Annotated in this window: 74 protein-coding genes (2 of these 74 cut by a window edge); 38 read left to right on the top strand and 36 right to left on the bottom strand. The window is 38.2% G+C overall.

Features of this window, described 5'->3' with window-relative positions:
• The 4 genes from LPC20_RS02675 to LPC20_RS02660 all read left to right on the top strand — a co-directional run.
• A protein-coding gene (locus LPC20_RS02675) for an MBG domain-containing protein (protein WP_229326242.1) crosses the window boundary here: on the top strand, window positions 1-22,486 show its 3' portion. It extends 1,649 nt beyond the left edge of the window; only the last 22,486 of its 24,135 coding nucleotides appear in the window; the start codon falls outside the window, past its left edge; it ends in the stop codon at window positions 22,484-22,486.
• Window positions 22,487-22,495: 9 nt separating this feature from the next.
• Window positions 22,496-23,404: a PorP/SprF family type IX secretion system membrane protein gene (locus LPC20_RS02670; RefSeq protein WP_229326240.1), complete on the top strand. Its 909-nt coding sequence runs from the start codon at window positions 22,496-22,498 to the stop codon at window positions 23,402-23,404.
• Window positions 23,405-23,439: 35 nt separating this feature from the next.
• Window positions 23,440-25,368: an OmpA family protein gene (locus LPC20_RS02665; protein WP_229326238.1), complete on the top strand. Its 1,929-nt coding sequence runs from the start codon at window positions 23,440-23,442 to the stop codon at window positions 25,366-25,368.
• A gap of 111 nt (window positions 25,369-25,479) precedes the next feature.
• Window positions 25,480-25,617, top strand: a complete 138-nt coding sequence (locus LPC20_RS02660) for a hypothetical protein (protein WP_229326236.1) — start codon at window positions 25,480-25,482, stop codon at window positions 25,615-25,617.
• 274 nt (window positions 25,618-25,891) lie between these two features.
• On the opposite strand, the gene LPC20_RS02655 is transcribed toward LPC20_RS02660, so the two are convergent.
• Both LPC20_RS02655 and LPC20_RS02650 read right to left on the bottom strand, forming a co-directional pair.
• Entirely contained in the window at window positions 25,892-27,067 is a 1,176-nt protein-coding gene (locus LPC20_RS02655; RefSeq protein WP_229326234.1) for a helix-turn-helix domain-containing protein, read from the bottom strand.
• A 10-nt stretch (window positions 27,068-27,077) separates the two neighbouring features.
• Window positions 27,078-28,262 (bottom strand): helix-turn-helix domain-containing protein, encoded by a 1,185-nt coding sequence (locus tag LPC20_RS02650; RefSeq protein WP_229326232.1) that lies wholly within the window; start codon window positions 28,260-28,262, stop codon window positions 27,078-27,080.
• A 596-nt stretch (window positions 28,263-28,858) separates the two neighbouring features.
• Here LPC20_RS02650 and LPC20_RS02645 point away from each other — a divergent pair.
• The 3 genes from LPC20_RS02645 to LPC20_RS02635 all read left to right on the top strand — a co-directional run bounded on the left by LPC20_RS02645 (window position 28,859) and on the right by LPC20_RS02635 (window position 35,450).
• Entirely contained in the window at window positions 28,859-29,098 is a 240-nt protein-coding gene (locus LPC20_RS02645) for a hypothetical protein (RefSeq protein ID WP_229326230.1), read from the top strand.
• Window positions 29,099-29,298: 200 nt separating this feature from the next.
• Window positions 29,299-34,548, top strand: a complete 5,250-nt coding sequence (locus tag LPC20_RS02640; RefSeq protein ID WP_229326228.1) for a lectin-like domain-containing protein — start codon at window positions 29,299-29,301, stop codon at window positions 34,546-34,548.
• 11 nt (window positions 34,549-34,559) lie between these two features.
• The gene (locus tag LPC20_RS02635) at window positions 34,560-35,450 is read left to right on the top strand and encodes a PorP/SprF family type IX secretion system membrane protein (RefSeq protein ID WP_229326226.1); all 891 of its coding nucleotides are present in this window, start codon (window positions 34,560-34,562) and stop codon (window positions 35,448-35,450) included.
• A gap of 54 nt (window positions 35,451-35,504) precedes the next feature.
• Here LPC20_RS02635 and LPC20_RS02630 read toward each other — a convergent pair whose 3' ends face one another.
• Genes LPC20_RS02630 through LPC20_RS02620 form a run of 3 tightly spaced genes read right to left on the bottom strand, consistent with a single transcriptional unit; the run spans window position 35,505 to window position 37,565 of the window.
• The gene (locus LPC20_RS02630; protein WP_229326224.1) at window positions 35,505-36,017 is read right to left on the bottom strand and encodes an acyl-CoA thioesterase; all 513 of its coding nucleotides are present in this window, start codon (window positions 36,015-36,017) and stop codon (window positions 35,505-35,507) included.
• 10 nt (window positions 36,018-36,027) lie between these two features.
• Window positions 36,028-36,411 carry a DoxX family protein gene (locus LPC20_RS02625; RefSeq protein WP_229326222.1) on the bottom strand — a complete coding sequence of 128 codons (384 nt, stop codon included), beginning with the start codon at window positions 36,409-36,411 and terminating at the stop codon, window positions 36,028-36,030.
• 5 nt (window positions 36,412-36,416) lie between these two features.
• Window positions 36,417-37,565: a DNA polymerase III subunit gene (locus LPC20_RS02620; protein ID WP_229326219.1), complete on the bottom strand. Its 1,149-nt coding sequence runs from the start codon at window positions 37,563-37,565 to the stop codon at window positions 36,417-36,419.
• A gap of 294 nt (window positions 37,566-37,859) precedes the next feature.
• On the opposite strand from LPC20_RS02620, the gene LPC20_RS02615 reads away from it, so the two are divergent.
• The 10 genes from LPC20_RS02615 to LPC20_RS02570 all read left to right on the top strand — a co-directional run bounded on the left by LPC20_RS02615 (window position 37,860) and on the right by LPC20_RS02570 (window position 58,159).
• Window positions 37,860-38,303, top strand: coding sequence for a hypothetical protein (locus tag LPC20_RS02615; RefSeq protein ID WP_229326217.1), 444 nt, complete (start codon window positions 37,860-37,862; stop codon window positions 38,301-38,303).
• 71 nt (window positions 38,304-38,374) lie between these two features.
• On the top strand, window positions 38,375-39,664 hold the full coding sequence (locus LPC20_RS02610; protein WP_229326215.1) for a hypothetical protein: 1,290 nt from the start codon (window positions 38,375-38,377) through the stop codon (window positions 39,662-39,664).
• A gap of 91 nt (window positions 39,665-39,755) precedes the next feature.
• Window positions 39,756-41,198, top strand: a complete 1,443-nt coding sequence (locus LPC20_RS02605) for a T9SS type B sorting domain-containing protein (RefSeq protein ID WP_229326213.1) — start codon at window positions 39,756-39,758, stop codon at window positions 41,196-41,198.
• 1 nt (window position 41,199) lies between these two features.
• Window positions 41,200-43,266, top strand: coding sequence for a PorP/SprF family type IX secretion system membrane protein (locus tag LPC20_RS02600; RefSeq protein WP_229326211.1), 2,067 nt, complete (start codon window positions 41,200-41,202; stop codon window positions 43,264-43,266).
• Between the two features lie 72 nt (window positions 43,267-43,338).
• Window positions 43,339-52,071: a T9SS type B sorting domain-containing protein gene (locus tag LPC20_RS02595; RefSeq protein ID WP_229326209.1), complete on the top strand. Its 8,733-nt coding sequence runs from the start codon at window positions 43,339-43,341 to the stop codon at window positions 52,069-52,071.
• Between the two features lie 17 nt (window positions 52,072-52,088).
• Entirely contained in the window at window positions 52,089-53,063 is a 975-nt protein-coding gene (locus tag LPC20_RS02590; protein WP_229326207.1) for a PorP/SprF family type IX secretion system membrane protein, read from the top strand.
• A gap of 160 nt (window positions 53,064-53,223) precedes the next feature.
• Window positions 53,224-54,411: a phosphoglycerate kinase gene (locus LPC20_RS02585; protein ID WP_229326205.1), complete on the top strand. Its 1,188-nt coding sequence runs from the start codon at window positions 53,224-53,226 to the stop codon at window positions 54,409-54,411.
• Between the two features lie 275 nt (window positions 54,412-54,686).
• A complete protein-coding gene (locus tag LPC20_RS02580) occupies window positions 54,687-56,651 on the top strand; it encodes a LysM peptidoglycan-binding domain-containing protein (RefSeq protein ID WP_229326203.1) in 1,965 nt (654 codons plus the stop codon).
• Between the two features lie 13 nt (window positions 56,652-56,664).
• Window positions 56,665-57,705 carry a DUF4837 family protein gene (locus tag LPC20_RS02575; RefSeq protein WP_229326201.1) on the top strand — a complete coding sequence of 347 codons (1,041 nt, stop codon included), beginning with the start codon at window positions 56,665-56,667 and terminating at the stop codon, window positions 57,703-57,705.
• A gap of 4 nt (window positions 57,706-57,709) precedes the next feature.
• Window positions 57,710-58,159 (top strand): GNAT family N-acetyltransferase, encoded by a 450-nt coding sequence (locus tag LPC20_RS02570; protein WP_229326199.1) that lies wholly within the window; start codon window positions 57,710-57,712, stop codon window positions 58,157-58,159.
• On the opposite strand, the gene LPC20_RS02565 is transcribed toward LPC20_RS02570, so the two are convergent.
• From LPC20_RS02565 to rnpA, 3 genes are all read right to left on the bottom strand, one after another.
• Window positions 58,156-58,977 carry an OmpA family protein gene (locus LPC20_RS02565; protein ID WP_229326197.1) on the bottom strand — a complete coding sequence of 274 codons (822 nt, stop codon included), beginning with the start codon at window positions 58,975-58,977 and terminating at the stop codon, window positions 58,156-58,158. The two genes, LPC20_RS02570 and LPC20_RS02565, sit on opposite strands and share 4 nt — an antisense overlap.
• Window positions 58,977-60,614: a S41 family peptidase gene (locus LPC20_RS02560; RefSeq protein ID WP_229326195.1), complete on the bottom strand. Its 1,638-nt coding sequence runs from the start codon at window positions 60,612-60,614 to the stop codon at window positions 58,977-58,979. Before LPC20_RS02560 ends, LPC20_RS02565 begins: the two co-directional genes overlap by 1 nt.
• Before the next feature lie 70 nt (window positions 60,615-60,684).
• Window positions 60,685-61,080 (bottom strand): ribonuclease P protein component, encoded by a 396-nt coding sequence (gene rnpA, locus LPC20_RS02555; protein ID WP_229326193.1) that lies wholly within the window; start codon window positions 61,078-61,080, stop codon window positions 60,685-60,687.
• Window positions 61,081-61,205: 125 nt separating this feature from the next.
• Here rnpA and LPC20_RS02550 point away from each other — a divergent pair, with 125 nt between their 5' ends.
• The 3 genes from LPC20_RS02550 (at window position 61,206) to LPC20_RS02540 (ending at window position 63,754) form a co-directional block, all read left to right on the top strand.
• Entirely contained in the window at window positions 61,206-61,940 is a 735-nt protein-coding gene (locus LPC20_RS02550; RefSeq protein ID WP_229326191.1) for a lysophospholipid acyltransferase family protein, read from the top strand.
• 11 nt (window positions 61,941-61,951) lie between these two features.
• Window positions 61,952-62,938, top strand: coding sequence for an acyl-ACP desaturase (locus tag LPC20_RS02545; protein WP_229326189.1), 987 nt, complete (start codon window positions 61,952-61,954; stop codon window positions 62,936-62,938).
• Between the two features lie 162 nt (window positions 62,939-63,100).
• Window positions 63,101-63,754 carry an HD domain-containing protein gene (locus tag LPC20_RS02540; RefSeq protein ID WP_229326187.1) on the top strand — a complete coding sequence of 218 codons (654 nt, stop codon included), beginning with the start codon at window positions 63,101-63,103 and terminating at the stop codon, window positions 63,752-63,754.
• A 3-nt stretch (window positions 63,755-63,757) separates the two neighbouring features.
• Here the strand turns inward: LPC20_RS02540 and LPC20_RS02535 are convergent, their stop codons facing one another.
• The 6 genes from LPC20_RS02535 to LPC20_RS02510 all read right to left on the bottom strand — a co-directional run bounded on the left by LPC20_RS02535 (window position 63,758) and on the right by LPC20_RS02510 (window position 69,022).
• The gene (locus tag LPC20_RS02535) at window positions 63,758-64,162 is read right to left on the bottom strand and encodes a hypothetical protein (protein WP_229326185.1); all 405 of its coding nucleotides are present in this window, start codon (window positions 64,160-64,162) and stop codon (window positions 63,758-63,760) included.
• A gap of 21 nt (window positions 64,163-64,183) precedes the next feature.
• Window positions 64,184-64,966, bottom strand: coding sequence for an enoyl-CoA hydratase/isomerase family protein (locus tag LPC20_RS02530; RefSeq protein WP_229326183.1), 783 nt, complete (start codon window positions 64,964-64,966; stop codon window positions 64,184-64,186).
• A gap of 11 nt (window positions 64,967-64,977) precedes the next feature.
• Window positions 64,978-66,450: an ATP-binding protein gene (locus LPC20_RS02525; RefSeq protein WP_229326181.1), complete on the bottom strand. Its 1,473-nt coding sequence runs from the start codon at window positions 66,448-66,450 to the stop codon at window positions 64,978-64,980.
• 62 nt (window positions 66,451-66,512) lie between these two features.
• Window positions 66,513-67,052: a CopD family protein gene (locus LPC20_RS02520; RefSeq protein WP_229326179.1), complete on the bottom strand. Its 540-nt coding sequence runs from the start codon at window positions 67,050-67,052 to the stop codon at window positions 66,513-66,515.
• 77 nt (window positions 67,053-67,129) lie between these two features.
• Window positions 67,130-68,146, bottom strand: a complete 1,017-nt coding sequence (gene hemH / locus LPC20_RS02515) for a ferrochelatase (protein WP_229326177.1) — start codon at window positions 68,144-68,146, stop codon at window positions 67,130-67,132.
• A 3-nt stretch (window positions 68,147-68,149) separates the two neighbouring features.
• Window positions 68,150-69,022 carry an AraC family transcriptional regulator gene (locus tag LPC20_RS02510; RefSeq protein WP_229326174.1) on the bottom strand — a complete coding sequence of 291 codons (873 nt, stop codon included), beginning with the start codon at window positions 69,020-69,022 and terminating at the stop codon, window positions 68,150-68,152.
• Window positions 69,023-69,252: 230 nt separating this feature from the next.
• Between LPC20_RS02510 and hemA the strand changes: the two genes are divergently transcribed.
• The 12 genes from hemA to LPC20_RS02450 all read left to right on the top strand — a co-directional run bounded on the left by hemA (window position 69,253) and on the right by LPC20_RS02450 (window position 82,226).
• Window positions 69,253-70,509 (top strand): glutamyl-tRNA reductase, encoded by a 1,257-nt coding sequence (gene hemA / locus LPC20_RS02505; protein ID WP_229326172.1) that lies wholly within the window; start codon window positions 69,253-69,255, stop codon window positions 70,507-70,509.
• Entirely contained in the window at window positions 70,509-71,432 is a 924-nt protein-coding gene (hemC, locus tag LPC20_RS02500; RefSeq protein WP_229326170.1) for a hydroxymethylbilane synthase, read from the top strand. The genes hemA and hemC overlap by 1 nt, the downstream gene beginning before the upstream one ends.
• Complete coding sequence (locus LPC20_RS02495; RefSeq protein WP_229326167.1) at window positions 71,432-72,115, top strand: uroporphyrinogen-III synthase; 684 nt, start codon at window positions 71,432-71,434, stop codon at window positions 72,113-72,115. The genes hemC and LPC20_RS02495 overlap by 1 nt, the downstream gene beginning before the upstream one ends.
• Window positions 72,116-72,154: 39 nt before the next feature.
• Window positions 72,155-73,180, top strand: coding sequence for a uroporphyrinogen decarboxylase (hemE, locus tag LPC20_RS02490; RefSeq protein WP_229326165.1), 1,026 nt, complete (start codon window positions 72,155-72,157; stop codon window positions 73,178-73,180).
• A gap of 31 nt (window positions 73,181-73,211) precedes the next feature.
• Window positions 73,212-74,120, top strand: a complete 909-nt coding sequence (gene hemF, locus LPC20_RS02485; protein WP_229326163.1) for an oxygen-dependent coproporphyrinogen oxidase — start codon at window positions 73,212-73,214, stop codon at window positions 74,118-74,120.
• Window positions 74,121-74,198: 78 nt separating this feature from the next.
• On the top strand, window positions 74,199-75,194 hold the full coding sequence (hemB, locus tag LPC20_RS02480; protein ID WP_229326161.1) for a porphobilinogen synthase: 996 nt from the start codon (window positions 74,199-74,201) through the stop codon (window positions 75,192-75,194).
• 120 nt (window positions 75,195-75,314) lie between these two features.
• The gene (locus tag LPC20_RS02475; RefSeq protein WP_229326159.1) at window positions 75,315-77,189 is read left to right on the top strand and encodes a beta-N-acetylhexosaminidase; all 1,875 of its coding nucleotides are present in this window, start codon (window positions 75,315-75,317) and stop codon (window positions 77,187-77,189) included.
• Window positions 77,190-77,672 (top strand): methylated-DNA--[protein]-cysteine S-methyltransferase, encoded by a 483-nt coding sequence (locus tag LPC20_RS02470; protein WP_229326157.1) that lies wholly within the window; start codon window positions 77,190-77,192, stop codon window positions 77,670-77,672.
• 154 nt (window positions 77,673-77,826) lie between these two features.
• Window positions 77,827-78,540 (top strand): 3'-5' exonuclease, encoded by a 714-nt coding sequence (locus LPC20_RS02465; RefSeq protein WP_229326155.1) that lies wholly within the window; start codon window positions 77,827-77,829, stop codon window positions 78,538-78,540.
• Window positions 78,541-78,551: 11 nt separating this feature from the next.
• Window positions 78,552-79,025 (top strand): DUF1572 domain-containing protein, encoded by a 474-nt coding sequence (locus LPC20_RS02460; RefSeq protein ID WP_229326153.1) that lies wholly within the window; start codon window positions 78,552-78,554, stop codon window positions 79,023-79,025.
• A gap of 85 nt (window positions 79,026-79,110) precedes the next feature.
• Window positions 79,111-80,550 carry a nucleoside recognition domain-containing protein gene (locus LPC20_RS02455; RefSeq protein WP_229326151.1) on the top strand — a complete coding sequence of 480 codons (1,440 nt, stop codon included), beginning with the start codon at window positions 79,111-79,113 and terminating at the stop codon, window positions 80,548-80,550.
• A gap of 74 nt (window positions 80,551-80,624) precedes the next feature.
• Window positions 80,625-82,226, top strand: coding sequence for a fumarate hydratase (locus LPC20_RS02450; RefSeq protein ID WP_229326149.1), 1,602 nt, complete (start codon window positions 80,625-80,627; stop codon window positions 82,224-82,226).
• A 171-nt stretch (window positions 82,227-82,397) separates the two neighbouring features.
• Here the strand turns inward: LPC20_RS02450 and LPC20_RS02445 are convergent, their stop codons facing one another.
• The 9 genes from LPC20_RS02445 to LPC20_RS02405 form a co-directional block, all read right to left on the bottom strand.
• Window positions 82,398-83,057 (bottom strand): CoA transferase subunit B, encoded by a 660-nt coding sequence (locus LPC20_RS02445; RefSeq protein ID WP_229326148.1) that lies wholly within the window; start codon window positions 83,055-83,057, stop codon window positions 82,398-82,400.
• A gap of 36 nt (window positions 83,058-83,093) precedes the next feature.
• A complete protein-coding gene (locus LPC20_RS02440; RefSeq protein WP_229326146.1) occupies window positions 83,094-83,792 on the bottom strand; it encodes a CoA transferase subunit A in 699 nt (232 codons plus the stop codon).
• Window positions 83,793-83,834: 42 nt separating this feature from the next.
• On the bottom strand, window positions 83,835-86,144 hold the full coding sequence (locus tag LPC20_RS02435) for a penicillin-binding protein 1A (RefSeq protein ID WP_229327118.1): 2,310 nt from the start codon (window positions 86,142-86,144) through the stop codon (window positions 83,835-83,837).
• A 20-nt stretch (window positions 86,145-86,164) separates the two neighbouring features.
• Window positions 86,165-86,644, bottom strand: coding sequence for a gliding motility lipoprotein GldH (locus LPC20_RS02430; RefSeq protein ID WP_229326144.1), 480 nt, complete (start codon window positions 86,642-86,644; stop codon window positions 86,165-86,167).
• Window positions 86,628-87,920 carry a PSP1 domain-containing protein gene (locus LPC20_RS02425; protein WP_229326142.1) on the bottom strand — a complete coding sequence of 431 codons (1,293 nt, stop codon included), beginning with the start codon at window positions 87,918-87,920 and terminating at the stop codon, window positions 86,628-86,630. Before LPC20_RS02425 ends, LPC20_RS02430 begins: the two co-directional genes overlap by 17 nt.
• 160 nt (window positions 87,921-88,080) lie before the next feature.
• On the bottom strand, window positions 88,081-89,472 hold the full coding sequence (gene trhO / locus LPC20_RS02420) for an oxygen-dependent tRNA uridine(34) hydroxylase TrhO (protein WP_229326140.1): 1,392 nt from the start codon (window positions 89,470-89,472) through the stop codon (window positions 88,081-88,083).
• 211 nt (window positions 89,473-89,683) lie between these two features.
• On the bottom strand, window positions 89,684-90,094 hold the full coding sequence (locus tag LPC20_RS02415) for a BrxA/BrxB family bacilliredoxin (RefSeq protein WP_229326138.1): 411 nt from the start codon (window positions 90,092-90,094) through the stop codon (window positions 89,684-89,686).
• Between the two features lie 124 nt (window positions 90,095-90,218).
• The gene (locus LPC20_RS02410) at window positions 90,219-91,364 is read right to left on the bottom strand and encodes a lycopene cyclase family protein (protein ID WP_229326136.1); all 1,146 of its coding nucleotides are present in this window, start codon (window positions 91,362-91,364) and stop codon (window positions 90,219-90,221) included.
• 41 nt (window positions 91,365-91,405) lie between these two features.
• A complete protein-coding gene (locus LPC20_RS02405) occupies window positions 91,406-93,370 on the bottom strand; it encodes a TonB-dependent receptor plug domain-containing protein (RefSeq protein ID WP_338083185.1) in 1,965 nt (654 codons plus the stop codon).
• Between the two features lie 170 nt (window positions 93,371-93,540).
• Here LPC20_RS02405 and LPC20_RS02400 point away from each other — a divergent pair, with 170 nt between their 5' ends.
• Both LPC20_RS02400 and LPC20_RS02395 read left to right on the top strand, forming a co-directional pair.
• The gene (locus LPC20_RS02400) at window positions 93,541-94,188 is read left to right on the top strand and encodes a metal-dependent transcriptional regulator (protein WP_229326134.1); all 648 of its coding nucleotides are present in this window, start codon (window positions 93,541-93,543) and stop codon (window positions 94,186-94,188) included.
• Window positions 94,189-94,190: 2 nt separating this feature from the next.
• Complete coding sequence (locus tag LPC20_RS02395; RefSeq protein ID WP_229326132.1) at window positions 94,191-95,009, top strand: ZIP family metal transporter; 819 nt, start codon at window positions 94,191-94,193, stop codon at window positions 95,007-95,009.
• Here LPC20_RS02395 and LPC20_RS02390 read toward each other — a convergent pair.
• The 5 genes from LPC20_RS02390 to LPC20_RS02370 all read right to left on the bottom strand — a co-directional run bounded on the left by LPC20_RS02390 (window position 95,006) and on the right by LPC20_RS02370 (window position 100,578).
• Window positions 95,006-95,143 carry a FeoB-associated Cys-rich membrane protein gene (locus LPC20_RS02390; protein WP_229326130.1) on the bottom strand — a complete coding sequence of 46 codons (138 nt, stop codon included), beginning with the start codon at window positions 95,141-95,143 and terminating at the stop codon, window positions 95,006-95,008. The two genes, LPC20_RS02395 and LPC20_RS02390, sit on opposite strands and share 4 nt — an antisense overlap.
• A 26-nt stretch (window positions 95,144-95,169) precedes the next feature.
• Window positions 95,170-97,401, bottom strand: coding sequence for a TonB-dependent receptor family protein (locus LPC20_RS02385; RefSeq protein ID WP_229326128.1), 2,232 nt, complete (start codon window positions 97,399-97,401; stop codon window positions 95,170-95,172).
• A gap of 73 nt (window positions 97,402-97,474) precedes the next feature.
• Window positions 97,475-99,577, bottom strand: coding sequence for a ferrous iron transport protein B (gene feoB, locus LPC20_RS02380; RefSeq protein WP_229326126.1), 2,103 nt, complete (start codon window positions 99,575-99,577; stop codon window positions 97,475-97,477).
• On the bottom strand, window positions 99,577-99,813 hold the full coding sequence (locus LPC20_RS02375; RefSeq protein WP_229326124.1) for a FeoA family protein: 237 nt from the start codon (window positions 99,811-99,813) through the stop codon (window positions 99,577-99,579). The genes feoB and LPC20_RS02375 overlap by 1 nt, the downstream gene beginning before the upstream one ends.
• A 99-nt stretch (window positions 99,814-99,912) precedes the next feature.
• Entirely contained in the window at window positions 99,913-100,578 is a 666-nt protein-coding gene (locus LPC20_RS02370; protein ID WP_229326122.1) for an SCO family protein, read from the bottom strand.
• 131 nt (window positions 100,579-100,709) lie between these two features.
• Here LPC20_RS02370 and LPC20_RS02365 point away from each other — a divergent pair, with 131 nt between their 5' ends.
• The gene (locus LPC20_RS02365; protein ID WP_229326120.1) at window positions 100,710-102,773 is read left to right on the top strand and encodes a M13 family metallopeptidase; all 2,064 of its coding nucleotides are present in this window, start codon (window positions 100,710-100,712) and stop codon (window positions 102,771-102,773) included.
• 53 nt (window positions 102,774-102,826) lie between these two features.
• On the opposite strand, the gene LPC20_RS02360 is transcribed toward LPC20_RS02365, so the two are convergent.
• Genes LPC20_RS02360 through LPC20_RS02340 form a run of 5 tightly spaced genes read right to left on the bottom strand, consistent with a single transcriptional unit; the run spans window position 102,827 to window position 107,814 of the window.
• Window positions 102,827-103,288, bottom strand: coding sequence for an AraC family transcriptional regulator (locus tag LPC20_RS02360; protein ID WP_229326118.1), 462 nt, complete (start codon window positions 103,286-103,288; stop codon window positions 102,827-102,829).
• A gap of 10 nt (window positions 103,289-103,298) precedes the next feature.
• Window positions 103,299-104,216: a DMT family transporter gene (locus LPC20_RS02355; RefSeq protein WP_229326116.1), complete on the bottom strand. Its 918-nt coding sequence runs from the start codon at window positions 104,214-104,216 to the stop codon at window positions 103,299-103,301.
• 1 nt (window position 104,217) lies between these two features.
• Complete coding sequence (locus LPC20_RS02350) at window positions 104,218-105,021, bottom strand: SDR family oxidoreductase (protein ID WP_229326114.1); 804 nt, start codon at window positions 105,019-105,021, stop codon at window positions 104,218-104,220.
• Window positions 105,022-105,028: 7 nt separating this feature from the next.
• Window positions 105,029-107,437 carry a M20/M25/M40 family metallo-hydrolase gene (locus LPC20_RS02345; protein ID WP_338083184.1) on the bottom strand — a complete coding sequence of 803 codons (2,409 nt, stop codon included), beginning with the start codon at window positions 107,435-107,437 and terminating at the stop codon, window positions 105,029-105,031.
• A 26-nt stretch (window positions 107,438-107,463) separates the two neighbouring features.
• Window positions 107,464-107,814: a hypothetical protein gene (locus LPC20_RS02340; protein WP_229326112.1), complete on the bottom strand. Its 351-nt coding sequence runs from the start codon at window positions 107,812-107,814 to the stop codon at window positions 107,464-107,466.
• Window positions 107,815-108,037: 223 nt separating this feature from the next.
• Between LPC20_RS02340 and LPC20_RS02335 the strand changes: the two genes are divergently transcribed.
• Window positions 108,038-108,361: a single-stranded DNA-binding protein gene (locus LPC20_RS02335; protein WP_229326110.1), complete on the top strand. Its 324-nt coding sequence runs from the start codon at window positions 108,038-108,040 to the stop codon at window positions 108,359-108,361.
• A gap of 52 nt (window positions 108,362-108,413) precedes the next feature.
• On the opposite strand, the gene LPC20_RS02330 is transcribed toward LPC20_RS02335, so the two are convergent.
• From LPC20_RS02330 to metG, 3 genes are all read right to left on the bottom strand, one after another.
• Window positions 108,414-109,037, bottom strand: a complete 624-nt coding sequence (locus tag LPC20_RS02330) for a CatA-like O-acetyltransferase (protein WP_229326108.1) — start codon at window positions 109,035-109,037, stop codon at window positions 108,414-108,416.
• 47 nt (window positions 109,038-109,084) lie between these two features.
• On the bottom strand, window positions 109,085-109,768 hold the full coding sequence (locus tag LPC20_RS02325; protein ID WP_229326106.1) for an HAD family hydrolase: 684 nt from the start codon (window positions 109,766-109,768) through the stop codon (window positions 109,085-109,087).
• A gap of 73 nt (window positions 109,769-109,841) precedes the next feature.
• Complete coding sequence (metG, locus tag LPC20_RS02320; protein ID WP_229326104.1) at window positions 109,842-111,902, bottom strand: methionine--tRNA ligase; 2,061 nt, start codon at window positions 111,900-111,902, stop codon at window positions 109,842-109,844.
• A 215-nt stretch (window positions 111,903-112,117) separates the two neighbouring features.
• On the opposite strand from metG, the gene serS reads away from it, so the two are divergent.
• On the top strand, window positions 112,118-113,389 hold the full coding sequence (gene serS, locus LPC20_RS02315; RefSeq protein ID WP_229326102.1) for a serine--tRNA ligase: 1,272 nt from the start codon (window positions 112,118-112,120) through the stop codon (window positions 113,387-113,389).
• Window positions 113,390-113,682: 293 nt separating this feature from the next.
• A protein-coding gene (locus LPC20_RS02310) for a tetratricopeptide repeat protein (protein ID WP_229326100.1) crosses the window boundary here: on the top strand, window positions 113,683-115,343 show its 5' portion. It continues 118 nt past the right edge of the window; 1,661 of the gene's 1,779 nt are visible here — the first part of the coding sequence; the start codon lies at window positions 113,683-113,685; its stop codon lies beyond the right edge, outside the window.

Raw genomic sequence — 115,343 nt, 5'->3', positions numbered from 1 at the left:
GACCACTTCAAGACAAAACAATTTCTTTATTTTTTGGTCAAATGCCAATGTCAATAATGGTTCATTTCTATTTGACCATGGAGCCAACGATGGTACTCTTTATTCAATAGGCCATAATACTAATCATGGCCGTAACAACTTCAATGACATATTTGTTGATATTACTTTTAGAGCTACTCAAAATGGATTTCTAAGAACATGGAATAATCTCAATGAAGATACTTGGAATGAATCTCTTGAGATTCAAAATCTGAGGGAAACGGGTCTCTCATCTAATTCAGGATTTACAACAGGCGGCAGAAGTTTAACTTTAACTTCAACCTCTGGATTAATTACAGGTTCTGGAAATATTACCAACTTAACAAACTTGATCGTTAATACTGACAACACATCAAGCTCATTGACTGGTGTTATTTCTGGCACAGGCACAACGCTTACCAAGCAAGGCGCAGGTACATTATCACTGACTGGTATTAACACTTACACAGGACTCACAACAGTGAGTACCGGAACGCTGAGATTAGCACCATCATCAACTGCAGATAGACAGTTGACAGGTGGCATAGTAAACAATGCGAATGTTATCTTCGACGGCACTAATGGAGGGGTTGGTGGTGCTTTCTTTGTTACAGGGGCATCTGGTGCTGGCACATGGAATGTGACTGGCACGACTAGTGCAAGGGGACAGTATCAGAATCGTTTAATCTTGAATGGAAATACTACGATCTCAGGCCTTGTGACAGTGACTAACCATGGCAATTTCTGGCTTGAAAATGCAGATATCAATGCGACTTCACCGATTTTTCTGGACGGCGCAAATACTTTTCTAAACCTTTACGCTAGAAGTACTACTACCGTGATGAGAATTGGTGCGCTAAGTGGTAACGGTAGAGTAGATGCACCAGGAGAAGTAAGCTCATTCTCTTTATCTTTGGGCCATGACAATGGGTCGGCCACTTTTAGTGGAGTCATAGCAAATTCTCTCTCTCCAGTACTGAGACTGACCAAAGAAGGCACAGGCACTCAAACACTTACTGGCGCTAATACTTATACAGGCACCACTACAATTTCTGGAGGAATTTTATCAGTTGCTTCTGGCGGATCGAGTGGTACTAATCTCTCTACAGGTTCAATAAGTATTGGGGCTGGCGGTATGTTGTTGGCGAATGCTACATCCACGATTTCCAACACCATTGCTATCAGTGCCTTTGGCGGAACAATTGCTGCTGCTACTGGAAGTACGCTAACCATTGGCGGAAATATTACAACTAATGCTCCAAGAGTTGGAGCATCTGGATATACCGGCACTGTAACTTTTGGTAATGGTTTGACGTCAGCTGCGTTTGTTCCAACGCCCAGCCAGCCGGTGGTCGTGAGTTTTGGCACATTAAGATTTGTAGGATCAAACAATAATTGGCAGCAGGGAGGTGGAGCAGCAGCAACAACTGTCCCAAGAATTACAGTCGATAATGGCGGCACAGTTGATATGGGTGGCATTATTAATAACTACGACTTGGCAAACATTACGCTGAATAACGGTATTTTTACTAATAGTGCTGCAAATTCAACAGGCCCAGCTAAAACGGTTAATCTTGAAATTGGTAGTCTTGGGGGAACTGTATCTACAGCCACTGGTACAACCCTGACTATTAACGGAGTCGTAAGTGGCTCAGGTAACTTAACCATAGGCGAGGCAGGTAAATTAGGTACAGTGATTTTCACTGGCATTAGTAATACCTATACAGCCTCTACTTTCATTATTGCTGGCACCTTATCAATCGCAGCTGAGCGAAGTTTGGGTGCACTGCCTAGCTCAGCCACAGCTGGTTCGATCATTTTGAATGGCGGTACCTTGTTACCAACAGCTAACATTACATTGAGTAGTAACCGTGGCATCAGCATTGGTACAAATGGAGGAACCTTCAACGTTGATAGCGCTAGAACCTTAACTTATGGTGGCATTATTGCTGATGTAAGTGGTGCAACAGGAGCGTTGACTAAGTCTGGTGCAGGTACGCTGACTTTATTTGGCGAAAATACTTATACGGGTGTTACCACTATTAGCACCGGTACTCTCCAGATTGGAAATGGTAGCACTTCGGGGTCATTGGGCACTGGTAATGTTAACAATAACGCAACGCTGATATTTAATCGCAGTGATGACATATCTGTGACCAACCTGATTTCAGGTACAGGTGCTTTGGTTAAAAATGCTGCTGGCGTATTAACGCTTGTAGGTGCAAACACCTACTCGGGTGGCACGACAGTGTCTGGGGGGACATTACGGGCAGGGATTTCTTCAACAGGAACAGTTACAAATGGCCCTTTTGGTACCGGTTTAGTTACTGTTGGCTCAGGGTTTACACTTGACATGAACGGTTTTACAGTTGCCAATGCGCTCAGTTTAAGTGGAGTTGGGTTAAGCAGTGCTGGTGCATTGATCAACTCGGGTGCCGCTGCATCGACAACTGGATCCGTGACTATTACTGCGGCAACTTCAATTGGTGGTTCTGGAGCGATTACCATGTCTGGTGCAGTTTCCGCAAGCACGCATGTGGTTACTATTTTAAATGCCGTAGGGGTAACTGCTGAAAACACAAGCAATAGTATTGCTAAAGTAGCAATTACTAACAGTGCGTTAATTCTCAAAACCACTGCATCGCTTGAGGTTAATGCAAGTAGCCTGAGCGGTGCAACTCGTTTACAATCCGTTTCTGCTTCTAGAGATATCACAGTTTTAGGGGCGATTACAAACAATACTAATGCCAACACACTTACCTTAATGGCTTCACGTGATATTTTGATATCAGCTCCGATATCTGGGGCAACAGGTAAGTCGCTTACCACCAACTTCTATTCCGATGTGGATAATAGCGGAGGGGGTGGCTTTAAATCTACTGTATCCACAGCAACCATAAGTACATTTGGTGGTGATATTACTATTGGAGGTGGTACAACGGATATTACAGCTGGATGTAACGGATCATTTTATTGTATCGCTGGCTTTGCTAGTTCAGTTGCTTCTGATGCTAAAGGAATTCATTTGCTGAGTTCAATCAATGCAGCTGGCGGCAATATAAACCTGTTTGGCCGAGGTAATGCTACTGATTCGACAGCTGGTGCCGGTATTTACATTAATGTAACTGGTAATGTTCTAAGTACTTTAGGAACAGGCACCATCACCCTAAATGGTGTTTCAACCGGAGCAGAGCGGGGTGTCTATTTTGTGAGCGGTAATATTTCTGCAGGAACAGGTTTGATTTCAATAACTGGGACAGCGAGAGCGACGAATGCTTTTACTGGTGTGAGAATGGATGCAAGCGCAATCACTTCAAACGGCGCACTATCGATTGCAGGGACTGGGGGCAGCAATGAGTATGGTGTTTATATTTATGGCGCAGGTAGTTTTGTAGTAGCAGGTGATATTACGATTAATGGTCAAAACGCACAGGCCAACCAAGGCACGGTGCTTGAAAGCGCAAAGATGATTCAATCCACCGGCGGAAACATTTCTGTGACCGGTGTGGGGAGATCTAAAGGTCTTTATATCAATTCAAGCCTGGTTGCAGGGAATAGTCAGACGACACCAACAGCGGGTGGAACCATCACGATTAATGCAATTGGAAGTTCTGATTACGGTTTAGATATTAACACTGGTTCCCTGATAGCTTACGGCGCTATTTCAATCACTGTGGTTGGAACTAGTACGCACTCATTCACACTGCGCGGTGCGGGAGCAAAAGTTAGATCCGCTTCAGACATCACGATTAGCGCTACACAAGGTACTTGGGGTCTTACCATGTACGACAACTCGTTTATTCAGTCGACCGGTGGCAATATTGCGATTACCTCTAATGGAACAGGCGGCGGTTTATATATGGGCACTACCGGCGGTATTTACGCGAGCAGTAACACCGCCAGTCCAACGACAACGCCAACTGTCGGCGGAACGCTCACCATCAATGCAACCGGTTCCACTGCATACGGCATTCAAATGGCATCGGGCTCATTGGTTTCATTTGGTGCAATGAATCTAACTGCCCGTGGGGCCGGTGGTTACCAAGGCTCTTATATTTACGGCGCTGGCACCTTCTTGGCGGTGGGTAACATCACCGTTGATAGCGCCACCAGCGGCGGCCATTGGGGTTTAGATTTCAGTGCTAGCCGTATCATGCAATCAACTGCAGGTAATATTTTAATTACTGCAGTTGGAAATTTTGGTATGTACGTTAACGGTACTATTGCTGCAAGTACAAGTACGACAGACACCTCTGCTACAACAGTTCCAGCAACTGGCGGTTCTATTACGATTAACGCAACTGGACGAACTCAGCAAGGACTAGAAATCGGAGCTGGTTCGCTGTTTGCTAATAACGCAATCTCAATTAATGGTAGCGCAACAGGCGGCTATTATGGAGTCAATTTTTCTGGTGCGGGCACCACAAAAGCCATTGGTAATATCACCATTAACGCCTCCAATACTGGGGCTCAATGGGCGTTTTACCAATATGACAGCCGTATTACACAATCAACGACCGGTAATATTAATATCAAAGCAACAGCTCTATCAGGTCACGGCGTATATATCAATGGTGGTGGCTTGGTAGCAGGAAATAATACCACTACGCCAACGGCAGGCGGCAACATCACCATTAATTCCACCTCAGGTGCAAATAATATAAATGGCGCAGCTTTAAGACTTGATGGAACCAGCACCAAGATCATTGCTTATGGTGATATTGATATTTTCGCCAATGGTGCAGCTGCTGGATTAAATGTGGCCAATCAACAAGGCCATGGCATCATTCTATGGGGTGGCGCACAAGTCATTAGAAGCTATGCAGGTAATTTAAGCATGACAGGTTACGCAACGCGCAGTGTTGGAGGAGACTGTACTAACTGGGCTTGCATTTCAGGCGGCATTACCTTGTATAGCGGTGGTGTGACTCTTCAAGCTTACAATGATTTAACCATGAATGGAGTTTCAGGACAGGGTATCGGTCTTTATTTAACTTTTACAAATAGCACAGGTGGTGGAATTACTGCTGAGAGAGGCAATATTGTCATGAATGGCTTAAGTAATAATGCTTCTTATGGCGGCTCTGTCATTCGTCTGCCCATTATCGCGACTTTAGGTTCGGTAACTATTTCGGCTGCTGGTCAAGCTTATGGTTATTTCCAAGATGCTTGGCAGGGAACAGTGTCTGCTAAAAATGATGTAAATATTATTGGCTATGCAACAACTGGTGATGGTATTTATCATGGCATTGGATCAATATCATCAAGTGATGGCGATGTCATTTTGTCAGGGACTACAACAAGTACCAATACGGGCCATTATGGTATTGATTCTGTTTCAAGACCTGTATCAGCTATCAATGGCTCGGTTACATTTCAAGGCTCAAAATTGGATACAGTGTTTACGTTAGCAAATGCAGTTGCCAATTTAAACGGTGCAACACCAAGGCCTTTATTCGCGATTGCTGATTCAGCAAGTATGGCAAGTGCTGCAACTAATGGTGTTAATTGGACAGGGGCTGTCACTGCAAATACCTCAACAGGTTACGTTTTAATTAATGCAAAAGCGCCATCTATCACAGGTGCAGTTACGGCTTATGGCGTTGCCTTGCTTGCTAATAATCAAAGCTACACCTTAAATAACGCAAGTAATTCAATCAAAGCATTCGCTGCTGACATTGGTAGCGGAAGCTTGAATATTGCAACAACGTCAAATCTTGAAATTGGTAGTTATGGAAGTGTGAATGGATTTACAGGTAATGGACTAACAATTACTAGCACTGCAACAGTCACACAAACCAAACCAATCAGTATTTCCGCCTTGACCTTGGCCGGTACTGGTGGTGTATTCGATCTTGACCAAGCCAATACGGTTAGCGCTAGCATTGCGCTAAACAGCGGTACTTTAAAAGTAAGCGATGCAGCTGCATTAGGTTCTAGTTCAGCTCCAATTACCATGGGCACCAACTCCATACTACTGTCAAATGTAAATTCGCTGGCATTAAGTAACCCAATTGTGATGAGTGGCGCTGCAACAATTAATGCTCCACCCGCTCACACATTGACTTTGTCTGGTATCATAAGTAGTTCAGCTAATTTAACCATTAATAGACCTACCTCAAATACAGGCACCGTGATTTTCACAGGGGCTAATACCTACACAGGTACCACGACGATTTCAGCGGGTACGCTACAAATTGGTGCCGGTTCAACCACAGGTTCTCTTGGCACTGGAGCTGTGACCAATAACGGTTCCTTGGTCTTTAATCGCAGTAATAACTTGACCTATGCAAACGCGATCTCTGGCTCAGGAAGCATGAGAAAAGAGGGTGCTGGCGTACTGACCTTAAACACGGGGCAAAGTACCTACAGTGGCGGTACCACAGTCAATGCGGGCACCTTGATCCTAAATGACCTATATAACAATAGTAATGGCGTCATTTTAGGGGTGCTAAACGTCAATGCAAACGGAACTGTTCAATTAACTGGTTCCTCAAGTGCTTTTGGATGGAGTGCTAATCGTGTGTCGACCATTAACATCAATGGCGGTTTGGTTGAGGTGGTAGGTACTGTTCAGCATATCTGGAACGCGACACTAAACTTTACTGGTGGTGGCACTTTAAGATCTAATAGCGGTACTAGTTCTAGTAGTACAACCTCTTATTGGGAGTGGGGTGGTGTAACTGTGAATGTGATTGACCCAACTGCTGAAGCTGTAATTGCCGGCAGGATTAACTTACGTTCAGATCTAGGTACAAGCACTTTTACCGTTGCTGATGGGGCTGCGACCAATGATTTGCTAATAAGTGCTGCTATTACTGAAGCCTCTGCGATGGGCTTTACTAAGGCCAGCGCAGGTACGATGACGGTGTCAGGTGCAAATACCAATACTGGCGCAATTACAGTCAATGCCGGCACCTTGGCTGTGGCAAATGCTAATGGTCTTGGTACAACTGCTGGTGGTGTAACCGTGGCTAGTAGCGCAACCCTAGACTTGCAAAACATTGCCGTTGGTGCTGAGGCCATCACGCTAAATGGAGGAACAATCGCTGCCTCTACTGGAACATCAAGCCATAGCGGTACCGTGGCTTTGGGGGCTAATAGCACGGTGAACGTAGCTGGTACCCAATTAACCCTTTCAGGCATTATTTCGGGTACTAATTTTGGCGTCACAAAAATCGGCGCAGGAACCTTGATCCTCTCTAATACCAACACCTACACCGGCGATACCATCATATCAGCAGGCACCCTAAGAACCACCGGTACATTGAGCACTTCCACAGACGTAGTGATGAATAATGCCGCAATCTGGGATCTGCAAGCAACTCAAACCATCGCAAGCCTCTCGATGGCCAGTGGCAACACTATTATTAGAAGCGCTGGAACTTCTAGCTTGACAGTGAACGGGACTTCCACCATTGCGAATAGCATTGCTACGAGCGGTAATCAAACCTATACCGGAGCAGTAAGCTTAGCAGCAAATACTGCTTTAACAACGACCAGTAACGGCACAGTTACTTTTAGCTCCACCGTCAATGGCGCCAATACCTTGACCATCAATACCCACGGCACGGGCGACCTGACTTTTACCGGCTCATTGGGCAACACCACCCCGTTGACTAGCCTCACTGCCACTACTGACGTATTCACTGCAGCAGCGCTAACATTGGCGGGTCCAGTTTCTGTTAATGCTGGAACGATTGCGATTAACGGAAATCTGAATACCACCGCAGGAACTACTAGTGGCGATGTCCTTCTTAAATCAGCTGGGGATATCTTAGTTGGAGCAAACAGATCAATTACTACTAGTGGGGGCGATGTGGTGCTGTGGTCTAACAGTGACAACCAACTTACCAACGGCAGCATTGCCCTTAGAAATGGATCCTCGATTGTTACTGGCTCTGGTTCTGTAACTGGAGGCTCCATCTGGTTGGGTGGCGGCAGCGATGGTGCTACGTGGAATGGCTTGAGTGTAGGCGGTGGCTATGCTGTGCCCGGAACATCCTTTGTCGCTTCAACAGGTGGCAGTGCTGTAACTGCGGCCGTTTACTTAGAGGGCAGCTCTATTTTATCTTTTGGCGGGGCCATCAAAATTGCCGGGGACGCAGGAAACGCTGATTGGGGTATCGTCACCTTTGGACAGGTTAATGTCAATGCTGGAAGTGGCGCCATAGAGTTGGATGGACAAGCCTCTAATACTTCAGGAAATCGAACAGGGATTTTATTTGGAGTGCATGACTTATCCCTTGCTTCAACAGTTAATATCTCATCATCCGCTTCCGGTAATGCCATCACAATAAGAGGTGTTAGTAGAGGTACTGATGATGCAGTTCATATAAGTGGTACAGTAAACATAACTTCTTCCAGTACTGGAAATATTGAAATCAATGGTAATGCGCTAGGAGCCGGCAGAAGTATTGTTGCCGGGGGCTATTATAACGGCATATTAAATGTATATGCCAGTTCAGGTGACATAACGCTTAACGGTAATTCAAAAGCCGTGCAAGTGGCAACACGTTTTATGAATGGATTAACCGCAGGGCCATCGAAAATTAATATTGGACAAGGCGGCAGTATCACAAGTTCCACTAGCAATGTTTTTATCATTGGTGATACGATTGCACTTGCAGACGGCGGTATGGCGATTACGACATCGGGTAAAGTCTCTGTTCAGCCCTCTGGAACCAGTTTTGGCAGCGCGTTTACCTTCCCAATATCCAATCTTGCTTTATCATCTTCTATTACGGGTTTGACACTGGGTAAAGTTGGTAATACAGCTAATATCACTATTGGAGGAACCACTACCATTGCTGGACCAATTACTTTAATAGGAGGAACATTAGCAATTAATAGTGCTTTAACTGCAACCAATTCCACTTTAAACTTAACAGCTAGTACTGCGATTACGCAAACGGCTGCAATTGTGGCTAATGATTTAGTTCTTCAAGGCGCAGGAAACATTACCTTAACCAATGCCTCAAATAATGTTGCCTCCATTAGTGGGGGAGATGTTACCAGATTAGGAAATCTTTCCTTTACTGACGCCTCAGTGGGACTAACTGTAAATAACATTAGTTCTGGTTCGTCTGGCACAAACGGTACTATTCAAATTGAAACACTTCAAGGAAATATTACCCTTGCTCAAAACTTGAATACCACTTCAACTTCAGTTAATGCCATCATTTTAAACGCAGGAAAAAATACCGCTGCAGGAACAATTACTGGTGGAGATATTTTAGTTTCGGGCACTCCAACCATTACCATGGGTACTGGAGGGATTGCTAAACTCTATAGTGGAAGTGTAAGCGGCAGCACGGGTCTCACAGACTTTGTGGGTATTGGCTCGGGGAGATTCCGATACAACAGTGATGAAGCAACAACAAACTTCACAACAGCCCTCACAGCTGGTCTCAATGCAATTTACCGTCAAGCGATTGCAGTCACGATAACGACTGACAGTCAATCTGTTACGCACGGTGATTCAATCAGTTTGACTGGAACAACTTCAGGATTAGTCAATGGTGATGCGGCTAGTTACACCATTAGTAGTGCGGCTTATTCAACACTGAATAATCTAAAAGCTGGTAGCTACACAGTTGTTGGCGGTGGCGTGCTTGGTTTTGGTTATAGTGTTACTGCAACCAACGGCACCTTGACAGTCGCCCAAAAAGCTATCACCATCACTGGCACAACAGCATCTGATAAGGTTTATAACGCTGATAGAGTCGCCACTTTGGTAACAACAAGTTCAGCCATCGCTAATGGTGCTACATCTGCCAACGATAACAAGTTCTACACAGGAGATGCGGTATCATTGGTTAAAACTGGTGCGGCAGCAACATTTGCAGACAAGAATGTGGCCGATGGTAAAGCTGTGACTGTGACTGGCTTTAGTTTGAGTGGTGCAGATGCAACTAACTATACCTTGGTGCAGCCTATAGGTTTAACCGCCAACATCACCAAAGCTGACTTGGTGGTAACCGGTATCACTGCTAGCAACCGTGTCTATAACGCAACCGATGTAGCAGTCTTAGGTGGTACAGCCACGGTGAGCCCATTAAGCAATGATGTGGTGACTGTGGGTGGCACAGCATCAGGTGTCTTTGCTGATAAGAACGTTGGTAATAGTAAGGCGATCACGATCACGGGTGTGACGATCTCTGGCACAGACGCTGGTAACTATAACCTCGTACAACAAACAGATTTAACCGCCAACATCACCAAAGCTGATTTGTTAGTAACGGGCATTACCGCAAGCAACCGCGTATATGACACCACATTGACCGCAGTCTTAGGCGGTACAGCAGCAGTTTCTCCACTTGGTAGTGATCTAGTGACTGTTGGTGGCACAGCAGCAGGTATTTTCGCTGATAAGAACGTTGGTAATGGTAAAGCGATCACGATCACTGGCGTAACGATCTCTGGTACAGACGCTGGTAACTATAACCTTGTACAACAAACAGATTTAACCGCCAACATCACCAAAGCTGACTTGGTGGTAACCGGTATCACTGCTAGTAACCGCGTCTATAACGCAACCGATGTAGCAGTCTTAGATGGTACAGCCACGGTGAGCCCATTGAGCAATGATGTGGTGACTGTGGGTGGCACAGCATCAGGTGTCTTTGCTGATAAGAACGTTGGCAATGGTAAAGCGATCACGATCACGGGTGTGACGATCTCTGGCACAGACGCTGGTAACTATAACCTTGTACAACAAACAGGTTTAAGCGCCAACATCACCAAAGCTGACTTGGCGGTAACCGGTATCACTGCTAGCAACCGTGTCTATAACGCAACCGATGTAGCAGTCTTAGGTGGTACGGCCACGGTGAGCCCATTGAGCAATGATGTGGTGACTGTGGGTGGCACAGCATCAGGTGTCTTTGCTGATAAGAACGTTGGTAATGGTAAGGCGATCACGATCACGGGCGTGACGATCTCTGGCACAGACGCTGGTAACTATAACCTTGTACAACAAACAGGTTTAACGGCTGATGTTACAGCCAAGAGCATCACGATCACTGGCACCACGGCTTCAGATAAAGTCTATAATGCCAATACAACTGCAGTTTTAGTCACGACAAATTCTGTGCTTAACAATGGCGCTGCAGCAGCCAACGACAATAAGTTCTACACGACAGATACTGTTTCATTGGTTAAAACTGGCGCAGCTGCAACATTCGCTGATAAGAATGTGGCTGATGGCAAAGCTGTGACTGTGACTGGCTTTAGTTTGAGTGGTGCAGATGCAACTAACTATACCTTGGTGCAGCCTATAGGTTTAAGCGCCAACATCACCAAAGCTGACTTGGTGGTAACCGGTATCACTGCTAGCAACCGCGTCTATAACGCAACCGATGTAGCAGTCTTAGGTGGTACAGCCACGGTGAGCCCATTGAGCAATGATGTGGTGACTGTGGGTGGCACAGCATCAGGTGTCTTTGCTGATAAGAACGTTGGTAATAGTAAGGCGATCACGATCACGGGTGTGACGATCTCTGGCACAGACGCTGGTAACTATAACCTTGTACAACAAACAGGTTTAACGGCTGATGTGACAGCGAAGAGCATCACGATTACTGGCACAACGGCTTCAGATAAAGTCTATAACGCCAATACAACTGCAGTTTTAGTCACGACGAATTCTGTGCTTAACAATGGCGCTGCAGCAGCTAACGACAATAAGTTCTACACGACAGATACGGTATCATTGGTTAAAACTGGCGCAGCTGCAACATTCGCTGATAAGAATGTGGCTGATGGCAAAGCCGTGACTGTGACAGGCTTTAGTTTAAGCGGAGCAGATGCAACTAACTATACCTTGGTGCAGCCAACAGGCCTCACAGCAAATATCACCAAAGCTGATTTGTTAGTAACGGGCATTACCGCAAGTAACCGCGTATATGACACCACATTGACCGCAGTATTAGGCGGTACAGCAGCAGTTTCTCCACTTGGTAGTGATCTAGTGACTGTTGGTGGCACAGCAGCAGGTATTTTCGCTGATAAGAACGTTGGTAATGGTAAAGCGATCACGATCACGGGCGTGACGATCTCTGGCACAGACGCTGGCAACTATAACCTTGTACAACAAACAGGTTTAACGGCTGATGTTACAGCCAAGAGCATCACGATTACTGGCACAACGGCTTCAGATAAAGTCTATAATGCCAATACAACTGCAGTTTTAGTCACGACGAATTCTGTGCTTAACAATGGCGCTGCAGCAGCCAACGACAATAAGTTCTACACGACAGATACTGTTTCATTGGTTAAAACTGGCGCAGCTGCAACATTCGCTGATAAGAATGTGGCTGATGGCAAAGCCGTGACTGTGACAGGCTTTAGTTTAAGCGGAGCAGATGCAACTAACTATACCTTGGTGCAGCCAACAGGCCTCACAGCAAATATCACCAAAGCTGATTTGTTAGTAACGGGCATTACCGCAAGCAACCGCGTATATGACACCACATTGACCGCAGTCTTAGGCGGTACAGCAGCAGTTTCTCCACTTGGTAGTGATCTAGTGACTGTTGGTGGCACAGCAGCAGGTATTTTCGCTGATAAGAACGTTGGTAATGGTAAAGCGATCACGATCACTGGCGTGACGATCTCTGGTACAGACGCTGGTAACTATAACCTTGTACAACAAACAGATTTAACCGCCAACATCACCAAAGCTGACTTGGTGGTAACCGGTATCACTGCTAGTAACCGCGTCTATAACGCAACCGATGTAGCAGTCTTAGATGGTACAGCCACGGTGAGCCCATTGAGCAATGATGTGGTGACTGTGGGTGGCACAGCATCAGGTGTCTTTGCTGATAAGAACGTTGGCAATGGTAAAGCGATCACGATCACGGGTGTGACGATCTCTGGCACAGACGCTGGTAACTATAACCTTGTACAACAAACAGGTTTAAGCGCCAACATCACCAAAGCTGACTTGGCGGTAACCGGTATCACTGCTAGCAACCGTGTCTATAACGCAACCGATGTAGCAGTCTTAGGTGGTACGGCCACGGTGAGCCCATTGAGCAATGATGTGGTGACTGTGGGTGGCACAGCAGCAGGTATTTTCGCTGATAAGAACGTTGGTAATAGTAAGGCGATCACGATCACTGGCGTGACGATCTCTGGCACAGACGCTGGTAACTATAACCTTGTACAACAAACAGGTTTAACAGCAGATGTGACGACGGCAACCTTGACTTATAACGCGACGACGGCAACCAGTGTTTATGGATCAATCCCTAGCGTCGATGCTGGCACTGTCACTGGCTTTATGGGTAACGAAACATCTTCTGTGTTGACGGGTACATTGTTATTCAGCACAACAGCCACTGGTACAAGTAATGTGGGTAGCTATGCCATCACTGGTAGTGGTTTAAGCTCAGTTAACTATCAGTTTGTCCAAGCTGCAGCTAATAATACTGCGTTGACGATTACACCAAAAGCCTTAAGTGTGACTGCGTCAGCGCAATCCACCACTTATGGCACAGCACTAAACTTAGGTACAAGTGCATTTAGTACAACGGGCTTAGTGAATTCTGATACGGTTTCAGCGGTAACCTTGTTGCAAGACGGTAACAGCACAGTGCCTGGAACACAAGGTGCTGGTACTTATAGCGGTGCAACAGACGGTATTTTGGCAAGTGCTGCCCAAGGTACTGGTTTGAGCAATTATGACATCACTTATGTACCAGGCACATTGACCATCAACAAAGCCACCTTGACCGTGACTGCTGATGACAAGACCCGTGTGTATGGTGATACCAATCCAAGCTTGACGTACAGCATTACAGGCTATTTAAATAGTCAAGATGCTACTTCAGCAGGTATCACGGGTGCACCAACAATCAGCACCACAGCAACAGCATCATCAAACGTAACTACCTATGCCATTACTTCAGCCGCCAATGACTTGGCTGCTGCTAACTACCAGTTCAGCTATGTTGATGGCACATTGACGATCAACCGTCGTCCTGTGACAGTGACCGCTGATAACAAGACCCGTGTGTATGGCGATGCCAACCCAGTATTAACATTTGCAGTGGCGACTGATGGCGCAGGCACTAGTCGTGGCATGTACAACAGCCAGACTTTGAGTGGAGCTGTAACAACAACGGCCGGATCATCTACCAATGTTGGTAATGTATCAATCACGCAAGGTACAGTGACCAACACTGATAACGCTAACTATGACATCACTTATAACAATGGCACATTAGCGATCACCGCACGTCCGATCACCTTGACTGCAACTGATCGTACGAAGGTCTACGGTGACGCTCTCACATTAGGCACATCAGCCTTCACGAAGACTGCTGGTACTTATGCTAATAGTGAATTAGCCACAGCTGTGACCTTGACCAGTGTCAATGGCTACGCTGCGAGCACCACTCGTGTAGTAGGTACAAACGCCAATGAAGTAGTAGCGACAAACGCCACTGGTACAGGTGGCTTCTTAGAAAGCAACTATGACATTACTTATGCTGCCGGCGCTTTAGAAATTACAGCTCGTCCAATTACCATCACGGCTGATGCCAATCAAAGCAAGATTTATGGCAATATTGAACCAACCTTTACCTATGTAATCGAAGCGGCAGGCACCAATCGTGGTTTAGTTGGCAGCGATACTTTCACTGGCGTATTAGCCAGAGCAGCAGGAGAGAATGTGGGTAGCTATGCAATTAACCAAGGTACGCTTGCCAACAGTAACTACGCCATTACTTATGTGGCGGATAACTTTGCTATTACCACTCGTCCAATTACCATCACGGCTGATGCCAATCAAAGCAAGATTTATGGCAATATTGAACCAACCTTTACCTATGCAATTGAAGCAGCTGGCACCAATCGTGGTTTGTTCGGAAGCGATACTTTCACTGGGGCACTAGCCAGAGCAGCAGGAGAGAATGTGGGTAGCTATGCAATTAACCAAGGTACGCTTGCCAACAGTAACTACGCCATTACTTATGTGGCGAATAACTTTGCTATTACCACTCGTCCAATTACCATCACGGCTGATGCCAATCAAAGCAAGATTTATGGCAACACTGATCCAATCTATACCTATGCAATTGAAGCAGCTGGCACCAATCGTGGTTTGTTCGGAAGCGATACTTTCACTGGGGCACTAGCCAGAGCAGCAGGAGAGAATGTGGGTAGCTATGCAATTAACCAAGGTACGCTTGCCAACAGTAACTACGCCATTACTTATGTTGCGAATAACTTTGCTATTACCACTCGTCCAATTACCATCACGGCTGATGCCAATCAAAGCAAGATTTATGGCAATATTGAACCAACCTTTACCTATGTAATCGAAGCGGCAGGCACCAATCGTGGTTTAGTTGGCAGCGATACTTTCACTGGCGTATTAGCCAGAGCAGCAGGAGAGAATGTGGGTAGCTATGCAATTAACCAAGGTACGCTTGCCAACAGTAACTACGCCATTACTTATGTGGCGGATAACTTTGCTATTACCACTCGTCCAATTACCATCACGGCTGATGCCAATCAAAGCAAGATTTATGGCAACACTGATCCAATCTTTGCCTACGCAATCGAAGCGGGAGGCACCAATCGCGGCCGTGTAGGCAGCGATACTTTCACTGGGGCACTAGCCAGAGCAGCAGGAGAGAATGTGGGTAGCTATGCAATTAACCAAGGTACGCTTGCCAACAGCAACTACGCTATTACTTATGTGGCGGATAACTTTGCTATTACCACTCGTCCAATTATCATCACGGTTGATGCCAATCAAAGCAAGATTTATGGCAACACCGATCCAATCTTTGCCTACGCAATCGAAGCGGGAGGCACCAATCGCGGCCGTGTAGGTAGCGATACTTTCACTGGGGCACTAGCCAGAGCAGCAGGAGAGAATGTGGGTAGCTATGCAATTAACCAAGGTACGCTTGCCAACAGCAACTACGCCATTACTTTTGTGGCGGATAACTTTGCTATTACCACTCGTCCAATTACCATCACGGCTGATGCCAATCAAAGCAAGATTTATGGCAACACTGATCCAACCTTTGCCTACGCAATCGAAGCGGGAGGCACCAATCGCGGCCGTGTAGGTAGCGATACTTTCACTGGGGCACTAGCCAGAGCAGCAGGAGAGAATGTGGGTAGCTATGCAATTAACCAAGGTACGCTTGCCAACAGCAACTACGCCATTACTTTTGTGGCGGATAACTTTGCTATTACCACTCGTCCGATTACACTTACTGCAGGCAACCGAACTAAGGTCTATGGCGATGTCTTAACCTTGGGCACATCTGACTTTAGTCTTACTTCGGGAAGCTTTGCCAATAGTGAGTCAGCAACTGCGGTGACTTTAGCAAGTACTGGCGGCATGGCAGCCAGCACCACCCAAGCGGTGGCAACGTACAGCGGTAACATCACTGCTAGCAATGCTACAGGTACAGGTGGCTTCTTAGCAAGCAACTATGACATTACTTATGCTGTTGGTGCTTTAGAAATCACAGCTCGTCCGATTACACTTACTGCAGGCAACCGAACTAAGGTTTATGGCGATGTCTTAACCTTGGGCACATCTGACTTTAGTCTTACTGCGGGAAGCTTTGCCAATAGTGAGTTAGCAACTGCGGTGACTTTAGCAAGTACTAGCGGCATGGCAGCCAGCACCACCCAAGCGGTGGCAACGTACAGCGGTAACATCACTGCTAGCAATGCTACAGGTACAGGTGGCTTCTTAGCGAGCAACTATAACATTACTTATGGGTCAGGGTCGCTAGAAATCACGGCTCGTACCGTCACGCTAACGGCCACCAAAGTGTACGATGGTACGCGGAATTTGAATGCACAACAACTCACGATTGGTAATACCGTTGGATTAGAACAACTTACGTTTACTGGGGCAATTATCAGCAGTAGCAATGTGACTGACACGGGTAAGTACATCACAGCATTAACGTTGCTTAATGGAAATAACAACGGTCTAGCAAGTAATTACCAATTACCTATACTTAACTTGGTCAATGCCCCTGTGACAATACTACCCTTGGCTATAACCTTGGTTGTACCCAATTTGACTAAGGTCTACGATGGTGGAACCAACTATATCCCTAGTAATGCCGATTTGGCTAATATCACCACTAGTGGATTGCTTGCCAACAACGAAACAGTCACCGCAGCTACGATTACATTTGACAATCGTCATGTGGGTGCAGGCAATAAAACGGTTACCCTTGATTTGGTTTCGGTCAGTAGTGCCAATAGTAATTACAGTTTTACTCTGGTGGGAAATAACACAAGTTCTATTACCCAACTTGCCTCAGCTACTTGGGTGGGTAGTGATGGTGAAGATTGGTCTGTTGCTACTAAGTGGGCTGTTACCGGTAATCTCAGCCAAACTGGCGTACTTCCCGATGGGGCTAACGTGGCATTGGCAATAATCCCCAATAGTTTTACGGGTACAATGACATCCACTACCAGCCACGGTCACAAAGGCAAAATCGACATTCGAGACGGAACCTTATCAGTTGCTTCGGATAGCTATCTAGGGGCTGTTCCGACAACATTAGTGACCGATGCGATCATGTTGAGTGGCGGTAGCTTGCTAGTTACTGAGACTTTCGTTTTGAATAGCTTGCGTGGTATAGTATTGTCTGGTAATGGCACCATTAATGTTGCCAGTGGAAAAAATTTAAATTACAATGGCACATTTAGCGGTAGCGGCAATTTCACCAAGGGAGGAGCCGGAAGGCTAAACCTGCTATCTGCCAATACTTTCAGTGGGAACACCACTGTATCGATGGGTCGATTGGGTTTAAGTCATAACAATGCATTAGGTTCGGGGACGGTGAATTTGTTAAACGGATCGGGCTTATTGTTCAATACAGGGGTTAATGCATGGGCCAATGACATGACCATTACGGGGACAGTCAATTTAGGCTTAGATAGTGCGAGCCCAAACACAGTTGCCACAACACTTAGTGGCTTAATCAGCGGGAATGGTTCTTTGGAGGTGGATGCTACGGATGGGGAAATCTTATTTGTGGGTGAAAACACCTTCACTGGTGGTACAAGCATTATTGGAGGAACAGTGCAGTTGGGCAACGGTGGTTCCACCGGCTCCCTAGGCACAGGCAATATTGATAATGCTGGCACCATAGTAGTCAACCGGTCAACAGACTTGATAGTACCCAATGTCATCAATGGTAGTGGCAATCTAATAAAAATGGGCAGCAACACCTTGACGATGAGTGCCAATAGCAGTTACAGTGGTAGTACCACTATTACTGATGGTGTGCTGATTTTGTCTAATGACACGCCAACGATTAGTACATCCAGCTTCATTGGTCCAGGCCGTTTGCGCATTGAACCAAGCAGTTCGAGTTTCAGTAATGCTTTCAGCACTGGGGGCTTGGTGTTTGGTTCTAGCTTGAGTGGATTGACGATTGGTAAGCCGGCCAACGTCAGTCAAATCACCCATGGCTCACCAATTAGCATTGCTGGAGATGTTTCCTTCTTTGGAGGTACCATTGCCATTAATGAGCCGTTGACGGCAAGCAATGCAGCTGTAAAATTAACAGCTGCCACAGCTGTTACACAGACTGCTCCAATTGTTGCTAGAGATTTAGTTCTTCAAGGCGCTGGTGCATTTACCTTAACTAATCTATCAAATAATATTGGATCCATTAATGGTGGTGATTTAACCAGACTAGGTGATTTGTCATTTACCGATGGTACAGGAGGCTTAGCCTTAAATGCGATTGTTTCTGCAGGTACAATTCGAGTAGAGACATTAGAAGGGGATATTGCGCTTACCCAAAACTTGGCGACAACTTCCACTTCAACAGATGCAATTATTGTTAATGCGGGTCTAACTGCCCCAGTAGGTACAATTACTGGAGGGAATATTTTAGTGTCAGGTTCACCTTCAATTACGATGGGGATTGGAGGTATCGCTAAACTCTATAGCGGAAGTGAATCAGCAAGTACTGGATTGACAACATTAGCGGGAGGTTTGGCCAATACTCGTTTTAGTGCGGATGAGAGTACAACAACGTTTAGCCCTGTGCTAGCAGCAGACAATTCTTATGCAATTTATAGGTCAACTGTTCCAGCTAGTCCGACAAATGTAGTGGCAACAGCAGGGAATGCTCAAATTTCTGTTGCTTTTACGACAGGGGCTGATGGCGGGGGCTCTATTGCCAATTATGAATACACCACAAATGGAGGTACCACATGGATTGCTGCAACTCCATTGATTACTTCTTCTCCTTTAGTCATTACAGGTTTAACTAACTACACTACTTATGCTGTTCAAATTCGTGCAGTAAATAATGCGGGAGTAGGAATTGCAAGTACCTCGGTTTCGGCTATGCCTTTTGCGTCAAGTACTGCTCCAACCGATATTGTTTTAAGTGCAACAACTGTTGCCGAAAATGTATCTGCCAACACGGTGATTGGTGATTTAACAAGTACGGATGTAAATTTACAAGATACCTTTACTTATACCTTGGTTGCTGGCACAGGCGACACGGATAATGCTGCCTTTACCATTGCGGGTGCTGATTTAAGTATCAATGCCAGTCCTAACTTTGAGGTTAAAAACAGCTACAGCGTTAGAGTTAAAACCACCGACCAAGACGGTTTATTCTTTGAGAAAACTTTTACCATTACGGTAAACGATGTCAACGAAACACCAAGTGATATTGACTTAAGCGCAACTAGCGTAGTTGAGAATGTTGCGGTCAACACGGTCATAGGTTCTTTAACAAGTACAGATGTAGATACGGGAGAGACCTTTACTTACACTTTGGTAGCAGGCACAGGATCTACGGATAATGCATCGTTTAACATTAGTGGCAATAGCTTACGCACTACAGCGAGTTTAGACTTTGAGGCTAAATCAAGTTATAATGTGCGTATCAGAACCACCGACCAAGATGGTTTGTTCTTTGAGAAAGCTTTTACCATTACGGTAACCAACGTCAACGAAACACCAAGCGACATTGCCTTAAGCGCAACTAGCGTAGCCGAGAACGTAGCAGCCAATACCACAATCGGTACGTTAAGCACGACAGATGTAGATACGGGCAATACCTTTACTTACACTTTGGTTGCTGGCACAGGCGATACGGATAATGCATCCTTTACCATTACAGGTGCTAATTTAAGTATCAATGCCAGTCCGAATTTTGAGGCTAAATCAAGTTACAGCGTACTGGTTAGAACCACCGACCAAAATGGTTTGTTCTTTGAGAAAGCTTTTACCATCACGGTAAACGATGTCAATGAAACACCAAGCGATATTACATTAAGCGCAACTAGCGTAGCTGAGAATGTTGCGACCAACACGGCCATAGGTTCTTTAACAAGTATAGATGTAGATACGGGAGATACCTTTACCTACACTTTGGTAGCTGGTACAGGCGACACGGATAATGCAGCTTTTAACATTAGTGGCAACAGTTTACGCACCACAGCGAATTTAGACTTTGAGACTAAATCAAGTTACAGTGTACTAGTTAGAACCACCGACCAAGGCGGATTATTCTTTGAGAAAGCTTTTACCATTACGGTAAACGATGTCAACGAAACACCAAGCGATATTGCCTTAAACGCAACTAGCGTAGCCGAGAACGTAGCAGCCAATACAACAATCGGTACGTTAAGCACGACAGATGTAGATGCGGGCAATACCTTTACTTACAGTTTGGTTGCTGGCACAGGCGATACGGATAATGCATCCTTTACCATTACAGGTGCTAATTTAAGTATCAATGCCAGTCCGAATTTTGAGGCTAAATCAAGTTACAGCGTACTGGTTAGAACCACCGACCAAAATGGTTTGTTCTTTGAGAAAGCTTTTACCATCACGGTAAACGATGTCAATGAAACACCAAGCGATATTACCTCAAGCGCAACTAGCGTAGCTGAGAATGTTGCGACCAACACGGCCATAGGTTCTTTAACAAGTATAGATGTAGATACGGGCAATACCTTTACTTATACCTTGGTTGCTGGTACAGGCGACACGGATAATGCATCGTTTAACATTAGTGGCAACAGTTTACGCACCACAGCGAGTTTAGACTTTGAAACAAAATCAAGTTACAGTGTTAGGGTTAGAACCACCGACCAAGACGGTTTATTCTTTGAGAAAGCTTTTACCATTACGGTTTTAGATTTAGTAGAAAACGTAGCGCCAACCAACATTAGTATAAGTACAAGTTCAATTAACGAGAACAACAATTTAAATGAAGTAGTTGGTGTTTTTAGTAGTACCGATGCTGACATAGGAGATACACATACCTTTACTTTAGTATCAGGGATAGGCGCAACTGACAACGGAAGCTTTAGCATTGTGGATAACACTTTAAGAGCGAGAGTTGTATTTGATTTCGAGACAAAATCGAACTATAACATAAGAGTAAGAACTACTGATCGGGGAGGTTTGAGTTTTGAGAAAGTCTTTACTATCACGGTAACTAATGTGAATGAAGCACCTGTTTTTAGCATATCTCAAAGTAATATAGCAGGAGTTATCGATATTCCTTTGCCAACTATTAATGTGTCTACAATAAGCGGAGCTGTTACTTCATTTTCTATTTCTCCAGCTTTACCATTAGGACTAGTATTGAATACTTTAAGTGGATCAATTAGTGGTACACCAACACAAGCTAGTACTAGTAAAGTGTATACAATTTCTGGATTTAATTCAGAAGGTATAGGCACAGCTACACTAACACTTTTTATTGACAGCGATTTAGATGGAGACGGGGTTGGCGACACAACTGATTTAGACATTGATGGTGATGGTGTAAGCAACAGATTAGAGGAGCTGGATGGTACGAATTCAAAGGATCTTTGTGATTTCGAACTGTCAAGTCAAATTTTAAGCGAAGCGACACAAACTTGGTTAAACCTTGATTGCGACGGAGACGGAGTAATAAACAGCCAAGAACTCATCGACGGCACAGATCCAACTAACGCATGCGATTCAGTCCCATCTAGTATTACCGTACCATTGAGTCAATTGTTTTTAGATGGCGATTGTGATGGTGATGGATTAACCAATGGTGAGGAATTGGGATTAAATCCAATGTTACCAACGGATGTGGATAATAATGGCACGCCAGATTATTTGGAGTTCAACAACCACAGCCAGAGCGAGGATGATTTGGAGATATTCAACTCGATGACAACAAATGGTGATGCTTTGAACGATGTATTTGTAATTAGAGGTATTGAGAACTATCCAGATAATAACTTATACATCTATAACCGTTGGGGAGTAGAGGTGTACAATATAGAGGGTTATGGTCAGGACAATAAGTACTTTACAGGTATTTCTCAAGGGCGTAATACCTTCTCACAAACAGCAGAATTACCTAAGGGTACTTACTATTTTATATTACGATATAAAAACAAGCAAGGGGTAGATAAGCAACGTTCGGGTTATTTATATATAACAAAATAAGAGTAAAAGATGAAGAAACTATTTAGTTTAGTAGTACTAATGAGTCTGAGTGTTTGGGGCCAACAAGAGCCCCAGTACACCCAGTACATGTTCAACCCTACGGTAATTAATCCGGCTTATGCAGGATCGATGGATTATGGAACTATTTTCAGTATGTACCGCGCACAGTGGCTAGGTCTCGAAGGAGCGCCACGCACTTTAAATTTAGCCTATCACCAACCCATTGAGAATAGTAGAATAGGAATAGGAGTGAACCTACTGCATGATCAGATAGGACCTACTAATACTACTTTTGCCTCAGTGGATGTTTCCTACACGATTGTTTTCGCTAATGAAAGCCGCTTGGCTTTTGGGGTTAAAGCCGCAGGAGAGCTTTTTGCCATAGACAACCAAAAGTTAAACAATTACAATCCAGAAGACCCGTTTTTACAGCTCAATATGATCAATCAATTCTCTCCTAATGTTGGAGTAGGGTTGTATTATTATAAACAGAATAGTTATTTAGGATTATCCGTTCCAAGATTACTAGAAACCCGATTTGTAGACGCTATCGCTTTTTCAAACACAAAGCGCAAGCAACATTTCTATTTTGTTGGAGGGAAAGTCTACAACTTGATGTACAATCTAAAATTCAAACCGGCTTTTGTTACTAAAGTAGTGGCAGGTGCTCCTTTACAAGTAGATTTAACCACCAATTTTCTCTACAATGAGCGCTTGACATTTGGTCTAGCCTATAGATGGAGCGCAGCCGTATCGGCCTTGGTTGGATTTAGAGTAAATGACAGATTATCGATTGGCTATGGTTACGATCGAGAAACCACAAGATTGTCCAATTTTAATTCAGGCTCACACGAACTATTTTTACAGTTTGATTTGTTGAGAAATGGTCAAACAGTAGAAACCACACGATTCTTTTAATTCGTAGCGCCATGAAACTGAAAACACAAAACATTATGAAAAAGCAGCTAATCCTAGTATTGTTATTCCCCATAATCGCCTTGGCGCAACAACCCTTGCGAAGAGCCGATGCTAAATTTGAGCAAGAATCCTATATCTCAGCTATTAAGATTTACGAGCATTTAGCCAAGAAAGGCAAAGGAACTGCTGAGATCTATGAAAAATTAGGCGATGCCAATTACTTCAATGCCAATTATGTTGAGGCTCAAAAATGGTATGAGAAACGCTATGCATTCAATGCGCCTTTTCCAGAAGGTTTTTTATACCGCTATAGCCAATCTCTTAAGTCGGCAGCAATGCAAGAAGAAGCCCAAAAGGTAATGGCAGAGTATGCCAGGGAAAAACCCACAGAACTACGAGTTAGAAACCAAACCCCAACACTCAGAGCACAGAATAGTATCAAGAAAGGATCTGATATTTTTAGCATTACTAATTTGAACATCAACTCGAAGTACTCGGACTTTAGTAGTACTTTCAAAGCAGACACCCTACTCTTTGCAAGTGCGAGACCCAGAATCATCGCCAATCAAATCTACCAAAGAACAGGACAGGTCTTTACTAACTTGTATTACAGTGTAAAGAGTAACGACACTACTAACACCTATAGCGAACCTCAACTATTCTCAAAGAAAGTCTTCTCGGTCTATCACGAGGCAACGCCTATTTTCACTAAGGACGGCAAGACGATCTATTATACTCAGAATGAGCTCAGAGAAAACAACAAAAGAAAACTCACCAACGGTCTGAACAAGATCTACAAGGCCATTAATGAAAACGGCAAATGGATTGATCAAGGCGTATTAGATATCTTTGCTTTAGACAGCATACGGGTGGCCCACCCAGCCTTATCAGCAGATGAAAGCAGCTTGTATTTTGCCTCAGATGCCAAAGGAGGTTATGGCCAATCCGATTTGTATAAAATCGACCTGTATCCCGATGGTACTATTGGCAATCCGGTAAACTTAGGCAGCGCTATCAACACCGAAGCCAGGGAGAGTTATCCATTTGTTACCCAAGACAACATCTTGTTATTTGCTTCAGATGGAAGATTAGGAATGGGAGGATATGATATTTATGCGGTCGATTTAAACACGCCCAATGCCTTGCCGGTTCATCTAGGGGAACCAATTAATAGCCCTTTTGATGATTTTGCAATCAATTGGGATCGCACCACCAACCGAGGCGTGCTCAGTAGTAACCGACCAGGAGGCAAAGGAGATGATGATTTATACGCTTTTAAAAATACAGGAGCTCCGTTTGTATTTGAATACCTAACTTCTATTAAAGGACGCGTAATGGATTTAAAAAGTTCGAATCCGGTAGATTATGCAGCCCTTGTGTTGTTAGATAAGGACAACAACGAAGTGGCAAGAACAGTAGCCGATGAGAACGGAAACTTTGCCTTTGAGAATGTCAAATCCAATGCGATGTACACCATTCAAGGATCCAAGGAAACGTATTCAACAGCAGGGGTAGAAGTCATAGCTAGATTGTATGGAGATAACATTAGCAAAGACATCCGCTTGAAGAAAGATGTCTATGAGATTGCACCGGGCTTGGATTTAGCTAATGTATTTGAGATCACACAAATCTACTTTGATCTAGACAAATCAAACATTAGAAAAGATGCGATAGCACCGCTAGAGAAAATAGTAGAGGCGATGATAGAATACCCAGAGATCAAAATAGAGATTGGGTCGCATACAGACAGTCGCCAACACAGAAAGTACAACAAGCTACTCTCACAGAGAAGAGCGGATGCCACTATGGCTTATTTAATCAAGCGAGGTATTGCACCAGAGCGATTAACAGCTAAGGGTTATGGCGAGAGTCAATTGGTGAATCAATGTGCCGATGGAATCATCTGTACTGAGGCAGAACACCAACAAAACCGAAGAAGTACTTTTGTGGTAGTGAGCAAGTAAGATAAACAGTTAAACCAATTAAACATTCAGAACCTTAAACTTTGAATAAGGAACAAGGAATGTTGAGCAAGAAACTTTAAACCTTAAACTTTAAACCTTAAACTTTAAACTTTGAACAAGGAACAAGGAACAAGGAACTTTGAACAAGGAACAAAGAACCGAAAACAGACAACAGATTACCTTCGTGCCCTAGCGCCTTTGTGGCAAAGAAAGATTGCAGATTGGAGAATGTTGATTGACGATTTGTGATGTGGCAACACTGATTAAAGAAATCGGAGAAATTTGGAATTTTTTTGAACCTTAAAACCTTAAACTTTGAACAAGGAACAAGGAACAAAGAACAAGGAACAAAGAACAAGGAATGTTGAACAACGAACCTTAAACCTTAAACTTTGAACAAGGAACAAAGAATGATGAACAAGGAACAAGGAACAAAGAACAAGGAACAAGGAATGTTGAACAACGAACCTTAAACCTTAAACTTTGAACAAGGAACAGACAACCGACAACAGACAACCGTGAATTACTTATTTTGGATGAATTCGGTAGGAGTTAGTCCGGTGACTTCTTTAAAAGCTGCATAAAAATTAGATCTGGTTTTAAAACCGGACTGCTCTCCAATAGCTTCAATAGTGATTTTATCATTCGATTTGTTTTCTAAAAGAGACAAAGCATAGTTCACTCGCAATTGGGTGCGTAATTTGACGAATGAGGTTTTCATTTCATTTTTAATACAGTTGTTAATTTGTGTCTCGGCTAAACCGATGGCTACAGCCATACTAAAAACAGAAAAATCCCGACTTAAATACGGTTTTTCCACGTCTAAATACTGGGTAATGCGTTCTAGCGGTGTTCCAATATATTTGACTTTCTTTTTGTAGGTTTTGGCAGGTTTTGTTTCAACTTCAGGGACTGCTTCTTGACTCTCTTTCTTGATTTTTTTCGGCGACAAGCCATACAACACATTTGGGAATTGCAACAACGACAGGGTTAAAATCAGGTAAATAATTCCTGATAGCACATAGATTTCGGTTTGATTTTTAATGATGTCTTTAATTTCATAATGCGCCACTTGAAAAGCCAACAAAATGAAAATCAAGCTTATACCAAAAACAGAGGAAAGCAAAACAGTTAACCAGCGAATTACTTGCAGTTCTTGTCTATTCATTTTTGGCTCCCTCTTGGAAAGCGAACGGTATTTTCGAATGACTAAAATCCCAGCACCCAAGCTATACAACAAGCAAAGTATTGTGCGCATCATAAAACTCTCACCCGCATCATAAAACAGATTCACATCAATAAGCCGAATATCATTGATGGATTCAATGAGCTGTTTTGCAATGGCTTCTTTCTCAGAAAAAGGCTTGATGTAATAGGGAATCGTCCCAATTAAACTCCAAACAGGAAAAATTAAATGGTGTATATGCCAAATGGTATAAGGTCGGTTAGGCTCTAAAGCGCCCCGTACATAAAAATACAATAAGGGACCTATCAAGAACATCAAGGGCACAAAATGATTAAAAAATACAGCTATCCAAAACACATCTTGACTTTGAAATACAAAATGATGCGCTACACCAAAACAAGAGGTGATGATAAAAAATCCCGAAAGGAAAAGTTGGTTCGGATTTTTTTTACGATTAAAAAAAACCAACACAAAAGAAAAAAGGAGCGTAAGTATCGACAGATATAAAAGCATAATTCTCGATTTAGTCAGTTAAAGTATTTAAAAATTCGGCAGGACTTTGCTGAGTATATTCCTTAAAAGTAGTATAAAAGGTGGACCTGGATTTGAAGCCAGACTGCATTCCAACGGCCTCCACTGTTAGATTTGTATGTGCTTGATTTTTAATCAGTTCAATAGCGTACTCGATTCTCAATTTGGATCTCAATTGGTAAAACGAAGTTTCCAGTAGCGTATTGATGCAATACGAAATTTTGTGCTGTGGTTCGTGTAATAGAATAGCTAGTTTTTCTAATGAAAAATCTGGATTCACAAAGGGTTTTTCGCTTTCTAAGACCGTTACGATGGCTATACCAAGCGGAAAGAGCGGGTCGTCTTGTTTTTGAAAAAGTTCGGGATAGCGTTTTTCAAAGATGGATATTTCCGATGGTATTGTAGTTTTGGTTTCAGATGATCGAGGCATACCGTAGAGGATTTCTGGGAAAACGAGTAAAGAAAAGGTCATGATAAAGTAGGCTATACCCGAAATCAAATGCAACCAATAACTGGATGCAAATGCTTCTGTTGGGCTTAACGCAAAAGAAAGCAGGGTTAGTGCTAGTAAGTAAACTGTTATCACAAACACACTACTTAGCAGCGTGACCAACCAGCGCATACTAATAGTAAATTGTTTTGTAGGAACTGCTTTTTGTGCTTTAAGTAAGGAACTGTTTTTCCACAAGAAAATAGCGCTATAAATAATGTAAATTAAGAACAAACTTACCCGAATTAAAAAACTCACAGAAGCATTATAAAACAAGTTATAATCCAAGCTAATAATAGAGTCAAAATCCTTTAAAATCTGATTGGCATAGTCCAACTTTAATTCGAAGGGAGAAAAGAGATAGGGTACAATTCCAATTAGCTGAATCAAGGCGGGAATACCATGAAGCAAATCTTTCTTGCTGATGCATTCGGTATCCTGAACAACGCCTCGTACATAAAAAAACAATAGCGGTCCGGAAAGTAAATAGAGGGGTGTAAAATTATTATAAAACACGGCCAACCAAAAAGGAGATTCTCCAAACAACACAAAGTAATGTGTAACACCATACAAGGACACCGTCAGTAAAAAAAGCGACACACAAATGGCGTGCTTGTTTTTACGGTAGTTGTTGGCAAACAAAACGAAAGCCAATACTAGGGTTGAAAGTGTGAGATACAACAACATGTAGGTGGGTTTTTATGGTACAAAAATAGCAATTATACCAATCCGCGACCACTACCATATCGGAAAAGTTGTCCTGAATATAATAAATGAGGACAACTTAATTGATTATAACAAAACAAGAGACTAATGTTAAATCAGTTTACGGTTCAATGAATAAGTAGTTTGGCACTCGGCTTGAGTTATTTCTCATTATATAATAAAAGGATTTGTAAATTTTTTTGTGAGTTTTAAATCTTGATGGGTCAATTTTAATAAAACGCATTAATTAAAATAAAATTTACTGCTAAAGAAAATTGTGTTTTGTAAAATAAAAAATCAATCAGCCCTAGGATAAAGATCTTTTTGCTGATTTTGTTTAAATATTTTATGTAATCAATAAACAAAAACACAAACTTTGTCCTATTTTAAGTTTGTTCGGACGTATTTGTCTTGTTTCTCTTCTTTATTTTCTTTTTTCTCCAAGAAATTTGCATCCAAATTAGGTGGTAAGCTTGCTTTCGAGCGACTCGTCTATATTCTAATTTAGATTCCTTTTCTTACATACTATTGTCTAAACCCCTAGGCAATTCATATCATTAATTTATTATAAAGTATTTATGAAAAGTAAAAAAGGAATTGAATCAATTCAAGTAGTAATGAAGAAAATAATATTGGCAACTGCCTTATTGTTTTTTTCGACGGCTTTTTCTCAGACAGAGGTAAGCGTTCCATTTAGTAATGGGTTCATAGGCGTTGCTGGGAACGGACAATCAGCTAATACAATTAAGACTTTTGCTACACTTGGTATACAAAAGTTTTTTTTGTTCAACAGTCTAGTTCTTCAAGTTTTCGACTAGGGCTACAAGGGAACGATATTCCGGGAGCTGTTAGAATTCAATTAATTTCGGGACAAATAATTGATGTTCAAGGAGCTATAGTGTGGAGGCAAACAAACGGGAATACCGTTAAATCGTTTGCATTTAGACCCATTTCAATAACACCAATTAGTTTTTCATATTCAGGCGGGACATATGTTATTGACAATAACAGTTGTTTAATGTTGAATAAAATAAATGAACCAATTGTTTATACTGATAATACTTCTGAAAATGGAAATGCGGCAACAGGTCAAAATCTATTAAACGAATTAAATAATTATTTAAGTACTACTACTACTGCTGGAGTTCGACCTGCAGGACCTGTCACAGTTGCTTCTCAAACTACTTCAACTACAGCGCCAATAATTAGCGGGACAGTAACTTTAGTTAGTGGGCAAACATTTAATGTAACAGTAAATGGGGTTTTATATACTTCATCAAACGGTTTACAAGTTGCAGGAACAAATTGGACATTACAGTTGCCTACTTTAGCAACAGGGACATATTCGGTCGTTGCGACTATTACTAACACAGCAGGATATACTTTAAGTGATTCCACTAGTAATGAGTTAATTATTACAACTGCAGGAACTCCAACAATAGGTCTTTCAGCAACCCAATTAAACGCATTTTCTTCTTGCGCAGGTTCAGTTTCTGGCGTACAAAGTTTTTCAGTTTCTGGAACAAGTTTAACAACAAGTGTAGTTGTAACTCCGCCATCGGGATTTGAAATTAGTCAAACATTGGGGGGCACATATGCTGCATCAATTACTATTGCTGCCTCAGGCACATTAAATGCCACTCCTATTTTTGTAAGAATGAAAGCAAATGCAACAGGAACACCAAGTGGAAACATTACTGTGGTTTCAGGATCCGCTTCTGATAATGTTGCCGTATCGGGAACAGTCTCTTCATTACCATCTGTTCGCTTCAAGTTATCTGCTCCAGATGTAACAACTTCTGCCATTCAAGGCCAGACAGGATCTCTAACAGAAAATTTTAATTCATTCAATTTAGGAAATCTTGGCGCTACTGGAACATTTGCAGTGGGAGCATTTACCAGATCAAATACAGGATCGGTTGAGGTTAAGGCAAGTGATGTGTGGGGTGGAAGCGGTTCGCAATACTTGCAAGCTGTAAACTCAGGTGAAGTAAGCATTACGCTTACCGACCCTTCTCGTTATGTTGGTTTTTGGTGGGCAGCAGGAAACGCCAATAATAATGTTACCATTTATGGATCTTGCGGAGGGAATGAAATTCAGCTTGGAACTTTTACCGCGCAAACCGTTATTAACTTATTAGCAGGCTCAACTGTAACAGCCGTGAATGGAACATCATACAATACTTCTCTTTATAAGAGAGCTAATGCCGCGAATGAGCCCTTTGCATATATAAATCTTGAATTGGATGACCCAACAATTTATTTTACTCGAATTGTATTTGGTGGTTCAGGGTTTGAGTTTGATAACATTACTACCGCTGTAGGTTACGGAGCAGCTTCTTCTACTACTCCAGGAGCGCCAACCATCACCTCTATTACAAGAGGGACAGGAACAGCTACCATTAACTTTACCCCGCCTACTTCTAATGGAGGTCAGGCAATTAGCAATTACCAATACAGTATTGATGGCGGAACGAATTGGTTAACCTTGTCTCCAGCAGACATTACCTCTCCAATTGTTATTTCGGGCTTAAATGATGCTACAGCATATCCAATTCGCATTCGCTCAGTAAATAGCATTGGTGGTGGAACACAGTCCAATTCGGTAAACGCTACGACTTGTACACCACCCCAAGTAGCTGCAGTTACTAGCCAAACAGTATGTAACGGTGCACCTACTTCTGTGATTAACTTTAGTCCAGTAAATACGGCAGGCTATCAGTGGATGACACTTAATAGTATCGCAAGCGGTACAGCCACAGGAACAGGCCAAAATGGCATTACCGTATCTATTACTCAAGCTGGTGGCGGCCTTCAGGCTAACCCGAATGGAATGTTTAGTTCCGCAACATTCCCATCGATCTACAGTGTACCTACTACGGGGAATCAAATTAGAAATACCAAAGCAGGAGTCTTTACAGCCACATTTAGCCAGCCAGTAACGAATCCTTTGGTTGCTTTTGCAAGTGTTGGGAATCCAAGCACACCTGTCCCAGTAATTGTCTCGACTCCATTTACACCGATTTGGACTGATAATGCTACTGCCGGTTGGGGAACGACTTATGACTTACCCAACAATAAGTTTACTGGAAATGAAGGCTTTAATATTATTCGTATCGACGGTACAGTTTCCTCAGTAAGCTTTAACTACACTGTTGAAGAGTTTTACGCTACTATGGCTTTTGGTTTCGAAGACCAAAACACCACCTATAATTGGACAAATGACACACCCTCTATAGGATTGGCTGCTAGTGGAACTGGAAATATTCTACCATTTAACGCCATCAATACAGGAACAACACCTGTAGTGGCTACGATCACCGTAACTCCTGTAACGGGAGGTTGTGCGGGAACGCCAATAACATTTACCATTACAGTGAATCCTTCGCCTACGCTGTCTTATTCAAGCTCTAGCTATACTGCAGTAGCTGGCCAAGCGATTACGCCAATTACACCTACTACAAATGGCACGTCCTTTGCTATAAGCCCAGCTTTGCCAACAGGTCTTTCTTTTAATACAAGTACGGCTGTGATTAGCGGAACTCCGGCTCAGGTGGTAATTCCAGCAACATATACAATTACGGCGACACTAGCTTCGACTGGTTGTACTGTAACCACCACGCTTACGATTGGTGACCCAACCTGTAGCCCATTTGCGGCGGCAGATTTTCAACCCAATGGAAATGCTACCCTTTCAGGTAATATTTATACGTTAACCCCGAATCAAGGTAATCGAAACGGTTCGGCTTGGAATAAAAACCGTTTGTTCTTGGATCAAGATTTTGACATCAACGCCAGAGTTTATTTGGGTAATAGCGATGCGGGTGCGGACGGTATTGCCTTTGTTCTCCAGAATCAGTCCCTTAATGCTGGGTCTTCAGGAGGAGGATTAGGTTATGCGGGTATCACCCCTTCTTTTGCGGTTGAGTTTGATACCTACAACAACGGTTCTATTGAACCTATTCAAGACCATATTGCCCTAATTGCCAATGGAAATGCAGCAGGTGCTCATAACACCTATTCAACCCCTTTTCAAGTCCAAATGGAAGATGGACAATGGCATACGGCTCGATTTGTATGGGATGCTAGTACAAAGAATTTTCAAGTATGGTACGATGGTACCAGAAGACACAATATTACCATAGATTTAAAGGAAGACATATTCGGCGGACGCTCTTATGTGTATTGGGGCTTTACTGGAGCAACAGGTGGCGCTACCAACCTTCAACAAGTTGAATTTACCTCTTACTGCTATGTACAACAGGTAGGAGTGACTGCACTTGCGGGCACAAACAACCCGAATGCTTCTTTGGCATTGTGCGAGGGAGCAACTGTTCGTCTTCAGGCAAGCATTTCTTCAAGCTACCAATGGTTCAAAGATGGTGTAGCCATATCCGGTGAAACAGCAAGAGAATTAGTAGTGGCTACTGCCGGTGCATATACCGTAGAAGCGATTACTAATCAAAACACCACTTTATCCGAAGTGGTAACGGTTAGCGTGATTCCATTGCCAGCAATCGCCTATTCGGCAAGCTATAGTTTTGAGCGAACAAAAACGATTAGTAGCGCTTCACCAACTTCTACCGGAGGTACGGTGGCAACCTATGCAATTAGCCCAACATTACCTTCTGGATTGACATTCAATACAAGTACGGGGGTGATTAGCGGTACGCCAACAGCAGTAAGTGCTTCTCAAACTTATACGGTAACGGGTACTACGGCCACGGTATCTTGCGTGGGTACGACTACATTTACCTTAGAGGTATTCAATGCGGTAGCGCCGAGCTCTTTGAGTTATTCCCCAGCTACACAAACGGTACGCCAAGGAACTGCAATTACACCAATGACTCCTACCATTTCTGGTGGAGTACCTACTTATACCATTTCTCCAGCACTTCCCGCTGGTCTAAGTATTAATGCAACTACAGGTGTAATATCTGGAACTTTGACGGCTACGCAGACTGGTTCTGTTACCTACACTGTGACAGCTACGAATACAGGTGGAAGTACGACCGCTAATGTAACGCTAGTATTCAATACTGCACCAACCAATATTGGGTTAACTCCTGCTGCAGTAGCTGAAAATTCAGCTTCTGGGACTACTGTAGGCACCTTGAGCGCAACAGATGCCGATACGGGTGATACATTCACCTTTGCTTTGGTATCAGGAACAGGGGGTACAGATAATGCAAGTTTTAGCATTTCTGGAACAACCCTAATCACTGCAGCTGTATTTGATTTTGAAACGAAGAGTAGTTATTCAGTACGAGTACGTGTGACAGATGCTGGCGGCTTGAGTTTTGAGAAAGCAATAACCATTTCGGTAATTAATGTAGACGAATCGCCAATATTAAGTTTGCCACAAAGTAGTTATTCAGGGACAATAAACGTAGCACAACCAACCATTACGGTATTAAATTCAGGTGGGGTGGCTGATTCGTATTCAATTTCTCCAGCACTACCTTCTGGTCTATTGTTTAACACTTCAACTGGTATTATTAGTGGAACTCCAACAGTAGCATTACAAAGTTCAACCTACATTATTTCTGGAACTAATTCAGACGGAACTGGAACAGTGTCATTTAGTTTGTTTGTGGATTTAGATACTGACGGAGATGGGCTTGGAGATACTATTGATCCAGATATTGACGGCGATGGTTTAACTAATGCAAGAGAGAAAACTTTAGGAACCAATCCATTCAATCCAGATACAGATTTTGACGGTGTCTCTGATGGAGTTGAAGTAACCGCAGGATCTAATCCACTTAGAGTAGACACAGATGGTGATGGTATTACTGATAATGTAGACAATTGTCCAACAGTAAATAATCCAGGTCAACAAGACATGGACGGAGATGGTATTGGAGACGCATGTGATTCCGACCGAGATGGCGATGGAGTTAGTAATACTTCAGATAATTGTCCAGACACACCAAATAGAGATCAAGCTGACAGAGATCGCGATGGAAAAGGAGATGTTTGTGATACTTCTGAGTTAAATGTATCTCAGGCTATCACACCAAACGGAGACGGCATCAATGACACATGGGTAATTTATAATATTGAAAACCACCCAGGTTCAACGGTACGAGTATTTAACAGATGGGGTAAAGAAGTCTTCTATTCAAAAGATTATAAAAATGATTGGGATGGTCATTATAGAGACTATAAAGAAAATCTTCCATCATCGGGCTCTTACTTCTACCAGATTGATTTAGGCGGAGACGGCATTATAGATGCTCAAGGTTGGTTATACATCACAAAATAAAATAAAGAAACATGAAAAAGATTCAAAATATAGCAGCCATAGCACTACTTTTAGTTAGTAGTGCTGCTATGGCACAACAAGAGAGTGTAATTTCGTTTTACCGTCAACACATGAACTTAGTCAATCCTGCATATGTCGGCGTTGATAGTATGTCATTAGCTTCAAGTTCTTTGAGAAAACAGTGGACTGGAGTTGATGAAGCTCCAGAGACACAAACGGTGTCTTTTGGTACTCCTTTAGGAAGAAATTTAGGATTTGGTATGACTGTGATTCACGACAGAACCTTTATAGAGAAACAAACCTATGTTAGTGTTGATTTTTCATATAAAGTAAAAATGAGTCCTACGGCAGATGTTTATTTTGGTATAAAAGCTGGAGGAAATACATACAATGTCAATGCGACAGGACTAGAAACCTACAATATTGTATCTGATCCTGCACTAGGAGCTATTAGCAATTTCAATCCAAACATTGGTGTTGGAGCATTGTATAAAGAAGGAGCCTTATATGTATCGCTATCTATACCAAGATTACTAGATACGAAACGCGCTACAAATGATTTAGGTTATGCAAGTGTAACTACTGATAGACCACATATTTATTTAAGCGCAGGCTATGATTTTCCAATTAATGGAGAGTTTTCAGGATTGGTTTTCCGTCCATCGACTATGGTTCGATATGTTAATGGAGTACCGGTTTCTATTGATTTGACGGCGATGTTGCAAATAGAAAAAAACTTTGAAATTGGCGGAATGTACAGAACTGATAGGGCTTATGCGGCAATGAGTACGATTCGATTGAGTAAGCGATTTGTTTTTGGTTTTGCTTATGAGATGAGTTCGCAACCTACTTTAGCAGCGGCAAGAAACACAAACGAGATTTTGTTGCAGTTTCGATTTTAAAAGTTGTAATTATTATTTTCATAAAATCCCCTTTTGTTTTAAAAGGGGATTTTTTTATTCGGTAAACAAGGCTTTTAGTTCGGTAGCTTCGCTGGGTTTCATTTTGCCTGCCAACACTAAACTGAGTTGCTTGCGGCGTAAGGCAGCATCATAACGTTGTTGCTCTAATTCGGTTTCAGGGATAATGCCAGGAACCTCAACAGGTTTTCCGGTGGCATCTACAGCAACAAAGGTATAAATGGCCTCCATCGTTTTGGTTTTGTTACCCGAAGAACGGTCTTCTATCCAAACATCAATGTAAATTTCCATGGAACTGTTGAACGAACGTGAAACTTTGGCTTCAATGGTCACTACACTTCCTAAAGGGATTGATTTAGTAAATGCCACATGATTCACAGATGCGGTTACACATACATTGCGAGAATGTCGTTGTGCTGCAATACTAGCCGCTCTATCCATTCGGGCGAGTAATTCTCCACCAAAAAGGTTATTCAAATGATTGGTTTCACTTGGCAAAACCAAATCGGTTAAAATCGCTAAAGATTCAGAAGGCGTTTTTGGTGTCATTTGGATGTATTTAGTTGAGCCAATATACGGCCATTACGGCAGGAATAAAATAAATTACAATAGTTCTCGCTCCGTCATAATCTTTGGCTAAACGCTGTCCTACTAAAAGCATTAATAGGGTGATACAAGAAAAAACGGCTCCGTAATAACCAAAAATTCTGCCGCTATTTAAGAGCAATTCAATCACTCCAACGCAGCATAAAATAGCCGAAATCAATTCTAAAACGAGTACATGTAAAAGTGCTAAAGGAACATGGTTTTTCAAAGGTGTTTTAGCAAAATGTCCAGATAACCAAGCAATATTGTCTTTCCAATTGAAAAGTTTGTCATAACCAGATTGCAAAAAGGTGATCGTTAAAAACACCAAAATAAGGATAGAAGCAGTATTATTCATAAGGACTATTTTTTATGTATTAATCGAGTTAATTTTATAGACAGATCAGTCAAAATAATCTTAGCATTACCGTTGCGTTCTATATGGTACATCGCATCGGACAATTCTTTGAAAATTTCTTGAATATTATTTCCATTCACAAATGGCGCAAAATTAGCCAATTGAAATTTTTCCACATTCGGTTCTAAATACACCAAACTAGGGCTTTCATAGTTAAGCAATAAAGCTTGGCGAAACATTTCGACACAAAAGGATAAAAATTTCTTTTGCGTTTCTCTTCCCAATCCAGCCACTTCATCGCTCCATTGAATTAAATCTTGAATCGCAGCAGCATTGCCTTTTGCTTTAAAAGCCGCACGAACCCAAGTAACAAACCACTCGTCAAAAGGATAACTTTCGTCATCGTTTTGCAATAAATGCAAGGCTTTATTGAAATTTCCTTGTGCTTGATGCGCAATAGTGGCAGCCAATTTTGGGTCAATTTGTTTTTGGTTAACCAAAGCCTCTGCAATAGTGTTTTCAGGCAATCCGCCAAAGTGAAGCACTTGACAACGAGATCGAATCGTTTGAATAAGATCTTCTTCTTGCTCCGTTATCAGAATAAATATGGTTTTTTCAGGCGGTTCTTCAAGAAGTTTAAGTAATTTATTAGAGGCAGGAGTATTCATTTTATCTGCCATCCAAACAATCATAATCTTATAACCCCCCTCATATGATTTTAGGGATAAGGTTTTCAGAATTTCTTGTGCGTCATCAACTCTAATTTCACCTTGTTTATTATTCACCCCCAGTACAGTGTACCAATCAAATAAACTGCCGTAAGGGTTTTGAGTGACAAATGCGCGCCAATCTCCAATGAAATCAATGCTTTTTGGCTTTGTTTTTATATCCTCAGTAGCTACTGTTGGATAAACAAAATGCAAATCAGGATGCGATAATTTATCAAACTTTAGGTTACAGGATTCATTTTCCCCATTATTTTCCCCGTTTGTATTGTTACATAAAATGTATTGGGCATAGGCAATAGCCATTGGCAATGTTCCGCTTCCTTCGGGACCAACAAACAATTGCGCATGAGGAATTCGCCCCAAACTAGCGCTCTTAGTCAAGTGACTTTTAATGTATTCTTGCCCTAAAATTTCTGAAAATTGCATAAAGCAAAGATAAGAGAAAATGATGGAGGCCAAAATTTTAGGTTCTAAACTTTTACTTTCAAGCGCCTATTTTTCAAATGGAACATCTAGCTTCTATTCTAAAATAGAATGATTTAGAATGGAATAACACTAACCGACTTCCCAACACAAACGCGTTTTTGAAAGAGTCGCCTTTTAAAAACCCAATTATTTTTCGAGTAGAACAATTGAAATTTCAAAAAAATGTATACTTTTATATCCTTGAAGTAGTTTCCCCACCTGCTTTTAAAGATTTTATAACATAAAATAAACATAATGAAAGCAAAAGTATCCCTTATCTGTACGCTTTTTTTGTTCCTATCAGCTATTGCTTTTGGACAAAAAAAAGTAATTCCTAAAAGCATTATCCAACGTAGTGCGTTAATCAGCAAGTACCATGACAACAAAGAATTGTCGTCAATGCCCAAAAAAGAACTTCTAGAGTTGTGCATTGAAAGGGCTTCTGTAATTACCAAAACTTTACCCTATGTTGCTTTGGCAACAAAACCTGGAGTGACATTAGTCGACCTTGGCATTCCTGATGAAGCAGACTATAGAAAACTGCTCGATACTCAAGAGGAAGCTACCTTTTCGTATCTAGAAACGACCACTAATTTTCAAAGAAAAATCCTCCCTTATGCAGATAAGAATAAGCTTATATCTGCTATTTTATTCTATGAAAATTTACTCAAATCGCTACACGAATTTGAAGAACAATAGGCATTAAATTTCCTTTTGTATAAGGATGGTTTTGTAAAGAAACCAATTGTTTCATTTTATCCCAATGCACCATGAAAAATTTTGCACTAACTATAGTCGTATCACTGTTGGTTTATTCTAACGGTACCGCCCAACAAGAAAAAGGAATTATTGGATTTAATAGTTGGCTGAATAATTGGACGGAGTTCAAGCCCAATAAATCAGAATACAACGAACCCAATCAAATCATTACAGGTACAATTGCAGTTGACTCTAAATTGTATAAAAAAAATGTGTATTTGTTAATGGGTAATGTATATGTAACCAATAAAGCAAAATTAACCATTGAACCTGGAACAGTGATCATTGCTGATGCTGAATCTAAAGCATCATTGATTATAACCAAAGGCGCGAGTATTCATGCAGAAGGCACAGAAACTGACCCCATTGTTTTCACTTCCAGTAGAAGCATTAGAAAAGCCGGTGATTGGGGAGGAATTTTACTTTTAGGCGATGCGCCAATTAATAAATTTGGAAACTCTGCCTCAGCTAATTTTGATTTGGATGCTGCTTTTACAACCTATGGAGGAAGTAATAGCGCAAGCAATTCAGGTATTTTACGCTATGTGAGAATAGAATTTGCTGGCGCCAAAGTAAAAGGCTTTGGCAATTTTAACGCCTTGTTTTTAGGCGGGGTGGGCAATCAAACCAGTATTGAAAATGTAATGGTAACCAGCTCAGGCGGAGATTCTTTTGAGGTTTTTGGTGGGGATGTCGTTTTGAACAAACTGATTTCGTACAAATGCAGTAGTAACGATTTCAAATTCAATTATGGCGCTCAGGTAAATATTAAAAACTCATTGGTGATTCGTGCGTCCTATTTGCAAAGTAGTTCAGGATCTCGTTGTTTCTATGCGTCTTCCTATGATAAAAAGGAAGAGGTAGATTTCAGTAAGAAATTAACTTCAATAACAGCAACAAATTTGACCTTAGTGAACAATAGTCAAAATATAAAATTAGATATGGGACAAGGCTTGGTCCGCGAAGCTATGTTCATCGCTGAAAACACGAATGTTGATTTTAAACGAACCGTAATTTCTGGATTTAATCCTGCGATAATTTTGGATGAAAAAATTACGATTAATGACGAAAATCTTAAAAAATTGAAATTCCAAGAAATGTATTTCAACGCTTGTAAAGGCAATATTTTTTTAGAAAACAATTCAAATAATGAGGATTTAGAAAGTTGGTACGGCAATGCTTCTTTCTTTAATGTGTATTCGCAAGGAGAAAATATAGAAACATTTATTGATCCATTTAATGATAAACGCCCTGATTTTAGATTGAATATTGGTAAAATAACCGCTTCCAAAAATGATTAACTAGTCCCAAAATGCTAATTGAAAGTATCCTAAATACCACTTCTACTTTCAAAAAAGCTCATTTACAATAGAATTGATAAAGCCCCCTACTATGATTCTATCTTTAAATAAGTTTTTTTGTATGCTATTGTTTTTGGCTTTGCCAATAACAAGGACAATTTATGCACAAACGATCAGTCCGCAAAGATTGGTCTTTTCAAGAATTTGTGCAGGTAACTTCAATGGTTTTGACGCCACCTTCAACCATTCAGGGTTTATAGCGGGAACCGAATTTGAAGTGCAACTTTCCGACCCTAACGGTAGTTTTGATAATCCGACAGCTACCACAAAAGTTGCTACTACTACAATTTCATCTTCCCAAAAACGAATCCGATTTGCCATTCCGTCCACGCTTGTTGGGTCAGAAAATTACAGATTGAGAATAAAGAGTTCTACAGGTTTTTTAAGTGCGCCTTTTCTCAATGCAGCTTCAAACAATTCGTTTCCGGTTTATTATAAATCGTTTGAAAATTCGTTTTCGATCAATAAAAAAGAGAATGCCGCTTCTTTATGTCCTGGCGGAATAATTGCTATTCCCATTGACAACACCACGCCTACTATTCCGGCTTCTTCTCCACTAAATTATTCCAATTTAAAATACAAATGGTATCAAAACAATGTGGTTATAGCTGGAGCAAGTTCGAGTACGCTTTCTGCTTCTGGTGTAGGGACTTATTATGTCGAAATTGATTATGGAAGCTGCTCTGATGCTAATTTTAGTTCAAATCGAGTGACAATCACTCCAGCGGCTATTACCACGGCGACTATAATTTCCAGTCAAGGAAATCCTTTTTGTACGGCTAATTTGACTACAGTCTTGAGCACTCAAAAAGGGAATTCCTACCAATGGTTTAAAGACAATGTAGCGCTATCTGGAGCTACCAATCCTACTTTTGAAACCAATCAAGCGGGAAATTATGCGGTGAATGTCAACTTTGGCGGCTGTGAATCCAAAGCCAGTATGGATTTAAAATCCATTTCAATTCAAGGAAGTTTAAATGAGTCGAGCCCAATTCAACTTGTTCCCAATACTACTACCACGGTTTCGGTTAGTTCGGATAGTGTGGATCCAATTTATGCGTGGTTTAAAAACGACAATCCAATTACGAATGCTACTTCAAACTCTTTGGTTTTGAGTGAAGAAGGAAATTATAAAGTAAAATTGACCCATCCCACTTGCCCTGTTTCGGCTGAAATTCCGTTTGAAGTTCAATTTTCAATTGATCCGAACATAAAGGAAATCCCCAATTTAATTACGCCCAATAATGATGGATTTAATGATACTTGGCAGCTACCCTTGCAGTATACTGCGGGCAATAATGTAGAAGTGGTAATTGTAAGCCCAATTGGGGAAGAGGTGCTGCGAACAAAGGAGTATAAGAACGATTGGCCAGAAAGTAGCGCTAGTTTAAAAACCAGCCATTCAGTATATTATTATTGGATCACATCGCCTAACGAATCAGTAAAAAAGGGGTCAATAACCCTAATTAGATAAAATGAAAAATTATCTTGCAATAGTTCTATTTTGTTGTTTTCAGCCCCTGTTTGCGCAGTCGGAGGTGGTGACTTCTTTTGCAATACACATTCGGAATTCATTAAAATTCAATCGCTTTCTACTTCATCCTGCTTTTTCATTTGTGCGAGAACAAGCGCCAGTGGTCACTTTTTATAACAAGCGCCAGTGGGTAACTTTTGAGAACGCGCCACAAACCTATTTAGTAAGTTACTCCGGAAGATTTTTACAAAATGAAGGAATAGCAGTAGGCTTGTTTCAGCAAAATGAAGGAGTCTTAACTACTTTTGGCGCGGTAGCTAATTTTGCTCATAATATTGAATTACAGTGGGATAGTAATCTAACTTTTGGATTGAATTTAGGCTTTTACAAAAGTGGCTTGAATGCCTCTAAAGTGATTACGAATTTTCCAGATCCTCTTATAGAAACCTTTCCCTCTAACTCTTATTTTGTATTGAATCCAGGCATTAATTACGGCACTTCCTTTCTTGATTTTGGGGTGTCAGTGAATAATTTTTTGGTCTACAATTTAAGTACGTCTGAACTTGTAGTTGACGATCCTGAAAAAAGTGTTTCGGTTCATTTGATGCACACAGGCTATATAGAGGGGAATGGTTTTTTTGATAAAAGTAAATTCTCGGGATTACTACGGTCTGAATTTAGAAAAGATAAAATCGGTATTTCTGGTTTGGCAATGCTAACGATACCTAATGGGGTTTGGACACAATTAGGATACAATACCATTTTTGGAATTTCGGGTGGTTTAGGGGTTAACATTAGTCAATCGATTGCTTTGGAGTATAATTATGAAAGAGGATTAGGCAATTTTACCAATTTTGGAGCCTCGCATGAAATAGGTTTTGCTTATAAATTCTCTAACCGCAATTCGAATTATGACGAAGACGATTTGGGTTCCATTATCCCTCCGGCTTCTGAGAGAGGGATTGCCTATTCAAAACCAAAAGCAGTTCAAAAACCAAAAGAAAAGACGGCGCCAGTAGTTTTAAAAGAGCCTGTTCAAGAAAAGCCAATTGCGGTTGTGAAACCTTCACGCGACACTATCGCCCCACCAAAACAAGTGGTTGAATCGTTGGTTACAAAAGATGCGATTGTGACTACATCTGCTTTGGCGAAAGCCCAGCCTCAAAAAGACACAACAAAGGCAATCATGCCAAAACCTAAAGACAGAGAATTTGTTGCGATTGATAATTTAACAGCGGTATTGGCGGTGACCAAAACCAAGCAGGATAATTTATTGAATCGATTAACGGTTACTATTGCCCAAAGAGAAAACGATTTGGCACAAATGAAACAAGAAAATGATTTGAGCGAACAAGGAATTTACACAGAACCCAAACCTTTTAAAAGCAGTGCTCTAGAAAATAGCGAATTAGAATTATTACAAACTGAAATTACGGCTATTGCCAAAGAGCAGAAAGATAAAATTAGAGAATTAGAAAACGCCTATTCTGAAAAAATGAAAAAAGGCAATGAGCAAGATGAAATCTTGTTGAAAGAATATGCTGCGACTATCCAAAATTTAAAAGAGGAACATCTGGCAGCAGTGCAAGCGAATGCTGATTTGAATCGTTCCTTAGAGCAGATTAAAGAAGCTACTGAAATTGAGAAAAAACGCCGCATAAAAAGGGCTTCTTTTGTGAATGTTGACGGTCGTTTAGCCCAAGATATCGCTACGTTGAAACGAATTAAAGAAACTACAGTATTGAGTACAGTACCGCTGAAACCGAGTGATTTTGATTCAGGTGAAGTTCAGCCTGATGTACAAATCATTAAAGGCAATAAAAATGTGTTGCCGGGCTATTATGTAGTCATTGCAGTGCATAACGAAGTGGCTAAAAGAGATGAGTTTTTAACCAAAACAGTAGCTTCAGGAGAAGCTAATGTGAACTTCTTTTACGATGCTAATTCAAGTAAATATTTTATTTACTACGAATCATTTGAGACTATAGAAGCTGCAAAACAAGCGTTAAATAAAAAAGGAAGTGCTCCATATAATGGCGCAATGACTATTGTTAAAATGGAAAAATAGAGGGAATAATTGGGTTTTTTTTTCTCGCCCTTCAGAAAAATGAAATAAATAATGTAAAAATACGATCCCAAAATGAATTGGATAAAATCCATAATTAAAACAATTATAAAAGAGCAATTTGTATTGCTGTTATGCTTATTTGTATATAGTTCTAATGGTTTTTCTCAATCGAATAATCCTATTATTTCGTTAGCTGATGTAACAACAACATGTTTTGACGATAATAGTGACATGCCTAAATTTTTCTTATGCGGTAGTTTAGATACACGATTAATTACAACTGATTTTCCCGGCCTAACTGTGAGTTGGTATAAATTTAACGAAGGATCTTGTTCTACTATTACAGATGATTGCTCTAATAGTAATTCTCCGTGTACTTGGACGTTAGTCGCAACATCACCAAATTTTACTGTCTCAGCAGGAGGTCATTTTAAGGTTGTTATTACTAATTCAGATACCACTCAAACAACGTATTATTTTAACGTATACCAAAATGGATTAGACATTCCAGTTACAAAAACGGATATGTATTGTGGTCAACCAGGAGAAATCAGGGTGGCGCAATTAACGGGTTATGAATACAGCGTAGATGGAACGAATTATCAAGTTTCCAATACATTTTCTGTTTCAACAGCGGGAACTTTTAATGTCAAGGTAAGACGAGTGGGTGCCACACCAACAGATTGTGTTTTTAATATACCAGTTACCATAACCAATAATGATATGGTGGTTGCTGCATCAGTAATTCCATCCGCAACATCAGGGCAGCAAGGCGATGTTAAATTAAGCGTTTCGGGAGTTAGAGAACAGTATTATTACAGAATCCTACAAGGAGGCCTACTGATAAGTGAAAAGAATGCTTCTTTTGATAACGAACACCTTTTTCCCAATTTGAATGCAGGAACCTATACTTGGGAGGTAAGAACAGACGATTGTAATTGGAAATCGGGGGAAGTTACCATTAATTCTACCGCTCCGTTTCAAATCACACCAACCGTTCAACCGGTTGCTTGCCAACCAGGAAGTATTAAAGTTGTAGTTACCGGAGGAACCGCGCCCTATCAGTATTTTTTTAACGGAAATACGACGCCAACTAGCGATTTAATTCCTGTTCCTATAGCAGGAACTTACATTGTTAAAGTTGTAGACACTAATGGCTTAACAAATCAAATTAGTGTAACTGTGCCATCACAACCTGCTCCAGTTTATAAAATTGAAGCAACAAACGAAAACTGCTATTTTCCTAATTCATGGCAAATCAAATTTAATGTTACTAATGCTAATGGCTATAGCTTGAGATACCGCATTAGAGATGATCAAGATTTTACAACTAATCCCGTTTTTCAAGGTTTATTAGCCACTCCTGCGGGAACTACTTTTAAAACCGTAATTGAGTACACTTATGGCGGAGTCAAATGCACCGAAACAAAAGAGGTTACTATAACTCAACCTCAGTTTGGACTATCAGCCGTTGCAGGAGTTTCAGAATTAATAGGCTGTATTTCTACCGACTTAGATAAGGCGAGAATCCGAATCACCAATCCGCAAGGAGGAACTGAGCCGTATGAATACAGTTTTGATAATCGTGCCTCTTGGACTACTTCTACTACATCTTTACATCCTGCGGGGAAATATGTGTTTTACATCAAAGATAAGAACGGATGTGTTTCGGCCTTGCCAGAAGTTACAGTAGAAGATATTGGTGTTCCAATTGTCACAGTAACAAATCAATCATTTAATTGTGATGGAACGGCAAATAGTGTGATCAATGCTACTACCACAACCAATACCGTTTTCAGTTATAGGTATTCCTTGGATGGAGGTGCTTTTCAAACATCTCCTAATTTTTCCAATCTACCTCCAGGACAACATACGGTTGAAGTGAAATACGAACCCTTATTAGTTCCAACGTATAGTAATTTATTGAAGGAAGACTTTGGCTATGGAGCTGATACTACTTCACCAGGAATGAATGCAACCTATTGTTTTGAGAGACAGGTTACAGCAACTCGGTGTAAAGGGAGTATAGTTATTCAAGATGGTGACTACTCTGTAACTTCAAGAATCGTCTCGCCTTATGGAGCTTGGTATAGCCCAAAAGACAATACACCTCCTACTTCTCCAGTTACTCCATTGGGACGATTTTTGGCAGTTAATGTGGATGCCAACCTTAATCCAAGAGCTATTTTATACGAAAAAACTATTGCTGATATCATTCCCAATCAGCCAATTATTGTGGAATTTTATGTAACTAATTTATTACGCACAACTTATAATGCAACACCTCCAAATATAACCATTGCTTTGGTTGATCAATTGGGTAATGAAATTTCAACAATAAATACTGGGAATGTGCCAAGAAATGAATTATGGAATAAATATCCAGTAACGCCTGTTTCATTAAATCCTGGTAATAATTCTTCATTACGATTTATCGTTAGAAACAATAATCCTAATGGTGGCGGTAATGACTTAGCCATTGATGATATTACAGCCTACCAAATTCCTAAATTATGTGCTTCTTCCCGAAAAGTTATTTTTAATGTCCCTACAGGAAAAGATTTTGCCGCTTCAATAACCAATACCAAAAATGTGACTTGTCATGGATTAAGTAATGGAGAAATAACCATTGCGGCTCAAAATTTCAACACCACTTCTGGCTATCAAGTTTCAAAAGATGGAGGCGTTACTTGGCAAACAGCTACAACATCACCTTTTATCATTTCGGGTTTAGGAGGAGCAACTTATGATGTAAAAGTCCGTTATAATCCTACCGCAACCGGAATTTGTGTTAAATCCTTCCCTTCAATTACTATTACAGCTCCATCTCCAATAGTGACTTCGGCTAGTGTGACAATTCAAGCCAGTTGTAGTCGTGGCGCAACGATTACTGCTACTTCTACTGGAGGAACTCCTTTTTATCAATATGAATTGTGGGATGAACTCAACATAAACAAAATACGCCCTGCTCAATCTGGTGTTTTTGAGAATGTGCCAGTTGGAACTTACACAGTTCGCGGACTCGACGCTAATGGTTGTGGTAATACGAGTCTGGTTCCTGTTATAGTTGTACCACCTCCAATACCTGTTCCAACTGTAGATTTTAGTTCTGATTTATGTTATGATTCTGTGAATCAAGCGACTATAAAAATAAATGTCGCTTCTGGAACAGCGCCTTTTTCGTTTAGTTTAAATGGTGGCGCTTTACAAAATTCAAATACATTTACAAATGTAGCGCCAGGTACACACAAAGTAGAAGTTACAGATGCCAATAATTGTAAAGCGACTACTCAGGATATTACAATTGGCAATGAATTAAAAGTAGCGGCTGTTTTAACCAAAGCCTTGGATTGCACCGCAAGTCCAGATGCCAAAATTAAAGTAACTTTTGAAGGAGGTGTGAGGCCTTTGCGCTATCAAGTAAAAAAAGGTACTGCTACAATTTCCTCCGACATAACGATACCAGTTGGTGATTCTTCCTTTGTATATTCCATTTCAGAAACCGATCCAGGAACCTATAGTTTTTCTATAATTGATGCTAATGGATGCTCAAAAACTACCAATGCAGTTATAGTAAATTCTAAAGTAAATCCTGAAATTTTATCTTTTACCGAAATTCAATCCATTTTGTGTCATGCTGAGAACACGGCTGCTATTCAGGTTAATTTGAATAAAGCTAAGGGATTAGCTCCGTTTACGTATTCAGTAAAAAATACAACAACGAATACGAATTATGGCAGTCAACTTTTTAGCTTACCCGCTGGTAATTATGAAGTCACAGTTACGGATAGTAATTTGTGTACTGCTAAATTGAATACAATTATTTCTGAACCAGCTAAAATAATTGTAACATCTCATACGGTTGATATTACGTGTACTAGTTTAGGGATTTCCAAAGGGTCGGTAATAGTAGATGGTGTTGTTGGTGGAATCCCTTCGTACAATTACTTTGTAACAGGAGTTAATGGATACAATAATTTTGAGATAAATAATTCAGGATCCACTTCCCATACATTTGACGTAGTGGATTTTGGTTTGTACCAAATTAATGTAGTCGATTCCAATGGCTGTTCTGTTTTGATTCAAGATGTAAAAGTAGCTTCTCCACCAACTGATTTAGATATAAATGTTTCAACTTCAACAATAAATTGTAGTTTAGGAGGGAGGGCTATAGTAGGAATTGCTGACAATACTGCATTTAGCTCAGCAGGTCCTTTTTATTTTGCAATTTACACACCTGGCTTAGTATTTAATTTATTAAATCCCGCTTGGATAAAAGGAGACACTGCTAAATCAGCTACGTTCACTGGATTAATTTCTGGAGTAAAATATACTTTTATTGTTTACGACGAAACCACCAAATGTTATCATTATAAAACAGCTGAAACTGCAATAAAAACTAACTCTACTTTGGTATTGAGCAATCTTCAAGTAAAAAATATAACTTGTAAAGGCGAAGCAAATGGTAAAGTATCGTTTAAGGTAACAAACAACTATACTGTAGCAATGCCAATATTCTATCAGATTTATAATTCACAATCGGCAGTTCCTGTTTCAGGAGTTTCAGGAACCATTTCGATTAATCCAAATAACAGCATTACAATTTCTGATTTAGGCGATTTGCCTTTTGGAAATTATTTTGTGTTGATAAAAGAAGATACCGGTGCTCCAAATGCAGGTTGCAGTATTGCTTCGGATACTTTTAACATTACTGAATCTGCATTATCATTAGAATTTACCGCTTCTGTTCTAAAAAAAGTCAATTGTAATGAAAATGGAATAATAAGTATTCGAGCCAAAGGTGGTACAGCGCCCTATCAATATCAAATTGTAACGGATAGTTCATCCATTGGACCTGGCACAGGCATTAGCCTCGTTCCACCACCACCTTCTTTGATTCCAGGGAATTGGGTAAATCATAATACATTCTCTGTTGATGAGGGAAATTATATTGTATCTGTTAGAGATGCTTATGGTTGTGTTAAATCAATGACTATTTATTTACCCAAAGACCCAAAACCTGTTATTGATTTATCGGTTACCAATCCATGCGAACCCGAAGGGACTTTTACAATCAATTTAACAACAACAACCGCAGGAATCGCGCCTTATTATTTGACTGTAAACGGAAGCGTTTTTGCGCCCATTACATCGGCATTCCCTCATACTTTGTCCAATCAAAACTCAGGAGATTACAGTATTAGTGTAAAAGATGTGAATGGTTGTTCGGATACGAAACTGTTAAAAATTTATAGCCCTTTAGGATTGTCTTCAAGAGTAATTAAACAACCCTCTTGCTCACTTAATAATGGCGAAATTCAAGCTATTCCTGTGGGTGGTTCAGGTAGTTTTGAATATAAAATCGATACAGGAAGTTATGGTACTAGTCCTATTTTTTCAGGATTGAGTTCTGGACCGCATACAATTTATATAAAAGACAATAGCACGCTTTGTGAAAAGAGTATTTTAGTAAATCTGGAAGTTCCAACGGCAGTAACAGGTTTAACTTTAACACCAAAATCGGTTAGTTGTCATGGAGGAAGCGATGGCTCCATAACTGTAGCCATAGCAACGCCAGCGCCAGGAATAAACGACAATCCAGTTTACACATACAGCCTAAACGGCGGAACTCCACAAACATCTAATATTTTTTCAGGTTTAGCTGCGGGAAGTTATACTGTTGAGGTAATTTCTGGAAGAGGTTGTGTAGCAACAGATTCGATTTTTGTAAGCGAGCCTATTGTAATTGTTGTTCCAACACCAACCGTGACGGAATTTGGCTGTAATTCGACCAATAATTTAAACAACGCATCCATTACGGTTAGTGGAGTATCAGGTGGTTCAGGAACCTACACCCAATATGAATTTATAAAAAATGGAACTCGAGTGCAGTTTGGGTCTAGCCCAATCTACATCGAAACAGACCTAAATGGCGGCAGTTATACTATAAATGTATATGATGACAAAGGTTGTTCGGGAACGACAACAGCAATTATAGACCCATTGTATGTTTTGGACACAATTAATGTGTTTGTCACGAATGAAATTAGTTGCTCGTTATTAAGTGAAACTATTCAAGTTTCAGTAACACCAACTACAATTCCGTCAAGCGATTTAGAATATTCGTTAATTCCAGTTTCGGGAAGTTTGGTAGGAACCCCTTTTTCTTCTAATCCAACTGGAATTTTTCCAGGTTTAACTGTTGGCGAATACCTAATTACAGCTCGAAACACTGTAACAAATTGTACCATACAAGAAGTATATACCGTTAATGAACCGAATACGTTTGATATAACCATTGATTCGGTCGTAGATGTTAGTTGTTTTGGAGGGGCGAATGGAAGTGCTAACATAACTTTAATAGATAGAAACACGCCAAGTAAAGCAGGTGCTTTTGATTATACTATTAAAGATAGTTCAGGAATAACAATACAGTCTTCAACCTCTACCAACGCTAGTCCAATTCCAATTTCTGGGTTAAAAGCAGATGTCTATAGCATCACGGCGACATTGACTAACACGCCGTTTTGTAGTGTAACTAAAAATTTCACAATAAGTCAGCCTACCGCAGCTCTTGATTTAAATACAACACTTTCAGCAATTACCTGCGCAATTGGTAATAACGACGGTAAAATAACCGCTTTGCCAATGGGAGGTTGGTCAGATTTTTATGAGTTCAAATGGGAAAAAGCAGGAACGGTAATAGAAGACTGGGGCGATGTTTCTGAATTGAGCAATTTAACACAAAGCACTTACAAAGTTTATGTGAGAGACGCTCAAGGCTGTGAAGTAGAAAAATTGGTTATGTTAACCAATCCTAATCCAATTGCACTAACCGCTGCTGCTGACAAAACTCAATTACAATGTTTTGGAGATCAAAATGCTAGCATTTTAGTTTCAACAGTTTCAGGAGGACAGGGTAGTAATTATTGGTACACTTTAAACAAAACCAGTCCAAATCCGCTGATTTTAGGCCCACAAACCGATACTGAATTTAAAAACTTAGGCGCAGGAATCTACACGGTTACGGTTACTGATAATTGGTCTTGTACCGCAACATCGGCACAAATTATAATTAACGAACCCAATAATGTTGTAGCTACATTGTCTTTGTTAACTCCTCCAACATGTATGAATCCAGCACAATTGGATTTACAAATTACGGGAGGAACTCCTCCATTCAGTTATAGTAGTAATAATCTCGATTTCATTCCAACACTTTCAAACCCCTTAAATGGAAATCCAGGCGTGAATCGTTATTACATCAAAGACACTAATGGTTGCGGTTCTTATATTTCCAATGATGTAGTGGTGGCAACCCCAGTAGGATTATCAGTAGCGGTTGATACTACATTTGCTAAAGTAAACTGTTTTGGAGAAAGCACTGCGACTATTTTGGCTTCAGCCCAAGGCGGATTAGGCAATTATTTTTATACACTTTTAGATGAGGGAAATAGTATAATTAGAACAGCCCAACCCACTGGAATATTTGCAGGACTTCCTGCCGGAAAGTACAAGGTAAAAGTAACAAGCGCTGATTGTAACCCTGTGGAATCTTCTATCATCACAATTACCGAACCCGCAGCAAAATTAAATCCTAGCTTTTCTTTAAAAAACGCATTATGTGCTGGATCCAATGATGGTTCAGTAAAAATTACTTCTTTGGGAGGAACGGTAACAATTAAACATGCGATATCTCCTAATTTAAGTCAGTTTACTGAATCGGATCTTTTTCAAAATCTAGCCCCAGGAGACTACGATTTGCTTGTACAAGACGCCCTCGGGTGTTATGAAAAAACAACTTTAAGAATCACCGAACCACCAGTATTAAGTGCGGTGACAATTCCCTCTTCGATTGTACAAGAAATTTGTTTTGACGATAAAAATGCTCAGTTTAGTATAGTTGCTTCGGGTGGGACTTTGCCGTATAGTGTTTCAGTAGACAATCCATCAGGTCCATTTACAACTGGCACCGCGATTCAAACACAATTTAATTTTACTAATTTGACGGGTGGAAATCATACCGTTTATATCAAAGATGCTAACAATTGTATTTTGAATTGGACAGTAGCTCTTGACAATGCTGTAAAGCTAAACCCAACAATATCTGTCAATTATGATTGTGTTAGCAACGCACAAAACAATCTGGTAACAGTACAATTAGACTCAAGTATCGCCAATACCGCTTTGGTACAATTTGCTTTAGATGGAGGGGTTTATCAAGCTTCAAATACATTTTCTAATCTTAGTCCAGGAGATCATTTTATTAGAGTGAAACACATTAATGGATGTGTTAAAGACACTCCTGTATTGACGATTTTAAAAATGGACCCTTTAGTTTTGAGTTTAAAATCGGGTGGCTTAAACGAAATTATTGCAGTTCCTAGTGGAGGCGGAGGCAATTATACTTTCACCTTTGAAGGGGAAAATTATGGTTCAACTCCCAATTATATTTATTATACCACTCAAGATTATTTAGTAACCGTTAAAGACGCTAACGGATGTATCAGCTCGGCTACCCAAAAATTCAATTACATAGACATTTGTACCCCTAACTATTTTACGCCAAACGGAGATGGAATTAATGATACCTGGGCACCTGGATGTACTATTAATTACAAAAACCTGACGTATACAATATTGGATCGTTACGGACGAGAATTGGGAAGCTATCGTTTGGGTCAAACTTGGGATGGAAAGTACCAAGGAGCAGAGCTTCCTTCAGGCGATTATTGGTATGTGTTAAAGCTCAATGATCCAAAAGACGACAGGGAGTTTGTGGGCCATTTTACACTTTACAGATAAAGAAATAAACAAGTTCAATGAAATTAAAATTTACATATGGCTTTCTGTTATTTTGTTTTTTTGGCTTTAGCCAAGAATTACATCTACCTGTTTTTACTCAATATTTAGCCGATAATCACTTTGTTTTGTCCCCAACATTTGCAGGAATAGGGGATAATTTACGAATACGTGCCAACGGTTTAACACAATGGGTAGGAATTAAAAACGCCCCTCAAAACCAGTCCCTCTATGCTGATTTTAGAATTAGAAATCGATCAGGAATAGGCCTTTCGTTGTATAACGATAGCAATGGAAATACTTCTCAAACTGGCGCGAAATTTTCTTTTGCCCATCATATCATTTTAGATTATTATTCAAAACAGTATTTGTCTTTTGGATTGTCTTATAACATTAATAGTTTTAAAATTGACATTAGCAAATTCAATACCACCCACGAAATACCAATTTTAGATCCCAGTATAATTAACAACAGATCAATATCTAACAATAATTTTGACGTTGGTCTTTTGTATCGAAACAAAGGGTTTTATATGAGTTTCAACGCGACAAATGTTTTACCAAAGAGCATCGATAGATTCACAGGAATTGAACCTAGCTTGATTTTGAATTACCAATTTTATTCGGGCTACCTAATTAAAAACAGCTATAACCGAAACGTTGAAATAGAGCCCTCCATTTTTTTTCAATATTTTGCTGGAGACCAACGTTCGACAACAGATATTAATATAAAATACCGCCGTTACAATAGTTATGACGACTATTATTGGGCGGGAGTTTCGTATCGTTTTTTGAACGATCAAGCACTCAACCCATTAGCAGTAGGCCCAATGGCGGGATTTAAAAAAGCTAATTTTTATTTTGGGTATTCCTATCAAATTACATTGAGCCAAATTGCGGCCTATAATTCTGGCACACACATGATTACACTAGGATTTGATTTCCTACAAGGAATTAGTGATTGCCCTTGTACCCAAAGTCCGGTTCACGATTAACGGTAGTTTTTAAGAAAACAGAATAAAAAATAATTAATTACTTTAATTACAACGTTTTCGTTAAGAAAAATTCATTTTTTATAGGGATTTAGAATTTGTCGCTACACGAAAAGTCCTATATTTGTTCATCTACAAGCAAAAACTAAAAAAAAAGAGCACAATGAAAACGGTAAACGATATAAATTTTAAAGATAAAAAAGCAATTATTCGCGTTGATTTTAACGTCCCATTGGATGAAAATTTCAATGTAACAGATGCCACTCGTATTGAAGCTGCGAAACCAACAATTGATAAAATTTTGGCAGATGGTGGAAGTGTAATTTTAATGTCACATTTAGGACGTCCAAAAGGAGCCGAAGATAAATATTCATTGAAACATATCTTAAAAACGGCTTCAGCTATTTTAGGCGTACCCGTTCAATTTGCTGCTAATTGTGTAGGCCCTGAAGCTAAATCAGCCTCAGATAAATTACAAGTAGGTGAAGTGTTGTTATTGGAAAATTTACGTTTTCATGTTGAAGAAGAAGCTGGAGATGTGGCTTTCGCCAAAGAACTAGCATCTTTAGGAGATATTTATGTAAACGATGCTTTTGGAACAGCACACAGAGCACACGCTTCGACTACAATTATTGCACAGTTTTTTCCAAATGACAAATGTTTTGGAAGCCTACTTGCTAAAGAAATCGAAAGCTTGAATAAAGTTTTGAAAAACAGCGTAAAACCAGTAACTGCTGTTCTTGGAGGTTCTAAAGTATCTTCAAAAATTACAGTTATCGAAAATATTTTAGACAAAGTTGACCACATGATTATTGGTGGCGGAATGACCTTTACTTTTGTGAAAGCCTTAGGTGGAAAAATTGGAAATTCAATTTGTGAAGATGACAAACAAGAATTAGCCTTGGAAATTTTGCGTTTAGCTAAAGAAAAAGGAGTTCAAATTCATATTCCAGTAGATGTAATTGCGGGAGATAAATTTTCAAATGATGCTAATACACAGGCGGTTGATGTAATTGCAATTCCTGATGGTTGGGAAGGAATGGATGCGGGACCAAAATCATTAGAACAATTCAAAAAAGTAATTTTAGAATCAAAAACGATTCTTTGGAATGGCCCTTTAGGCGTATTTGAAATGCCAACTTTTGCAAAAGGAACCATTGCTTTAGGAGAATTTATTGCAGAGTCAACTGCTAACGGAGCTTTCTCTCTTGTAGGTGGTGGCGATTCGGTTGCAGCTGTAAAACAATTTGGTTTTGAAGATAAAGTAAGTTATGTTTCAACTGGAGGAGGAGCCATGTTAGAAATGTTAGAAGGTAGAGTTTTACCTGGCATTGCTGCCATTCTAGAATAAACAAATTTTAAGTCTAAATCCGACTTGATCCAATACAATAGGAAACCTTAGCGAAGTAATTTTAGCTAAGGTTTTTCCTTTTTTAATTTTTTTAATTTTTGATAAAAGATGTAATTTCAAGCTTTTTTTTGAAGTCAAATCAATCAAAAATGTTTAAAAATGGGCTAAAAATTGATTTTTTAACACTATTTATAGAATTTTTCAGTTAGAACCTAGTAAGTTTGTAAAAATGATTATTTAATCGTTTGAAATTAAGCCCCTTGAATGCTTCAGTTATGATTATAAAAAATTTAATATACCCATTTGTATTACTTGTTTCATTTTCTCTTTTTTCGCAGGAAAATGCATTAAAAAAAACCAGTACTACTTCAGAGAATAAAATTACCGCTCTTGATTCTATCAAAAAAACCTTTGTTAAAGACGATTTAGCAGCTTGTGTAGACAGTTTGTGGTTAAAAGAATTAACCAATTTAGACATTTACAACAATCTTACAGAAGATATTAAAACGATCAATATTGATGAGAAAGTAGAGTATGAATTATCTACAGACTTGTTAAAAGCACGATTACAGGCAATGGACGAGAAATCGCCATTTCATATTGAATACAACCAAGGTTTAGAGAATATCATTAAGTCATTTTTGAAAAACAGAAAACGTTCTTTTGAACGTTTGATGGCGGTTTCAGAATTTTATTTTCCTCTTTTTGAAGAAGCATTTGATAAGCATAATGTTCCGCTTGAAATTAAATATTTAGCTGTAGTAGAGTCGGCATTGAATCCTAAAGCCGTTTCAAGAGTTGGCGCAACAGGTCTTTGGCAGTTCATGTACCAAACAGGAAAACAGTACGGTTTAAAAATTGATTCTTATATTGATGAACGAAGCGATCCGCTTAAGGCTAGTGAGGCTGCAGCCCAATACATGAAAAACATGTATGCTATTTTTGGCGATTGGGATTTAGTTTTGGCATCGTACAATTCAGGACCAGGAAATGTAGCTAAAGCAATTCGTCGTTCTGGCGGACAACAAAATTATTGGAACATTCGAAAAAACTTACCTAAAGAAACACAAGGATATGTTCCGGCTTTTCTAGCCACGATGTATATTTACGAATACCATAAAGAACATGGAATTGTACCTGAAAAAGCACCAATTAAACATTTTGCAACTGATACCGTAATGGTTAAAAGACAAATGTCTTTCAAACAAATATCCGATTTGATTGATATTCCAGTGGCACAATTGCAAATTTTAAATCCATCCTACAAATTAAATATCGTTCCTGCCTACAAAGATCAAACGCATTTTTTGAGGTTGCCGCAAGATAAAATGGCAATTTTTACTTCTAATGAATCTAAGATTTATGCCTACGTGGACAAAGAAGCCAATTTACGCGAGAAACCATTCCAAATTGTTAAACCAATTGTCGTTCAAGATTCAGTAAATACATCACAACGAATAGCACAAGCCAAAGTGCGTTATTATCGTGTAAAACGAGGAGACAATTTAATTAGCATTGCTAAGAAATACGATGTGGCTGTTGAGGATCTTAAAAAGTGGAATAACATTAATGGAAATTGGGTAGCCTATGGCAAAAATCTCAAAATTAACGCCACTGATGTAGAACAAAAAACTACGGCTGTAGCCAAAGCGGACACAATAAAAGACAGCATTAAAACTTCTATTGCATCATTCTATGTGGTTCAAAAAGGAGATAATTTAAGCGCTATTGCTAAGAAATTTAACACTACTGTTGCTGATATTCAAGAGTGGAACAAGCTTAGCAGTACAAATGTTTCTTTAGGAGCTTCGCTTCAAGTTGTGCAAAACCCAACAGAAAAAGAAGAAGTCGCCGATACCGTTGAAAGAAAAGATATTGCTTACAGCGTTCAAAAAGGAGATAATTTAGGCCTTATTGCTAAGAAATTTGGAGTAAGTGTAGTAGAATTAAAACAATGGAATAACTTAAAATCAAATGCTATTGCTGTTGGAAATAGCTTGATTGTAGCCAAGAATGAAATTGTAATAGGCACTAATAAAGCGACTGTATCTAGTTTTAAAAAGAAAGATAATTTTCCGAGTTCAAACCAAAAAGAGTTGGAATATTATGTAAAAAAGGGAGATTCGTTGTACACGATTTCTAAAAAATACCCAGGTGTTACCATCTCTGATTTAAAGAAATGGAATAATATCAAAGATGACGAATTGAAACCGGGGATGAAATTAAAAATAAACGGTTAATTAGATGAATCGAATGCCAAATTCAATTGGGGCAGGATTTAATACTCTATTTAGGATGATGAAGGCATCCTATTTTTTACACTTTTTACTTTCCATCTTAGTTGTTTCTTGTGCTAAGAAAGAGCAAGAAAGCATTCGCCAAACTTCAGGTAAAATCAACACGATTTCGGTACTTATTGATGATCAATTGTGGAATGGTGAAATTGGCGATAGCATCAGAAATAAATTTGCTTCAGCTGTAATTGGACTTCCTGAGGAAGAACCATTGTTTACCATCAATCAATATCCAGTCAAATTATTAGAAGGTTATGCCACAAATAGCCGTGCCATTCTTGTAATTAAAAAAGGGGTAAAAACGCAATTTGAAATCAAGAGAAATCAATACGCTACTCCTCAAAATGTATTTCATATATCGGGGACAACTGCCGAAGAAATAGTTCAGTTACTTGAAAAACATTCGCCAGAAATAATTCAGCGTATTGAAGGTGGTGAAATAGCAGAAAGTCAAAGAATCTCTAGTAAATCAGCTAGTACGCATTCTATTATAAAGAAACTATTTCATGTTGGTTTACAAGTCCCATCGGATTTTGAATTAGTGATGCGAAAACCCAATTTTATCTGGTTGAAGCACAACAACAATCGCGGTAGTAGTAGTTTACTAGTATACCAATTCCCATTATCAATCATTAAAGCTAACGCGATATCAAATTCAATTCGAACTATGCGCGACTCGGTTGGAAAATACATTCAAGGTACGGAACCGAATACACACATGATTTCTGAAACAGGATATTCCCCTTATTTTTTTAAGACAAAAATAGACAATCGACTAGCTTACGAAACCAGAGGTACTTGGCAACTTCAAAACGATTATATGTCCGGTCCTTATATCAATTACACTATTATGGATTCTGTTCAAAAAAGGGTAATTGTTTTAGAAGGATTTTGTTACTCTCCCTCTAAAGAAAAGAGAGATACTATGCACGAGTTAGATGCTATTATGCAATCGGTTCAACTGCTAAAAAACACTACTTTTACCCCACATAAAAAATAAATTCATGGCATTAGAATGGAAGATTAAATCATTTGAATCACTTTCTGTACACGAGTTGTACGATATTCTTCGTTTGCGAAGCGAAATTTTCGTTGTTGAACAAAATTGTGTGTATCTTGATCTAGATGGTAAAGATCAAAAAGCATTACACCTATTTGGCACTTTCGAAGGAAAAATTGTGGCTCACGCCCGACTTTTAAAACCTGGAATTTCTTTTGTTCATGCCTCAATTGGTCGTGTTACGGTCGATGCAAAATACAGAGAGCGCAAATGGGGACATGAATTAATGCGTCAAGCCATTGAAGGAATTTTAGAACATTATGGAGCAACTCAAATTACAATTGGAGCCCAACTGTATTTGAAGAAATTTTATGAATCGCATGGATTTGTACAAACAAGTGAAATGTATTTAGAGGACGATATCCCACACATTCAAATGGATAAAAGTAATTAAGATTTTATAATTACTATTTCCACTCTACGGTCTAATTCAACAGCTTTACCCAACGGAAATCGATTGCCATATCCTTTAAATGTCATTCGAGAAGGGTCTATTTTTCGCATTACAAGGTAACGGTAAACTGCTTTTGCTCTGTTGTATGAAAGCTTCCGGTCTCTGGTTACTTTGTCTAAAGCATCTGTATATTGAGGCGGCGTGCAACAAACATGTCCTTGAATTTCAAAAACAATAGTTGGATTGTTTTTCAAGTAAGCAATTGTTTTATCTAAAATTATTCTTGAATTCAAATCTAAATAGCTACTTCCTGTTTCGAATTTTACGTGTTCCAAATAGATACGATCCCCTTTTGTATGCGGAAATTGAAACTCAGTATAAAGCTTCGGAATTCCCATAAAATATTGAGATTGCAATGTTTTTTTTACAAAAACTACTACTCTCCTATTTTTAGATCGAGTTTCATTTAAGTCGGAAATAGTGTCTTTATTCACCATAATTCTACCTTTTCCCTCTAGGTTAATTACTTTTTTTTGAGGAATACCTAGTCGCATTAAAACCGCCTCAACCGTCTGAACTCTTCGGTTTGACAAATCAATGTTATACAAAGAAGATCCTCTATCATCACAGTAACCAAAAACACTAATGGATTCGATGTGACTACTATCAATTTTTTGAAAAAAATCACAGAGTAGGTCTTTTTGAGTTTCTTTAAGATGATCTTTATCTAAATCAAAATAGACAGTATGTGAGGCTTTATCTTGTGCAAAACCACTCAAGACTAACAGTAACAATCCTATTTTGAAAAAATTATTCATTACATTTTTAAGAGGGTATTATACTCTGAAGTGGAGTTTAACACTTGTGTGGCTCTTTTGATTTCAATATTATTTTTAAGATAAAATTGATACAAACCATCTTGATATTGGTAGCGCTTGATTAGTTCTTCTTGTATCAAATGTTTAATTTCTCTTTGATTTTTATCCAACAACGCATTTTCGCTTTTTTGTAGCGCAGTCAATAATTGTTGGTATTCTATGGCAATCGCTTCGTCGATTTGCTCTTTTTTGGCTGTAGCCAAAGTATTTTTCAATGCTAATTCGGTTTGGGTATTAAAAGAAAATTTAGACGTTTTTAAAAACTGTTTGAAATCTTGGTAATCCGATTCTGAGATATTTGGAATCGTATTGCCTAGGGTTGGATTTTTAAAATAATATTGGGTTGCAAAATTGAAAATAGCATCATTCCTTTCTAATGCTTCTGCAATAGGACTTAATTTTGTTTCTTCGATTGCTATATCAGGCTGAATACCACCACCATCATAGACAGTTCTTCCTTTTTTAGTTTTAAAAGCAGTATAATTTTTCTCGTCACGTTTTGTGGCAATTCCGTTTTTGTCCTTGCGGGTATAATCTAAGGCTTGAATACAACGACCCGATGGTGTGTAGTAACGAGAAATGGTTACTTTTAATTGCGTCCCATAGGTCAAATCAACCGGCCTTTGAACCAAACCTTTCCCAAAACTTCGACTACCAACAATCACCGCGCGATCTAAATCCTGTAAAGCTCCCGAAACAATTTCAGAAGCCGAGGCACTTCTTCCATTAACAATAATTGCTAGCGGAATTTCAGTATCAACAGGTTCTTTTGTTGTTTTATAAACATTGTTGTGTTTGTCGATTTTCGATTTTGTGGTAACAATAATTTCGTTTTTGGGCACAAATAAATTGCAAATAGTCACCGCTTCGTTTAACAATCCACCTGGATTATCGCGTAAATCTAAAACGATACGTTCAGCACCTTCTTTTTTGAGTTGTTCCAAAGCATTTTTAGTTTCTAATCCTGCTTTTTTGTTGAAGTGCGCCAATACAATATAACCCGTTCTCTCATCTATTTTTCCATAGAACGGCACCGATTTGATTTCGACTTCGTCCAATACAATTTGCGTTGTATTGGTTTTTCCCTGGCGAATGTATTTGATGTCAATTTTAGTATTTTTTGCCCCTTTTAATAGTTGCGATGCATCGTCTTTGAAGTCGGCTATGAGTACATCTCCAATTTGGATAATTTCATCACCCGCTTTTAGACCGGCTTTGTCTGCAGGGAAATTTTTATAGGGTTCTTTGATGATTAATCGGTCTTCTTTACGAGTAATTAAAACCCCAATTCCAGTATATTCTCCCGTATTGTTGATTTTAAATTTTACCACATCTTGCTCGTTGAAGAAAACAGTGTAAGGATCAAGACTGGCCAACATTCCTTTAATGGCTTTATCCATTAATTCGCCGGGATTGGTCTCGTCCACATAGTTTTTATTCAATTCTTTGAATAGCGTGGTAAAGATTTCAATTTGCTTGGCTACTTCAAAAAAATCTTCCTTGAAACTAGCGCCAACATACAAAAAGCCAGCCGCTACAACAGGAATAAAATATTTTTTTTTAAATGCAGAAATCATAGTAACGAAAGCTTAGATTGAATGGTCTAAAATAAGAATAAATTAGAATACTCTACGTTTTGGTGGTAGTTTATTTTACTTCTTCTTGTTTTGAATCCTGAACTTGCGCTAGGAATTTTTCAAATAACTGAATTGTTTTGGTGTTGATTTCCTCAAACGACAAGCGGTCTTTGCTTTGGTAAAAAAGCATTAATGCATAAGGCTGGTCGAGCTGTTGTTTTAACAAATGTTGATTCAAACGATACGACTCACGCAAAAGACGTTTAAAATAATTACGATCAACTGCTTTTTTGAAGTATTTTTTAGAAACCGAAACACCAACTTTTAATTGTTGTTCGTCTCCTAAAGCACCCGAATGATACACTAAACGCAAAGGGTATTTAGACACCGATTTTCCTTCGGAAAATAGTAATCCGATGGTGATTTTGCTTTTTAGTTTTTCGTTTTTTGGATAATTAAAATTCATTTCTGGGAAAAATACCACTTATTTTAGAGTTCAAAGGTACAATTAAACCCTAAATAGGCGTTATTATTGAGGATTTAAATAGTCCTAAAAATTTATTTTGTATTATTGTACTTCATTTACAACGCATGCAAAAACTAGTTTCATATCCCCTTTCCATAATTTACTACCTGTGTTTCGGATTTTTTTTGGTTCTTTTTCACCCAATCCAATGGTTTTGTTTTAATGTTTTTGGTTATCAGGCGCATAAGAAAAGTGTAGATTATCTCAACTTTTTTTTAGTGCGTTGCACGAATCTTTTAGGAACGACTTATCAGTTTGAAAACACCGAAAGTATTCCCAAAAATGTCCCAATTATTTTTGTGGCCAATCACCAGAGTTTGTATGACATTGTAGCTATTATTTGGTATTTAAGAGATTTTCATTGCAAGTTTGTAAGTAAGAAAGAGCTTGGGAAAGGGATTCCAAGTGTGTCCTACAATTTGAACCACGGGGGTTCCGTTTTAATAGACAGGAAAGACTCAAAACAAGCCATTCCGTTAATAAAAGGATTGTCTGAATACATAGAAAAACACACACGATCGGCATTAATTTTTCCTGAGGGAACAAGAAGTAGAACCGGACAACCAAAGTCGTTCGCCCAAAGCGGATTGAAAATATTATGTAAGCACGCTCCGTCTGCGTATGTGGTCCCAATTACCATTAACAATTCATGGAAAATGGTTCGATTTGGTGCTTTCCCAATGGGATTAGGCAATCGCCTCAAATTTACAATTCACCAGCCTTTAAAGGTGAGTGAGTTTTCATTTGAGGAGTTAATGGAACAAACGGAAAGCGCAGTAGTACAAGGAATACAAATTTAACAATAGATATAATGTCAATTAAAAACATTCGTTTAGAAGTGATGCAGTTTTTGGAAAAAAATGTGGATAGCTTCGTAGAACAGTACTTAATTCCAGTAGAAAACATTTGGCAACCAACTGATTTCTTACCGGATTCACAAAGTGAAAACTTTTTTGAAGAAGTAAAAGAACTAAGAGAAATTGCTAAAGAGTTACCCTATGATTTTTGGGTAGCTATGGTTGGAGATACCATTACCGAAGAGGCTTTACCAACGTATGAGTCTTGGTTAATGGAAGTAGAGGGAGTTGATAATTTAGAAAGAAATGGTTGGTCAAGCTGGATTCGTCAATGGACTGGAGAGGAGAATCGACATGGAGATATGCTAAATAAATATTTGTATTTATCAGGCCGCGTGAACATGCGTGAAGTTGAAATCACAACCCAACATTTGATTAACGACGGTTTTGATATTGGAACAGGAAGAGACCCGTATAAAAACTTTGTATACACTAGTTTCCAAGAGTTGGCGACTTATGTTTCGCACAATAGAGTATCGCAAATTGCTAAAAAACACGGAGATAACAAACTGTCTAAAATGTGTAAAATGATTGCGGGAGACGAAATGCGTCACCATCATGCGTATAGCGAATTTGTGAACCGAATTTTTCAAGTAGATCCTAGTGAAATGATGTTAGCGTTTCAATACATGATGAAGCAAAAAATCGTTATGCCGGCTCATTTTTTAAGAGAGTCTGGGCAAAAAATCAGTTCGGCTTTTGAAAATTTTTCTGATTCAGCACAACGTATTGGAGTATACACTGCGAATGATTATGTAGAAATCATGCAAAAGTTAATCGACAAATGGGAAATCGATAAAATTGGTAATTTGACTGATGAAGCTGAAAAAGCGCGTGATTATTTAATGAAATTACCTGCAAGAATGGCTAAAATTTCAGAAAGAATAGTGATTCCTCAAGAGTCGTATGTCTTTAAATGGGTAGAGCCTGCTACATTGTAAAAAATGAGTATTTTTAAATAAAATTAGTCGTCAAAAAGTATTGTTCTTGTCAAACTGAACTTGTTTCAGTTTCTATAATCATTATTTTTATAGATTCCGAAATAAATTCGGAATGACAAAATAAGTACTTTTTCGACGCTTTTTTTATAAAACTATTTTTAAATGAACACCACTAACTTGATTGATAAAACAATAGTATTTGTAAAAGCTACTTTAGCTCAAGCCGAAGGTGGTCACGATTGGTTTCATATTGAGCGTGTGTATAAAAATGCCTTGTTGATTGCTGCATCTGAAAATTGTGATTTAGAGATTGTTCAATTAGGCGCTTTGCTTCACGATATTGCAGATAGTAAATTCCATAACGGGGATGAAACCATAGGACCAAAAACTGCGCGCACTTTTTTAGAAGCTCAAAATATTTCTTCCGAAACTATAGACCACGTAATTGCAATTATTGAAAACATTTCGTTCAAAGGCGGCAGAGTAGAGAGGAAATTTTCTTCTATTGAATTGGATATTGTTCAAGATGCAGATCGTTTGGATGCTATTGGCGCCATTGGTATTGCTAGAACATTCAATTATGGAGGGTTCAAAAATAGAACATTATACAATCCTGAAATTGCTCCGAATTTGTCTATGACAAAAGAAGAATATAAAATGAATGAGGCGCCCACCATCAATCATTTTTATGAAAAACTATTGTTGTTGAAAGACAAAATGAATACTGAAACCGGAAAACAAATTGCTCAAGAACGCCACTGTTATATGGAAGGTTTTTTAGAACAATTTTATGCTGAATGGGAGGGAAGAAAATAAAGATTAGTTTATTGAAAGTTGTTTCTCTTGCATTTCTAAAACCACATCTGAAGCACTTTTAAAAGTAGGCGCCTGTTCTACAATACTGCCTACTCTTTTTTTGTTCAATTTGAAGGTCAAATCGTTTTCTGTTGTAAATAATAAAGCGGTCAAAAATGGATTGTTCAAGTAAGAAGAAAGTACAAAAAAGGCTTCTTCTAGAGTATGAAAACTTTCCACTTCCTCAGTTTTGTAACGCGCAATAAGTGAAATACGCACTTGGTCATCCACTAGAACGGGACGCATATAAATATTTTTTAATTCGGTATCGCCAATGGTTTTTGCCAAGGTTAATTTAGCAAAAGTATACTGTGCCATACTTTCTTTTACACTTTCCCAAAAAAGGGCAAACTCAGGTTGAAAAGACATTTGTTTCGTTTAAAAGTTGAATTATTTCCCGATGAAATTTGCTTTCCTTTTATCTAAAAAGGCAGTCGTTCCTTCTTTGAAATCTGAGGTGCTAAATAATCTTCCAAAAGCACTAATTTCAGTTTCATACCCATTTTTAGATTTGTCAAAATTTGCATTTACAGCTTGGATGGCTTCACTAATAGCAACAGGCGCATTTTTACAAATTTTTTGAGCTAAACCTTGGCAAAATTCAATTAGTTCGGATTGAGGGACAACATGATTCACCAATCCATATTCTTTCGCTTCGGCAGCCGAAATCATAGTGGCTGTTACAATCATTTCCATTGCACGTCCTTTTCCTACGAGTTGAGGTAAACGTTGTGTGCCACCATAACCAGGAATCAATCCTAGTGTTACTTCTGGCAATCCCATTTTGGCATTGTCTGATGCCACTCTAAAATGACAGGCCATAGCTAGTTCCAATCCGCCTCCTAAGGCAAATCCGTTAACAGCAGCAATGACAGGTTTTTTTAAATTCTCAATATGGTCAAATACTTTTTGATGTCCATCAGCAGCGAGTTGTGTTCCTTCTTGAGCAGAGAAATTAGCAAATTCAGCAATATCGGCACCAGCCACAAATGCTTTTTCTCCACTTCCAGTTAAGATTATAACTTGAATAGTATCATCTTTTTCTAAATCAGAAAACGCAGCGTGTAATTCGGCAAGAGTATCTTTATTTAAAGCATTGAGTTTAGTCGGACGATTCAATGTAACCAATGCTATTTTGTTTTCTATAGCAATCAATAAATTTTCGTAGTTCATAAAAGTATATTTTAAGTATTTAAAATCGGCAAACTCACTCTAAAGATAGTCCCTTGACCGTATTGAGTTTCAAAAGTAATGTTTCCTTTGTAATTTTCTATAATATTTTTGATGATACTTAAACCTAGACCCATTCCACTATTTTTGGTAGTAAATTTGGGTTCAAATATCCTATTTAAATCTTCTTCTTTAATTCCAATTCCGTTGTCTTGTACACTGATTAACACCTTGTTTTCCATTTTTTTGACCTGTACTACAATCGATTTGGTTTCTTGTTGGTCTGATATGGCCTGAATAGCGTTTTTGACTAAATTCGTAATGATTCGGATCAGTTGTGTGCGGTCAATTTCTGCAATAATTTCTTCCGTTTCTTTTTCGAAAACCAAATAGTCTTCGTTGAAAATATCCAAAGCCAATTCGACTACTTCGATCACATTCAGCGTTTCGTTTTGTTGCGCAGGCATAGAGGCAAAATTAGAGAAGGCTGAAGCTACGGAACTCATCGTGTCTATTTGCTGAATTAAAGTTTCGGAGTAATCCTTCATTTTTTGTTTGATCTCCGGATCATTAGGTTCAAATTTTCGTTGAAAACTTTGCACAGTCAAACGCATTGGCGTTAGCGGATTTTTAATCTCGTGAGCGACTTGTTTTGCCATTTCGCGCCACGCTTCTTCACGTTCGCTTTGAGCTAACTTAACGGCACTGATTTCCAGTTCGTCCACCATCGCATTATAGGATTTAATCAGTAAATTGATTTCTTTACTACTAGCTTCAACCCTAATTTTTTCATTTTTCTGATCTAAACTGGTTTCACTTAATTTATCAGAAATTGTTTTTAAAGACTTGGTGATATAAGTCGAAAGAAAATAAGCCAACCCAAATGCAACAATCAACATGAACGAATACACCTGAGCCAATCGAATCAAAAAACCATTCAATTCTTTTTCGTAAAAACCATCGTCTTCTACATAGGGAAGATGTAATATTCCTAGAGGTTTGAATTTGTCGTCCTTGATTTGGCTATAGGAAGATCGGTTTTTTAAACCGTCAATGGTTTTGATATCAACGAAGCGTTTTTCGATGGAGGAACGCACTAATTTCAAAATGTACTTTGGTATAGGCAAAGCCACTTGATCCACTGAAAATGATTCTTTGGAAGATTTAAGGAGTTTTCCGTCTAGGGTATAAATGTTGATTTCGATGGCGTGAATTTGCGCCAATTCGTGAATTTTATCTTTGAAAATCAAAGGTAAATTAGTCGGTGTTAAAGGATAAGTAGTAGTCGAAAGCACATAATTAATATGCTCTTTTACTTCATTTTCTTTATCTTCTAGACGCTCTTGGTGGTATACCCTTGCTTCGTTTTTAAACTGAATAATCGATATAGAAGCTAAAATGATAGAAGCCATAATAATCAATACAATCATCGATAGGAAAATCCTAGTTCGAAGAGAAAGCATTGTTATTTTGAAGTTTTTAAACATATTTTAGGCTACAGACAATGTAAAAGGCAACAGTAACTTTTGCCTTTTGGCTAATGCCTTTTTTACTTTTTCTCTCTTATTCGTTTGTAAAATTTAAATCCTAACATAATCAGAATTGAGAATAAAAAGATGCCGATTACGCCATAAATCCAGTTGACAGCATCTTTTAGAATTACTAAGAAGACGACCGCAAAAAGAATTATAGTTGCACCTTCATTCCAAATCCGCATAAAATTAGAACTATACTTCACTTTATCGTGTTGTAATTCTTTAAATATAGTATGACATTTAAAGTGGTATGCGATTAGAAAAACTACAAAACCTAACTTCACTTGCATCCAAGGCATTTCTACAAATGCAGGATTTATGTGCAATAAAGAAAGTGCAAACAGAGTTGCTAAAACCGCACTAGGCCAAGTGATGATGTACCACAAACGGTAACTCATGATTTTGAACTGCTCCTGCAAAATTTCTTTTTGTGGAGAGGGTTTTTCTGAGGCTTCAATTTGGTACACAAAGAGACGCACGATATAAAATAATCCCGCAAACCAAGTGATGACAAAAATAAGATGCAACGATTTTAGGTAGTTATAGTATTCCATAGTGTTAATTGTTAACCGTTGATTTGTTGATTTTTTTAGAGCTGCGAATCTGTGTTAAAAACATTAATTTAATTTAATTATTTCGCTTGAAATTCTTTAATCCAATTCGCCACAACACCACACCATTCGTCTTCGTCGTTCATACATGGTATAGCCATAAACTCTTCCCCTCCGTGATGTAAAAACTCTTCGTTAGCTTCCATTGCAATTTCCTCTAAAGTTTCCAAACAATCGGCTACAAAAGCTGGAGTTACAACCGCTAATTTCTTAATTCCTTTTTCAGGCATTTTGTTTACTTCGACATCGGTGTATGGCGTTAACCATTTATCACCCGCTAATCGAGATTGGAAGGTTTGGCTGTATTTACCTTCTGGAATACCTAATGTTTTCACTACTTGTTTTGTAGTTTCATAACATTGGTGACGGTAACAAAATTCGTGCGCAGGCGAAGGTGTATTGCAACAAGAACCATCTATTTTACAATGCGATTTGGTAATATCAGTTTTACGAATGTGACGTTTTGGAATTCCGTGATACGAAAACAACAAATGATCGTATTCAAAACCTTCTAAATGTTTTTTGATAGAATTGGATAGCGCTTCAATATATCCTGACTTGTTGTAAAACGCCGGAACTGTTGTGAATTTCATGTTTGGGAAATGCTTAGCGCGAAGTTCTTCTGCTAATACTAAAATTGTGGTAGTAGAAGCCATAGCATGTTGCGGATACAAAGGGAAAAGCATCACTTCTGTCACGCCTTTGTCGTGCAATTTTTGCAATCCTTTTAGGATGGTCATAGTTCCATATCGCATGGATAATGCCACTGGAATGTCCACCAAAGTTTTCACTTTTTCGTGCATTTTTTTAGAAATCACAATTAATGGCGATCCTTCATCCGTCCAAATTCTGGCGTAGGCTTCGGCTGATTTTTTTGGACGGGTTTGCAAAATAATTCCTCTAACTAACAAAGCACGTAATAAAAACGGAACGTCAATTACGTATTTATCCATTAAAAACTCATCCAAATACGGTTTTACATCTTTGGCTGTTGGACTTTCTGGCGAACCTAAATTGACTAATAATACTCCTTTCATTTTTTATAAATTGGTGTTGATTGACATTAAATATTTTTTTGGTGTGGTGGCAAATTTCTTTTTGAAAGCAGCAATAAAATGACTTCCGGTACTGTATCCAATTTTTAATCCTACTTCGTTGACATTATACGAGCCACTATCGAGTAATTTTCTGGCATAGTCCATTTTGTAATCAAAAAGGAAGCCATAAACGGTATCGCCATAAATTTGTTTGAAACCCATTTTTAATTTTTTCAAATTGAGCCCAACTTGATCAGCTAATTCTTGCAAGCCAGGTGGTTCAGCCATATTGGCAATGATAATTTCTTTGGCTTTTTTGATTTTAAAAACGTTGTCTTCGTCAATTAAAAACGGACATTGTTCTGCATTTGGGTCTTCGCTTTTATTGAAATACAAACTCAATAATTCGTAGCCTTTGCCTTTGTAATACAAATTTTTGATAGAAGGATGTAAACTGTAATGAAACAATTGACTCAATACAATGGCCATTGACGGACTGATATTGCCTTCGTTATAGTATTTCTTATCTTTATTGTCGGGACTTAAAAAGGTAATATAGTTGGCCTCGGTGGAGAATAACGCGTGAAATTTTTTGATGGAAATAATTACCGAAATCACCCAAGAGTTGGGTGCCAATTCTAAATTCAAAGGCAATTCTTTTTGCGGATTGTATAAAAGAAGCGATTTTTCTTCCTTTAATTCCAAGGCATAATTCCCTTGGTTGAAAATGAATTTAGCATTTCCTTTAATACCAAAATGAAACTGAATCAGTCCGCTGCCTACTTCACGTTGTGCATGAAATGGTTCTGCGCCGTCGTTTTGAAAGCGGATGAGTGTAAAGTCTTCTTCAATTTTAATTACCTCTTGTGAACCCATAGCGATATTTTTTAAGTAACTAAACAGGATTATTATCCAAGATTTGGATTAAAAATCGTTCCAAAAACTAATTTACATGGAGATGATTTTACTACAAAAATAGATTTTTTTACTGTAAAAGTACCATTTCGTTTCAAAAAAACATTCAGCGACACAAATAGCACTTATAGCGTTACTTTTATCAAACCCTTAATGATATTTTTGTCCCACTTTTTAGAAAAGTATACTTTATGGAGAACCATCATACATCAAAACCTCATTCTTTTTATGCCGTTGGCCTAAGCTATAAAAAAGCCGATGCCGAAATAAGAGGAAATTTTAGTTTAGATGCACACGCCAAGAACCGTTTACTGGAGCAAGCAAAGCTGGAGGGTATAGAAAGTTTGATTGTAACTTCTACCTGCAATAGAACAGAAATTTATGGATTTGCTGAGCATCCTTTTCAATTGATAAAATTGATTTGTGAAAACAGTAGAGGCACTGTAGAGTCTTTTCAAAAATATGGATTTGTATACAAACATAAAGAAGCGGTTAGCCATTTATTTAGAGTTGGTACGGGTTTAGACAGTCAAATTCTGGGTGATTTTGAGATTATTTCCCAAATCAAGTCCAGTTTTTTTCATGCAAAATCGTTTGGTTTAGTGAATGCTTTTCAAGAGCGTTTAATTAATGCGGTAATTCAGGCCAGTAAAAAAATCAAAACGGATACCGAGATTTCATCAGGAGCCACTTCTGTTTCTTTTGCATCAGTTCAGTACATTCTGAACAATGTAGATGATATTAGCAATAAAAACATTTTGCTTTTTGGCACAGGAAAAATTGGAAGAAATACCTGTGAAAACTTGGTTAAACACTCCAAACACGATCAAATTACCTTAATTAACCGAACTAAAGATAAAGCGGAGAAATTGGCACAAAAATTAGATGTGGTAGTTAAGGATTATGCTGATTTGCAATTGGAAATTCAGAAAGCGGATGTTTTGGTAGTAGCTACAGGCGCTCAGAATCCAACGGTGGATAAAACGATTTTGAATTTGAAGAAACCCTTGTTGATTTTGGATTTATCCATTCCCAAAAATGTGAATGAAAACGTAGAAGATGTTAATGGGGTAAACTTAATTCACATGGATTATTTGTCTCAAATCACAGACGAGACTTTAGAAAAAAGAAAAAAACATATTCCAGCGGCTGAGGCTATCATCGAGGAAATCAAAGAGGAGTTTTTGACTTGGTCCAAAGGCAGAAAATACGCCCCTACAATTCATGCTCTTAAAGAAAAACTGCATTCCATAAAAGAAGGAGAGTTGCATTTTCAACGAAAAAAATTAGCTGATTTTAACGAAGAGCAAGCGGAGATCATCAGTAATAGAATCATTCAAAAAATCACCAATCATTTTGCCAATCATCTCAAAGATGAAGAAACGATGGTGGATGAAAGTATTGAGTGGATTGAGAAAGTATTTAACATTGGCGCCAACACAAAATAATGAGTAAGACAATACGCATAGGAACCCGTGATAGCGAATTGGCTCTTTGGCAGGCGCACACCGTTCAGAAAAAACTGAATGATTTAGGCTATACCACCGAAATTGTAGCTGTAAAATCGCAAGGTGATATAATTCTTGATAAACCTTTATACGAATTAGGAATTACTGGAATTTTTACCAAAACTCTAGACATTGCAATGATTAATGGTCAGGTGGATATTGCGGTGCATTCCATGAAAGATGTACCCACTGCTTTGCCGCAAGGGATCGTTCAAGCGGCTGTTTTAGAACGCGCTAATACCCTTGATATTTTGGTTCACAAAGGCAATTTGGATTTTCTAACTTCAGCAGGAACCATTGCCACAGGAAGTTTGCGTCGTCAAGCGCAATGGTGGCATAAATACCCGAATCACCAAGTGGTGGATTTGCGCGGCAATGTAAATACCCGCATGCAAAAATTAGCCGAAAGCGATTGGAACGGAGCTGTTTTTGCCGCAGCAGGTTTGGAACGAATCAATCTCAAACCAGAAAATTATATCAATTTAGATTGGATGATTCCTGCTCCCGCACAAGGCGCAATGTTAGTTGTGGTAATGGCGAATGACGAATTTACCAAAGACGCTGTGAGTCAGTTGAACGATATTGAAACAGAAATTTGCACTTATATTGAACGTCAATTTTTGAAAACTTTAGAAGGAGGTTGTACGGCACCGATTGGAGCTTTGGCACAATACGATGAGGAAAAAGATACGATTGAATTCAAAGGAGTATTGTTCTCGGTTGACGGAAAACAAAAAATAGAAATCGAAAAATCAGTGGATATATCGGACTGGAAAAAATTAGGTTTCCATTCTGCTCAAGAAATTTTGAATAACGGAGGTGCCGAATTAATGGTTGAAATTAAAAATCAATTGAAAAAATAATGGCAACTCCAACGCGTATTTTATCGACAAAAGTGCTTTTGAGTCATCAAAAACAAGTCCTGACAGATGTTGGCTTTGAGGTTTTGGAGTCCAATTTCATTGAAGTGGAAACCAAAAGTTTTGAGTTAAATGGGATTAAAGACAATTTGATTTTTACGAGTCAGAATGCGGTGCGAAGTTTTTTAAATCACCCACAATTTGAGGAAAATAAATCAGATCTTCAGTCGAAAAAAGTGTTTTGTGTAGGTGTAAAAAGTAAAACTATTTTGACCGATGCCGGTTTTGAAGTGGTAGCCTACGCTGATTATGCTTCTGATTTAACCGAGATTATCTGTTTGATTTATGCTAATGGGAGTTATACTTTTTTCAGCGGAAATTTGAGAAAAGAGACCTTGCCGTTGGCATTACAAGAAGCCGGAATTGAGTTCAACGAAATTGAAGTTTACGAAACGCAGTTAAAACCACATAAGATTAAGGAGGCTGTAGATGCGATTTTGTTTTTCAGTCCGTCAGGAGTTGAAAGTTATTTGAAAGACAATCCCATTAAAAAAGAATTGTGCTTTTGTATTGGTGAAACTACCGCTGAAGCTTTGGAAAACAAACACATAAAAAACATCATAATTGCAGAACATCCTTCGGTTGAAAATGTAATTACAGAAGTTAAAGAATATTATTATAATTAAACTTAGTGCCTTTGCGCCTTTGTGGCAAAACAAATAAAAATGATTAAAAACGACCTTTTTTTAAGAGCTTTAAATAACGAAAAAGTAGAACGCCCACCGGTTTGGATGATGCGTCAAGCAGGAAGATATTTACCTGAATTCAGAGCTTTGCGTGACAAATACGATTTCTTTACACGTTGCGAAACCCCTGAATTAGCGGCTGAAATCACCGTGCAACCGATTCGTATTGTGAAACCAGATGCAGCAATTTTGTTTTCTGATATTTTGGTCGTACCAAGGGCGATGGGAATTCACGTAGAATTAAAAGACAATTTAGGTCCGATAATCCCGAATCCAATTCGCACCATGGAACAAGTGAATCAAGTATTTGTTCCAGATGTAAACGAAACGTTGGGTTATGTTTTTGATGCGATTAAATTGACCAAACAAATGTTGAACGATGAGGTGCCATTAATTGGTTTTGCAGGTTCGCCTTGGACGATTTTTTGTTACGCAGTAGAAGGAAAAGGATCTAAAAGTTTTGATACCGCAAAAGGATTTTGTTTTTCCAATCCAGTGGCAGCACACGTTTTATTACAAAAAATTACCGATACCACTATTTTATATTTGAAAGAAAAAGTAAAAGCAGGTTGTAATGCGATTCAGATTTTTGATTCTTGGGGAGGCATGTTGTCTCCGGTAGATTATCAAGAATTTTCTTGGCAATACATCAACCAAATTACAGAGGCACTTGCGGAAGATACCAAAGTGATTGTTTTCGGAAAAGGGTGTTGGTTTGCTTTAGGCGAAATGGCAAAATCAAAAGCTTCGGCTTTAGGAGTAGATTGGACCTGTTCGCCAAGAAACGCTCGTTATTTAACAGGAGGCAATATTACCTTACAAGGAAATTTCGACCCAAGTCGTTTGTTATCGCCAATTCCAACCATCAAAAAAATGGTACACGAAATGATTGACGAATTCGGAAAAGACAATTATATTGTCAACTTAGGACACGGTATTTTACCCAACATTCCTGTGGATCACGCGAAAGCATTTGTGGAAGCGGTGAAGGAGTACGGTCAGTAATCAGAGTTCAGATATTAGATAGCAGGAAAAAATGAAAGACCAATTTTACCAATACATACAAAACCTTCAAGATCAAATCTGTAAAGGATTAGAGGACATTGATGGCGTTGCCCAATTTCGTGAAGATCTTTGGGACAGACCCGAAGGCGGTGGTGGTCGCACTCGTGTGATTGAAAACGGAAACGTCTTTGAAAAAGGAGGCGTTAATATTTCAGCGGTTCACGGAAAACTGCCTGATTCGATGCAACAATTATTCAATGTAGGCGAAGCCGATTTTTTTGCTTGCGGATTGAGTTTGGTGATTCATCCGAAAAACCCGATGGTACCAACAGTTCATGCGAATTGGCGGTATTTCGAAATGTATGATGAAAATGGAAAGGTAATCAATAGTTGGTTTGGCGGAGGCCAAGATTTAACTCCGTACTATTTGTTTGAAGAAGATGCTAAACATTTTCATCAAACGTGTAAAACGGCTTGCGACAAACATAATTCTGATTTTTATCCAAAATATAAAAAACAATGTGATGCCTATTTTTGGAACGCACATCGAAATGAAGCGCGTGGAATTGGAGGTTTATTCTTCGATTATTTGAAAGAAACCGAAGAACAAACAATGGAAGATTGGTACAACTTTGTTACTGAAGTTGGGAATTCTTTCCTGGATGCGTATTTACCAATCGTAGCAAAAAGAAAAGACTTGCCTTATTCAGCAGAGCAAAGAACTTGGCAAGAAATCCGCCGTGGTCGTTATGTCGAATTTAATTTGGTGCACGATAAAGGCACTTTATTTGGTTTAAAAACCAATGGCCGAATAGAAAGTATTTTAATGTCTTTACCACCACATGTGCAATGGCATTATGACCATCATCCTGTGGCGGGAAGTGAAGAAGAAAAATTAATTCAAGTATTAGAGAAACCTATAAATTGGATTGAAGATTAACGATTTTTGATTGCAGAAGTTTTAGCAATCGACATCAAATCATAAATCTACAATCGTTAATCATAAATCATAAATAAAATGTTCCCATTACAAAGAGGTCGTCGTTTAAGAATAAACGAAAGCATTCGTTCATTAGTTCGTGAAACCACATTAAGTCCGGCAGATTTTATGTTTCCAATGTTTATAGCAGAAGGAGAAAATGTGCAAGTCGAAATTCCATCAATGCCAGGAATTTTTCGTCGTTCAATCGATTTAACGGTGAAAGAAGTCCAAGAATTATTCGATTTAGGCATTCGCGCCGTGAATATTTACGTGAAAGTAAGCGAAGATTTAAAGGACAACACCGGTAAAGAAGCGTGGAATCCAAACGGATTGATGCAACAAGCTATTCGTGCTATCAAAACGGCTTGCCCAGAAATGATTGTGATGCCGGATGTGGCTTTGGACCCGTATTCTATTTATGGTCACGACGGAATTATTGACAAAGGCGATGTAGTGAATGATGCTACTAACGATGCTTTAGTTAAAATGGCCGTTTCTCACGCACAAGCAGGAGCTGATTTTGTTGCGCCAAGCGATATGATGGACGGACGTGTGTTGCGTTTGCGTCAAGGTTTGGATGCGTCAGGTTTCCAAAATGTAGGCATTATGAGTTATTCAGCTAAATATGCGTCGGCGTTTTATGGTCCGTTTCGTGATGCACTAGACAGTGCGCCAAGAGAATCGGACGTGGTAGTATCAAAGGATAAAAAAACCTACCAAATGGATTACGCGAATCGCATCGAAGCCATCAAAGAAGCGCTTTGGGATGTGGAGGAAGGTGCCGATATGGTGATGGTAAAACCTGGAATTGCTTATTTGGACATTGTTCGCGAAGTAAAAAACGCGGTGAATGTTCCTGTGACCGTTTTTCACGTATCTGGTGAATATGCAATGATTAAAGCTGCTGCCGAAAGAGGTTGGCTTGACCACGACAAAATTATGATGGAACAATTGATGTGTATTAAACGCGCCGGAGCTAGTTTGATTTCGACTTATTTTGCGAAAGAGGCTGCTATACTTTTAAATAAATAATAGCCAAAGCTTCTAGCCTTTAGAAGGCTGGAAACTATAGAAAAGACAAAAACCATTCGACTATTCGAGTGGTTTTTTGTTTTATTAAATCTGTATATTTGAATACTTAACTACAATATAATGAAAGTAAAATTTACCTCCGCACTGATTTTTTTGATTTCTTGCTTTGCACAAGCCCAACACACTATAATCCCAAATCCAGTAAGTTATATTGTTGAAAAAGGAAGTTTTGTTATAACCCCAACTACAAAAGTAGTTCTTGAAAACAGCAATCCTGAATTACTTCAAGTTGCGGAGTTGTATTTTGGCTCCCTAATGGGAAAAGGTTTGGAAGTGGTTCAAAAGAAACCTACGAAAAGCTCAAAAACAATAAACGTTGTACTAAATCCAATTTCAGATGATTCCATTGGCAAAGAAGGCTATTCGTTGAAGGTGAATCCAAATATAATTGTGCTAAAAGCAAATAGTGTAGCTGGAATATTTTATGGCCTTCAAACTTTGGATCAATTACTCAATTTTAATGCAGTTTCAAAAGAGAATATTGCAATATCAGCATGTACTATAACAGATTATCCGCGGTTTGGTTGGCGAGGACTAATGCTGGATGTGAGTCGTCATTTTTTCTCGACTTCGGATGTCAAAAAATACATCGATTGGATGTCCAAATATAAATTCAACGTACTCCATTGGCACTTGTCTGACGATAATGGTTGGCGAATCGAAATTAAATCCCTACCTAAACTTACTGAAATTGGCGCTTGGCGCGTAGAACGATTTGGGACTTTTGGCAATCGAGAAGCTCCATCTGAAGGAGAAGCAACAACTTACGGAGGCTTTTATACACAAGAGGAAATTAAAGATATTTTACAATACGCCGCTGAACGTCAGATCACAGTTGTTCCTGAAATTGATATTCCGGGGCATTCAATGGCTTTGTTAGCAGCTTATCCCGAACTCTCCACTCTAAAAGAACCTAAGATGGTTAATCCAGGTTCTAACTTTGCCGATTGGCATGGTGATGGGACTTTTACCATGAAGATTGAAAATTCCTTAAACCCTTCTGACGAAAAAGTATACACTATCTTGGACACTATATTCGGAGAAGTGGCTGCTTTGTTTCCAGGTCAGTACATTCACATTGGCGGGGACGAATGTTATCATGGATTTTGGGAAAAAGATCCCAATTGTATTGCTTTGATGCAAAAAGAAAACCTTAAGGATGCCAAAGAATTGCAAAGCTATTTCATTAAAAAAGTAGTGAATATAATCACTTCTAAAGGTAAAAAAGCTATTGGTTGGGATGAAATTTTATATGGCGGTTTAGCAGACGGAGCTGCAATAATGAGTTGGCGAGGAACTAAAGGTGGTATCGAAGCATCAAAAGCAGGTCACGAAGTGGTGATGTCTCCCAATTCATTTGCTTATCTAGATTATACGCAAGGCGATCCATCAGTTGAAGTGCCGGTTTATGCCAAATTATCCTTAAAAAAATCCTATGAGTTTGAACCAGCACCTGAAGGAGTAGATCCAAAATATATTTTGGGCGGACAAGGCAACCTTTGGACAGAGAAAATACCCACTATTGAACACGCTTTTTATATGACCTATCCAAGAGCATTAGCTATTATTGAATCGGTATGGAGTCCTTCAGAAAATAAGGAGTGGAATAATTTTTCAACCCGACTAGAAACTCATTTTAACCGATTTGAAACGGCGGGGAAACTCATAAGTAAAGCCGTTTACGATCCAATTGTTAGCGTAAAAAAGCAAGATGGAAAAATGATGTGTACACTGTCAAATGATTTATCAAATGTTGATATTTATTACACTATTGATGGTACTTTTCCAGCCCAATATTCGACAAAATACACCCAGCCTTTTGAAATTCCTAAAGGAGATATTACGTTTAGAGCAGTATCTTATCGAAATGGAAAATCAATCGGAAGAACTCTAACTATTAGCAAAGAAATGTTAGAAAAAAGAATTGGAAAATAAATGACCGAATTAGTATTAGCTCATATTCAAACTCCATTAGGCATAGCCACTATTAAAGGGAATGAGAATGGCATTGCAGTAATCGCTATTGCTGATGAAGGCATTGTTTCCGAAGAAATTCCGTTGGTTTTACAAGAAGCGGTAACGCAACTACAAGACTATTTTGATGGAAAACGAACCCATTTTGATTTCCAATTGAATCCTGTTGGGACCGAATTTCAGCAAAAAGTGTGGAAAGGCTTATGCGAAATTCCTTTTGGAAAAACAATAAGTTATTTAGAATTAGCCAAACAACTCGGCGATGTAAAAGCAATTCGCGCCGTTGCCTCTGCCAATGGTAAAAACCCGTTGTGGATTGTGGTGCCCTGCCATCGCGTAATTGGCACTGACGGTTCATTGACTGGTTATGCAGGCGGTTTATGGCGCAAAAAATGGTTGCTTGAACACGAAAATCCAAGTACACAAAAGAGTCTTTTTGAATGAGACTTCTTAGATCTCTAGATTTTTAGAAATTTAGATGTATTTCTAACGTTAAAATAATTACAGTTTATTACTTTAGATTTCTAATAATTTATTGATCCAAAAATCTAACCATCTAAAAATCTAATTAGTTTAACTATCTAACCCATATATCCCAATGATCGAAAAAATTAACCTGAATCATATTCTCTTTTTAGATATCGAAACGGTTCCAGAAGAAGAACATTTTAATTCGCTTGACGACGAAATGAAAGATCTTTGGGAACACAAAACCCAATACCAACGTAAAGAAGACTTTAGCCCTGAGGAATTTTATGACCGCGCAGGGATTTGGGCTGAGTTTGGAAAAATTGTCTGTGTATCAGTGGGGTATTTTGTAATTAAAGGTGATGTTCGTAATTTTAGAGTGACGTCTTTTTTTGGCGACGAAAAGAAAATCTTACGCGATTTTAATAATTTGTTGAACAATCATTTCAATCAAGCCCAGCATATTTTATGTGGTCATAACGCTAAAGAGTTTGACATTCCGTTTTTAGCGCGCCGCATGATTATCAATCAAATTCCGATTCCGAATAAGCTGAATTTATTTGGCAAAAAACCATGGGAAATTCCGCATTTGGATACCTTGGAGTTATGGAAATTTGGCGATTACAAACATTTCACCTCCTTAAAATTGATGTGTAAAGTATTGGGAATTCCTTCCTCAAAAGGCGATATTGATGGTAGTCAGGTGGGACATGTTTTTTATGTAGAAAAAGATATCGACCGAATTGTAACCTATTGCGAAAAAGACACGATTGCTGTGGCACAAATTTTTCTTCGTTTGAGACGGGAGGATTTATTAATTGAAGACGAGATTATTCATGTTTAATTTAATAATGTATGAATACAACGAAACAACTAGCCCAACATTTTAGAGACGTTCATTTTGGGGGTAACTGGACTTTTGTAAATCTGAAAGATTCTTTGGCTGATGTGACTTGGCAAGAAGCAACAACAAAATTACATGACTTCAACACTATTGCTACATTGCTATTTCATATCAATTATTATGTAAACCCTGTTTTAAAAGTTTTACAAGGTGAACCTTTAATTGCGAGTGATAAGTATAGTTTTGATTGTCCTCCAATTACTTCTAATGAAGATTGGCAAAAATTAGTTCAAAAAGTATTGGACGAAGCTGAATTATTTGCTCAAGAGATTGAAAAACTAGATGAATTGAAATTATATGATGTGTTTTCTGAAGAAAAGTATGGAAATTATTTCAGGAATTTATTGGGAATAATTGAACATTCACATTATCATTTAGGGCAAATATCGTTGATTAAGAAATTGATACGACAAAAAGGGGAATAACAATTTTATATTGATATTGTAATTAGAGGTTGCCGTTGAAATTGTCATTACAATTGATTTATTACATTTACAAAAAAAATAAATTATGGTATTAAGTAGATTTTGGTTGGCTATTTTTATTTCCTCCATTGCTTTTGTAGTTTTTAGTTTGTTTTCAGGTGGTAATTATACTATCGACCACGTGTTGAATGGGAAAAAAGACGACCCCATTTTAATTTCAGAAAAATACATTGAGCAAGTTCCAGCTTTTGTGAAAGATAGTATCAAGAATGCTCCTGAACAAACGATGGTTGTCAATCGAGATACCATTAATGCCGACACTACTTATGTTTTCCAAAATAAAACGGTTAAAATCTATAGTGGTGTCCAAAAATCAGATGGTTTATTGCCTACTTGTAAAAATAGCTTATTGGACTTGATTATTCCATTGATTGCCTATTTGGCGTTCTTTTGCGGTATCATGGAACTGTTGATTATTTCTGGTGCTGCCGAAAAATTAGCCCGTCAATTGAGCCCGATGTTTGCTAAAGTATTCCCATCCGTTCCAAAAAACCACGAATCGATTTCGTATATGACCTTAAATTTTGCCGCTAATTTCCTCGGATTAGATTCGGCAGCTACTCCTTTTGGCTTAAAAGCAATGGAAAGTTTGCAAACTATAAATCCAGAAAAAGACAAAGCCAGCGATGCACAAATTATGTTCATGTGTTTACATGCTGCAGGATTGACCTTAATTCCTACTTCTATCATTGGCTATCGTGCTGCTGAAAATGCCGCTAATCCAGCCGACGTGATGTTACCTTGTATATTGACCTCTTTTATTGGAACTATTGCTGCGTTTTTGATTGTCGGCATTCGCCAAAAGGTGAATTTTAAAAGCGCTTCCTTGTTGGTCGCTTTAATGACAATTATTGCAGGAATTGTGGGTCTTTTGTTTTACATTAATACTTTGGATTTAATTGGTAAAAACTTTTTTACCTCTAATCTTTCAGGTTTAATGTTGGTGGCTATTATTGGTTTTACCTTGGTTTTTTCGTTTATAAACGAGAAAAAATTCGTGGCTCATGACACTACTATTTTTGACACTTTTGTAACAGGAGCTAATAATGGACTAAAAACAGGTGTTACTATTTTCCCATATGTAATGGGTATGTTGGTAGCGATTTCATTTTTTAGAAATAGTGGTTTATTTGAAATCATCAGTAACGGAATTTCTTTTGTGTTTTCTAATATTGGCGTTAGTAAGCAAATCACCGATTCGCTTCCTGTAGCCATGTTACGACCTTTTAGTTCTGGAGGCTCTAGAGGATTTATGATCGACGCTATGCGAACATTTGGACCAGACTCCTTTACGGGCAGATTGAGTTCTATTTTTCAATGTAGTGCGGAAACAACTTTTTATGTAATTGCGGTATATTTTGGTTCGATTAAAGTAAAAAACACCCGTTATACTTTGAGCACTATGCTTTTGGTAGATTTGATTTGTGTCATTACAGCGATTTTGGTAGCAAGCTGGTTTTTTTAAAACGGATAACTCGTCTAAGGTTTTGGAAACGTTGTGGGTTATTCGTAACTTTACTTTTCTAAAATAACCTTTACATGGACTTTATATATCAAGACCCGTATCCGATTTTGAAAGACGATACACAATACAAAAAATTAACTTCCGACTTTGTACAACTAGAACAGTTAGGTAACAGAGAAATTCTAACTGTTGATCCAAAAGGATTGGAATTGCTAGCGCAAGAAGCCATGAACGACGTGTCGTTTATGTTGCGAAATTCACATTTGCAAAAGTTAAACAACATTTTGAACGATCCTGAAGCGACAGACAACGATCGTTTTGTGGCCTACAATTTATTGCAAAATGCAGTAGTAGCTGTAGAAGGGCAGTTGCCTTCTTGTCAAGATACCGGAACAGCGATTGTAATGGCTAAAAAAGGCGAAAACGTATACACTGGAGCCGATGATGCCGAATGGTTGTCAAAAGGAATTTTCAATACTTACCAAAATAAGAATTTACGTTACTCTCAAATTGTTCCAATTTCGATGTTTGAAGAAAAAAATTCAGGATCGAATTTACCGGCTCAAATTGATATTTATGCAAAAAAAGGAGCTTCTTATGAGTTTTTGTTTTTAGCAAAAGGAGGCGGTTCAGCGAACAAAACGTTTTTGTACCAACAAACAAAATCACTGCTGAACGACAAATCGATGGAGATTTTCATTCGTCAAAAAATCAAAGATTTGGGTACTTCGGCTTGCCCACCCTACCATTTAGCTTTAGTAATTGGGGGAACTTCTGCCGAAGCGAATTTAGCAGCTGTAAAGAAAGCTTCAGCAGGTTATTTTGACAATTTACCCACTTCTGGAAACATGTCAGGTCAAGCTTTCCGTGATTTAGAATGGGAGAAAAAAGTACTAGAATTTTGTCAAGAAAGTTCCATTGGAGCGCAATTTGGAGGAAAATATTTTGCTCATGATGTGCGAGTGATTCGTTTGCCACGTCACGCCGCTTCTTGTCCTGTTGGCTTAGGAGTATCCTGTTCAGCGGATAGAAATATTAAAGGAAAAATCACCAAAGATGGTATTTTCTTAGAGCAATTGGAAACCAATCCAAAGCAATTTTTACCGGCTACGCCACCGCATTTGGAAGCGCCAGTTGAGGTAGATTTGAACCGAACAATGGCGGATATTTTAAAAGAACTGTCTCAATATCCAATCAAAACCCGATTGAAGTTAAACGGAACTTTGATTGTAGCGCGTGATATCGCTCACGCCAAAATCAAAGAATTGTTGGATGCGGGTAAACCAATGCCAGACTATTTTAAAAACCATCCGATTTATTATGCAGGACCGGCTAAAACTCCAGACGGAATGCCATCAGGAAGTTTTGGACCTACCACGGCTGGAAGAATGGATGTGTATGTAGAAGAGTTCCAAAAAGCAGGTGGAAGTATGATTATGTTGGCCAAAGGAAACCGTACCAAACAAGTAATGGATGCTTGTAAAACCTATGGCGGATTCTATTTAGGTTCTATTGGTGGTCCAGCGGCCATCTTAGCACAAGACAATATCTTGAAAGTAGAAGTAGTGGATTTTGAAGAATTGGGTATGGAAGCGGTACGTAAAATTACCGTGAAAGATTTCCCAGCCTTCATTATTACCGATGATAAAGGAAACGACTTCTTTGAGAATTTGTAATCTAAAAAGACCTAACCTGCAAGGTTTCCAAAACCTTGTAGGTTTAAAATACAAAACCTGCAAAGCATAATTGTCTTGCAGGTTTTTATTTTTTGGGCGTTGGTCGGGTTTGTACTTTATATCTTTTGCTACTTCTTATGAAACATCAACCTTATCAACAGTTCATTAAGGTTAGTCAATTTTCATTTCAGGAATCTCCCCATCTATAATCAAACTAGCTTCACTTGATGCAATGATATGTTCTACGCTTACACCTGGTGCGCGTTCGATTAGTTTAAACCCTTTTGGTGTGATTTCCATAACCGCCAATTCAGTTACGACTTTTTTGACACAACCTACGCCTGTAAGTGGTAACGAACATTTTTTAAGAATTTTGCTTTCGCCTGCCTTGTTAACGTGCATCATGGCTACTATTATATTGTCGGCAGAGGCCACTAGATCCATTGCTCCACCCATTCCTTTGACCATTTTTCCTGGAATTTTCCAGTTGGCAATATCCCCATTTTCAGCCACTTCCATAGCGCCAAGGATAGTTAAATCAACATGCTGGCCACGAATCATTCCGAAACTCAATGCCGAGTCAAAAAAACTCGCTCCGGGAAGTGTGGTGATGGTTTGTTTTCCTGCGTTGATTAAATCAGCATCTTCTTCGCCTTCAAATGGGAAAGGCCCCATGCCCAAAACACCATTTTCTGATTGAAATTCAACCGAAATATCGTTTCGAACATAATTTGCCACCAAAGTTGGAATTCCAATTCCTAAGTTAACATAATAGCCGTCTTTGACTTCTTGTGCGATTCTTTTTGCGATTTGATTTTTATCTAGTGCCATTTTATTTTCAAATTTTCAAATTGAATAATTTTCAAATTATTTTTTTCTTACCGTTCGTTGTTCAATTCTTTTTTCAAACAATTCCCCTTGAAAAATACGTTGTATGAATATACCCGGAATATGAATTTGATTAGGGTCCAAAGTTCCAGCTTCAACTAATTCTTCCACTTCGGCGATGGTAATTTTTGCGGCACCTGCCATACACGGATTAAAGTTGCGCGCCGTTCCTTTAAAGATAAGATTACCGGCAGTGTCTCCTTTCCATGCTTTTATAATAGAAAAATCAGCTTGAAAAGCGTGTTCTAAAACATGCATTTTTCCATTAAATTCGCGCGCTTCTTTTCCTTCTCCAACTTCGGTTCCATATCCAGCAGGAGTAAAAAATGCTGGAATTCCGGTTTGTGCTGCCCGGCATCTTTCTGCCAATGTCCCTTGTGGAATGAGTTCTACTTCGAGTTCGCCCGAAAGCATTTGGCGTTCAAATTCGGCGTTTTCTCCCACATAGGAAGAAATCATTTTCTTGATTTGTTTGTTTTGTAATAAAAGACCTAAACCAAAATTATCTACTCCAGCATTATTGGAAATACAGGTGAGATTTATAGTTTGTTTTTTTACTAGCTCGGCAATTGCATTTTCTGGAATACCACACAATCCAAAGCCACCTAGCATAAGAGTCATGTTGTCTTGAATTCCTTCAAGAGCTTGATTTACGTTAGCTACTTTTTTGTTAATCATATTTTATGATATTACTTTTTGTAATGTATAACCTTATAAATTCTATAATTCGAATTCTTCAGTATCTTGTTCTACATCAGTACTGTCTTTTACGACGGCACTAGGTTTAGAATAACAATCTACTTTTATTCCAAGATTAGCGGGTCTGTCAAAATTTTCTTTTGACACGTTGAGCGTTTCGTCTTCGTAGCATTTTTTCATAAAATAGCCCCAAACCGGTAAGGCAGAAGTAGCTCCTTGACCATAGGTTAAACTTCTAAAACGTGCCGAACGATCTTCACAACCTACCCAAACTCCGGTTACTAAATTAGGCACCATTCCCATAAACCATCCATCGGATTGATTTTGAGTTGTTCCTGTTTTACCAGCAATTGGGTTTTTAAACATGTACGGATAACCAGTCCAACGGTTGTCTCCGTTTCCACCACCTTCGGTGCGTAAACGTTCTCCAGAACCACCTTCGGTTACACCTTCTAACAATTTAATAACTGCAAATGCAATGTCTTTATTCAACACATCATGCGACTCTGGAACAGGTTCGTAAAGAACAACACCGCTTTTGTCTTCAATTTTTCTTAAAAATTGCGGTTTGACATAGACACCTTGATTGGCAAAGGTGCTGTAAGCAGCCACCATGTCTTGCACTGTAATTTCGACTGCGCCAAGAGCAATTGAAGGTTGTGCAGGAATTTCAGAAGTCACTCCTAACTTATGCGTTAATTCTACTACGGCTTCAGGTCCTGTTTTGTCAATTAATTTCGCTGAAACGGTATTAATAGAGTTAGCCAAAGCTCTCTTTAAAGTAACCATTCCGCGGTATTTTTGATCGGAGTTTCTTGGTTCCCAATCAGCAGTTACATTATGTTCTCCTTTGCGAATCATAAAAGGGCCGTCCAAAATAGAATCACAAGGCGACATGTTCAATTGTTCAATTGCTGTTGCATAAACAAACGGTTTGAATGTAGACCCCACCTGTCTTGCTCCTTGTCCTACGTGGTCGTACTGGAAGTATTTGTAATTGATACCACCTACCCAAGCTTTAATGTTACCCGTTTGAGGTTCCATTGCCATTAAACCGGATTGTAAAAAGTGTTTGTAATAACGAATGGAATCCAAAGGCGTCATAATGGTATCTCTTTCTCCTTTCCAAGTGAAGACTTTCATCTTGGTTTTTTGTTTGAACGAAGCAATGATTTCTTCTTCACTTTTATCGTTGGATTCCATAATATTCCATCGTGCGGATGCCTTCATAGCTTTCTTTAAAATACGATCCGTTTCGGCTTGAGAAATGTTCACAAAAGGAGCGTTTTTATTATCTTTAGCTTGTTCGAAGAATTCTTCTTGCATATTTGCCATATGAGCTTCAACGGCTTCTTCAGCATACAATTGCATACGAGAATCAATAGTAGTGTAAATACGCAAACCGTCTCTGTAAATATTATAATCTGAGCCATCTGGTTTTTTATTTTCTTCTACCCATTTTTTCATGTATTCTCTCAAATACTCTCGGAAATAAGTAGCCGTTCCATCTTTATGACTTTCTAATTTGAAGTTCAATTTGATAGGCAAACTTTGTAATTTTAGTTTTTCGGCTTCGGTAATAATCTCTGCTTTTTCCATTTGCTTTAATACCACATTGCGACGATTAAATACGCCTTCTGGGTTTTTAACCGGATTATAAAGCCCTGAATTTTTAAACATTCCCACTAAAATTGCCGACTCGGAAATAGTTAATTCTTTAGGTTCTTTCGAAAAATAGGTTTTGGCTGCCGAGTTGACTCCTACAGAATTATTTCCAAAATCATACACATTGCAATACATAGCAATGATTTCGTTTTTGGTATATTGTCTTTCTAAACGAATGGCAATAATCCATTCTTTAGCTTTTTGAATGATTCGGAACGGTAAGAATTTAGACCCTTCACCATGGAATAATTGTTTTGCCAATTGTTGGGTTAGTGTACTGGCACCACCAGACGTGCCAAAGCTTAAAATAGCTCGTAATGTTCCTCTACCGTCAATTCCAGAATGATCATAGAAACGAGCATCTTCTGTTGCTACAAGCGCTTGCACTAAGTTTTTAGGCAAATCAGAATACTTTAATTGGGAACGGTTTTTTTCAAAATATTTTCCAATAACCACTCCATCAGCAGAGATAATTTCGGTTGCTAAATTAGAGTCTGGATTTTCTAAGTCTTCAAATGAAGGCATAGAACCCAAAAGCCCCCAAGAAGCAAATAGGAAAAATAAGGCAATGCCTCCCAAACCATAAAAGAAATATTTCCAAAATAATTTGGAATAATATTGAATGTCTTTTTCAGAATCAGGAACCTGATTTTTTTTACGATTAATAATAGCCATAATATAATTTTCTATTCTTTATTTTCTATTCTAAACCCTACTTCTGTAATTCCCTCAAGCTCTTCTACTCCAGGGACTTTGCCTGTTTCACGAACCGCTTGTTTGATGGATACTTTGTATTTTCCTCTAAATTTTACATTTTCTTTATAGAACAATTTACTCTCTTTAATATCAGAAAATCCTTCGCCTAGAAGTGTTCCGTCTGGATTAGCCATTTGGTATTCTAAAGTGTCTACTTTGGTAAATCCGTTGGGTAATTCTAACGCCACAATCAAAAATAAATTGTTAAACGGATAATTGTCATTACTTCTTAAATTGACAAACAAATCGTATTTTTTAGTCGAATCCAATTTGGGCAATTGAAAAGTAACCGTGCTGTCTTTGTGCCAGGCACTTCCAACCGAATGGTATTCGTCAAAAACTCTTTTTTTATCACATGAAAAAAAGAGAATTCCCATTAAAAGAAAAACAAGACTATTTTTTATCCTCATTTTTAGTAATAATTATCGGTTTTCTCGGCTCTCCACTTTTTTGGGTTGGATTCGGACGCTTGTTATTATTAGGTCTGTTATTATTTCCCGAAGGCTTATTGTTGTTAGGATTAGCAGGTCTATTATTTCCTGTATTTCCTTCAACTGCTTGTCTCGGTTTTTTGTTAGGTCTTTTCTTTTTCTTAGGTTGGTCAAAACGAGTTAAACTTTCTTGCCCCATCGCATTGTTGAAGTTTTTTTCTTGTTCGTCAACCGTTTCAATGGCAAAATCTTCTAATGAAGACACCTTGTTTTTCAATTTATTTTCGGCAACAATTTCTTTAACTTGTTCTATGTTTAATACATGCCAGTTGGCAAAATTATTGGTGTATGCAAACCACATTAAACCTTTGAAAATATCTTGTTTTTGGCAAATAGCGTCCCCTTTTTCAGTCACTAATTTAGTGTCAAAATCAGGAAAATCTTTCAAGGCATCCATGTAAGTATCTAACTCATAGTTCAAACAACATTTTAATTTTCCACATTGACCGGCTAATTTTTGCGGATTCAATGACAACTGTTGGTAACGAGCTGCTGAAGTATTGACACTTCTAAAATCAGTCAACCAAGTAGAACAACACAATTCTCTTCCACAAGAACCAATGCCTCCTAAACGAGAAGCTTCTTGGCGGAAACCAACTTGTTTCATTTCAATTCTCGTGTTGAATTCTTTAGCAAAATCTTTGATTAATAGACGAAAATCGACTCTGTCATTTGCGGTATAATAAAAAGTAGCTTTTGAGCCGTCCCCTTGAAATTCAATATCCGAAATTTTCATTTCTAATTTTTGTTGAATAGCCAATTCACGTGCACGCACTTTCATCGGCTCTTCACGGTCCCTTGCTGCCGACCAAATATCGATATCTTTTTGAGAGGCTTTTCGGTATATTTTAGCAATTTCAGCACTTTCAGGATTGACTCCTTTTTTCTTCATTTGTACTTTAACCAATTCGCCAGTTAAAGTAACAATTCCGATATCATGTCCTGGTGAGGCTACAGTTGCAACAATATCACCAATGCTTAAAGTCAATTTTTCTGTATTGCGATAAAATTCTTTTCTTCCATTTTTAAAACGGACTTCCACACAATCAAATGGAGCTTCGCCGTTAGGGGCGCTCATATTAGAAAGCCAGTCAAAAACGGTTAATTTGTTGCAGCTATCGGTGCCGCAAGTCCCATTATTTTTACAACCCTTTGGTGCACCACCATCAGAAGTTGAACAACTTGTACATGCCATAATTTATATGTAGTGTTGCAATGAATGCAACTTAAGTTCATAAAACGAATAAGGTGTAAAGATAGTATTTTTTAGTTTTAAGTTTTATAGGGTTTTTGTTAAAGTAAAAATCCCATTTCAGTTACGAAATGGGATAGATTATATTGAAAAATAAATAGCTTTAATTTTGTAACTTAAGGTACAATTTATCCGATAATCGCACTCTAAATGGGACTTCAAAAGTTACTTTATCACCTGTTTTAGCAACAGTGCTTTCACTTCCGTTGACCAACATTTTATCTAAAACTAATTCTTGATTTCCAGTGGTTGGACCTGAAATAAATAGGGTGTCTCCAACGTTTAATTCGTTGTTTTCAATTACAAAAAGACCTACTTGTGCCTTCACATAATAGTGTTCTACTTTGCCTAAAAGTATTTTTTTTATCTTAATCTTTTGACGAATATCTTTTGATTTTGAAGCTGTAGCCAATGCCGTATCAGAAAGTTGCTTCGCCTGTTCGAGCATAGCTCTCGGGTCACCCGAATGTTTGAACTTTAAATTTTCTGATTTTCCTTTTCGGAATACTTTATTTCCAACTTGTTTTCCGCGACGCAATTTTATTTGTTCGGCTAAAGGCAAATGGGTAATTTCTTGACATTCAGATGAGCAACAATTTTCCATAGCGGCTTTACAGTCGTCGCATTGAATGAATAATAAATGGCAGCCATCATTAGAACAATTAGTATGATTGTCGCAAGGTTTTCCACATTGATGGCATTGCGAAACGATATCATCAGTAATTCTTTCGCCTAAGCGATGATCAAAAACAAAATTCTTTCCGATGAATTTACTTTCTAGATTTTCTTCTTGGATTTGCTTAGCATAGTTGATGATTCCGCCTTCCAATTGGAATACCTTTTTAAAACCTTGGTGCTTGAAGTATGCCGATGCTTTTTCGCAACGAATTCCGCCCGTGCAATACATCACCAAGTTTTTATCTTCTTTATGGTCTTGCAATTGCTCGTTGATGATAGGCAAACTTTCTCTAAAAGTCTCCACATCGGGAGTGATGGCGCCTTTAAAATGACCAATTTCACTTTCATAGTGATTTCTAAAATCGACTACAATGGTGTTGGGATCTTCTAAAATTTGATTGAATTCTTTGGCTTTTAAATGCACGCCAATATTGGTTACATCAAAGGTTTCGTCGTTTAATCCATCGGCTACAATTTTGTCGCGAACTTTCACCGTCAATTTTAAAAAGGAGTGATCGTCATGTTCTACGGCTACATTCAAACGAATGCCGCGCATAAAGGGATAGACTTCTAAAGTTTCGCGAAAGGCTTCAAAATTTTCGGCCGGAACACTCATTTGCGCATTGATTCCTTCTTTGGCTACATAAGTTCGGCCAAGGGCGTCAAGGGCATTCCAAGCAACGAATAAATCGTCTCTAAATTTTTTAGGGTCTTCAATTTTGGCATACGCATAGAAAGACAAAGTAAGTCTTTGTTTGCCAGCTTGATCAATCAGCTCGGCTCTTTCTTCTGCGCTTAAGGTGTTGTACAGTTGCATGCTATAAACGTTTAAGTGAGAAATTATGTAGGAGTTCTAAATGGAAGAACTCATGTGCAAAGATAGTATTTAACCACAAAGCACACAAAGATTTTTCTCAAAGGACCATAAAAAAACCGCAAATTCGCAAATTTTCTTCTTTTATGAAGATTGTAATTTGCGAATCTGCGGTAAATAATTTTCTTTCTGACTTAGCGACTTAGCGGTAAGTTTAACAAAACTCTGCGTAAGCGTCTTGTAAGTTTTCTGCGATTAATTCAGCAGGGCGACCTTCAATATGGTGACGCTCTAACATATGAACTAATTCACCGTCTTTGAACAAAGCCATACTTGGTGAAGATGGAGGAAAAGGGAACATGTGTTGACGCGCTGCATCAACTGCTTCTTTATCAACTCCTGCAAAAACCGTAATCAAATGATCTGGTTTTTTAGCACCTTCTAAACTCATTTTTGCTCCCGGACGTGCGTTTCTTGCAGCACAACCACAAACAGAATTCACTACTACTAAAGTAGTTCCTGCTCCTTTGATGGCGTTTTCAACAGCCTCAGCAGTATGTAAATCTTGAAAACCAGCGTCAACTAATTCCGCTTTCATTGGTCTTACCATTTCTTCTGGATACATAATTATTTATATTAAATTAATGATATACGATATTTGATTCAAAAAATCTTAGGCAAAGATAAATAGAAATCTGGTCTAAAGAAGTAATCAAATCATAAAGATTTGTTATCGTTGAATAGCTAAATTAAAATCGGAATAGTCGTTTTAATAAAGCATTGATAAAAAGTCCTTTTGGGCATTTCCAAATGACTTGTAAATCTTCCCAAAACGAAGTTTTTTCATCCAAAAATTTAAGAATAAGTGCTGCATTTCCTTTTTGAAAAAGGGCAGAAAAAATGGCAGCTCCTGTTTCATTTTTTTGGTCTAAAATGTCTAACAAAAGCAAATCGTACCACCAGAATTTAGTCTTTTTATGGAACTTTCTAAAATCGGTTTGAGTTTCTAAAAACGAAACTAATTCAGTTGATTTTTGGTCGGAATTTTTGAAGGTAAAGCCTGTACTGGCTTTGGTCCAACCTCCTGCGGTACCAATATTAATTACATTTTGGGTATTGTGTTTCCAAAAAGGGTAACAAGTCATAGGGATATTCCCAAACTCTTTTTCAACAATTTTATAGTTTTGAATACCTAATTTTTGAATGTAATTTTCGATTTTGGTTTCATATTCTTCTTTTGAAAGCAAGTCTTTTGAAAACAAAGTGTATTCCAACAAGGCTTCGGTTTCTGAAGTAGGCAAAACATACATAAAACGGGTGTTTCCTTTTTGCGCCACCGAAAAATCCATGAAAGTAGCTTGCTCGGGATTGAATATTGGCTTTTCGGTTTTAATAAACCAACCCACAAAATGCTGCTGCAACAAAGGATATTTCGACTGATTGGTAACTAATGAAGGATTGTAAATCGAATTGAAAACTTGGCTACAAGAATAACTTTGACTTTCGGTTTTTACCAAAACAATACTTTCTGATTCTTCTATTGCAAGGACTTTTTCTTGGACAAAATCAATATTTTTTTGATTTACAATCAATTCCAATAGTTGGTTGTAAAAATCCAATCCCTGAATTTTGTTGTATTGGTAGGGGTGTAATTCTAAGTTTCGTTTAAAATCAGCATTGGCAAACAGCACCGAATTCCATTTTTTTGAAATAGAGTTTTCCCAAAGAGTTTCTTTTTGTTCCCAAAAACACCAAGTTCGATCGTTAGTTTGTTTTGCGTTTTCGTCCAAAAGCAAAATACTTTTGGTTTGAAATTTTTGAGACAGAATCATTTTGTATACCGTCATTAAAGCGGATAAGCCTGAGCCAGTAAAAATGTAGTCGTATTGCTTCATGTTTCAAAAATAAGTAATAAAAACAAGATAAGATTAAAATGTTAGTCAATATGAAATCGTAGTCCAGCAAAAAAGCGAATCCCTTGGTTAGGGCCATAAGCATAAGTTGGATCGAATGTCAAACCATAAGGATTGTCAACAGTTGGTACCACATTGCCATTAGGATCAAATTGCACATTTTTGTCAAAAGGATCGTTGGCACGAGCAATTAAAAACGGATTGTTGCGATTAGGCGTCCAGTTTAGTAAATTTTTTATCCCCGTGTAGATTTCCAAATTATGAATTTTTTTAAATGTAAATTGGATGTTTTGGATACTAAATGGAAGAGAAGTTTCTCGACGAGGATCAAGTGGACCAAGTAGAGGCAAACGCATTGGCCCAGTAAGATTTCCAGTGTAATCAATGGCTAAATGCCAAGACGGAATTTCATAACTAACAGCCCAGTTAACCGAAAATTTTTCTGTAAAAAGGGGTACAAATCTTTGGTCGTCTTGCATTGTTAAAGGATCAAAATAGCTGGCGCCAAGACTGGCTTTTAGACCGAATGGTGTGATCCAATCTACATTTGAGCTAAGCCCAAAAATTTTAGAATAGCCGTTCAAATTATCGTATACAATTTGATCGGGATTCAAATCATAATTGGCAAAAATCCGATTCGTAAAATAGGTGTACCAAGAAGAAAATTCTAAATTAATGACTCCAGCATTTGTTAAGCTGTATTTTTTCAGGTAGTTAAAATTTACGTTATACGATGTTTCTGGCTCAAGATTAGAGGTCAATATGACATCTCTCGCTCCAGATAATGCTTGATGATCTTCGGTAAAAAGGTTAACTACTCTAAAACCGGTTCCAAAATTGAATCGTAAAATATCATTGGGAGTGGGCTTGTATTTAAAAGCAAAACGAGGGGTTACTATAGAGCCATGTGCTGAATTGTAATCATAACGCAGTCCAAGGAGAGTACTTGTTTTGTCTGAAAAAGTAATTTCATCTTGTGCAAATAGGCTGTAAATTTTAGAATGATTCGCGTTGTTAGTAGCAGGCGTATTGTCATTATAGTATTGGTATCTGAAGGCGCTTCCAAAAAGAAATGAATTGTTCTTCCAATTCTTATCCCAAAGGAATTGTCCAAAAGCAATTTTTTGATTAGCAAGAAATGTAGAATTGCCATATACAGAATTTTGATCATGACCAATAATTGAGAATTGGAAATACATTTTTTCTTGAACAGGGAGTTCATATTTCCCAAGAAATTCGTAACGAGAAGTATAAATACTTTCTCCATATACTTCGTTTCCTCCTCTAAAACCTTTATTCCATTGCATTTCACCGCCCCATCGGTCCTCATATAAATAACGAGAAACCAAGCTGAGCTCTTTTTGAGATTTTCTGCTAAAATTTAATTTTGAAAATAGTGAAACTCGATCCTGCAAGGAGAGGTCGGTGAAATTGTCATTATTGTTGTCAACAGGATGGTTGTATTTAAAATAGTTTACTCCAATTAGCGCATCTACTTTTTTGCCAAAATTAGCTCTATACCCTAAATCGATATTGGTTTCTAACCAGGAAGTGGAGAAAATATCGGCTGTAATAGTTGGAACCGTTTTTGGTCTTTTGGTAATTATGTTGATCAATCCTCCGACCGCTTCACTTCCATATAAAGTTGAGGCAGCGCCTTTAACCACTTCTATTCTATCAATCATCGAGTTGGGTATTCCGGATAAGCCGTAAACTGTTCCTAAGGCACTCACGATGGGCATGCCATCAATAGTTACCATCGTGTAGGGACCGTCTAAACCATTGATGCGAATGTCGCCAGTATTACAAACATTACAATTGTTTTGCGGACGCAAGCCATTTACATTTTGTAATGCATCAAAGATATTTGCGGTAGGATTTTGTTTTAAAAATGTAGCTGTTATTATTTCTACTGGGACAGGAGTTTGTAATCTCCGCATTGGTTTAAGCGTACCAGAAACAACCACTTCGTCGAGCTCTAGTTTCACTTTTTCTTTTTTTGCAACGGTGTCAGTTGTTTGACTATATAGTTGAGTAGAAAAGGCAACAATAAAAAACAATAGTTTTTTCATCAAATTGAAATCTAATTTTTAGGTAAATCTAAAAATAATTTTAATTAATCTAAAATAATTTTTTAAATTTGATAAAAATTTGTTCAATGACTAGCTCTGAAGAAAACTACATTAAGGTGATTTACCATTTATCATCTAGTACACCAAAAGGGGTGAATACGAATGCGATTGCAATTGTACTCAATACTAAAGCCTCTTCGGTGACGGATATGGTAAAAAAATTATCTGAAAAGAATTTGGTTTCTCACCAAAAATATTATGGAGTAACGTTAACTGAAACGGGGCTTAGAGAAGCCAAAATGATTGTTAGAAAACACCGATTATGGGAGGTTTTTTTAGTAGAAAAACTAGGTTTTTCTTGGGATGAAGTTCATGACATTGCAGAAGAATTAGAACATATAAAATCAGAAAAATTAACTAACAAGCTCGATGCGTTTTTAGGCTTCCCAAATACAGATCCTCACGGAGATCCTATTCCGGATCAAAAAGGAGAGATTCGAAAAATTAATAAATCATTATTGTCAGAAGTAGCACATCAAAAACTCTTTCTGTGCGTTGGCGTAAAAGATTCTTCGGTAGAATTTTTACAATATTTGAATAAACAAAAAATTACTTTAGGTTCTCATATCAAGGTTTTGGAAAAAGAATCTTTTGACAACTCAATTGTTATCGAATTGGATGGCAAAGAGTTAACAATATCGAATAAAATTGCAACTAATCTTTATGTTCAATAAGTATGTTTGAAGATATAATTCATTTTTTTGAAAGTATTGATCCGGTTTTAGCGGCTTTATATGCTACGCTATTTACATGGTTTTTAACTGCTTTAGGCGCTTCATTTGTTCTTTTTTTTAAAACAATGAATAGAGTAGTTTTAGATGGAATGCTTGGTTTTACAGGCGGCGTTATGGTAGCTGCCAGTTTTTGGAGTTTATTAGCGCCTGCTATCGAAATGAGTGGAGGAGAAGGATTTGCTAAAGTTATCCCTGCTTCGATAGGTTTTTTTCTAGGCGCCTTATTTATTTTTGGTTTGGATAAAGTCTTGCCTCATTTACACATTAATTTTCAGGAAACCGAAGGGGTGAAATCACCTTGGCAACGAACCACTTTACTTGTTTTGGCAATTACCTTACACAATATTCCTGAAGGATTAGCAGTTGGTGTTTTATTTGGAGGTGTGGCAGCCGGAATTCCGGAAGCTTCTATTGCGGGCGCTTTGACTTTGGCGATTGGAATTGGAATTCAAAATTTCCCAGAAGGAGTTGCCGTTTCTATGCCTTTACGCCGAATGGGAATGAGCCGATGGAAGAGTTTTATGTATGGACAATCTTCTGCTATTGTTGAACCTATTGCAGCAGTTATGGGAGCCGTAGCGGTTACCTTTTTCACACCCTTATTGCCGTATGCTTTAGCATTTGCAGCTGGCGCTATGATTTTTGTAGTAGTTGAAGAAGTGATTCCTGAAACCCAACAGGATAAAAATACAGATATTGCAACGCTAGGGTTTATAGGTGGATTTATTGTGATGATGATGCTAGATGTAGCTTTAGGTTAATGACAGCCACAATCGTCTTTGCCACAATTTTTATCTGATTTTTTTTTCTTCCAAAAGTATTTTTTAAACAAAAATCCAATTGATATAGCCAAGAAAGTGAAAGCAATTATTTCTTGTATGATATTGTTTTCCATTTTCTTGGCTATTTCTTAGTTAAAGATTACAGTTTTATTCCTAAAGAGATGTAGAAAGTTCGTCCTTCTCCCGGAAGAATACCAGGCCCTGGATATCCTCCTGCTCTTCTTGTAGCATAGTTTTTATCCAAAAGATTGTTTACTCCTGCTCTAACATTGTAATGTTTTAAGAACTTATATTCAGAAGAGAAATCCATTACTTGATACTGCTCTAATATACCTGTTACCCCGTTTGATGAAGGCGCCACCGTATTGTTAGCATCTGTAAAAATTTTACCAGACATTCTGTATTGTAATGTGGTAGAAAAGTTATTATTTCCCCAAGAAAGTCCAAAATTATGAATGTATCTCGGCGCATTTTCAACTCTATTTCCTGAAAAATTGGTTTCTCTAATTGTTACATTTGGAGCCGAACCAGTAGTGCTGAAAATACTAAAATCAGTGTAACGGCTATCAATAAAACTAATGGAAGCAAAAAGATCCAAGTTACCGTATGGTTTTTCTATTTGGAAGAAGCGCGTCACATTCAAATTAAAGAACCCTTCAATTCCTTTATTAATGGTTTCTCCTAAATTGGTTCTGAATAAGAAGGTTCCTTTAGTAGGATCATCATTAATAAATTGTCTTATTCCACCAATTCTATTATTGTAGCTTAAGTAAAATAAACTAAAATCAAAATTCAAATAGTTTTTATGAGTTCCTCTAAATCCTAAATCAGCATTAAACCCACTCGCATCTTTTAAATTAGGGTCGATGACATCTGTCACTGCCGGCGGTGTAAAATCTGAAAACAATACAGGTCTAAAAGCTTGGGTAATATTGGCGTAAATATTGGTAGTTCTAAATTTATATTCCATTCCGAGCCCAAACAAAGGTTGGTTTCTTGCTATCGATTTAACAGGCATAGCTACATCATTTCCATTACTAATGCCAAATCTTCCTTCTCCTGTATTTCTAATATATTCATAACGAACACCTGGAGTAACACTGAATTTTTCAGAAACCTTGAACTGATTTTCTGCAAAAACAGCCACATTTTCTGTAGTAAAATCTAAATCTCTACCGTACCTTCCGTCAATTGACAAATCAAAATCAGCTCCAGTTGTTCCTTTACCATCTTGAACACGACGTGTATTGGCTTTATAAAGACGCGCGCCAAAAGCAAGATTATTATCATTATTACCTAGTTTGTATTTTAATACATTACGATTTTCAATTCCAAAATTTTTATAATAGTCACGGTCAACACGTCTATTTGCAAAATCATTTGTAGCAGGGTTAATTACATCTTCAACATTGGGAGTTGCAGTAAACCCAACACTATTACGTTCTCCTACAAGCCCAAACAATTTGGTATTAGATGAAAAACGATTGTTTAGTTTAGTGTCAAAATTAATGGCAAGTACATTCCAAGGCGTACCGAACCAGTTTCTTTCTCTTAAAGATTGTTGAGAGTTAGCATTAAACTGACTATCGGTTAGACCTCCAGCTTGTTGCATTTTGTAATCCATATTAGTGTATTCAGCAGATAACTTCGTTTTTTCAGAAAAATCATAAGCTACGAATGCATGGGTATTTCTAACAGTGTACTCGCTGTTTTCTCTCCATCCATCGCCACTACGGGAATGATTATAGATATAATAAGAGAATTTATTGTGTTTTCCGCCAATGGCATTGTAGCTACTCATTAAGCCGTAACTTCCAACTGTATTTTGTGTTTCAAAAGAAAATGGTTTTTTAGTCTCTCTTTTTAAAACGTAGTTTAACATCCCTCCAAATTGAGGTCCAAATTGCAATGCAGACCCACCACGAACTAATTCTACCGTTTCCACAGCCTCTAATGGCGGATTATAATATGCCTCAGGATATCCAAAAACATCTGATGAAATGTCGTAGCCGTTTTGACGGGTATTTAACTCCCAACTTCTGTTTGGACTTAGTCCGCGAACCCCAACATTAATTTGGATTCCAGATCCCTCATTTTCCCAAATGGTAACTCCAGGGATTCTTGAAAAAATTTCTCTGGCATTATTCGTTGTGAAATTTCCATTGATGTTAGAAAGTTTCAAAACTTCATTTTTTTTACCTGAGAATAAAACATTTTCTTTTATCTCTGGCATTCTTTCTGGGCTTTGTTGTTTGGATTTAATTACAACAGGCTCTAGTTTGTTCACAGTATCAGTGCTAAAAAGCGGGAAATTTTGGGCAATAGCAGCTGTACTAATTAAGGATACTAAGGCGATAATTATATTCTTCATTTTTATTTAGATTAATTCTACATTGCAAATGTAAAAATTAATTTTATTTAGACAAAATATAAATAAAGAAATTTTACTTTAAAATTTGATAGGCAATTAAAGCAACGAGATAGGCCAATCCGCTCATGAAAATTAATTGTCCCAAAGGCCATTTCCAAGAGTTGGTTTCTTTTTTAGTAATGGCAATGGTGCTGGCGCATTGCATGGCAAAAGCATAAAACAATAATAAGGATATACCCGAGGCAAAATTGAATATTTTTTGGCCTGTTTCTGGGGAAATTTCAGCTTGCATTTTGTTTTTAATGGTAGTGTCATTATCGCTATCTCCTACACTATATATTGTAGCCAATGTTCCAACAAACACTTCTCTAGCAGCAAATGAACTAATAATCGCTACACCAATTTTCCAATCGTAACCCAAAGGAGAAATTACAGGCTCGATAGTTTTTCCCATAATTCCGATATAGGAGTTTTCTAATTTTTGCGAAGCAATTGCATTTTGTAGTTCGGTTTCTTCTAAAGGTTTAGCGCTGTTTTTTTCAATTACAATTTTTTCAGCATTATTGAATTTTTCACCGGGTCCATAAGAAGCTAAAAACCATAATACAATAGAAATGGCTAAAATGATTTTACCTGCACCAAAAATAAACGCTTTGGTTTTTTCGATTACATTAATAGCTACATTCTTGAATAACGGCAATTTATAATTAGGCATTTCGATTACAAAGTAGGTTTTGCCTTTTATTTTTAAAATCGAATTTAAAATATAAGCTGAGAATATTGCCATTCCAAAACCAAGTAAGTACAACAACATTAGTGTCAATCCTTGCATATTGATGATTCCAAATACACGAGTATCAGGAATTACCAAAGCAATAATAATAGCATAAACAGGAAGTCTTGCAGAACAAGTTGTAAATGGCGTTACTAAAATTGTAATCAATCGTTCTTTCCAATTTTCGATATTTCGAGTAGCCATTATCGCTGGAATTGCACAGGCAGTTCCTGAAATCAAAGGCACAATACTTTTTCCAGATAAGCCAAACTTACGCATGATTTTGTCCATTAAAAAAACTACTCGGCTCATGTAGCCGCTCTCTTCCAAAATGGAAATGAACATAAAAAGAAAAGCAATTTGCGGAATAAAAATTAGGATGCCTCCAATACCCGGAATAATTCCTTGAGCAATTAAATTAGTCAAAACACCAGCAGGTAATTGGTCACTTGCCAAAGCACTCAATGAAGCAAATGTACTGTCAATAAAATCCATCGGAATTTTAGACCATTCAAAAATGGATTGAAAAATTCCAAAAAGAATGAAAAAGAAAATCGCATAACCCCATACTTTGTGAGTAAGGACTCGATCTAAAACAGAACGAAAATCTTTGGCAACAGTGGTATCAATTTTAAGTCCCTCTTTTAATACATCATTGATGAATTGATAGCGCTTAATGGTTTCTTTTTGTTGTAATCGTTTTAAATCCGAATGGGATTTAGTAAATGAATTTCGGATTTCATTTCGATCTAAGTTCAAGAAATTAACATCTTGAGTAATTACTAACCATAATTTGTATAACAATTGGTTAGGAAATGTTTTGCGTAAGTTTTCAAAATAGACAGGATCAATAGAAGAAGCATTTAAACAAGGCTCTTTTGGGAGCGATTTGTAATTGACAATTAATTGTTTTAGTTCTTCAATGCCAGTTCCTTTTCTTGAACTCACTAAGGCAATTTTGGTTTGTAGCTTTTCTTCTAAATAAGGAATGTCTAATGAAATACCGTTATGTTTCATTCTGTCAGCCATATTAATGACTAGAATGGTGGGGATTTCCAAGTCTTTTATTTGAGTAAAAAGAAGTAAGTTTCGTTTTAAATTCTCAACATCAGTTACTACTAAGGCTACGTCAGGATATAATTTGTCGTTTTTGTTCAACAATAACTCAATCACCACATTCTCATCAATGGAACTGGCATTCAAGCTGTAGGTTCCAGGCAAGTCAAGAATATTGGCTTTGTAGTTATTGGGTAATTTGCAAAACCCAATCTTTTTCTCCACCGTAATTCCGGGATAATTTCCCACTTGTTGATTCAAACCTGTGAGTTGGTTAAAAACCGAAGTTTTCCCTACATTAGGATTTCCAATTAACGCGACATTGATGTTGTGACTACTTAACATTAGTGGTTTTCAATTAAATCAACTTCGATTTCTTTGGCAGTTTCTACTCGAATAGCCACATGCGAGCCATTAATGTTTAAATACAAAGGGTCGCCAAAAGGAGCTATTTGAAGTAATTCAACCACATTGCCTGGCAAACAACCCATCTCTAATAATTTCAAGGGAACAGCATCAATATCAAATTCTTTGATAATTGCTTTATCCCCTTTTTTGAGTATGTTTAATGTGGTTTGCAAGTCTTATTTAGATTGAATTAAGATTGCAAAAGTACAGATTTTAATACTAAACCAAATGATAAATATCATTTTTATACTAAAATTAAGAGAAAATGCGATTTATTGTTCCGACAAAAATGCAATGTCTTCAATTAGGCGTTGAACGTCTTCTTTATTCGTTCCGTCATAGAAACCACGCACACGTCTTTTTTGGTCCACTAATACAAAGTTTTCGGTATGTACCATATCATACAGTGCTGACGGTTTTCCTAATTTCACTGCTAAATAGGATTTTCGTGCCATAGTATAAATGGCTTTTTTATCTCCAGTCACTAGATTCCATTTGCTATCGTTGACATGGTGTTTAATAGCGTATTGTTTTAAAACAGGTACACTATCCGTTTCAGGAAAAACGGTGTGCGAAAGTAACATGACTTTAGGATTGTTGCTAATTGCTTTTTGAACTTCTTCTAAATTAGCGGTCATTTTTGGACAAATAGAACCACAAGTCGTGAAAAAGAAATCGGCAACATAAATTTTACCCTCATACTCTTTTTGAGTTATGGTTTTTCCGTTTTGGTTGACAAAAGAAAAGTCAGCAATGGTATGGTATTTACTAATGTATTGTACCGTGCTGTCTACTAATTCTGGATTAACATCTGCAGGGTTATATATAGGTAAAGTTTTAGCAGGTTTTAATGCCGAGTAAAACAAGGAAATCGTAATTATCGAAAAAACGATTAACCCAATAAAAAAGAAACGATAATGGTGTAAAAAAGCTTTCATTTTTAAAATTTGAAACAAAAATACGAAAATCATAAAGGCATTTACCATATCGATAGCATTAAAAAAAAGCGTGTAATTCAAATTTTTAAAAATTATTCAATAGATTTGTTTATCACTAAAAATTAAAAACAATGAAAAAATTATTTTCGAATGCTGTTCTTTTCGTGATCCCAGCTTTAATTGTTACATCGAGTGTTCAAGCCCAAGACAACACTGCGAAAAAAGAGCCAGGAATCAATGTAAACTTTATGGATACAAAGGTAAAACCAACAGACGATTTCTTTAGATACGTTAATGGAACCTGGTTAGACAATACTCAAATTCCAAACGATAAAACACGTTGGGGAAGTTTTGATGAATTGCGTCAAAAAACAGATACAGATGCCTTAATCATATTAAATGAGGCGGCAAAAAACCCTATTTATAAGTCGAATACAGATCAAGGTAAAGCAATTAACTTGTACAAATCTATTTTGGATACGGTTGCTAGAAACAAGCAAGGAATTTCTCCGCTTAAACCGTATTTAGCTAAAATCAATGCAGTAAAAAACACGGCCGATTTACAGGCATTGTTAATTCAAATGGCGCCTCAAGGCGGAATAGGTTTTTTTGGAGTTGGAGTTGGAGTTGATGCTAAAAATAGCAATAGAAATGTTATTAATGTAGGTCCTGGAAGTGTTGGTTTGCCTGACAGAGATTATTATGTTTCTGAAGATGCTGATTCTAAAGAGAAACGTGCCAAATACCTACTTCATCTAACTAAAATGCTACAATTACTTGGAGAAAAACCAGCCGAGGCACAAGCAAATGCGGATAGAATTCTAGCTCTAGAAACAGCGATGTCTAAACCTCGCTTCGATAGAGTGGAACGCAGAGACAGAAGAAAATCGTACAATCCAATGACGGTAAGTGATTTGCAAAAATTGACGCCATCAATTAACTGGGATGTTTATTTAACTCAAATTGGTTTACCAAAAACAGATTCATTAATTGTTGCGCAACCAAAATATTTAGTGGCTTTAGAAACTATTTTGAAAGAAAATAAAGTAGCCGATTGGAAAGCCTATATGCGTTGGACACTTTTAAACAAATCAGCCAGTTTGTTGTCTACACAATTGGAAACTGCGAATTGGGAGTTTTATGGCAAAACCTTAACGGGCGCTGTTAAACAAAGACCACTTCAAGAACGTGCACTTCAAGTTATTAATGGGGCTACGGGAGAAGCTTTGGGTAAATTATATGTTGAGAAAAAATTCCCTGCTGAAGCCAAAGCTAAAGCAGAGAAAATGATTAAAAATGTATTCCTAGCTTTTGAAAACAGAATCAATAATTTGGCTTGGATGTCACAAGAGACAAAGAAAAGTGCGATAGCTAAATTGAACAAATCAAGAGTTAAAATTGGATATCCTGACAAATGGAAAGATTATTCGGCTTTAACTATTCAGTCTCCTGAAGAAGGGGGGAGCTATTTTGAGAACGTAAAAAATATTTCGAAATGGTCTTTCAACGAGAATATTGCAGAACTTAAAAAACCTGTTAATAAAGAAAAATGGGGGATGTCTCCACAAACGGTAAATGCGTATTACAACCCTTCGTACAACGAAATTGTATTCCCAGCAGCAATTTTGCAACCGCCATTTTATAATTATCAAGCTGACGAAGCCGTAAATTATGGTGGAATTGGAGCAGTAATTGGTCATGAAATTTCCCATGGATTTGACGATTCAGGTTCAAGATACAATGCTGATGGTAATTTAGTAGATTGGTGGACTGCAGACGATTTAAAACAATTTACGGCTTTGACGGGAGCTTTGGCAGCACAATACAGTCAGTTACAGCCACTGCCAGGGACTTTTGTTGATGGTAAATTTACTTTAGGAGAAAACATTGGAGATTTGGGCGGTGTGAATGCGGCGTATGATGGATTGCAATTGTATTTGAAAGAAAACGGGAATCCAGGTTTAATTGATGGATACACTCCAGAACAACGTTTCTTTATTTCTTGGTCAACTATTTGGCGTTCAAAAATGAGAGACGAGGCTTTGAAAAGTCAAGTAAAAACCGACCCACATTCACCAGGAATGTATCGTGCTTATGTACCATTACAAAATGTAGATACCTTTTATGAAGCGTTCAACATCCAGCCTACTGACGGAATGTATATTGCTCCTGAAAAGCGAGTTAAAATTTGGTAATCTGAATTATTGAATACAAAAAAACCGATTAGCAATAATCGGTTTTTTTGTTTTTATTCGATAGGAATACATAAGTCCACAATACATTTTTTCTCTGGATGTTTATTGAAATCATTATGCATAATTTCATAAGGATTTTGGTCTGCTTTTGCATATCCATTTTCTTTCATCCAAATAAAAAGGGATTGCCAAGACTTACCAAACTCATGAGGTGGTATTTCAAAATGACCAACGATACATTTACCTTTTGGGATAGATACCAAACCTATTTCCCCATTAGTTTGAACAGGTTCTTGCAGTAAAATACAAGCACTCATTCTTACTTTAGCTGGATCAGTTATTTTAAAGCTGTCATGATAAATCCGACCCATTTTTAAATCATTACCTACAAGACCTTTAGGAATTGCCCATTGGAGTAATTTTCCATAAGCTGCATCCAATCCTTCCACTCCAATATGAGTGACAAATGCCCAATCTGTTTTTGGCATTTCTTTAATTTCAATATTGGTAATCATATTTTTAAATTTAACTTTTTCTCATGGATTTATTAACCAAGTACAATCCAATTAATGTGATGCTGCCGCCAATAATTATAGGAATAGTGAGCGGTTCGTTAAAAATAACTGTTCCCAACAAAACCGCAACGATTGGATTTACATAAGCATAAATACTGCTAATTTCTGATGGTAAACGCTGTAAGGCATAAATAAATGCAATAAAAGTAAATACGGAGCCAAACAAAACCAAATAAGCAATTGACCACCATGATATAGCTGGAATTTCAGACAAACTTACTGAGGTTCCTGTTGCGCCTGTAAAGGCAAAAAGTAAAATACTCGAAATAAACATTTGCAATCCCAATCCAAAATACGGATTAAAACTGGCCGCTTTTTTCTTAGTGTATAAAGTTCCAAAAGCCCAAGTCAGCGTAGCGACAATAGAGAGGAATATTCCAAAACGAAAATCAGCAATGAAGAAATCATTCAAATGATCGTAAAAGACCACACAAATTCCTGAAAAACCAACAATTAATCCTACAATGGCTAATCGAGCTAATCGTTCGCCTCTGAAAAAACTAATTATGACTACCCATAATGGCACCAAGGCACCAATAATTGCGCCTAAACCACTACTAATGTATTTCACACCCCAAGTGCTGAGCCCGTTACTTAAAACAAAATTAAGCACACTCAAAATCAGAATGAATTTCCATTGTTTGCCTTTAGGCCAAGGGGTTTTTTTCAATAAGAAATAGCCAATATAAATAATGCCTCCAATGAATTGGCGAATAGCTACCAACTGTAAAGCAGGCATATGTTTTACGCCTTCTTTGGAAGCAATCCAAGTGGTACCCCAAATGATACTGACCCAGAAAAGTGCCAAAAACGGCAACCCAATTGTTTTGATCTGGTTTGAAAAAGCGTTTTTTATTCGGGTTCTCACTTTATAATGTTGGTTTAATAAAGGAATACTGCAAAGAGTTTTTCAATGTATCACTCAATATAGTTTTTCCTGCCATTGTGTTTGAAGGGACAAATTTAGGCAAAGCCAAATTCAAATCGGCAGCTTTTTGAGTATAATATTCTTTTCTAGTCGGATGAAATGGCGCGACTGCATTGAAGGTTTTGTTCCAAGAATCCAATTCGATTATTTTTTTAATAATGCCAATACAATCGTCTTGATGGATTAAGTTAATAGGTGAGTCTGGGTTTTCAATATTTTCTCTCCCGGATAAAAACCGAACCGGATTTCGATCTTCACCAATTAATCCTCCAAAACGTAAAATGGTCGTTTCAAAACAACTGTTTTTTTGCAAAAGACTTTCTACAATAGCCAATTGACGTCCGCCTTCTGAATCAGGATTCAAAGGAGTTTCATCAGTCACCAATTCATTATCCTCACCATAGACCGAAGTCGAACTCACAAAAAGCACTTTTTCAATGGTTGAGTTTTCAATAAAAGGAATTAAAGTCGCTATTTTGGCAACAAAATTCTCGTTAGAATTGCCTCTTAATTTTGGTGGGATGTCTACAATTAAGATTTGGCTATCAGCCAAAAAATCAGTTATGGAGTCACTGATTTTTTCTTCCTCTAACCGAATTATAAATGGCGCAATTCCTGCTGATTCTAAAACGGATATTTTCTCTATTGAAGTAGTAGAACCCTTTGCCAAAAATCCTTTTTTTAATAAGGCTTTCGCCAAAGGAAGTCCCAGCCAGCCACAACCTAAAATGCTGATTTGTGTCATAGTTAGCTTAGAGAATTGGAGTAGTTTCAGGTTCAATTTCAGGTTTTGGTTCCGATATACTATCTTGAACGGGAGTGCTTTCAATAACTTTTTTTACTACAGTTTTTACCACTGGAGTTGGAACAATTTTTTTCTGAATTACAACGGCATCGTTCAAAACAAATGGCGTTGGCATCATCCAGTTTTGTCGTTTAATCATTGGAAACAATTTGTTTCGCATTAAGTCGAAAGAACTTTCTAATAATTCCATTTCAAATGGCGCAGTAGCGTCAATACTAAATTCCATTTCTAAAGCTTCGTTCGCTACTACATAATAGCTCAATATTTTCTTCCCTCTTCTTCGTTCGTATTTGGTGCCTTTTTGACCAATGGATTGTACTCCATTAGCTTTGAAATTATTCAAAATCATTTCTTCGGAAGCAAAAATATCGTAGCGGTTTACATTTCGATTCGGTGTAATTTTAATTTTTAAATGACGTTGATTTCCTGATTTTTCATCTTTTAAAAATTCAATCGTTGGCGTAGCTAATTCTTTTACTGGCGCTTCGGCAGCATAGGTAAATCCTGAATTGTATTTGCTAAACAAAGGTACTGCTTGCATAAAATCGGCCGATTTAGGGTGGTTGCCCAAATAACTTTTCGTCCAATCATCTAAATTGGTGTCATAAGTAACCCAATTGGCCTTTTTGGTTTCAGCATTATAAATGTAGAGCAAGCTGTTGGATTTGGCTTTGCCTAATTCATATCCAGATGTTACATGTGCTTTCGCAAAAAAGATACCCGCAATCGCCAAAAATAAGAATGACCATCTTCCTTTTTTGGTGTATGATCCAAAAACAGACAATAGCAATCCGAAGGTTAATGCCGTCAAAATAGCGCTTCCAAAAAGTACTTTAAGTCCTAAGCCGATTGGGAACATTTGAATGAATGGCGCAATAATCAATAGTGCCGGGATACTGCAAATTATATTCAATAGTGCATTTGATTTTTGAGTCAAAATAAAAAATCCAAAAGCAATCAAACCAAAACCAACAGGAATGATTAAAAATCCAGCGCCTTTTAATCCAATGGCTAATCCACAATTTAGCAATAGCCAAATGAAAAGCGGCGCTACATAATGATTCATTGTTGTCTTTACATCTGAAAACAGTTGATAAAAAACGAAGCAAATCGCAATGGTTAAAGAGACAAATCCTGCAATATACGAATGGCCGTTGTAGGTAAATCCATTGAGTAAATCGTTGTATTGTGGATAGAAATGAAGTAAAAATTTCCACCCGTAAAAGCCCAATAATCCGCTAGTGATTGTCGCACCTAAAAATGGAATAAATCCTTTTCCGATTTCCTTGAATGACAAAATACGTTTCCCAACGCCTATAAAGACTAAAAGTACAAATAGCACTAAAGCGATTAACACCATTGGTAGTATCCAACTAAACGGATAACTGAAGAAAGTAAACGGGAGGGTAAAATAAGCATAATCTTCTTTGGAAACGGTAGCGTCAAAGTTGGCATTTGCAAAATACTGCAACAAAGGCATTAAATACGTGCCTTGATGTTCTAAGGTGTTTTTGTTGAGGTGTTTGCTGTCGTCTTGTGCTGTGTGGTAATTGAAATGATCGTCGATGAAAGCAAAATTATATCCTTGGATATTGCCTTGTTCTCTAAAAACAGTTAAATCGGTGTCGTTAGGCAACATTTTATAGATGCTATACATCAAGGAGTTAGAAGCGGGAAGCGGTACTTTTGCGGCAGCAAATTCATTAACTAATCCTGCGTTTCCACCATTGGTTTCCATCAACATATAACTTGGACCTGACGAACCTCGTGCTTCAAAGTTTAAAACTACGCCAACTTCTTTAGCCCATTGGTGCTTGGTAACAAATAGAGCTGCCCCATTTAAACCCAATTCTTCGGCATCTGTAAAGAGAATAATAATATCGTTTTTATGTGCTGTTTTATTGTGTAGAAAGGTTCGAACACTTTCTAAAATAGTGGCTACTCCCGAACCTGCGTCACTGGCGCCCAAGGAATAGGAATGGGGTGCGCTATCGTAATGTGATAAAAGTAATAAGGCTTTAGTGCTATCGGTTCCTTTTATTCTTGCCAAAAGATTTTTGGATTTCACCAAATTCCCCCAATCGCTCAACGTATAGCCTTCTTGAATGGAAGTTTCTAATCCTAATTTTTCTAATTCTTTTAGTAAATACTGCGCGACCTCTTCGTGATTTTTAGAACCAACATAGTGCGGTTGACGCGAGATGGCTCTTACTTGTTTGAATGCTCTTTGTGTAGAAAATTCGGTTAGCGGACCTTCTTCTTCCGATGTCCATTGAGGCATCATAGTAAAAAAGGCTAACGCAAGAATAACTAAAATGAAAAGCGTACTGTAAAGAGAGGCGTAATTTTTTTTCATAGAATAGGGCAGATTTGGGTTTTGGATTATATATCTTTTTTGACAAGCATGTAATATTCATTTTCAAGAATCATATACCCTTGATCGTATAAAAAATAATAGGTATTTCCGGTTTTAGTTTGCAATATATTGGTAAAATACTCAAAGTCAAAACCTTTACTTAGTAATTTAGTTCGGGTAGTTTTGGATTTTCCTTCCGTATTTAATTCACACAAAATGCGGTAATTCTTGCGCAATTTGTTGTTAATGTTGCGCATAAAATTGTTGCTGTCTTTGTTGATTTTGTTGTTGTATGCATTGCGACAGCCATCGCTGCAAAATTTTTTGTCTTCGCGGCCAATAATTTTATCTCCGCATTCTAAACAGCTTTTATTCATAAGATTGGGATTTTTTGACTTAAAATAGTATATAATGCGCAATAAATATATTTAAAATCAATCAAATATATTAATTATTTTCCATTTACAAATGCTTACAAATAGTTACAACCGAAAGTAAATAGTTAGTTACCGAATAATTTTTGGAACCCATCCCATCTTTGCATCGTTGATTGAAACAAATCAGTTAACACATTTATTTAACCATTTAAATTTATACGCCATGAAGAACAGAGTACAATTAATCGGAAGAGTAGGTCAAGATCCTGAAGTTAAAAACCTAGAAGGTGGGAAAAAAGTAGCCACTATCACAATCGCAACGAATGATGTCTATTACAAAGACAACGGAGACAAAGTAGAGCAAACCGAATGGCATCGAGTAACTGCTTGGGGTAAGACAGCTGAAATTATAGAAAAATACGTAACCAAAGGAAAAGAAATAGGCATTGAAGGCAAATTAACACACCGCACTTATGAGGATAAAAATGGAGAAAAACGTTATGTAACGGATATAGTGGTTAACGAAGTGCTGTTGTTGGGTAAATAAATTTTCCCCACAAACTAAAAAAGCACAAAGTTCAAAAGACTTTGTGCTTTTTTTATTCGTTCATTAATTGTTGTAATTTTTCTAGAAACAACCCAACATGATACCCATCTGCTAAGCCATGATGCACATGAACGGATATTGGCATTGATTTTTTACCATTTTCATCCGTTAATTTTCCAATAGAAATTTTAGGACAACTGTCTGGCCAAGTAAAACTTCTGGCATGAGACAATGAAGTAAAATTAATCCACGGCAAAGCCGAAAAATGAATCAAATTTTCAGGATATTCTCTAGTAAAAACCCCCGTTGTAGTTTGCATGCGTTCGATTTCAGTCTGTACTATTTGAGTAAATTCATTGATATCTTCAGTAAAAGGCATATACGAAAATCCAAAGGTGGTGTCTTCTCGCATTACGGTTGCTGAGGCATCAATCACGTCAAAAACATAAACTTCGTCTTCGATAATGCGGTATCTGAAATTCTCCACCGCATTTACTGCGCTCAAGGTTTTATGAAGGTAATAGCTGAAAAATGAAACACCAATCGCTTTCGCTTTAGTATAGGCTTTAGTACAATCTATTGTGGTCGTAATGCCATAAAAAGGCTCTTCCATTTGTTTGAAAAACAAAAAATGTTCTTTTCGGTTCCAACTGTTAAGATCGAGCTTTTGTTTCATTATTTCTATAGATTTTCCCGTTTGAGGAATTCGTGAAATTCGTGTTATTATAGCAATTGCAATACGTCAGTTATTTTTTCAAAGGCATGAAAATTTTCATGTTCAACTTCAAAATCGATTTGCTCGTACTCCCAAGTGGTATGGTAAGGAATATGGATAGCGTGTCCACCAATATTCAAAACCGGTAACACATCTGATTTTAGTGAATTCCCAATCATTAAAAAATCGGCTGCTTGACAATCCAAACGACCTAACATTTTTTCGTAATCCAATTCAGTTTTATCACTCATCACTTCAATATGATGAAAATAAGCACCAATTCCAGATTCGTGTAATTTTCGATGTTGGTCTTTCAAGTCGCCTTTAGTTGCAACGATTAACTTGTAAGTTCCTTTTAATTCCTCCAAAACTGAAATTACATCAGGCAATAATTCCACTGGTTTTTGCAATAAATCCTTCCCAATTTGAAGGACTTTTTCAATATTTTGTCCTGAAATACTGTGATTGGTTAACTCTAAAGCCGACTCAATCATAGACAATGTAAATGCCTTAATCCCGAAACCGTATAAAGGTAAATTGGTAATTTGATGATTTAAAATAAGTCGTAATAACTCTTGTTTTGAAGCATAACCACCGAATAATTCACAAAATTTATCTTGCGCCTCATCAAAGTAGGGTTCGTTGTGCCAAAGCGTGTCGTCGGCGTCAAAAGCTATTATCTTCGGTTGCATAATTTTATTTTAAAGACAGACTTCACTAATTTTACAAAACTAATTTGTGGAAATTCGTGAAATTCGTGTTGTACTAATTAATCGTCTCACCATTCCCAACACCTTCAGCATCTGGGTTGACAAAAACTAATTTTCCTTCAGCATTGTTGGTCATCAAAATCATTCCTTGACTTTCTACTCCACGAAGGTTTCTCGGTGCCAAATTCACTAAAACAGTAACTTTTTTACCAATTATATCTTCCGGCGCAAAACTCTCGGCAATTCCCGAAACAATGGTGCGAACGTCAATTCCAGTATCTACTTTTAAGATTAAAAGTTTGTTGGCTTTTGGCATTTTCTCGGCTTCCAAAATCGTTCCCACGCGTAAATCCATTTTGGCAAAATCCTCAAACTGAATCGCTTCTTTTTGTGGTTCGGCTTTTTTGTTTTCGGCTAGGTTGGCTGTTTTTGTTGCTTCCAATTTATTGATTTGTTTTTGGATTTCTTCGTCTTCTATTTTGGCAAAAAGCAATTCCGCTTCGCCAATTTGGTGTCCCGCAATTAGCAAATCGCTGTTTTCTGTAATTGTATTCCAGTTCAACGGCTCCTCTATTTTCAAAATGCGGCTTAATTTTTTAGCTGTAAAAGGCAAAAATGGTTCGCAAAGCGCACTCAAAGCAGCCGCAATTTGCAAGGCCACATTCATCTGAGTTTGTACGCGCTCTGGATTGTCTTTGATGACTTTCCAAGGCTCTTCGTCGGCCAAATATTTATTTCCTAAACGAGCGGCATTCATCATTTCGCCCAAAGCTTCTCTAAAACGGTAGCGTTCAATTGAACTTGAAATCACCGCTGGATACGCTTTTAGCTCGGCTAAAGTTTGTTCGTCCACTTCAGAAAATTCATTTGGAGCAGGTACAATTCCGTTGTAGTATTTATTAGTCAACACCACCACACGATTGATGAAATTACCAAAAATCGCTACGAGTTCGTTGTTATTTCTCGCTTGGAAATCTTTCCAAGTAAAATCATTGTCTTTCGTTTCTGGCGCATTCGAAGTCAAAGCATAACGCAATACGTCTTGCTGATTTGGAAATTCTTCCAAATATTCGTGCAACCAAACCGCCCAGTTTTTAGAAGTCGATAGTTTATTGCCTTCCAAGTTCAAGAACTCATTCGCCGGCACATTATCTGGCAAAATATAACTTCCTTCCGCCTTTAACATCGCCGGAAAAATGATGCAGTGAAACACAATATTATCTTTCCCAATAAAGTGAACTAATTTGGTGTCTTGATCTTTCCAATACGGTTCCCAATTTTTTCCTTCGCGAGCCGCCCATTCTTTTGTAGCAGAGATGTAGCCAATAGGCGCATCAAACCAAACGTATAATTTTTTTCCTTCGGCACCTGCAACCGGTACGTCAATTCCCCAATCCAAATCACGGGTTACCGCACGAGGCTCTAATCCGCCATCGATCCAGGATTTTACTTGACCGTACACGTTGGGTTTCCAATCGTTTTTATGTCCAACGAGAATCCATTCTTTCAAAAATGCTTCGTAGCGATCCAAAGGTAAAAACCAGTGTTTAGTTGATTTCAAAACCGGCGTTTCTCCTGTAATTGTCGATTTTGGATTGATTAAATCCGTAGCATTTAAAGTAGAACCACATTTTTCACATTGGTCGCCGTAAGCTTCTTCGTTGCTGCATTTTGGGCAAGTTCCAGTTACAAACCGGTCAGCCAAAAATTGGTCTGCTTTAGCATCATACAACTGCTCAGTTACTTCTTCAATAAAATCGCCTTTGTCATACAAAGTTTTAAAGAATTCCGAAGCCGTTTCGTGATGAATTTTAGCCGAAGTTCTAGAATAATTATCAAACGAAATTCCAAAATCAACAAACGATTTACGGATAATGCCATCGTATTTATCGATTACTTCTTGAGGTGTAATCCCTTCTTTTTTGGCTTTCATCGAAATGGCTACGCCGTGTTCGTCGCTACCACAAACAAACAAAACGTCTCTTCCTTGCAATCGTAAATAGCGAGAATAAATGTCCGAAGGCACGTAAACCCCCGCTAAATGGCCAATGTGAATTGGGCCGTTAGTGTAAGGCAAGGCTGCCGTAATGGTATATCTTTTTGGATTTTCTAACATAATAACAGTTTAATAATGCTGAAATGAATTCAGAATGAGTGCAAAAATAACTTTTTTTATCATAGGTACAACTAAGGTTTCTAGCCTACAAAAGGCTAAAAGTCATAATCGAAGCTTTGGAAAACTCTCAACTTTGTCTCCTACTTAGCAAACATTTCCTTAAATTTGCGTGCGCAACGCGCAAAAAAATTACAGAGAGTTATAAAAATCAAGCTATGTTACAAATTGCATTTATTAGAGAGAATCAGGAAAAAGTGATCAAAGCTTTAGCAAAAAGAAATATGGATGCCAAAGAAATTGTGAACGAAGTAGTTCAATTAGACGAGCAACGTCGCGCTACCCAAGTGGAATTGGACAACACTTTATCCGAATCTAATAAATTGTCGGCAGCCATTGGCGAATTGATGAAAAGTGGCGAAAAAGCAAAAGCTGGCATTTTAAAAGAAAAGACCGTTGCCTTAAAAGAAAAAAGCAAAGATTTGGGAGAAAAAGCGGAAGCTTTAGCCGAAGAATTAACGCAAAAATTATATACACTACCTAATTTACCAGCCGACATAGTTCCGGAAGGGAAAACACCCGAAGAAAACCTAAACGTTTTTGAAGAAGGGACTATTCCTGTTTTGCACGAAGGAGCGCAACCGCATTGGGAATTAGTCAAAAAATACGACATCATCGACTTTGAGTTGGGGGTGAAAATCACAGGAGCTGGTTTCCCGGTTTACAAAGGGAAAGGCGCAAGATTGCAAAGAGCTTTAATCAACTATTTTTTAGATAAAAATACCGCAGCGGGTTACAAAGAAATGCAAGTGCCGCATTTGGTGAACGAAGCATCAGGTTATGGAACAGGACAATTGCCAGACAAAGAAGGACAAATGTACCACTCTACCATTGACGACTTGTATTTGATTCCAACGGCTGAGGTACCTGTGACTAATTTATTCCGCGATGTGATTTTAAACGAAAGCGAATTGCCTGTTTTGTGTACGGCATACACGCCTTGTTTCCGTCGTGAGGCGGGTTCGTATGGTGCGCATGTGCGTGGATTGAACCGTTTGCACCAATTTGACAAAGTAGAAATTGTTCGCGTAGAGCATCCAGACAAATCATACGAGGCATTAGACGGGATGGTAGAACACGTGAAAAACATTTTGCAAGAACTTAAATTACCATACAGAATATTACGTTTGTGTGGTGGGGATATGGGATTCACTTCGGCATTAACCTATGATTTTGAAGTATTTTCTACGGCACAAGACCGTTGGTTAGAAATTTCTTCTGTATCTAATTTTGAGACTTTCCAAGCGAACCGTTTGAAATTGCGTTTTAAAGACAAAGACGGAAAAAACCAATTGGCACACACCTTAAACGGAAGTTCATTGGCCTTGCCTAGAGTTTTGGCAGGCATTATAGAAAACTACCAAACACCAGAAGGGATTGTAATTCCAGAAGTATTACGTCCGTATTGCGGGTTTGATATTATAGATTAAAAATTTACCATATAAGGCATATAAGTTCATTTAAAGCTTAAATAAATTAATCATTTCGACGCAGGAGAAATTACATAATAAGAGTAATTATTCTGTAAAGCAAAAACTTATATTCCCTTACATGTCTTATATGGTTAAAAAACATTAAAATTTACCTTATAAGGCATATAGGTTCATTTAAGGCTTAAATAAATAGTTGCAAATTTGTCATTTCGATTCAAAAAATACGATTTAGCAATAACTTATAAAACCTTATATGCCTTATATGGTTCATAAAAAATATTTCTAATTCAATGAAAAAACTACTACTACATATCAGCTTGTTTTTTTCATTAATTGGTTTCTCCCAAAATGAGCAATTAGCTCAATACTATTACGACAAAGGCGATTTTGAAAAAGCCAAAATCAGTTACGAAGAACTTTTACAATCCGTTCCTCAAAATTACCAATACTTTATTAGAACCATTGATTGTTACCAACAACTAAAACAGTTTGAGGTAGCCGAAAAAGCCATTCAAACCCGATTGGACAAGTACAAACAAAGTTCGCTTTTGGTAGAACTGGGTTATAATTTTAAAATCCAACAACAGGAAGACAAAGCCCAAAAGTATTTTGAACAAGCCTTGGCTAAAATCAAATCCAACCCAAACGAAGTGTATGGAATTGCCAATTCTTTTGAGAAAAAAGTCTTGTTGGACTATGCGTTACAAGCCTATAAAACGGCAGTGCAACTGCAACCTAATTTCAATTTCAACTACCAAATGGGCTTGTTGTATGGTCAACTAGGCAATACCGATATGATGATTAGTACTTTCTTAGACGAGGCTTTTGTCCATCAAGAAAGTACAATTTTGATTCAAAATCAATTTTCGCGTTTTATGACCGATGAAGGCGATGCGGGATTTTCGGCTAATTTGCGTAAAGCATTAATTACTCGAACCCAAAAAAATCAAGACGTGTATTGGAACCAATTTTTGAGTTGGTTCTACACCCAGCAAAAAGAATTTGGAAAAGCCTTTGTCCAAGAAAAAGCCATTTACAAACGCAATCCCGAATCCTTAAATGCGATAATTAATTTGGCACAATTGGCGATTGATGAGAAAGATGATACCACTGCCACAACCATTTTGGAATTTGTTTTAGAAAACACTACTGAAATCGAATTATTGGTACAAGCCAATACGTATTTGATGCAAGTCAAAATCGACACAACTTCCGAAAAAGAGTGGCCCAATCTTGAAACGGAATTATCAGCTCTGATTTCGAAATACGGAATCAGTCCTTTTACCTTATCTTTGCAGCTGATGCAGGCGCATTTTTTGACATTCAATTTAAAAAAGCCCGAAGCAGGCAAGACAATTGTTCGTGCCGCATTGGAAATGCAGTTGGATGAATACGAAACGGCGAAAGCTAAAATGGAATTGGCTGATATTTTACTGTACGAAGCCAAATTCAATCAGGCGTTGTTGTATTATTCGCAAATTGAAAACGATTTGAAGAACGATGCCGTGGCACACGAAGCGAGTTTGAAAGCGGCCAAAACGAGTTATTTCAAAACCGATTTAGAATGGGCGTTGAAACAATTCAAAGAGTTGAAATCGGCGAGCACACAACTGATTGCCAATGACGCTTTGGAGTATTTTTTGCTCATCAATGACAATACTGTTGCTGATTCGACACAAGTGGCATTGAAATCTTTCGCCAAAGCGGATTATTTGGAATACCAAAATCGAAATCAGGAAGCCATTCAAGCTTTTCAGGCCATTTTGAAACAATACAAAGGACAAGAGATAGAGGCAGTTACGAATTTGAGATTGGGTCAATTATACGAGAAAATAGGCGAATTTTCTTTGGCTTTGCCCCAATATCAAAGCATAATAGAGCAGCATTCAGACGGAATTTATGTAGATGAAGCACTTTATTTTTCGGCAGAATTGTACAAAAATCAATTGCA

It is taken from the genome of Flavobacterium ammonificans, from assembly GCF_020886115.1.
GTDB classification, from domain to species: Bacteria; Bacteroidota; Bacteroidia; order Flavobacteriales; family Flavobacteriaceae; genus Flavobacterium; species Flavobacterium ammonificans.
The sequence above is the reverse complement of the archived record's forward strand: the minus strand, read 5'-3'. Positions and strand labels throughout refer to the sequence as shown.

Bases quoted from the DNA above. Each gene is read 5' to 3' on its own strand.
- LPC20_RS02385 (WP_229326128.1), bottom strand. From the start codon at position 97,401: ATGAAGAATATAATTATCGCCTTAGTATCCTTAATTAGTACAGCTGCT.
- LPC20_RS02570 (WP_229326199.1), top strand. From the start codon at position 57,710: ATGGCATTAGAATGGAAGATTAAATCATTTGAATCACTTTCTGTACAC.
- LPC20_RS02365 (WP_229326120.1), top strand. From the start codon at position 100,710: ATGAAAAAATTATTTTCGAATGCTGTTCTTTTCGTGATCCCAGCTTTA.
- LPC20_RS02640 (WP_229326228.1), top strand. From the start codon at position 29,299: ATGTTGAATAAAATAAATGAACCAATTGTTTATACTGATAATACTTCT.
- LPC20_RS02495 (WP_229326167.1), top strand. From the start codon at position 71,432: ATGGCAACTCCAACGCGTATTTTATCGACAAAAGTGCTTTTGAGTCAT.
- LPC20_RS02440 (WP_229326146.1), bottom strand. From the start codon at position 83,792: ATGATTAACAAAAAAGTAGCTAACGTAAATCAAGCTCTTGAAGGAATT.
- LPC20_RS02545 (WP_229326189.1), top strand. From the start codon at position 61,952: ATGTCAATTAAAAACATTCGTTTAGAAGTGATGCAGTTTTTGGAAAAA.
- LPC20_RS02595 (WP_229326209.1), top strand. From the start codon at position 43,339: ATGAATTGGATAAAATCCATAATTAAAACAATTATAAAAGAGCAATTT.
- trhO (WP_229326140.1), bottom strand. From the start codon at position 89,472: ATGCAACTGTACAACACCTTAAGCGCAGAAGAAAGAGCCGAGCTGATT.
- LPC20_RS02525 (WP_229326181.1), bottom strand. From the start codon at position 66,450: ATGTTTAAAAACTTCAAAATAACAATGCTTTCTCTTCGAACTAGGATT.
- hemA (WP_229326172.1), top strand. From the start codon at position 69,253: ATGGAGAACCATCATACATCAAAACCTCATTCTTTTTATGCCGTTGGC.
- metG (WP_229326104.1), bottom strand. From the start codon at position 111,902: ATGTTAGAAAATCCAAAAAGATATACCATTACGGCAGCCTTGCCTTAC.
- LPC20_RS02455 (WP_229326151.1), top strand. From the start codon at position 79,111: ATGGTATTAAGTAGATTTTGGTTGGCTATTTTTATTTCCTCCATTGCT.
- LPC20_RS02565 (WP_229326197.1), bottom strand. From the start codon at position 58,977: ATGAATAATTTTTTCAAAATAGGATTGTTACTGTTAGTCTTGAGTGGT.
- LPC20_RS02470 (WP_229326157.1), top strand. From the start codon at position 77,190: ATGACCGAATTAGTATTAGCTCATATTCAAACTCCATTAGGCATAGCC.
- LPC20_RS02615 (WP_229326217.1), top strand. From the start codon at position 37,860: ATGAAAGCAAAAGTATCCCTTATCTGTACGCTTTTTTTGTTCCTATCA.
- LPC20_RS02655 (WP_229326234.1), bottom strand. From the start codon at position 27,067: ATGCTTTTATATCTGTCGATACTTACGCTCCTTTTTTCTTTTGTGTTG.
- LPC20_RS02450 (WP_229326149.1), top strand. From the start codon at position 80,625: ATGGACTTTATATATCAAGACCCGTATCCGATTTTGAAAGACGATACA.
- hemE (WP_229326165.1), top strand. From the start codon at position 72,155: ATGATTAAAAACGACCTTTTTTTAAGAGCTTTAAATAACGAAAAAGTA.
- LPC20_RS02520 (WP_229326179.1), bottom strand. From the start codon at position 67,052: ATGGAATACTATAACTACCTAAAATCGTTGCATCTTATTTTTGTCATC.
- LPC20_RS02510 (WP_229326174.1), bottom strand. From the start codon at position 69,022: ATGGGTTCACAAGAGGTAATTAAAATTGAAGAAGACTTTACACTCATC.
- LPC20_RS02460 (WP_229326153.1), top strand. From the start codon at position 78,552: ATGAATACAACGAAACAACTAGCCCAACATTTTAGAGACGTTCATTTT.
- LPC20_RS02360 (WP_229326118.1), bottom strand. From the start codon at position 103,288: ATGATTACCAATATTGAAATTAAAGAAATGCCAAAAACAGATTGGGCA.
- LPC20_RS02605 (WP_229326213.1), top strand. From the start codon at position 39,756: ATGATTCTATCTTTAAATAAGTTTTTTTGTATGCTATTGTTTTTGGCT.
- LPC20_RS02560 (WP_229326195.1), bottom strand. From the start codon at position 60,614: ATGATTTCTGCATTTAAAAAAAAATATTTTATTCCTGTTGTAGCGGCT.
- LPC20_RS02465 (WP_229326155.1), top strand. From the start codon at position 77,827: ATGATCGAAAAAATTAACCTGAATCATATTCTCTTTTTAGATATCGAA.
- LPC20_RS02395 (WP_229326132.1), top strand. From the start codon at position 94,191: ATGTTTGAAGATATAATTCATTTTTTTGAAAGTATTGATCCGGTTTTA.
- LPC20_RS02335 (WP_229326110.1), top strand. From the start codon at position 108,038: ATGAAGAACAGAGTACAATTAATCGGAAGAGTAGGTCAAGATCCTGAA.
- LPC20_RS02600 (WP_229326211.1), top strand. From the start codon at position 41,200: ATGAAAAATTATCTTGCAATAGTTCTATTTTGTTGTTTTCAGCCCCTG.
- LPC20_RS02645 (WP_229326230.1), top strand. From the start codon at position 28,859: ATGAAAAGTAAAAAAGGAATTGAATCAATTCAAGTAGTAATGAAGAAA.
- LPC20_RS02350 (WP_229326114.1), bottom strand. From the start codon at position 105,021: ATGACACAAATCAGCATTTTAGGTTGTGGCTGGCTGGGACTTCCTTTG.
- LPC20_RS02585 (WP_229326205.1), top strand. From the start codon at position 53,224: ATGAAAACGGTAAACGATATAAATTTTAAAGATAAAAAAGCAATTATT.
- LPC20_RS02535 (WP_229326185.1), bottom strand. From the start codon at position 64,162: ATGTCTTTTCAACCTGAGTTTGCCCTTTTTTGGGAAAGTGTAAAAGAA.
- LPC20_RS02325 (WP_229326106.1), bottom strand. From the start codon at position 109,768: ATGCAACCGAAGATAATAGCTTTTGACGCCGACGACACGCTTTGGCAC.
- LPC20_RS02410 (WP_229326136.1), bottom strand. From the start codon at position 91,364: ATGAAGCAATACGACTACATTTTTACTGGCTCAGGCTTATCCGCTTTA.
- LPC20_RS02540 (WP_229326187.1), top strand. From the start codon at position 63,101: ATGAACACCACTAACTTGATTGATAAAACAATAGTATTTGTAAAAGCT.
- LPC20_RS02430 (WP_229326144.1), bottom strand. From the start codon at position 86,644: ATGAGGATAAAAAATAGTCTTGTTTTTCTTTTAATGGGAATTCTCTTT.
- LPC20_RS02370 (WP_229326122.1), bottom strand. From the start codon at position 100,578: ATGAAAGCTTTTTTACACCATTATCGTTTCTTTTTTATTGGGTTAATC.
- LPC20_RS02345 (WP_338083184.1), bottom strand. From the start codon at position 107,437: ATGAAAAAAAATTACGCCTCTCTTTACAGTACGCTTTTCATTTTAGTT.
- LPC20_RS02340 (WP_229326112.1), bottom strand. From the start codon at position 107,814: ATGAATAAAAGCTGTTTAGAATGCGGAGATAAAATTATTGGCCGCGAA.
- hemB (WP_229326161.1), top strand. From the start codon at position 74,199: ATGTTCCCATTACAAAGAGGTCGTCGTTTAAGAATAAACGAAAGCATT.
- hemF (WP_229326163.1), top strand. From the start codon at position 73,212: ATGAAAGACCAATTTTACCAATACATACAAAACCTTCAAGATCAAATC.
- hemH (WP_229326177.1), bottom strand. From the start codon at position 68,146: ATGAAAGGAGTATTATTAGTCAATTTAGGTTCGCCAGAAAGTCCAACA.
- LPC20_RS02610 (WP_229326215.1), top strand. From the start codon at position 38,375: ATGAAAAATTTTGCACTAACTATAGTCGTATCACTGTTGGTTTATTCT.
- LPC20_RS02425 (WP_229326142.1), bottom strand. From the start codon at position 87,920: ATGGCATGTACAAGTTGTTCAACTTCTGATGGTGGTGCACCAAAGGGT.
- LPC20_RS02445 (WP_229326148.1), bottom strand. From the start codon at position 83,057: ATGGCACTAGATAAAAATCAAATCGCAAAAAGAATCGCACAAGAAGTC.
- LPC20_RS02330 (WP_229326108.1), bottom strand. From the start codon at position 109,037: ATGAAACAAAAGCTCGATCTTAACAGTTGGAACCGAAAAGAACATTTT.
- LPC20_RS02390 (WP_229326130.1), bottom strand. From the start codon at position 95,143: ATGGAAAACAATATCATACAAGAAATAATTGCTTTCACTTTCTTGGCT.
- LPC20_RS02530 (WP_229326183.1), bottom strand. From the start codon at position 64,966: ATGAACTACGAAAATTTATTGATTGCTATAGAAAACAAAATAGCATTG.
- LPC20_RS02590 (WP_229326207.1), top strand. From the start codon at position 52,089: ATGAAATTAAAATTTACATATGGCTTTCTGTTATTTTGTTTTTTTGGC.
- feoB (WP_229326126.1), bottom strand. From the start codon at position 99,577: ATGTTAAGTAGTCACAACATCAATGTCGCGTTAATTGGAAATCCTAAT.
- LPC20_RS02650 (WP_229326232.1), bottom strand. From the start codon at position 28,262: ATGTTGTTGTATCTCACACTTTCAACCCTAGTATTGGCTTTCGTTTTG.
- LPC20_RS02620 (WP_229326219.1), bottom strand. From the start codon at position 37,565: ATGCAATTTTCAGAAATTTTAGGGCAAGAATACATTAAAAGTCACTTG.
- LPC20_RS02665 (WP_229326238.1), top strand. From the start codon at position 23,440: ATGAAAAAGCAGCTAATCCTAGTATTGTTATTCCCCATAATCGCCTTG.
- hemC (WP_229326170.1), top strand. From the start codon at position 70,509: ATGAGTAAGACAATACGCATAGGAACCCGTGATAGCGAATTGGCTCTT.
- LPC20_RS02625 (WP_229326222.1), bottom strand. From the start codon at position 36,411: ATGAATAATACTGCTTCTATCCTTATTTTGGTGTTTTTAACGATCACC.
- LPC20_RS02475 (WP_229326159.1), top strand. From the start codon at position 75,315: ATGAAAGTAAAATTTACCTCCGCACTGATTTTTTTGATTTCTTGCTTT.
- serS (WP_229326102.1), top strand. From the start codon at position 112,118: ATGTTACAAATTGCATTTATTAGAGAGAATCAGGAAAAAGTGATCAAA.
- LPC20_RS02635 (WP_229326226.1), top strand. From the start codon at position 34,560: ATGAAAAAGATTCAAAATATAGCAGCCATAGCACTACTTTTAGTTAGT.
- LPC20_RS02575 (WP_229326201.1), top strand. From the start codon at position 56,665: ATGCCAAATTCAATTGGGGCAGGATTTAATACTCTATTTAGGATGATG.
- rnpA (WP_229326193.1), bottom strand. From the start codon at position 61,080: ATGAATTTTAATTATCCAAAAAACGAAAAACTAAAAAGCAAAATCACC.
- LPC20_RS02400 (WP_229326134.1), top strand. From the start codon at position 93,541: ATGACTAGCTCTGAAGAAAACTACATTAAGGTGATTTACCATTTATCA.
- LPC20_RS02580 (WP_229326203.1), top strand. From the start codon at position 54,687: ATGATTATAAAAAATTTAATATACCCATTTGTATTACTTGTTTCATTT.
- LPC20_RS02550 (WP_229326191.1), top strand. From the start codon at position 61,206: ATGCAAAAACTAGTTTCATATCCCCTTTCCATAATTTACTACCTGTGT.
- LPC20_RS02630 (WP_229326224.1), bottom strand. From the start codon at position 36,017: ATGACACCAAAAACGCCTTCTGAATCTTTAGCGATTTTAACCGATTTG.
- LPC20_RS02415 (WP_229326138.1), bottom strand. From the start codon at position 90,094: ATGTATCCAGAAGAAATGGTAAGACCAATGAAAGCGGAATTAGTTGAC.
- LPC20_RS02670 (WP_229326240.1), top strand. From the start codon at position 22,496: ATGAAGAAACTATTTAGTTTAGTAGTACTAATGAGTCTGAGTGTTTGG.